At 68.2% G+C, this 111,953-nt stretch carries 110 protein-coding genes, 1 tRNA gene and 1 pseudogene (1 of these 112 running past the window's edge); 56 read left to right on the forward strand and 56 right to left on the reverse strand.

Annotated elements, in window-relative coordinates; all coding sequences use genetic code 11:
• From DT074_RS05095 to thiD, 5 genes and pseudogenes are all read left to right on the forward strand, one after another.
• Positions 1 to 409 (forward strand): annotated as a pseudogene (locus tag DT074_RS05095) (tRNA lysidine(34) synthetase TilS); the annotation flags it as partial.
• A gap of 196 nt (positions 410 to 605) precedes the next feature.
• The gene (gene ftsH, locus DT074_RS05100; protein WP_119418742.1) at positions 606 to 2,537 is read left to right on the forward strand and encodes an ATP-dependent zinc metalloprotease FtsH; all 1,932 of its coding nucleotides are present in this window, start codon (positions 606 to 608) and stop codon (positions 2,535 to 2,537) included.
• A gap of 28 nt (positions 2,538 to 2,565) precedes the next feature.
• A complete protein-coding gene (folP, locus tag DT074_RS05105; protein ID WP_119418743.1) occupies positions 2,566 to 3,393 on the forward strand; it encodes a dihydropteroate synthase in 828 nt (275 codons plus the stop codon).
• 78 nt (positions 3,394 to 3,471) lie between these two features.
• The gene (gene glmM / locus DT074_RS05110) at positions 3,472 to 4,827 is read left to right on the forward strand and encodes a phosphoglucosamine mutase (RefSeq protein ID WP_119418744.1); all 1,356 of its coding nucleotides are present in this window, start codon (positions 3,472 to 3,474) and stop codon (positions 4,825 to 4,827) included.
• A gap of 19 nt (positions 4,828 to 4,846) precedes the next feature.
• Positions 4,847 to 5,644 (forward strand): bifunctional hydroxymethylpyrimidine kinase/phosphomethylpyrimidine kinase, encoded by a 798-nt coding sequence (thiD, locus tag DT074_RS05115; RefSeq protein ID WP_119418745.1) that lies wholly within the window; start codon positions 4,847 to 4,849, stop codon positions 5,642 to 5,644.
• On the opposite strand, the gene DT074_RS05120 is transcribed toward thiD, so the two are convergent.
• Positions 5,623 to 6,168 carry a PadR family transcriptional regulator gene (locus tag DT074_RS05120; protein ID WP_119418746.1) on the reverse strand — a complete coding sequence of 182 codons (546 nt, stop codon included), beginning with the start codon at positions 6,166 to 6,168 and terminating at the stop codon, positions 5,623 to 5,625. The two genes, thiD and DT074_RS05120, sit on opposite strands and share 22 nt — an antisense overlap.
• A gap of 146 nt (positions 6,169 to 6,314) precedes the next feature.
• Here DT074_RS05120 and DT074_RS05125 point away from each other — a divergent pair, with 146 nt between their 5' ends.
• Positions 6,315 to 7,505, forward strand: a complete 1,191-nt coding sequence (locus tag DT074_RS05125; RefSeq protein WP_119418747.1) for an ABC transporter substrate-binding protein — start codon at positions 6,315 to 6,317, stop codon at positions 7,503 to 7,505.
• A 4-nt stretch (positions 7,506 to 7,509) separates the two neighbouring features.
• Here DT074_RS05125 and DT074_RS05130 read toward each other — a convergent pair whose 3' ends face one another.
• Positions 7,510 to 8,820 (reverse strand): glycoside hydrolase family 5 protein, encoded by a 1,311-nt coding sequence (locus DT074_RS05130; RefSeq protein ID WP_119418748.1) that lies wholly within the window; start codon positions 8,818 to 8,820, stop codon positions 7,510 to 7,512.
• Positions 8,821 to 8,878: 58 nt separating this feature from the next.
• Between DT074_RS05130 and DT074_RS05135 the strand changes: the two genes are divergently transcribed.
• Entirely contained in the window at positions 8,879 to 10,000 is a 1,122-nt protein-coding gene (locus DT074_RS05135; RefSeq protein ID WP_119418749.1) for a 5-methyltetrahydropteroyltriglutamate--homocysteine S-methyltransferase, read from the forward strand.
• A 122-nt stretch (positions 10,001 to 10,122) separates the two neighbouring features.
• Here DT074_RS05135 and DT074_RS05140 read toward each other — a convergent pair whose 3' ends face one another.
• Positions 10,123 to 13,617, reverse strand: coding sequence for an indolepyruvate ferredoxin oxidoreductase family protein (locus tag DT074_RS05140; RefSeq protein WP_119418750.1), 3,495 nt, complete (start codon positions 13,615 to 13,617; stop codon positions 10,123 to 10,125).
• Positions 13,618 to 13,881: 264 nt separating this feature from the next.
• Here DT074_RS05140 and DT074_RS05145 point away from each other — a divergent pair, with 264 nt between their 5' ends.
• The 4 genes from DT074_RS05145 (at position 13,882) to DT074_RS05160 (ending at position 17,287) form a co-directional block, all read left to right on the forward strand.
• The gene (locus DT074_RS05145; RefSeq protein ID WP_119418751.1) at positions 13,882 to 15,612 is read left to right on the forward strand and encodes an N-acyl-D-amino-acid deacylase family protein; all 1,731 of its coding nucleotides are present in this window, start codon (positions 13,882 to 13,884) and stop codon (positions 15,610 to 15,612) included.
• Between the two features lie 16 nt (positions 15,613 to 15,628).
• Positions 15,629 to 16,243: a TetR-type transcription factor C-terminal domain-containing protein gene (locus DT074_RS05150; RefSeq protein WP_119418752.1), complete on the forward strand. Its 615-nt coding sequence runs from the start codon at positions 15,629 to 15,631 to the stop codon at positions 16,241 to 16,243.
• Between the two features lie 182 nt (positions 16,244 to 16,425).
• Positions 16,426 to 16,812, forward strand: a complete 387-nt coding sequence (locus DT074_RS05155) for a RidA family protein (RefSeq protein WP_119418753.1) — start codon at positions 16,426 to 16,428, stop codon at positions 16,810 to 16,812.
• Positions 16,813 to 16,858: 46 nt separating this feature from the next.
• A complete protein-coding gene (locus DT074_RS05160) occupies positions 16,859 to 17,287 on the forward strand; it encodes a VOC family protein (RefSeq protein WP_119418754.1) in 429 nt (142 codons plus the stop codon).
• A 3-nt stretch (positions 17,288 to 17,290) separates the two neighbouring features.
• On the opposite strand, the gene paaK is transcribed toward DT074_RS05160, so the two are convergent.
• From paaK to DT074_RS05220, 12 genes are all read right to left on the reverse strand, one after another.
• A complete protein-coding gene (paaK, locus tag DT074_RS05165; RefSeq protein WP_119418755.1) occupies positions 17,291 to 18,601 on the reverse strand; it encodes a phenylacetate--CoA ligase PaaK in 1,311 nt (436 codons plus the stop codon).
• 60 nt (positions 18,602 to 18,661) lie between these two features.
• Positions 18,662 to 19,732, reverse strand: coding sequence for a 1,2-phenylacetyl-CoA epoxidase subunit PaaE (gene paaE, locus DT074_RS05170; RefSeq protein ID WP_119418756.1), 1,071 nt, complete (start codon positions 19,730 to 19,732; stop codon positions 18,662 to 18,664).
• Positions 19,733 to 19,904: 172 nt separating this feature from the next.
• Positions 19,905 to 20,402, reverse strand: coding sequence for a 1,2-phenylacetyl-CoA epoxidase subunit PaaD (gene paaD, locus DT074_RS05175; RefSeq protein WP_119418757.1), 498 nt, complete (start codon positions 20,400 to 20,402; stop codon positions 19,905 to 19,907).
• A complete protein-coding gene (paaC, locus tag DT074_RS05180; RefSeq protein WP_119418758.1) occupies positions 20,396 to 21,148 on the reverse strand; it encodes a 1,2-phenylacetyl-CoA epoxidase subunit PaaC in 753 nt (250 codons plus the stop codon). Before paaC ends, paaD begins: the two co-directional genes overlap by 7 nt.
• The gene (gene paaB / locus DT074_RS05185; RefSeq protein ID WP_119418759.1) at positions 21,145 to 21,432 is read right to left on the reverse strand and encodes a 1,2-phenylacetyl-CoA epoxidase subunit PaaB; all 288 of its coding nucleotides are present in this window, start codon (positions 21,430 to 21,432) and stop codon (positions 21,145 to 21,147) included. The genes paaC and paaB overlap by 4 nt, the downstream gene beginning before the upstream one ends.
• A gap of 6 nt (positions 21,433 to 21,438) precedes the next feature.
• The gene (gene paaA / locus DT074_RS05190) at positions 21,439 to 22,440 is read right to left on the reverse strand and encodes a 1,2-phenylacetyl-CoA epoxidase subunit PaaA (protein WP_119418760.1); all 1,002 of its coding nucleotides are present in this window, start codon (positions 22,438 to 22,440) and stop codon (positions 21,439 to 21,441) included.
• A 69-nt stretch (positions 22,441 to 22,509) separates the two neighbouring features.
• Entirely contained in the window at positions 22,510 to 22,899 is a 390-nt protein-coding gene (locus DT074_RS05195; RefSeq protein WP_119418761.1) for a type II toxin-antitoxin system death-on-curing family toxin, read from the reverse strand.
• Positions 22,900 to 22,902: 3 nt separating this feature from the next.
• Positions 22,903 to 23,127: an AbrB/MazE/SpoVT family DNA-binding domain-containing protein gene (locus DT074_RS05200; protein WP_119418762.1), complete on the reverse strand. Its 225-nt coding sequence runs from the start codon at positions 23,125 to 23,127 to the stop codon at positions 22,903 to 22,905.
• A 66-nt stretch (positions 23,128 to 23,193) separates the two neighbouring features.
• Positions 23,194 to 24,108, reverse strand: a complete 915-nt coding sequence (locus tag DT074_RS05205; protein WP_119418763.1) for a PaaX family transcriptional regulator — start codon at positions 24,106 to 24,108, stop codon at positions 23,194 to 23,196.
• Positions 24,105 to 25,256 (reverse strand): acyl-CoA dehydrogenase family protein, encoded by a 1,152-nt coding sequence (locus DT074_RS05210; protein WP_119418764.1) that lies wholly within the window; start codon positions 25,254 to 25,256, stop codon positions 24,105 to 24,107. Before DT074_RS05210 ends, DT074_RS05205 begins: the two co-directional genes overlap by 4 nt.
• Positions 25,257 to 26,099, reverse strand: a complete 843-nt coding sequence (locus DT074_RS05215; RefSeq protein WP_119418765.1) for a phytanoyl-CoA dioxygenase family protein — start codon at positions 26,097 to 26,099, stop codon at positions 25,257 to 25,259.
• A gap of 79 nt (positions 26,100 to 26,178) precedes the next feature.
• Positions 26,179 to 26,949, reverse strand: a complete 771-nt coding sequence (locus tag DT074_RS05220; protein ID WP_119418766.1) for an SDR family oxidoreductase — start codon at positions 26,947 to 26,949, stop codon at positions 26,179 to 26,181.
• A gap of 112 nt (positions 26,950 to 27,061) precedes the next feature.
• Here DT074_RS05220 and dctP point away from each other — a divergent pair, with 112 nt between their 5' ends.
• The 5 genes from dctP to DT074_RS05245 all read left to right on the forward strand — a co-directional run bounded on the left by dctP (position 27,062) and on the right by DT074_RS05245 (position 32,959).
• Positions 27,062 to 28,045 carry a TRAP transporter substrate-binding protein DctP gene (gene dctP / locus DT074_RS05225; protein ID WP_162914640.1) on the forward strand — a complete coding sequence of 328 codons (984 nt, stop codon included), beginning with the start codon at positions 27,062 to 27,064 and terminating at the stop codon, positions 28,043 to 28,045.
• An 18-nt stretch (positions 28,046 to 28,063) separates the two neighbouring features.
• Positions 28,064 to 28,603, forward strand: coding sequence for a TRAP transporter small permease (locus DT074_RS05230; protein ID WP_119418768.1), 540 nt, complete (start codon positions 28,064 to 28,066; stop codon positions 28,601 to 28,603).
• Positions 28,600 to 29,901, forward strand: coding sequence for a TRAP transporter large permease (locus DT074_RS05235; protein ID WP_119418769.1), 1,302 nt, complete (start codon positions 28,600 to 28,602; stop codon positions 29,899 to 29,901). The genes DT074_RS05230 and DT074_RS05235 overlap by 4 nt, the downstream gene beginning before the upstream one ends.
• Positions 29,898 to 31,463 (forward strand): acyl-CoA carboxylase subunit beta, encoded by a 1,566-nt coding sequence (locus tag DT074_RS05240; protein WP_119418770.1) that lies wholly within the window; start codon positions 29,898 to 29,900, stop codon positions 31,461 to 31,463. Before DT074_RS05235 ends, DT074_RS05240 begins: the two co-directional genes overlap by 4 nt.
• A gap of 155 nt (positions 31,464 to 31,618) precedes the next feature.
• Entirely contained in the window at positions 31,619 to 32,959 is a 1,341-nt protein-coding gene (locus DT074_RS05245) for an amidohydrolase family protein (protein ID WP_119418771.1), read from the forward strand.
• Here DT074_RS05245 and DT074_RS05250 read toward each other — a convergent pair.
• The 3 genes from DT074_RS05250 to DT074_RS05260 form a co-directional block, all read right to left on the reverse strand.
• On the reverse strand, positions 32,949 to 34,256 hold the full coding sequence (locus DT074_RS05250) for a TRAP transporter large permease (protein WP_119418772.1): 1,308 nt from the start codon (positions 34,254 to 34,256) through the stop codon (positions 32,949 to 32,951). The genes DT074_RS05245 and DT074_RS05250 overlap by 11 nt on opposite strands.
• A complete protein-coding gene (locus DT074_RS05255; protein WP_119418773.1) occupies positions 34,256 to 34,813 on the reverse strand; it encodes a TRAP transporter small permease in 558 nt (185 codons plus the stop codon). The genes DT074_RS05250 and DT074_RS05255 overlap by 1 nt, the downstream gene beginning before the upstream one ends.
• Positions 34,814 to 34,882: 69 nt before the next feature.
• Positions 34,883 to 35,887, reverse strand: coding sequence for a TRAP transporter substrate-binding protein (locus DT074_RS05260; protein WP_368744433.1), 1,005 nt, complete (start codon positions 35,885 to 35,887; stop codon positions 34,883 to 34,885).
• Positions 35,888 to 36,150: 263 nt separating this feature from the next.
• Here DT074_RS05260 and DT074_RS05265 point away from each other — a divergent pair, with 263 nt between their 5' ends.
• On the forward strand, positions 36,151 to 38,127 hold the full coding sequence (locus tag DT074_RS05265; protein WP_162914641.1) for an NAD-dependent epimerase/dehydratase family protein: 1,977 nt from the start codon (positions 36,151 to 36,153) through the stop codon (positions 38,125 to 38,127).
• A 6-nt stretch (positions 38,128 to 38,133) separates the two neighbouring features.
• On the opposite strand, the gene fumC is transcribed toward DT074_RS05265, so the two are convergent.
• Positions 38,134 to 39,534, reverse strand: a complete 1,401-nt coding sequence (fumC, locus tag DT074_RS05270) for a class II fumarate hydratase (protein WP_119418775.1) — start codon at positions 39,532 to 39,534, stop codon at positions 38,134 to 38,136.
• Positions 39,535 to 39,585: 51 nt separating this feature from the next.
• Here fumC and DT074_RS05275 point away from each other — a divergent pair, with 51 nt between their 5' ends.
• On the forward strand, positions 39,586 to 40,368 hold the full coding sequence (locus DT074_RS05275) for a ZIP family metal transporter (protein WP_119418776.1): 783 nt from the start codon (positions 39,586 to 39,588) through the stop codon (positions 40,366 to 40,368).
• On the opposite strand, the gene DT074_RS05280 is transcribed toward DT074_RS05275, so the two are convergent.
• The gene (locus tag DT074_RS05280) at positions 40,274 to 40,978 is read right to left on the reverse strand and encodes a 2-hydroxychromene-2-carboxylate isomerase (RefSeq protein WP_119418777.1); all 705 of its coding nucleotides are present in this window, start codon (positions 40,976 to 40,978) and stop codon (positions 40,274 to 40,276) included. The genes DT074_RS05275 and DT074_RS05280 overlap by 95 nt on opposite strands.
• 69 nt (positions 40,979 to 41,047) lie before the next feature.
• On the opposite strand from DT074_RS05280, the gene tpiA reads away from it, so the two are divergent.
• The 7 genes from tpiA to eno all read left to right on the forward strand — a co-directional run bounded on the left by tpiA (position 41,048) and on the right by eno (position 47,631).
• A complete protein-coding gene (gene tpiA / locus DT074_RS05285; protein WP_119418778.1) occupies positions 41,048 to 41,800 on the forward strand; it encodes a triose-phosphate isomerase in 753 nt (250 codons plus the stop codon).
• Positions 41,801 to 41,831: 31 nt separating this feature from the next.
• Positions 41,832 to 42,566 (forward strand): spermidine synthase, encoded by a 735-nt coding sequence (locus DT074_RS05290; RefSeq protein WP_119418865.1) that lies wholly within the window; start codon positions 41,832 to 41,834, stop codon positions 42,564 to 42,566.
• A complete protein-coding gene (locus DT074_RS05295; RefSeq protein WP_119418779.1) occupies positions 42,563 to 43,252 on the forward strand; it encodes a methyltransferase domain-containing protein in 690 nt (229 codons plus the stop codon). The genes DT074_RS05290 and DT074_RS05295 overlap by 4 nt, the downstream gene beginning before the upstream one ends.
• 125 nt (positions 43,253 to 43,377) lie before the next feature.
• Positions 43,378 to 43,692 carry a preprotein translocase subunit SecG gene (gene secG / locus DT074_RS05300; RefSeq protein WP_119418780.1) on the forward strand — a complete coding sequence of 105 codons (315 nt, stop codon included), beginning with the start codon at positions 43,378 to 43,380 and terminating at the stop codon, positions 43,690 to 43,692.
• A gap of 95 nt (positions 43,693 to 43,787) precedes the next feature.
• A complete protein-coding gene (pyrG, locus tag DT074_RS05305) occupies positions 43,788 to 45,422 on the forward strand; it encodes a CTP synthase (protein ID WP_119418781.1) in 1,635 nt (544 codons plus the stop codon).
• A gap of 1 nt (position 45,423) precedes the next feature.
• Positions 45,424 to 46,263: a 3-deoxy-8-phosphooctulonate synthase gene (gene kdsA / locus DT074_RS05310; RefSeq protein WP_119418782.1), complete on the forward strand. Its 840-nt coding sequence runs from the start codon at positions 45,424 to 45,426 to the stop codon at positions 46,261 to 46,263.
• Between the two features lie 90 nt (positions 46,264 to 46,353).
• Positions 46,354 to 47,631 carry a phosphopyruvate hydratase gene (gene eno, locus DT074_RS05315; RefSeq protein WP_119418783.1) on the forward strand — a complete coding sequence of 426 codons (1,278 nt, stop codon included), beginning with the start codon at positions 46,354 to 46,356 and terminating at the stop codon, positions 47,629 to 47,631.
• 1 nt (position 47,632) lies between these two features.
• Here the strand turns inward: eno and DT074_RS05320 are convergent, their stop codons facing one another.
• The 5 genes from DT074_RS05320 to DT074_RS05340 form a co-directional block, all read right to left on the reverse strand.
• Positions 47,633 to 47,917 carry a hypothetical protein gene (locus DT074_RS05320; protein WP_119418784.1) on the reverse strand — a complete coding sequence of 95 codons (285 nt, stop codon included), beginning with the start codon at positions 47,915 to 47,917 and terminating at the stop codon, positions 47,633 to 47,635.
• A gap of 101 nt (positions 47,918 to 48,018) precedes the next feature.
• Positions 48,019 to 48,741: a TIGR02466 family protein gene (locus DT074_RS05325; protein WP_162914642.1), complete on the reverse strand. Its 723-nt coding sequence runs from the start codon at positions 48,739 to 48,741 to the stop codon at positions 48,019 to 48,021.
• A 14-nt stretch (positions 48,742 to 48,755) separates the two neighbouring features.
• Positions 48,756 to 49,061 carry a hypothetical protein gene (locus DT074_RS05330; RefSeq protein WP_119418786.1) on the reverse strand — a complete coding sequence of 102 codons (306 nt, stop codon included), beginning with the start codon at positions 49,059 to 49,061 and terminating at the stop codon, positions 48,756 to 48,758.
• Between the two features lie 119 nt (positions 49,062 to 49,180).
• Positions 49,181 to 52,321: an efflux RND transporter permease subunit gene (locus DT074_RS05335; protein ID WP_119418787.1), complete on the reverse strand. Its 3,141-nt coding sequence runs from the start codon at positions 52,319 to 52,321 to the stop codon at positions 49,181 to 49,183.
• Positions 52,321 to 53,316: an efflux RND transporter periplasmic adaptor subunit gene (locus tag DT074_RS05340; RefSeq protein ID WP_162914643.1), complete on the reverse strand. Its 996-nt coding sequence runs from the start codon at positions 53,314 to 53,316 to the stop codon at positions 52,321 to 52,323. Before DT074_RS05340 ends, DT074_RS05335 begins: the two co-directional genes overlap by 1 nt.
• Before the next feature lie 251 nt (positions 53,317 to 53,567).
• On the opposite strand from DT074_RS05340, the gene DT074_RS05345 reads away from it, so the two are divergent.
• Positions 53,568 to 54,206 carry a TetR/AcrR family transcriptional regulator gene (locus tag DT074_RS05345; protein ID WP_119418789.1) on the forward strand — a complete coding sequence of 213 codons (639 nt, stop codon included), beginning with the start codon at positions 53,568 to 53,570 and terminating at the stop codon, positions 54,204 to 54,206.
• A 4-nt stretch (positions 54,207 to 54,210) separates the two neighbouring features.
• Here DT074_RS05345 and DT074_RS05350 read toward each other — a convergent pair whose 3' ends face one another.
• The 10 genes from DT074_RS05350 to DT074_RS05395 all read right to left on the reverse strand — a co-directional run bounded on the left by DT074_RS05350 (position 54,211) and on the right by DT074_RS05395 (position 65,448).
• The gene (locus DT074_RS05350; protein ID WP_119418790.1) at positions 54,211 to 54,423 is read right to left on the reverse strand and encodes a hypothetical protein; all 213 of its coding nucleotides are present in this window, start codon (positions 54,421 to 54,423) and stop codon (positions 54,211 to 54,213) included.
• Positions 54,420 to 55,640, reverse strand: coding sequence for an MFS transporter (locus DT074_RS05355; RefSeq protein ID WP_119418791.1), 1,221 nt, complete (start codon positions 55,638 to 55,640; stop codon positions 54,420 to 54,422). The genes DT074_RS05350 and DT074_RS05355 overlap by 4 nt, the downstream gene beginning before the upstream one ends.
• 2 nt (positions 55,641 to 55,642) lie before the next feature.
• Positions 55,643 to 56,392, reverse strand: a complete 750-nt coding sequence (locus DT074_RS05360) for a class II aldolase/adducin family protein (RefSeq protein WP_438503665.1) — start codon at positions 56,390 to 56,392, stop codon at positions 55,643 to 55,645.
• Positions 56,393 to 56,490: 98 nt separating this feature from the next.
• The gene (locus DT074_RS05365; protein WP_119418793.1) at positions 56,491 to 57,537 is read right to left on the reverse strand and encodes a FemAB family XrtA/PEP-CTERM system-associated protein; all 1,047 of its coding nucleotides are present in this window, start codon (positions 57,535 to 57,537) and stop codon (positions 56,491 to 56,493) included.
• Positions 57,534 to 58,433, reverse strand: coding sequence for an XrtA system polysaccharide deacetylase (locus tag DT074_RS05370; RefSeq protein WP_368744437.1), 900 nt, complete (start codon positions 58,431 to 58,433; stop codon positions 57,534 to 57,536). The genes DT074_RS05365 and DT074_RS05370 overlap by 4 nt, the downstream gene beginning before the upstream one ends.
• On the reverse strand, positions 58,423 to 60,549 hold the full coding sequence (locus DT074_RS05375; RefSeq protein ID WP_119418794.1) for an XrtA/PEP-CTERM system-associated ATPase: 2,127 nt from the start codon (positions 60,547 to 60,549) through the stop codon (positions 58,423 to 58,425). Before DT074_RS05375 ends, DT074_RS05370 begins: the two co-directional genes overlap by 11 nt.
• A 2-nt stretch (positions 60,550 to 60,551) precedes the next feature.
• Positions 60,552 to 62,018: a TIGR03016 family PEP-CTERM system-associated outer membrane protein gene (locus DT074_RS05380; RefSeq protein ID WP_368744459.1), complete on the reverse strand. Its 1,467-nt coding sequence runs from the start codon at positions 62,016 to 62,018 to the stop codon at positions 60,552 to 60,554.
• 114 nt (positions 62,019 to 62,132) lie between these two features.
• A complete protein-coding gene (locus tag DT074_RS05385; RefSeq protein ID WP_119418796.1) occupies positions 62,133 to 63,101 on the reverse strand; it encodes an XrtA-associated tyrosine autokinase in 969 nt (322 codons plus the stop codon).
• A 4-nt stretch (positions 63,102 to 63,105) separates the two neighbouring features.
• On the reverse strand, positions 63,106 to 64,737 hold the full coding sequence (locus DT074_RS05390) for an XrtA system polysaccharide chain length determinant (RefSeq protein WP_119418797.1): 1,632 nt from the start codon (positions 64,735 to 64,737) through the stop codon (positions 63,106 to 63,108).
• 117 nt (positions 64,738 to 64,854) lie between these two features.
• Entirely contained in the window at positions 64,855 to 65,448 is a 594-nt protein-coding gene (locus tag DT074_RS05395) for an XrtA/PEP-CTERM system exopolysaccharide export protein (protein WP_119418867.1), read from the reverse strand.
• Positions 65,449 to 65,736: 288 nt separating this feature from the next.
• On the opposite strand from DT074_RS05395, the gene DT074_RS05400 reads away from it, so the two are divergent.
• On the forward strand, positions 65,737 to 66,933 hold the full coding sequence (locus DT074_RS05400) for a glycosyltransferase family 4 protein (protein ID WP_119418798.1): 1,197 nt from the start codon (positions 65,737 to 65,739) through the stop codon (positions 66,931 to 66,933).
• Complete coding sequence (locus DT074_RS05405) at positions 66,933 to 68,171, forward strand: glycosyltransferase (protein WP_119418799.1); 1,239 nt, start codon at positions 66,933 to 66,935, stop codon at positions 68,169 to 68,171. Before DT074_RS05400 ends, DT074_RS05405 begins: the two co-directional genes overlap by 1 nt.
• On the opposite strand, the gene DT074_RS05410 is transcribed toward DT074_RS05405, so the two are convergent.
• Together DT074_RS05410 and rpsU are read right to left on the reverse strand one after the other, a co-directional pair.
• Positions 68,165 to 68,977 (reverse strand): metallophosphoesterase, encoded by an 813-nt coding sequence (locus DT074_RS05410; protein WP_119418800.1) that lies wholly within the window; start codon positions 68,975 to 68,977, stop codon positions 68,165 to 68,167. The two genes, DT074_RS05405 and DT074_RS05410, sit on opposite strands and share 7 nt — an antisense overlap.
• Positions 68,978 to 69,152: 175 nt before the next feature.
• Positions 69,153 to 69,359 (reverse strand): 30S ribosomal protein S21, encoded by a 207-nt coding sequence (rpsU, locus tag DT074_RS05415; protein WP_119418801.1) that lies wholly within the window; start codon positions 69,357 to 69,359, stop codon positions 69,153 to 69,155.
• Between the two features lie 221 nt (positions 69,360 to 69,580).
• Here rpsU and DT074_RS05420 point away from each other — a divergent pair.
• The 3 genes from DT074_RS05420 to DT074_RS05430 all read left to right on the forward strand — a co-directional run bounded on the left by DT074_RS05420 (position 69,581) and on the right by DT074_RS05430 (position 71,453).
• A tRNA-Gly gene (locus tag DT074_RS05420) sits at positions 69,581 to 69,655 on the forward strand.
• A gap of 117 nt (positions 69,656 to 69,772) precedes the next feature.
• Positions 69,773 to 70,642, forward strand: coding sequence for an MBL fold metallo-hydrolase (locus DT074_RS05425; RefSeq protein WP_368744439.1), 870 nt, complete (start codon positions 69,773 to 69,775; stop codon positions 70,640 to 70,642).
• 94 nt (positions 70,643 to 70,736) lie between these two features.
• Positions 70,737 to 71,453 carry a response regulator gene (locus DT074_RS05430; protein WP_162914644.1) on the forward strand — a complete coding sequence of 239 codons (717 nt, stop codon included), beginning with the start codon at positions 70,737 to 70,739 and terminating at the stop codon, positions 71,451 to 71,453.
• Positions 71,454 to 71,497: 44 nt separating this feature from the next.
• Here DT074_RS05430 and DT074_RS05435 read toward each other — a convergent pair whose 3' ends face one another.
• The 3 genes from DT074_RS05435 to DT074_RS05445 form a co-directional block, all read right to left on the reverse strand.
• Positions 71,498 to 71,923, reverse strand: coding sequence for a hypothetical protein (locus DT074_RS05435; protein ID WP_162914645.1), 426 nt, complete (start codon positions 71,921 to 71,923; stop codon positions 71,498 to 71,500).
• Positions 71,924 to 72,315: 392 nt separating this feature from the next.
• A complete protein-coding gene (locus DT074_RS05440) occupies positions 72,316 to 72,615 on the reverse strand; it encodes a hypothetical protein (protein WP_119418805.1) in 300 nt (99 codons plus the stop codon).
• Positions 72,616 to 72,742: 127 nt separating this feature from the next.
• A complete protein-coding gene (locus tag DT074_RS05445) occupies positions 72,743 to 73,582 on the reverse strand; it encodes an alpha/beta hydrolase (RefSeq protein ID WP_119418806.1) in 840 nt (279 codons plus the stop codon).
• A gap of 159 nt (positions 73,583 to 73,741) precedes the next feature.
• On the opposite strand from DT074_RS05445, the gene DT074_RS05450 reads away from it, so the two are divergent.
• From DT074_RS05450 to DT074_RS28420, 8 genes are all read left to right on the forward strand, one after another.
• Positions 73,742 to 74,131 carry a hypothetical protein gene (locus DT074_RS05450; protein ID WP_162914646.1) on the forward strand — a complete coding sequence of 130 codons (390 nt, stop codon included), beginning with the start codon at positions 73,742 to 73,744 and terminating at the stop codon, positions 74,129 to 74,131.
• 166 nt (positions 74,132 to 74,297) lie between these two features.
• Entirely contained in the window at positions 74,298 to 75,368 is a 1,071-nt protein-coding gene (locus DT074_RS05455) for an ABC transporter ATP-binding protein (protein WP_119418808.1), read from the forward strand.
• 40 nt (positions 75,369 to 75,408) lie between these two features.
• Positions 75,409 to 76,698, forward strand: coding sequence for an ABC transporter substrate-binding protein (locus DT074_RS05460; RefSeq protein WP_119418809.1), 1,290 nt, complete (start codon positions 75,409 to 75,411; stop codon positions 76,696 to 76,698).
• On the forward strand, positions 76,698 to 77,633 hold the full coding sequence (locus tag DT074_RS05465) for an ABC transporter permease (RefSeq protein WP_119418810.1): 936 nt from the start codon (positions 76,698 to 76,700) through the stop codon (positions 77,631 to 77,633). Before DT074_RS05460 ends, DT074_RS05465 begins: the two co-directional genes overlap by 1 nt.
• 1 nt (position 77,634) lies before the next feature.
• Positions 77,635 to 78,477, forward strand: coding sequence for an ABC transporter permease (locus tag DT074_RS05470; protein WP_119418811.1), 843 nt, complete (start codon positions 77,635 to 77,637; stop codon positions 78,475 to 78,477).
• Complete coding sequence (locus tag DT074_RS05475) at positions 78,474 to 79,322, forward strand: GNAT family N-acetyltransferase (protein WP_119418812.1); 849 nt, start codon at positions 78,474 to 78,476, stop codon at positions 79,320 to 79,322. Before DT074_RS05470 ends, DT074_RS05475 begins: the two co-directional genes overlap by 4 nt.
• Positions 79,323 to 79,369: 47 nt before the next feature.
• Positions 79,370 to 80,824 carry a thioredoxin family protein gene (locus tag DT074_RS05480; protein WP_119418868.1) on the forward strand — a complete coding sequence of 485 codons (1,455 nt, stop codon included), beginning with the start codon at positions 79,370 to 79,372 and terminating at the stop codon, positions 80,822 to 80,824.
• Positions 80,825 to 80,837: 13 nt separating this feature from the next.
• Positions 80,838 to 81,347: a UGSC family (seleno)protein gene (locus DT074_RS28420; protein ID WP_368744441.1), complete on the forward strand. Its 510-nt coding sequence runs from the start codon at positions 80,838 to 80,840 to the stop codon at positions 81,345 to 81,347.
• A gap of 39 nt (positions 81,348 to 81,386) precedes the next feature.
• On the opposite strand, the gene DT074_RS05495 is transcribed toward DT074_RS28420, so the two are convergent.
• Entirely contained in the window at positions 81,387 to 81,863 is a 477-nt protein-coding gene (locus DT074_RS05495) for a Dps family protein (RefSeq protein WP_119418815.1), read from the reverse strand.
• Between the two features lie 487 nt (positions 81,864 to 82,350).
• Between DT074_RS05495 and DT074_RS05500 the strand changes: the two genes are divergently transcribed.
• From DT074_RS05500 to DT074_RS05515, 4 genes are read left to right on the forward strand one after another with little or no spacing between them, the layout of a single operon-like run.
• On the forward strand, positions 82,351 to 83,565 hold the full coding sequence (locus DT074_RS05500) for a glycosyltransferase family protein (RefSeq protein WP_119418816.1): 1,215 nt from the start codon (positions 82,351 to 82,353) through the stop codon (positions 83,563 to 83,565).
• Positions 83,566 to 83,621: 56 nt separating this feature from the next.
• Positions 83,622 to 84,866 (forward strand): glycosyltransferase, encoded by a 1,245-nt coding sequence (locus DT074_RS05505; protein ID WP_119418817.1) that lies wholly within the window; start codon positions 83,622 to 83,624, stop codon positions 84,864 to 84,866.
• On the forward strand, positions 84,857 to 85,978 hold the full coding sequence (locus DT074_RS05510) for a glycosyltransferase family 4 protein (protein ID WP_119418818.1): 1,122 nt from the start codon (positions 84,857 to 84,859) through the stop codon (positions 85,976 to 85,978). The genes DT074_RS05505 and DT074_RS05510 overlap by 10 nt, the downstream gene beginning before the upstream one ends.
• A complete protein-coding gene (locus tag DT074_RS05515; RefSeq protein WP_119418819.1) occupies positions 85,975 to 86,571 on the forward strand; it encodes a histidine phosphatase family protein in 597 nt (198 codons plus the stop codon). The genes DT074_RS05510 and DT074_RS05515 overlap by 4 nt, the downstream gene beginning before the upstream one ends.
• Here the strand turns inward: DT074_RS05515 and DT074_RS05520 are convergent.
• Positions 86,531 to 87,472, reverse strand: coding sequence for a DMT family transporter (locus DT074_RS05520; RefSeq protein WP_119418820.1), 942 nt, complete (start codon positions 87,470 to 87,472; stop codon positions 86,531 to 86,533). The genes DT074_RS05515 and DT074_RS05520 overlap by 41 nt on opposite strands.
• A gap of 106 nt (positions 87,473 to 87,578) precedes the next feature.
• Here DT074_RS05520 and DT074_RS05525 point away from each other — a divergent pair, with 106 nt between their 5' ends.
• The 6 genes from DT074_RS05525 to DT074_RS05550 all read left to right on the forward strand — a co-directional run bounded on the left by DT074_RS05525 (position 87,579) and on the right by DT074_RS05550 (position 94,154).
• Positions 87,579 to 88,733, forward strand: coding sequence for a glycosyltransferase family protein (locus DT074_RS05525; protein WP_119418821.1), 1,155 nt, complete (start codon positions 87,579 to 87,581; stop codon positions 88,731 to 88,733).
• Between the two features lie 5 nt (positions 88,734 to 88,738).
• Positions 88,739 to 89,485, forward strand: a complete 747-nt coding sequence (locus DT074_RS05530; protein ID WP_119418822.1) for a polysaccharide deacetylase family protein — start codon at positions 88,739 to 88,741, stop codon at positions 89,483 to 89,485.
• Positions 89,486 to 89,548: 63 nt separating this feature from the next.
• The gene (locus DT074_RS05535; protein ID WP_119418823.1) at positions 89,549 to 90,040 is read left to right on the forward strand and encodes a hypothetical protein; all 492 of its coding nucleotides are present in this window, start codon (positions 89,549 to 89,551) and stop codon (positions 90,038 to 90,040) included.
• Positions 90,041 to 90,051: 11 nt separating this feature from the next.
• On the forward strand, positions 90,052 to 91,941 hold the full coding sequence (locus tag DT074_RS05540) for an ABC transporter ATP-binding protein (protein WP_119418824.1): 1,890 nt from the start codon (positions 90,052 to 90,054) through the stop codon (positions 91,939 to 91,941).
• A gap of 12 nt (positions 91,942 to 91,953) precedes the next feature.
• Positions 91,954 to 92,979, forward strand: coding sequence for an ABC transporter permease (locus tag DT074_RS05545; RefSeq protein ID WP_119418825.1), 1,026 nt, complete (start codon positions 91,954 to 91,956; stop codon positions 92,977 to 92,979).
• Positions 92,976 to 94,154, forward strand: a complete 1,179-nt coding sequence (locus DT074_RS05550; RefSeq protein WP_119418826.1) for an ABC transporter permease — start codon at positions 92,976 to 92,978, stop codon at positions 94,152 to 94,154. Before DT074_RS05545 ends, DT074_RS05550 begins: the two co-directional genes overlap by 4 nt.
• A 3-nt stretch (positions 94,155 to 94,157) precedes the next feature.
• Here the strand turns inward: DT074_RS05550 and DT074_RS05555 are convergent, their stop codons facing one another.
• The 10 genes from DT074_RS05555 to DT074_RS05600 form a co-directional block, all read right to left on the reverse strand.
• Positions 94,158 to 94,547: a FixH family protein gene (locus DT074_RS05555; RefSeq protein WP_162914648.1), complete on the reverse strand. Its 390-nt coding sequence runs from the start codon at positions 94,545 to 94,547 to the stop codon at positions 94,158 to 94,160.
• A gap of 4 nt (positions 94,548 to 94,551) precedes the next feature.
• Positions 94,552 to 95,271 carry an ABC transporter ATP-binding protein gene (locus DT074_RS05560; protein ID WP_119418828.1) on the reverse strand — a complete coding sequence of 240 codons (720 nt, stop codon included), beginning with the start codon at positions 95,269 to 95,271 and terminating at the stop codon, positions 94,552 to 94,554.
• The gene (locus tag DT074_RS05565; RefSeq protein WP_119418869.1) at positions 95,264 to 95,962 is read right to left on the reverse strand and encodes an ABC transporter ATP-binding protein; all 699 of its coding nucleotides are present in this window, start codon (positions 95,960 to 95,962) and stop codon (positions 95,264 to 95,266) included. The genes DT074_RS05560 and DT074_RS05565 overlap by 8 nt, the downstream gene beginning before the upstream one ends.
• Positions 95,962 to 96,852 carry a branched-chain amino acid ABC transporter permease gene (locus tag DT074_RS05570; RefSeq protein ID WP_162914649.1) on the reverse strand — a complete coding sequence of 297 codons (891 nt, stop codon included), beginning with the start codon at positions 96,850 to 96,852 and terminating at the stop codon, positions 95,962 to 95,964. Before DT074_RS05570 ends, DT074_RS05565 begins: the two co-directional genes overlap by 1 nt.
• 2 nt (positions 96,853 to 96,854) lie before the next feature.
• Positions 96,855 to 97,739, reverse strand: a complete 885-nt coding sequence (locus DT074_RS05575) for a branched-chain amino acid ABC transporter permease (protein ID WP_119418830.1) — start codon at positions 97,737 to 97,739, stop codon at positions 96,855 to 96,857.
• A 5-nt stretch (positions 97,740 to 97,744) separates the two neighbouring features.
• Positions 97,745 to 98,461, reverse strand: a complete 717-nt coding sequence (locus DT074_RS05580) for an ABC transporter ATP-binding protein (RefSeq protein WP_119418831.1) — start codon at positions 98,459 to 98,461, stop codon at positions 97,745 to 97,747.
• A gap of 10 nt (positions 98,462 to 98,471) precedes the next feature.
• On the reverse strand, positions 98,472 to 99,215 hold the full coding sequence (locus tag DT074_RS05585) for an ABC transporter ATP-binding protein (protein WP_368744443.1): 744 nt from the start codon (positions 99,213 to 99,215) through the stop codon (positions 98,472 to 98,474).
• A gap of 2 nt (positions 99,216 to 99,217) precedes the next feature.
• Complete coding sequence (locus DT074_RS05590) at positions 99,218 to 100,111, reverse strand: branched-chain amino acid ABC transporter permease (RefSeq protein ID WP_119418832.1); 894 nt, start codon at positions 100,109 to 100,111, stop codon at positions 99,218 to 99,220.
• 11 nt (positions 100,112 to 100,122) lie between these two features.
• A complete protein-coding gene (locus tag DT074_RS05595; RefSeq protein WP_119418833.1) occupies positions 100,123 to 101,001 on the reverse strand; it encodes a branched-chain amino acid ABC transporter permease in 879 nt (292 codons plus the stop codon).
• 222 nt (positions 101,002 to 101,223) lie between these two features.
• Positions 101,224 to 102,417, reverse strand: a complete 1,194-nt coding sequence (locus DT074_RS05600; RefSeq protein ID WP_119418834.1) for an ABC transporter substrate-binding protein — start codon at positions 102,415 to 102,417, stop codon at positions 101,224 to 101,226.
• Between the two features lie 170 nt (positions 102,418 to 102,587).
• Between DT074_RS05600 and DT074_RS05605 the strand changes: the two genes are divergently transcribed.
• Positions 102,588 to 103,088: a PAS domain-containing protein gene (locus tag DT074_RS05605; protein ID WP_119418835.1), complete on the forward strand. Its 501-nt coding sequence runs from the start codon at positions 102,588 to 102,590 to the stop codon at positions 103,086 to 103,088.
• Positions 103,089 to 103,130: 42 nt separating this feature from the next.
• Here the strand turns inward: DT074_RS05605 and wrbA are convergent, their stop codons facing one another.
• Together wrbA and DT074_RS05615 are read right to left on the reverse strand one after the other, a co-directional pair.
• Positions 103,131 to 103,730: an NAD(P)H:quinone oxidoreductase gene (gene wrbA, locus DT074_RS05610; protein WP_119418836.1), complete on the reverse strand. Its 600-nt coding sequence runs from the start codon at positions 103,728 to 103,730 to the stop codon at positions 103,131 to 103,133.
• A 25-nt stretch (positions 103,731 to 103,755) separates the two neighbouring features.
• The gene (locus DT074_RS05615) at positions 103,756 to 104,463 is read right to left on the reverse strand and encodes a pirin family protein (protein WP_119418837.1); all 708 of its coding nucleotides are present in this window, start codon (positions 104,461 to 104,463) and stop codon (positions 103,756 to 103,758) included.
• A 105-nt stretch (positions 104,464 to 104,568) separates the two neighbouring features.
• Between DT074_RS05615 and DT074_RS05620 the strand changes: the two genes are divergently transcribed.
• Positions 104,569 to 105,489 carry a LysR family transcriptional regulator gene (locus DT074_RS05620; RefSeq protein ID WP_119418838.1) on the forward strand — a complete coding sequence of 307 codons (921 nt, stop codon included), beginning with the start codon at positions 104,569 to 104,571 and terminating at the stop codon, positions 105,487 to 105,489.
• A gap of 4 nt (positions 105,490 to 105,493) precedes the next feature.
• Here the strand turns inward: DT074_RS05620 and DT074_RS05625 are convergent, their stop codons facing one another.
• Complete coding sequence (locus tag DT074_RS05625; protein WP_119418839.1) at positions 105,494 to 106,669, reverse strand: adenylate/guanylate cyclase domain-containing protein; 1,176 nt, start codon at positions 106,667 to 106,669, stop codon at positions 105,494 to 105,496.
• A 50-nt stretch (positions 106,670 to 106,719) separates the two neighbouring features.
• Here DT074_RS05625 and DT074_RS05630 point away from each other — a divergent pair, with 50 nt between their 5' ends.
• The 3 genes from DT074_RS05630 to DT074_RS05640 are packed head-to-tail and all read left to right on the forward strand — an operon-like array spanning position 106,720 to position 110,528.
• Positions 106,720 to 108,237: an adenylate/guanylate cyclase domain-containing protein gene (locus DT074_RS05630; RefSeq protein ID WP_162914650.1), complete on the forward strand. Its 1,518-nt coding sequence runs from the start codon at positions 106,720 to 106,722 to the stop codon at positions 108,235 to 108,237.
• A gap of 55 nt (positions 108,238 to 108,292) precedes the next feature.
• Entirely contained in the window at positions 108,293 to 108,883 is a 591-nt protein-coding gene (locus DT074_RS05635) for an HPF/RaiA family ribosome-associated protein (protein ID WP_162914651.1), read from the forward strand.
• Between the two features lie 7 nt (positions 108,884 to 108,890).
• Positions 108,891 to 110,528, forward strand: coding sequence for a S10 family peptidase (locus DT074_RS05640; RefSeq protein WP_162914652.1), 1,638 nt, complete (start codon positions 108,891 to 108,893; stop codon positions 110,526 to 110,528).
• A 9-nt stretch (positions 110,529 to 110,537) separates the two neighbouring features.
• On the opposite strand, the gene DT074_RS05645 is transcribed toward DT074_RS05640, so the two are convergent.
• Positions 110,538 to 111,116: a hypothetical protein gene (locus DT074_RS05645; RefSeq protein ID WP_119418843.1), complete on the reverse strand. Its 579-nt coding sequence runs from the start codon at positions 111,114 to 111,116 to the stop codon at positions 110,538 to 110,540.
• 63 nt (positions 111,117 to 111,179) lie between these two features.
• Between DT074_RS05645 and DT074_RS05650 the strand changes: the two genes are divergently transcribed.
• Complete coding sequence (locus DT074_RS05650) at positions 111,180 to 111,809, forward strand: glutathione S-transferase family protein (protein WP_119418844.1); 630 nt, start codon at positions 111,180 to 111,182, stop codon at positions 111,807 to 111,809.
• A gap of 26 nt (positions 111,810 to 111,835) precedes the next feature.
• Positions 111,836 to 111,953, forward strand: partial view of a carboxymuconolactone decarboxylase family protein gene (locus DT074_RS05655; protein ID WP_119418845.1) — the beginning only. The gene runs 434 nt beyond the window's last position; only the first 118 of its 552 coding nucleotides appear in the window; its start codon is at positions 111,836 to 111,838; the stop codon falls past the right edge of the window.

Below are 111,953 nucleotides of genomic sequence, written 5' to 3' on the forward strand. Positions count from 1 at the left end.
CGCCCGCACGGCGGTGCGGGCGCTCTTGCCGGCGCTCGCCGCCGCCGGCCTGCCGCCGGTGCGCATCGCGGCCACCGCCGCGCGCATGCGCCGCGCCCGTCAGGCGCTGGAACAGGCGACCGAGGACCTGCTGGCCTCGGCTTTCAGCTTCGGCGCAGCCGGCGATTGCCGGGTCGACCGGGCGCGGCTCGCTGCCGCGCCGGTGGAGATCGCGCTCCGGGCGCTGGACCGGGCCTTGCGCCGGATCGGTGGGCGCGACCTGCCGCCAAGGCTCGAGCGGCTGGAGCGCGCGCTGGCCAAGGTCCTGACGCCGGGTTTCCGTCCGGCGACCTATTCCGGGTGTCGATTCCTGGAACAGCGGGGCGTCATTCGCATCGAGCGGGAACATCGCCCGCCGCGACGTGGATAGATTGCGTCGCCTTGACGCGGCCGCTTCGCCATCCCACGTTAGAAACCATCAAAATCGATCGTCCATCGTGACTTGGATGCCCGCCGCTGGCGGAAAATTAACGTCACCGTGATGCGATCTGGCTGTCGGCGGCGGTGGTGTCGCGCTACACTGCGCGACCGGTGCCCGTCGCGCCCGGTGGAGGTTGCCAAAGTCCGTGAACCCGCTCGGCCGTAATCTCGCGCTCTGGGTCATCATCGCGCTGATCCTCGTCGCGCTGTTCAATCTGTTCCAGAGCCCCTCGGTCAGGAACCAGGCGTCCAACATCGCCTATTCCGACTTCGTCAACGACGCCAATAACGGCCAGGTCGCCAACGTCACGATCCAGGGCAACGTCATCGAAGGCAATATGCGCGACGGTCGCAACTTCACGACCTACGCGCCGAACGATCCGAACCTGGTCCAGCGCCTCACCGAAAAGGGCGTGCGCGTCAACGCCAAGCCGCCGGAAGAGGGCAATCCGCTCTTCTCGGTGCTGATCTCCTGGTTCCCGATGCTGCTCTTGATCGGCGTCTGGATCTTCTTCATGCGCCAGATGCAGGCCGGCGGCGGCAAGGCCATGGGCTTCGGCAAGTCCAAGGCCCGTCTGCTGACCGAGCGCCAGGGCCGCGTCACCTTCGAGGACGTTGCCGGCATCGAGGAGGCGAAGGAGGAGCTCAAGGAGATCGTCGAGTTCCTGAAGGACCCGCAGAAATTCCAGCGCCTGGGCGGCAAGATCCCCAAGGGCTGTCTCCTGGTCGGCCCGCCCGGCACCGGCAAGACCTTGCTCGCCCGTGCCATCGCCGGCGAGGCGAACGTGCCGTTCTTCACCATCTCCGGTTCCGACTTCGTCGAGATGTTCGTCGGCGTCGGCGCCAGCCGCGTGCGCGACATGTTCGAGCAGGGCAAGAAGCACGCGCCCTGCATCATCTTCATCGACGAGATCGACGCGGTCGGCCGCCATCGCGGCGCCGGCCTCGGCGGCGGCAATGACGAGCGCGAGCAGACCCTGAACCAGCTGCTGGTCGAGATGGACGGCTTCGAGGCGAACGAGGGCGTGATCCTGATCGCAGCCACCAACCGCCCCGACGTGCTCGACCCGGCGCTGCTGCGCCCCGGCCGCTTCGACCGCCAGGTGGTGGTGCCGAATCCGGACATCGCCGGCCGCGAGCAGATCCTGAAAGTGCATATGCGCAAGGTGCCGCTCGGGCCCGATGTCGACGCGCGCACCATCGCCCGCGGCACGCCCGGCTTCTCCGGCGCCGATCTCGCCAATCTGGTGAACGAGGCGGCGCTGCTTGCCGCGCGCAAGAACAAGCGCGCCGTCACCATGCTGGAATTCGAGAACGCCAAGGACAAGGTGATGATGGGCGCCGAGCGGCGCTCCATGGTCATGTCCGACGAGGAGAAGCTGGCCACCGCCTATCACGAATCCGGCCATGCCATCGTCAATCTCGAGCTGCCGGCCTGCGACCCGCTGCACAAGGTGACGATCATCCCGCGCGGCCGCGCGCTCGGCGTGACCTGGAGCCTGCCGGAGCGCGACCGGCTGAACTACACCATGGCCTGGATGAAGGCGCGCATCGCGCAGGCCTTCGGCGGTCGCGTGGCCGAGCAGCTGATCTACGGCGAGACGCATCTCAACAGCGGCGCCTCGAGCGACCTCAAGGCGGCGACCAACCTGGCCCGCAGCATGGTCACCGAGTTCGGCATGTCCGACAAGCTCGGGCCGTTGCGCTACAACGACAACGAGGAAGAGGTCTTCCTCGGCCACTCGGTGACCCAGCGCAAGAACGTTTCCGACGCCACGGCGCAGATCATCGACGAGGAAGTGCGCCGCATCGTCGAGGAGGGTGAGGCGACCGCCCGCAAGATCCTCTCCGCCCGCATCGACGCGCTGCACGCGCTCGCCAAGGCGCTGATGGAATACGAGACCTTGTCGGGCGACGAGGCGCAGGCGGTGATCCGCGGCGAGCCGATCGCGCGGCCGACGCACGACGCGTCGCCGCCGGAATCCGGCGGCCGCTCCGCCGTCCCTCCGACGCGCATCCGGCCGCAGCGCGGCGGCGGCGCGCCGGGGCTGGAGCCGGAGCCGCAGCCCGGCACCTGATCCGCGCGCTGTCGCCGGCGCGCGCTCCATGACGCACTTGACCTTCGCAGGCGTGGCCCTCGACCGGCCGCGCCTGCTCGGCATCGTCAACGTGACCCCTGACAGCTTTTCCGATGGCGGCCGCTTCTTCGACGCCGGGGCCGCCATTGCCCACGGCGCGGGTCTGGTCGAAGACGGCGCCGACCTGCTGGATATCGGCGGCGAGAGCACGCGGCCGGGTTCGCAGGGCACACCGGCGGCGGAGCAGCTTGCCCGCGTGCTGCCGGTGATCGAAGGCCTGAAACCGCTCGGCCGGCCGCTCTCCATCGATACGCGGGACGCCACCGTGATGCGCGAGGCGGTCGCCGCCGGCGCCGCCATCGTCAACGACGTCACCGGCCTGACGCACGATCCCGCCGCGCTCGCCGCCGTCGCGGCGACCAAGGCGTCGGTGATCCTGTGCCACAGCCGGGGCGAGCCCGCGACCATGCAGCAGCACCCGCGCTACGGCGACGTGGTGGCGGAGGTGCGCGACGCGCTTGCCGCCCTCGTCGCCCGGGCCGAGGCGGCGGGCATCGCCCGCACGCGCCTCGCCGTCGATCCCGGGATCGGCTTCGGCAAGACGCCGGCGCACAACCTCGCCCTGCTGCGCCGTCTGGATGCGCTGGCGGCGCTCGGCCTGCCGGTGCTGATCGGGGCCTCGCGCAAGGGCTTCATCGGCCGCCTGACCGGGGTCGAGGCGGCAGACCGGCGGGTCGCCGGCTCGGTCGCAGCGGCGCTCTGGGCGGCGGAGCAGGGAGCAAGGCTGCTGCGCGTGCATGACGTCGCCGAGACGCGCCAGGCGCTGGCGATCTGGGCGGCCATCGAGAAGGCCTGACGGCGTCACATTAACCGGCTATTTTCCATGTCGGCGCAAGGTCGGGGCAAGCAAGACGAAGACGATGGAAGAGGTTCCATGACCCGCACCCTGTTCGGCACCGACGGCATCCGCGGTACCGCGAATACCGAGCCGATGACGCCGGAAACGGCGCTCAAGGTCGGCATGGCGGCCGGTTCGCAATTCACCCGCGGCAAGCACCGCCACCGGGTGGTGATCGGCAAGGACACGCGGCTCTCGGGCTACATGATCGAGCCGGCGCTGACCGCGGGCTTCGTCTCCGTCGGCATGGACGTGATCCTGCTCGGGCCCTTGCCGACGCCGGCCGTCGCCTCGCTGACGCGCTCGCTGCGCGCCGATCTCGGCGTGATGATCTCGGCCTCGCACAACCTCTATGCCGATAACGGGATCAAGCTGTTCGGGCCGGACGGCTTCAAGCTGTCCGACCAGGCGGAGATCGAGATCGAGGCGCGCATCCGCGGCGACAAGCCGGTCGACCGTGCACCTTCCGACCAGCTCGGCCGCGTGCAGCGTCTCGACGACGCGCAGGGCCGCTATATCGAATACGCCAAGAACACTTTCCCCAAGGGCCGCCGGCTCGACCGGCTCAAGATCGTGCTCGATTGCGCCAACGGCGCTGCCTACAAGGTCGCGCCGACCGTGCTGTGGGAACTCGAGGCCGAGGTCATCAAGCTCGGCGTCGCGCCGGACGGCTTCAACATCAACAAGGAATGCGGCTCGACCTCCAGCGAGGCGATGCGCGCGGCGGTCATCTCGCACGGCGCCGATCTCGGCATCGCGCTGGACGGCGACGCCGATCGCCTTGTGCTCGCCGACGAGAAGGGCCAGCTGGTCGACGGCGACCAGCTGCTCGCGCTGATCGCCGAGCGCTGGCACCAGAACGGCCGCCTCACCGGCGGCGGCATCACCGGCACGGTGATGTCCAATCTGGGCCTCGAGCGGTACCTGGCCTCGCTCGGCATCCGGCTCGACCGCACCGCGGTCGGCGATCGCTATGTCATCGAGCACATGCGCAAGGCCGGCCAGAATGTCGGCGGCGAGCAATCCGGCCACATCATCCTGAGCGACTTCGCCACCACCGGCGACGGCCTGCTCGCCGCCTTGCAGACCTTGGCGGTGATCGTCGAGGACGGCCGCCCAGTCAGCGAGGTGACGCGCCGCTTTCAGCCGATGCCGCAGATCCTGAAGAACGTACGCCAGCCCAAGCAGGCGCTGGAGGATACGGCAGTGAAGCGCCTGATCGAGGAGGTGCGCGGCCGGCTCGGCGATCGCGGCCGCATCCTGATCCGCCCCTCCGGCACCGAGCCGGTGATCCGCGTCATGGCCGAGGGCGAGGACACCCAGCTGGTCAAGCAGGTGGTGGACGAGCTCTGCGACGTGATCGGCAAGGCCACGATCGTCAAGGCGGCATGAAACGCCCAGGGCAGCGAGGGTGAAGGGGCGCGTCCTCATCATCGCCGGCTCCGATTCCGGCGGCGGCGCCGGCATCCAGGCCGATATCAAGGCGGTCACCGCGCTGAACGGCTTCGCCATGACGGCGATCGCCGCGCTCACCGCGCAGAACACCGAAGGCGTGTTCGGCATCCATGCCGTGCCGGTCGACTTCGTGCGCCTGCAGATGCGGCTCTGCCTCACGGATCTCGGCGCCGATTGCCTGAAGACCGGCATGCTGGCGACGGCCGCGATGATCGAGGGCGTGGTGGCGGAGATCGAGGCCAATGCGGCAGCCGTGCCGCTTGTGGTCGATCCGGTGATGGTGGCCAAGGGCGGCGACCGCCTGCTCGCCGAGGACGCGACCACCGCGCTGATCGAGCGCCTGCTGCCGCGTGCCACGTTGATCACGCCGAACCTGCCGGAGGCCGAGGTGCTGAGCGGGCTGCGCATCGCCGGGCTCGACGACATGGCGCTGGTCGGCCGCCGCCTGCTCGACAAGGGCGTCCAGGCGGTGCTGATGAAGGGCGGTCACCTGCCGGGGCCGCAGGCGACCGACGTGCTCGTCACGCCGCAGGGCATCGAACGATACGAAAGCCCGCGTATCGCCACGCGTCACACCCACGGCACCGGCTGCACGCTGGCCTCCGCCATCGCCACCGGCATCGCGCAAGGGCTGCCGCTCGCCGATGCCGTGCGCCGCGCCCGCGACTATGTGCTGGAAGCGATCCGCACCGCGCCGGGCTACGGCAAAGGCCACGGCCCGCTCAATCACGCTCACACCGTACGGTCGAGCTGATCCAGCATTCCGAGCGCCTCCTCGCACCAGGCGATCAGGCCGCGTTCCATCATCATCCCGAACTTCAGGCCCATCAGGCGGCCGGTTTCGCGCGTCGTGGTCTCCTTGCCGGCGTAGCGCCGGCCGAAGATGCGCTCGTACAAGTCGAGCCGCGCGCGATGGTGGTCCAGCCGCATCAGGATCTCCTGCCTGAGCGCATCCTTGTCGACGCTGTCGAGGGCATAGAGCTTGAGCAGCATGTCGTCGCGCGCGCTCGGTCGCTCTGTCGGGATGGTCGACCATTGCCGCAACCGGTCGCGCCCGGCGGGCGTCAGCGTATAGACCAGCTTGTTCGGCTTGCCGTTCTGCACGACCTCGCGGGCGTCGACCGCGCCCTCGGTCTTCAGCCGCTGCAGCTCGCGGTAGATCTGCTGGTGCCCGGTGCGCCAGAAGAAGCCGACCGTGCTGTCGAACGCCTTGGTCAGCTCGTAGCCGGTCATCGGCTGCTCGGTCAGGCAGACCAGTATCGCTTCCGCCAGCGCCATCGCCTTCCTACCCCCGCTCCCGGCGGCACTGTAGCGACTCTCGGCATCCTATGCCCGTCGTTGCATATGCACATTTGTGCATATAGGCTGCGCGCAGCCACCTGCCCCGGCGACTGCTCGCCGGGGCAGCAACAAGGGAGGAGCGCATGAAGCGCCTTGCTCTGATCGCCATGCTCGCGGCCCTGGCCGCAGGCCCGGCCGCGGCCGAAACCCCGGGTGTGACCAAGACCGAGATCCGCCTCGGCCAGACCATGCCCTATAGCGGCAACGCCTCGGCCTATGGCGTGGTCGGCAAGGCGACCGCCGCCTATTTCGAGAAGATCAATCGCGAGCAGGGCGGCATCAGCGGCCGCAAGATCGTCTTCATCAGCCTGGACGACGGCTACTCGCCGCCGAAGACGGTGGAGCAGACCCGCCGCCTGGTCGAGCAGGACGAGGTGCTGGCGATCCTCGGCACGCTCGGCACGCCAACCAACACGGCGATCCACCGCTATCTCAACGCCAAGAAGGTGCCGCAGCTTCTGATCACCACCGGCGCCCATAAATGGGCCGATCCCAAGGGCTATCCCTGGACCATGCCGGGCATGGTGTCGTACCAGACCGAGGGCACGATCTACGGCCGCTACCTGCGCGCGACGCGGCCCGATGCCAAGATCGCGCTGCTGTCGCAGAACGACGATTTCGGCCGCGACTATATCCACGGCTTCAAGCAGGGGCTGGGCGAGGCCGCGCAGAAGATGATCGTGGCGGAGACGACCTACGAGGTCAGCGATCCGAAGATCGATTCGCAGATCATCGCCCTCAAGGCCTCCGGCGCCGACGCCTTCTTCTCGGTCACGCTCGGCAAGTTCTCCTCGCAGGCGATCCGCAAGGCGGCCGAGATCGGCTGGAAACCACAGCCCTTTATCGTCCCGACCTCCTCGGTCGGCATCAAGACCATCCTGGAGCCGGCCGGGATCGAGAACGCGGCGGGCCTGATCTCGGCCAGCACGGTGAAGACGGTGTCCGACCCGCAATGGGCGGGCGATGCCGGGATGCGCGAGTACCTGGCCTTCCTCAAGGCCTATATGCCCGATCTGGACCCGAACGATTCCGGCGGCGTCACCGGCTATCACGCGGGCATGATCATGGCGCAGATCCTCAAGCAATGCGGCGAGGATCTCAGCCGCGCGAATGTGATGCGCCAGGCCGCCTCGCTGCACATGCAGCTGCCGATGCTGCTACCCGGCATCGAGATCAAGACCGGGCCGGACGACTACCTGCCACTGCAGCAGCTCCGCATGCAGCGCTTCGACGGCAAGACCTGGCAGCTCTTCGGCGAACCGATCGACGAATAGCCGCTCAGGGCGCGAGCGGCGCGAGCCGGTAGAGGCGCACGCCGAAGGGCGCGAACGTGTCGCGCCAGATTCCGGCCGATCCGTCGGGTCCGAGCGGATCGTCATGCAGGCGCGACAGCACGAATCGACGGCCCGGAAAGAAGAAACTCGCCTCCAGCGACACGTTGTCGATGTTGACCGCGATCAGCAGCAGGTCGCCATTCGGCATGACCTTGAGCAAGCTGCGGATCGGCGTTGCGCTGACAGCCGCCCCTGCGAGGTAGACTCGGTACGGAATGTCGGCCGTAGGTCCGAGCAGCGCCGGCGCCAGGGCGGCGATCTCCCGGTTCAGCACCCGGATCGATTGCCACAGCGCCCGGCTCGCCGCCGCCTCCGCCGCGCTGGCGGCGATCGGCGGATAGGGGCCATAGGGCAATGCGGCGCCCGCCGCCTCGCTTGTGTCCGGCGCCACGCCGATCACCCGGCCGTTGCGGGTGACCGGGCTGTCAAAGGCGAACCAGATCACCCCGGTCGCACCGTGCACGATCGCGGCATAGAGCATGCCGCGCGCCTGTGCCGCCGATGGCAGGAACCAGCGGTTCACCGGACTGGCGAAGGCCTGCGCGTAGTACCAGATGGGCTTGGCCGCGCGCGTCTCTTCCAGCGCCAGGGCGAAGGTCTCCGGCAACCCGCGTTCGCCGGCGAGGCTCGTCACCGGCGGCCGCATGAAGGGATATTTCCAGTGCGCATGCAGGTCGCTCGCCCGGCTCCACAGGCGCCAGAGCTCGGTGCGCGGCGGGGTGATGCTCGGGCTGTTGACGGTCATGACCAGGCGCTGCGGGTCGATCTCCTGGATCGCCGCCTTGGAAGCGAGAAAGCGCTTCAGCCGCTCGCCCGCGCTCTCGTCCGGCACGGCCACCGAAGGCTCGTGATCGACCTCGAAGGCGAGGATGGTGCTGTCGCCCTTGAACCGCGCGGCGTGGTCCGCCGTCGCTTCCGGCAGGGTCAGCTTCAGGCCCAGCTCGCGGGCGCGCCGCACCGCCATGTCGCGGTCGAGCAGCTGGAACGGCACCACGGTGTTGAAACCGGCACCTTGGAACAGCGCCAGGTCGTGATCGGCGCCGTGGAAGCGGCCCTGCAGCGCATGCGCGATGCCGATCACGAACAGCGAGCGCGCCGGGTCGAAGCCCGTGCGGATGCCGCCCGCCGCGTCGATATGCGGCACCCCGGCGCGGTACATAGTCTGTGGCGCCGCCGGCAGCGGCCGGAACGCCTCTTGCGCCGCCGCGGGCAGGGCGGCAAGGCAGAGCAGGGCGGCCAGCACGGCGCGCGTCATTGATCTCGCTTCGCGGCCGAGAGTAACGTCTGTCCAAGAGTCATGGGGAGGACCAGCGATGTCCGCACGCACCAAGCCGCCATTCCGCGCCGACCATGTCGGCAGTCTGCTCCGCCCCAAGCGGCTCGTCGAGGCGCGCGCCCGGCGCGAGAAGGGGGAGATCACCGCGGAAGCCCTTACCAAGGTCGAGGACGAATGCATCCTCGAGATCATCCGCCGCCAGGAGGATGTCGGCCTGAAGGGCATCACCGACGGCGAGTTCCGCCGCCGCTACTGGCATATCGATTTCCTGGCATCGTTCACCGGCGTCTCGGTGGTGGAGGCCTCGATCAACGCCAAGTTCCACACCAAGGAAGGCGATCTCGAATGGCGCCCGCCGGCGCTCCGGGTCGCCGGCCGGCTGTCGCGTCCGCGCTCGATCATGGCCTCGGCCTTCGACTACGTGAAAAAGAACGCGAAACAGACGGCCAAGCTCACCATCCCCTCGCCCAGCACCATGCATTTCCGCGGCGGTCGCAAGGCGATCGACGACAAGGCCTATCCGGAAATGCAGTTGTTCTACGACGAGCTCGGCCGCGTCTATGCGGAGGAGGTGGCGGAGATCGGCAAGCTCGGCTGCACCTATCTGCAGGTCGACGAGGTCAACCTCGCCTATCTCTGCGATCCCAACCTGCAGGAACAGGTGCGCGGCATCGGCGAGGACCCGAAGCAGCTGCCCCGCACCTATGCCAGGCTGATCAACGCCTCGGTCGCCACGCGCGCCAAGGACATGACCATCTGCATGCATCTCTGCCGCGGCAACTTCCAGTCCGGCTGGGTCGCCGAGGGCGGCTACGACCCGGTGGCCGAGATCTTGTTCAACGAGATCGATGTCGACGGCTATTTCCTGGAATACGACACCGAGCGCGCCGGCACCTTCGCGCCGCTCCGCTTCGTGCCCAAGGGCAAGACGGTCGTGCTCGGCCTCGTCACCTCGAAATCCGGCGAGCTCGAAACCGCGGATTCTTTGAAGCGCCGCATCGACGAGGCGGCGAAGTTCTGCCCGCTCGACCAGCTCGCTTTGTCGCCGCAATGCGGCTTTTCCTCCACCCTCGAAGGCAACAAGCTGACCGAAGACGACCAGTGGAAGAAGCTCGCCCTCTGCGTCAAGGTCGCGACGGAGGTTTGGGGCGGGGTCTGAGAATTTCCCCTCTCCCGCACCGCGGGAGAGGGGTCAGGGGTGAGGAAAAATTCGGAAGCGCCGCGCCCTGACTCGCTCGCCCTCACCCAATCCTCTCCCTCAATGAGGGAGAGGGCCAAGCGCTACTCCGCCGCCAGGGCCGGCGCGGGCGGGCTGCGGAAGGCGGCGAGCAGGCGGACCTGCTTTTCCTTCGCCTTGGCCACGCTGCGCTCCTTCACATGGCCGAAGCCGCGGATCTCCTCGGGCGTCGAAGCGAGCTCGACGGCGAGGGCGTGGTTGCCGCGGTCGAGCTTCGCGGCCAGCTCGCGCACCAGCGCCTCGTAGTCCTCAATCAGGCGGCGCTCCATCTTCCGCTCGGCGGTGTAGCCGAAGATGTCTGCCCAAGTGCCGCGCAGGCGGCGCAGGCCGGCGAGCAGCTTGAACGCCTTGAACACCCAGGGGCCGTATTCGCCCTTCTGCAGCTCGCCGGTCGCGGGATCGCGGCGGGCCAGCAACGGCGGCGCCAGATGGAATTTCAGCTTGAACTCGCCGTCGAACTGGGCGCGCAGCTTCTTCTCGAACTCCCCGTCGGTATAGAGCCGCGCCACCTCGTACTCGTCCTTGTAGGCCATCAGCTTGAAGGCGCCCTGCGCCACCGCCTCGGCGAAGCCGGCAAGCCCCTTGGCCTGCTTCTCCTCGGCGGCGCCTGCGAGGGCGACGAGATCGCTGTAGCGTCGGGCATAGGCGGCATCCTGATATTCGGTCAGGAAGCGCACCCGCCGCGCGACGATCTCGGCCAAGGTCTCGTCCGCCGACTCCGGCGCGGGCGGCAACGAGGGTGCGGCAGCGGCTTCCACCGCCTTCGGGTCGACGGCCGCGGCGCGGCCCCAGGCGAAGGCCTGGCGGTTCATCTCCACCGCCGCGCCGTTCAGCTCGATCGCCTTGTCGATCGCCGCGAGCGAGACGGGGAGCAACCCGCGCTGCGCCGCATAGCCCAGCATGAACATGTTGCTGGCGATCGCATCGCCCATCAGCGCGGTGGCGAGCCGCGTCGCCTCGACGAACTCGGTCAGATTGTGGCCGGCGGCCTGCTTCACCTGCTCGGCGATCTCGCGCTCGTGGAAGTCGATGCCGGTATCGAGCGTGAAGCCGGCGGTCGGCGCCATCGCCGCGTTGACCAGCGCATGGGTCCGGCCGCGGCCGATCCGCGTCATCGCCTCCATGCCGGCCGAGACCACCATGTCGCAGCCGAGCAGCAGATCCGCCTTGGCGGTGGCGACGCGCACCGCGTGGATCTCGTCCGGCTGCGCCGCGACGCGCACATGCGTGACCACGGCGCCGTTCTTCTGCGCCAGGCCGATCTGGTCCAGCACCGACACGCCCTTGCCCTCCAAATGGGCCGCCATGCCGAGCAGCGCGCCGATGGTGACCACGCCGGTGCCGCCGATACCGGTGACCAGGATGTCGTACGGCTCCGTCACCGCCGCCACTTCCGGCGCCGGCAGCCTGGCAATCATGGCTTCGAGTGGGCTCTCCTGTTTCGCCACCCGGGCGCGGCGGATCGAACCGCCATGCACGGTGACGAAGCTCGGGCAGAAGCCGTTGATGCAGGAAAAGTCCTTGTTGCACGAGGACTGGTTGATCTTGCGTTTGCGCCCGAACGGCGTCTCCAGCGGCTCGACCGAAATGCAGTTCGACTTGACCGAGCAATCGCCGCAGCCCTCGCAGACCGCGTCGTTGATGAAGGCGCGCTTCGGCGGATCGGGGAACTTGCCGGTCTTGCGCCGGCGCCGCTTCTCGGCGGCGCAGGTCTGGTCGTACAGCAGCACCGTGGTGCCCTGGATCTCGCGCAGCTCCTTCTGGATCGTGTCGAGCCGGTCGCGGTGATGCACCGTCACGCCCGGCGCCCATTGATAGCCGGCGGGATACTTGTCTGGCTCGTCGGTGACGACGACGATCTTCTTCACCCCCTCGCCATAGACCTGCTGGGTGATCTGCGCCGGGGTCAGCGACATCGGCTGGCCGCCGGTCATGGCAACGGCGTCGTTGAAGAGGATCTTGTAGGTGATGTTGGCGCCGGCCTGCACCGCCGCGCGTACCGCCAGCGCGCCCGAATGCAGATAGGTGCCGTCGCCGAGATTGGCGAAGACGTGCTTGTCCTCGGTGAACGGCGCCTGGCCGAGCCAGGCGACACCTTCGCCGCCCATCTGGCTGTAGGTCGAGGTATTGCGGTTCATCCAGACCGACATGAAATGGCAGCCGATGCCGGCGAGCGCGCGGCTGCCTTCCGGCACCCGGGTCGAGGTGTTGTGCGGGCAGCCGGAACAAAAGAACGGCGTGCGCACTGTCTTCGGCTGATAGGCCGCGAGATCGGCCTCCTTCTCGGCGATCACCGCGAGGCGTTCGCGCACATGCGCGTGGCGGGCGAGGTCGGGCAGCCGGGCTACCAGCGCCTTCGCCACCATCGCGGCGGACAGCTCGCCGGTGGCGGGCAGCAGCATCCGGCCCGTCTCGTCCTGCTTGCCGGCGATGCGCGGGCGCTGGTCGGCGGGCAGGTCGTAGAGCACGCCTTTCAGCTGCTCCTCGATCACGCCGCGCTTCTCCTCGACCACCAGCAGTTCCTGCTTGCCGCGGGCGAAGTCGCGGATGCCCTCGGGTTCCAGCGGCCAGACCATGCCGACCTTGTAGATCGCAAGGCCCACTTCAGCGGCGATTGCCTCGTCGATGCCGAGATCGTCCAGCGCCTGCCGCGTGTCGAGATAGGACTTGCCGGCGGTGACGATGCCGAGCCGCGCGTCCCTGGCGCCGAACACCTGGCGGTCGATCCGGTTGGCGCGCCAGAACGCGCCGACGGCCGGCATGCGGTAATTGTGGTGCAGCGCCTCCTGCTCCAGGAAGGTATGCGGCCAGCGGATGTGCAAGCCCCCCGGCGGCATGGCGAAATCCGCCGGCGTCACGATCTCCAGCGCGTTCGGGTCGGAGTTGACCGAGGCCGATGAATCCGCCGTCTCGGTCAGGCATTTGAAGCCGACCCAGGTGCCGGCGAAGCGCCCCAGCGCGAAGGCATAGAGCCCGTATTCCAGATACTCGCGCACATTGGCCGGATAGAGATAGGGCAGCGCCAGCGCGGCGTAGTTGATGTCCGACTGGCAGGCGACCGTGGAGGACGACGCATTGTGGTCGTCGCCGGTCAGGCAGATCACGCCGCCATGGCGCGAGGTGCCGGCCAGGTTGCCGTGGCGGATCGCGTCCATGGCGCGGTCGAGGCCCGGCGCCTTGCCGTACCACAGCGCGAACACGCCGTCGTATTTGGCCGATTGCGGATAGAGCGCGGTCTGCTGGCTGCCCCAGCAGGCGGTGGCGGCGGCTTCCTCGTTCAGCCCCGCCTCGAAATGGATATGGCCGTTCTTCAGGAACTTCTTGGCCCGCCACAAAGCCTGGTCGTAGCCGGCGAGCGGCGAGCCGCGATAGCCGGAGACATAGCCCGCGGTGTTGAGGCCCGCCTTCAGGTCGCGCTGGCGCTGCATCAAGGGCAGGCGCACCAGCGCCTGCATGCCGGTCAGGAACACGCGCCCCTGCTCCAGCGCGTATTTGTCGTCCAAGGTGACGTCGGCCTTGAGTTTCGGGCTCAGCGCCATGGCATCCTCCCGCGGAAGCCCATCGCATGGCCTTCCGCCCGACCTTTCGTGGCCAGGAGGCAGTTAAGTCAGCCTCCCTGACCTTCTCACGAAATAATAGTGCGGCCGCCCGCTTCACATGTTGCGAAGTGGTGGCCGCGGCAGCAACGCCGTTACTCCGACGCCCGCCGTCTTGGAAACATAGCGTCCCGACGGGCGAATTCCGACCTTGACGGCGGCAAGCGGTTTATTGAACACTTGTTCAAATTAAGGAGAGGGAACGCCATGCCTCGCTTCGACCGGGTCATTCGGAACGGCATGATCGTCGACGGCACGCGGGCGCCGCGCTATCGCGGCGATATCGGCATCCGGAACGGCGTGATCGCCGAGATCGGCCGCATAGACCCCAAGGACGCGGCCGAGGTGATCGATGCCGAGGGCCTGATCGTCGCGCCCGGCTTCGTCGACCTGCACACCCATTACGACGCCCAGGTGTTCTGGGACCCCTACTGCATCATCTCCAGCTGGCACGGCATCACCTCGGTGGTGATCGGCAATTGCGGCTTCGGCTTCGCGCCGGTGGCGCCAGACATGCGCGAGCGGGCCATGCTGACCATGACGCGGGTCGAGGCGATCCCGATGGCCTCGATGCAGGCCGGCATGCCGTGGGACTGGGTGACCTTCCCGGAATTCCTCGACAGCGTCGACCGCACGCCGAAGGCGATCAACATCCTGCCCTATGTGCCGATCGGGCCGCTCCTGATCTGGGTGATGGGCTTCGAGCGCGCCAAGGCCGGCGCGCGCCCGACCGAGGCGGAGCATGCCGAGATCGTGCGTCTGCTCAACGAGGCGATGGATGCCGGCGGCTGCGGCTGGTCGGCCCAGCGCATGCAGCCGACCGGCCCCGCCTCGGTGCAGCGCGATTTCGACGGCACCCCGATGGTGACCGACGTGATGCACGACGACACCTGCCGCGAGCTGGCGAAGGTGCTGCGCCGGCGCAACGAAGGCTTCATGCAGATGCTCTTGATCTCCGGCGACAACGCCAAGGATCAGGCCTTCTACGAGGAGATGGCCGAGCTCTCCGGCCGGCCGATGATCATGAACGTGGTGCAGGCCTTCGATCACCGGCCCGAGATCCACCGCCGCGTGCTGGCCTGGCTGAAAAGCTGCCGCGAGCGCGGCATCCGCGTGGTGGGGCAGGGGCTGACCACCGATGCCGGCTTCACCTTCACCTTCGAGAACTGGAACCTGTTCGATGATGCTGAGGCCTGGTGCGAGGCGACCACCGGCACGTTGGAAGAGCGCAAGGCCAAGCTCGCCGATCCGGCGCGCCGACAGAAGCTGAAGGACCGCATGCCGATGACGGCGACCGGCCCGCTGCCGCAGATCGTCATCACCGGGCCGAAGCTCGAGAAGAACAAGGTCTGGCTCGACCACACCTTGGAGCTCGCGGGCAAGAAGATGGGCAAGCACCCGGTCGACGTCATGCTCGACATGGCGGTGGAGGAGAACCTGGAGACCGAGTTCTTTGCAGCACCCCCGAACGGCAGTATCGAGTACCTGAAGGAGATCGTCGACGATCCCTATATCCTGTTCGGCGTCTCCGATGGCGGCGCGCATACCAAGTTCCTCACCGCCGGCCGCTATCCGACCGAGACGATCTGCAAGGTGGTGCGCCAGCACGGCATGATCTCGCTGGAGGAGGCGCATTGGCGCCTCGCCGCGCTGCCGGCCCAGGTCGCCGGCTTCACCGGCCGCGGCCAGCTGGTCAAGGGCGCGCCGGCCGATATCGTCGTCTACGACTACGACAACCTGAAAGTGCTGCCGGACGAGATCGTGCACGACCTGCCGGGCGGCGAATGGCGCCGGGTGCAGCGCGCCAGCGGCTATCGCTACGTGCTGGTCAACGGCAAGGTGACGATCCGGGACGACCGGCCGACCGACACGTATTCCGGCGAGCTGCTGCGCCACGGTCTCGGCCGCAGCAACGCGCAGGCCCTGGCGGCGGAATAGGAGCGGCGGAACAGGGATGGGCCGTCCGCGCCGCGCCGCCAACGACGAAGACGCGGTTTCGGCGGAGGCGGCGCTGCTCGACGCGGCGCTCGGCTGCTTCGTCGCCCAGGGCTATCACGGCACGACCATGCGCGACATCGCGGCGCGCGCCCGCCTCGCCGTCTCGGCGAGCTACTACTACTTCCCCGCCAAGCTCGACCTGCTGCGCCGCCTGATGGTGCGGGTGACCGAGGATCTGGAAGCGGCGCTCAGCGCGGCGGAGCGCGAAGCGGGGGACATGCCGGCGGTCCGGCTTGCCGCCGTGGTGCGGGCCCATGTCCTGTTCCACACCCACCGCCGCGCCGAGAGCTTCATCGGCAACAGCGAGCTGCGTTCGCTCCCGCCCGCCGACCGCGCCGAGATCGTTGCGATGCGCGACCGCATCGGCGCCCATTTCAAGCGCGCGCTGGAAGCGGGCATCCGCGCGCGCGTTTTCGCGATCCCCGATCCACAGGCCGCGGTGCTCGCCATCGTCACCATGTGCACCGCGGTGGCGACCTGGTACCGCGAAGACGGCCCGGCGACGCCGGAGCAGATCGCCGACCGCTACGCCCTGCTCGCGCGCCGCATGGTCGGCGCCGCGGAGAGATAGAGACGCCACCATTCATTTTTCGTCATGCCCGTGCTTGACACGGGCATCCACGACATGCCGCGTGTCGGTGGACGGCCGTGGGTGGCCGGCCAGTCCTCCTGCCTGAAGCTGGGCCCGGCCACGACGTTTCGCTGAACGGGCCAAAGCTCTACGCTACCCACACCGACCAAGGGGAGGAGCGCATGCCCAAGCGCCAGAGCATCGAGATCTCGAGTTTCAGCCACGCCAACCCGATCCCGGGGGCGAGCAAGATCGGCGGCCTGCTGATGTCCAGCATCATCAACGGCGCCAATCCCGGCACCAAGGACCTGCCGGACGACCTGGCCAAGCAGATCGCCAACATCTTCACCCATATCCGCAACTGCGTGACCGCGGCGGGGGGCACGCCGGACCACATCATCAAGGTGAACTTCTGGCTCAAGGACCCGGCCGGCCAGCGCGTCGCGCTGAACGAGGAATGGGTCAAGATGTTCCCGGAGAAGGATTCGCGCCCGGCCCGCCACACCGCCCAGCTTCCCGCCGACAGCCGCGCGCTGGTCACCTGCGATTTCACCGCGGTGATCGGGTAGGGGAACCGGGGCAACGCGGCGGCCGTTCGACGATCGAGGTGTTCCCATGGACCAGCGCATCAGCCTGATCACCCTCGGCGTCCGCGATCTGAACCGCGCCCGGGCCTTCTACGAGAGGCTCGGCTGGAAGCGCGCCTTCTTCGGTGCCGAGGGGGTCGCCTTCTTCCAGACCGGCGGCATGGCGCTCGCCCTCTATCCGCGCCGCGACCTGGCCAAGGATGCCGGGGTGGAGGAGGCGAACCTCGGCGAGAGGGCCGCCGTGACGCTCGCGCTCAATATGCGGAGCAAGGAAGAGGTCGATGCCTCGATGGCCGAGGCGGAGGCCGCCGGCGCCCGCATCACCATGCCGGCGCGCGAGGCTTTCTGGGGCGGCTATATCGGCCACTTCGCCGATCCGGAGGGCTTTCTGTGGGAAATCGCCTGGAACCCTGCTTTCCGCCTGACGGAAGACGGCAGCGTCGTTCTGCCGGACTGAGGGTCAGCCCTGCGGCCGCTTGTCGATCACCCGCCGGGCCTTGCCCTGCGACCGCTCCACCTCGCCGGGCAGCGTCACCTCCACCCGGGCGCTGATGCCGATCCGGCTTTTCACGTGGTGGCCGAGCTCGGCCGCCGCCGCCGCGCGCGCCTCGGCACCGGTGCGATCTTCCCGCGCCTCCACCCGGACCAGCATCTCGTCCATGCGATCGGTGCGGCTGAGCTCGATCTGGAAATGGGCGCTCAGGCCCTCGCATTGCAGGATCAGCTCCTCGACCTGGGTCGGGAACACGTTGACGCCGCGCACGATCATCATGTCGTCGCTGCGCCCGGTCACCTTCTGCATCCGCCGCATGCTGCGCGCGGTGCCGGGCAGCAGCCGCGTCAGGTCCCGGGTGCGATAGCGGATCACCGGCATTGCCTCCTTGGTCAGCGAGGTGAAGACCAGCTCGCCCTGCTCGCCATCGGGGAGCACCGCGCCGGTCACCGGGTCGATCACCTCCGGATAGAAATGGTCCTCCCAGATGTGCAGGCCGTCCTTGGTCTCGACGCATTCCTGCGCCACGCCGGGCCCCATCACCTCGGAGAGGCCGTAGATGTCGACCGCGTGCATGTCGAACTGGCTCTCGATCTCGCGCCGCATGCTCTCGGTCCAGGGCTCGGCGCCGAAGATGCCGACCTTGAGCGAGGAGCCGCGCGGGTCCAGCCCAGCGCGGCGGAACTCGTCCAGGATGGCCAACATGTAGCTCGGCGTCACCATGATGATGTCGGGCTCGAAATCGGTGATCAGCTGCACCTGCCGCTCGGTCATGCCGCCGGAGACCGGGATCACCGTGCAGCCGAGCCGCTCGGCGCCGTAATGCGCGCCGAGCCCGCCGGTGAACAGGCCATAGCCATAGGCGACATGCACGCGGTGGCCAGGCCTTCCGCCGGCGGCGCGGATCGAGCGCGCGACGACCTCGGCCCAGGTCTCGATATCGCGGCTCGTGTAGCCGACCACGGTCGGCTTGCCGGTGGTGCCGGAGGAGGCATGGACGCGGGCGATCCGCTCGCGCGGCACCGCGAACATGCCGTAGGGATAGTTGGCGCGCAGGTCGGCCTTGGTGGTGAACGGGAAGTGGCGGAGATCGGCCAAGCTCTTCAGGTCGCGTGGCTTGACCCCGGCCGCGTCGAAAGCGCGGCGGTAATGCCCGACGTTGTCGTAGGCCTGCGCCAGCGACCAGCGCAGCCGTTCGAGCTGCAGCCCCGCGATCTCGTCGCGCGAGGCGATCTCGATCGGATCCAGCGACGCGCGCACCGGCGCCAGGTCGAACATGCAGCGGCCTCCCCTGTGCTCTTCTCGCCTCCCCGACCGCGCGGCGGGGAGGGCTAAGCCTTAGACATCATAATCCAGCACGACCCGTTCGCTCACCGGGTGCGACTGGCAGGTCAGGACATAGCCGCCCGCGACCTCCTTCGGCGTCAGCGCGTAGTTGAGGCGCATATCCACCTTGCCCTCCACCAGCTTGGCGCGGCAGGTCGAGCACATGCCGCCCTTGCAGGAGAACGGCAGGTTCAGGCCCTGCTCGTTGCCGGCATCGACGATGGCGGCGCCGTCGAACGGCATGGCGAAGCGGCGCGTCAGGCCGTCGAGCCGGACGGTGATTTCCGCCTCGCCCTCGCGCTTCGGTCCGGCCGCGGCGGTGGCGGCCCGCGCGGCGGTGCCGTCGACATGGAAGCGCTCGCTGTGGATGCGCTCCGCCGGCACGCCGAGCGCGACGAGGGTCGCCTGCGCCGCGTCGATCATGCCGGCCGGGCCGCAGAGATAGGCCGTGTCGACCTCCTCGGGCCGGAACAGGGCGCCGGCCATCGCCTGCAGCTTCGCCGCGTCGATATGGCCCTGCAGGATCTCGGCATCCTGAGCCTCGCGCGACAGCACATGGTGCAGCGCGAGCCGCGTCATGTAGCGGTTCTTCAGGTCCTCCAGCGCCTCGCGGAACAGGATCGTGTCGACCGAGCGGTTGCCGTAGATCAGCACCACGCGGCTCTTCGGCTCGCGCGCTAGCACGGTCTTGACGATGCCGAGGATCGGCGTGATGCCGCTACCCGCGGCGATGGCGAGATGCAGCCGCGCCTGGTCCGGCACGAGCTCGGCATGGAAAGAGCCGGCCGGCGGCATGACGGCGAGCTTGTCACCGACCTTCAGCGCTTCGTTGGCGAAGGCGGAGAAGCGGCCCTCCGCAATCCGGCGGATGGCGATGCGGAGCTCCCTCTCGTCCTCGCCGGCGCAGATCGAATAGGTGCGCCGCACCGCTTCGCCGCCGATCTTCGCCTCGACCACGAGATGCTGGCCCTGAGCGTAACGATAGGAATCGGCCAGCTGTGCCGGTACGGCGAAGCGCAGCGACACCGCATCGGCGGTCTCGCGCACCAGTTCGGCGATCTCGAGGTCGTGGAAGCGGCTCATGCGCAAAGCCCTCCCTCGCGACGCGCAGCGGCGTGGGGGAGGGTGGGGTGGGGGTTTTTGTGTTTTGCCCATCCGCGTCGCGGCGGAAATGAAAAAAAGAAAACCCCCACCCAACCCTCCCCCGGCCTTCGCCGAGGGAGGGCTTCAGGGCATTGAAGCGGAAGGAGAACGGTCAGATGCATTTGAACTGGTCGAAGGTTTCGAGGCAGGCGTCGCAGCGCCAGATCGCCTTGCAGGCGGTGGAGCCGAACCGGCTCAGCATGCTGGTGCGCGCGGAGCCGCAGCGCGGGCAATTGGCGTGGTCGTCGCCGAGCAGGGCGCGCTTGCCGGCGGCCGGCGGCGGCGCGATGCCGATGGCGAGGAGCTTGGCCCGCGCCGCCTCGGTCAGCCAGTCGGTGGTCCAGGCTGGCGCGACGACGGTCCTGATCCGCACCTCGCGGAAGCCGGCCTCGCTCAGCGCGCGGTCGATGTCGAGGGCAATGGCGTGCATGGCCGGGCAGCCGGAATAGGTCGGCGTGATGGCAACCTCGACCCGCCCGTTCTCGGCCTGGATCTCGCGCACCACGCCCATCTCCAGCACGTTCAGCACCGGGATTTCCGGGTCGACGACGCGTTCCAGCGCGCGGCGGGCGCGCGCCTCGTCGAGCCGCGTGAGGGTCGCCGCTACCACGCCGCCCCCGGATAGGCGCGGGGCAGGAATTGCAGCTCGGTGAGGATGTAGCCGAGATGCTCGCTGTGCTCGCCCTGCTTGCCGCCCTTCTGCATCCAGCCGTCCGGCGGCCGGGCCAGGGTCGCCTCGCTCAGCACGGCGCCGACGCGCTTGTCCCAGGCCGGTTTCAGGCTCGCCGGGTCGGGGCCGATGCCGGCCTCAACCATCGCCCTGTCCACCGCATCGGCGGTGAACATCTCGCCGGTCCACATCCACAGCCCGTCGAGCGCGCGCTGCGTCCGGTCGCGGCTCTCCGCTGTGCCGTCGCCGAGGCGGATCGCCCAGCCGCTCGAATGCCGGACGTGATAGGCGCATTCCTTCGCCGCCTTGGCGGCGATGCCGGCGAGCCGCGCATCGGCCGAACGCGCGAGCGCGCCGTAGAGCTCCAGCAGATAGGCATCGACGAGCAGGTTGCGCGCGATGGTCTCGGCGAAGTCGCCGTTCGGCTGCTCGACGATCAGGAGGTTGCGGAAGGCCGGCCCGTCGCGGTGGAAGGCGAGCGCGTCCTCGTCGCGCCCCCGGCCTTCGACCTCGCCGGCCAAGGTCAGCAGCAGCCGCGCTTGGCCGATCTGGTCGAGCGCGATGTTGGACACCGCCATGTCCTCTTCCAGTACCGGCGCGTGGCCGCACCAGCGGGCATTCTGTTGGCCCAGGATCAGCGCCGTATCGGCGAGCCTGAGCACGTAGTCGAGGAGCGGGCCGCTCACAGGTTCTTCACCTCGTCCGGCACGGCATAGGCGGTCGGATGGCGATAGACCTTGTCCTCGGCCGGTTCGAACAACGCCGCCTTGTCGGCCGGATCGGAGACGGTGATGGCGCCGGACGGCACCACCCAGAGGCTCACGCCCTCCATCCGCCGCGTGTAGAGGTCGCGCGCATTGTCCAGCGCCATGGCGGCGTCGGCGGCGTGCACCGAGCCGACATGGATATGCGACAGCCCGTTGCGCTTGCGGATGAACACTTCGAACAGCGGCCAGTCTTCCAGGCTCATGGCGGGCTACTCCGCGGCTTCGGCGAGGGCCGCGCGCTTCTTGGCGGCATGCGCGGCGGCGGCCTCGCGCACCCAGGCGCCGTCGTCATGCGCCTTGCGGCGCGCGGCCATGCGCTGGACGTTGCAAGGCCCGTTGCCGCGGATCACCTGCTCGAACTCGGACCAGTCGATGGCCCCGAACTCGTAGTGCCCGGTCGCCTTGTTCCACTTGAGGTCGGGGTCCGGCACCTTGAGGCCGAGATAGTCGGCCTGCGGCACCGTCACGTCGACGAACTTCTGACGCAGCTCGTCGTTGGAGACCCGCTTGATGCCCCAGCGGGTCGACTGCGCCGAATGCGGCGAGTTGGCGTCGTTCGGGCCGAACATCATCAGCGACGGCCACCACCAGCGGTCCAGCGCCGCCTGCGCCATCGCCTTCTGCTCGGCCGTGCCGCGCGACAAGGCCAGCATCAGCTCGAAGCCCTGGCGTTGGTGGAAGCTCTCCTCGCGGCAGATCCGCACCATCGCGCGCGCATAGGGTCCGTATGAGCAGCGGCAGAGCGGGATCTGGTTCATGATCGCCGCCCCGTCGACCAGCCAGCCGATGGCGCCCACATCGGCCCAGGTCGGCGTCGGGTAGTTGAAGATCGAGGAGTATTTGGCCCGGCCGGTGAGCAGCTGGTCGTTCATCTCGGCGCGGCTGGTGCCGAGCGTCTCGGCGGCGCTGTAGAGGTAGAGCGCGTGCCCCGCCTCGTCCTGCACCTTGGAGAGCAGGACGGCTTTCCGCCTGAGGCTCGGCGCACGGGTGATCCAGTTCCCCTCAGGCAGCATGCCGACATATTCGGAATGGGCGTGCTGGGAGATCTGCCTGACCAAGGTCTTGCGATAGCCCTCCGGCATCCAGTCGCGCGGCTCGATCTTGTCGTCGGCATCGATGCGGGCCTGGAAGCGCAGCTCCTCCGGCCGGGCGCCATCGGCAACCGGAACCGCGCGGTCGCCCGCTGGGATGTCGAGCCCCTGCGTGTACATGCTGCCTCCCTGAAGGTCAGCGGCAATATGTCACGGAATAAATTATAAATCAATAAAATGCGTGATGTATTACGCTTGCCGAGCAGAGTGGGCGCGGAGCCAGGCGACGAGGTCAGCCTCCGAAAGGCTCCCGTCCGCCAGCGCGAGGTAGGTCAGCACGCAGGCCTCGTCGTCGGCCATGAGGGTCATGCCGTTCAGCTCGAGGAACAGTTCGGTCGCGATCAGCCCGGTCCGCTTGTTGCCGTCGACGAAGCGGTGATTGCGAACGATCCCGAAGCCGTAAGCCGCGGCCAGGGTTACGACATCCGGATCGCCATAGGCAGCAATGTTGCGCGGCCGGGCGAGGGCGGATTCAAGCAGGCCACGGTCCCGGATGCCCTCGCCGCCGCCATGTTCCGCCAGCTGCTCGGCATGGGCGGCAATGATGACGGCCTCCTCCAGCCACTCGAACTCGGCCAAGGCTCATTTCGCCAGCGCGCGCAGCGCCGTCCGCCGCCGCTTCATGATGCGCTGGGCAGCCTCCATCTGCCGGGCGAAGGCCTCGTTGTAGGGCGTGATGGCATAGCCGTTGGGCGTCTCGGTCAGGAACAGAACGTCGCCCTTCGCCACCTTCATTTGGTGCAGCACTTCCTTCGGCAGGACGACTCCGACGGAATTGCCGATCGTGGTGAGCTTCAGCGTGAACATGGGTCAGGCTCATTATTACGTCTGTTAGAACATAAGTTGCCGTGGCCACCTCGGCGAGGAGTTTCCTCACGTGGCCGGAAACCGGCCGGCCAGGGGGTCGGCGATCGCCCGCAAGAGCCCCGCGCGGCCCTCGAAGAGTGCTTCGATCGCCCTCTCCGCCGGCTGCGCTACCCGGCGGTAGATGGCGGCGGCGAGGGTGTGGGCGGCGGTGCCGGGCCAGGCTTCGGGCAGGAATTCGGGCGGCAGCAGCGGGTCGCGCAGCACCGCCTTGCGGAACTCATGGACGAGCAGGAGGCGGAGCGCGAGGGCGGGCTCGGGCGCGAGCGCGTCGCCGGCCGAGAGGCGCTCGCCCACCGCGGCGAATGCCGCGGTGAAGCCGCGGTAGCGCCGGCCAAGGTCGTCGAGCGGCCAAGCATCGGCGGCGAGGCGGCGGAGCAGGGCGTCGTTCGACACCGCGCGGCCGGTGGTGACAAGCGCCCGGTCGGCGAAGCCGCTGGCCGTCAGCGCGTGACGCATCGCCTCCATGTCAGGCGCGGGATGGAACAGCGCGCCAGCGCCGAGGCTGCCGAAGCCGATCCAATGCAGCTCGCGGCGGATCGCCTCGCGCGCGGCGCCGGCATCCGGCGCCAACACCAGGGTCAGCTCGCCGCTCCAAGGCTTCGGCGGGCCGTGGTAGATGCGCCGCGTCGCGTCGGCGAAGCGCTCAGCGCCGGTGGGCGTGAGGCGGTAGAAGCTGCGCCGGCCGATCCGCGTGCCTTCCAGCCAGCCGTCCTGCATCAGCCGCGACACGGCGGTGCGCACCAGGGTCTCGGAGATGCCGAACGGCTCGACGACGCGGATCAGGCTGGCGAGCGCCAGCTCGCCGCCGCGCGGCACCACGGAGTCGCCATAGACGGTGACGATGAATGACCCGGCGCGGAGCGGACGGCTCTCGGCGAAGCGGCGGACCAGCTGGTCGACAAGCTTCGCCGCCTCGGTCAAAGTCCGAGCTGCCGGGCGGCCAGGTCCTTCATGATTTCCTCGGCGCCGCCGCCGATCTGGTTGACCTTCACCTCGCGGTAGATGCGCTCCACCTTCTGGCCGCGGATGAAGCCGGCGCCGCCGAAGACCTGCACTGCCTCGCTGGCGCAGAACGCCATGGTCTGGGTCGCCTGGTTCTTCAGCATGCAGAGATCGGCCACCGGCCGCTCGCCGCGATCGACCCGCCAGGCGCAGTGCTCGAGATAGGCTTGGCTCGCGTTCACGCGCATGGCCATGTCGACCAGCTTGTGGCGGATCACCTGGTGGTCGGCGAGGCGCTGGCCGAAGGTCTGCCGTTCCTTCGCATAGGCCGAGGCCTCCTCGAAGCAGACCCGGGCGAAGCCGGTGGCGCCCGCCGCCATGCCGAGCCGCTCGTCGTTGAAGTTCATCATGATGGCCTTGAAGCCTTCGTTCTCGGCCCCGATCAGGTTCTCGGCCGGCACCTCGACATCCTCGAAATAGAGCGCCGCGGTGTCGGAGGCCCACCAGCCCATCTTGTCGAGCTTCGTCCGCGTGAAGCCCTTCCTGTCGCGCTCGATCAGCAGGAAGGAGATGCCGTCGCGGCCCGGCCCGCCGGTACGAACGGCGACGGTGTAGTAGTCGGCCCGCATGCCGGAGGTGATGAACATCTTGGAGCCGTTGACGACATAGCGGTCGCCCTTGCGCACGGCGCGGGTGCGGATCGCGGCGACGTCGGAGCCGCCCGAGGGCTCGGTGATGGCGAGCGCCGAGATCTTCTCGCCGGCCAGGATCTCCGGCAGCACGCGTGCCTTCATCTCCTTCGAGCCGAGGGCGCGGATCGGCGGCGCGCCGATCGTGTGGCTCATCAGGCTGGCGGAAAGGCCGCCGGAGCCGGCGCGGCACAGCTCCTGGCTCATCACGATGCGGTAGAAGCGGTCGGCCTGGGGCACGCCGCCGTACTCCTCGGGGTAGCCGAGGCCGAGCAGGCCGGCGGCGGCGGCCTTCTTGTAGAGCGCGCGCGGAAACTCGCCCGCCTCGTCCCAGGCGTTGACGTGTGGCTCGATCTCTTTGACGACGAACTTGCGGACGCTGTCGCGGAAGGCTTCGTGGTCAGCGGTGTAGTAAGGCGACTGCGTGTTTGACCGCATTCACGACGCCTTCTTCAGCCGCGTCACGTCGGGAACGAAGGGCCGGCTGGCGAAATGCTCCTGGTCGCTGCCATCGGCGAAGCGGAGGCCCGCCTGCTTGATCGCCGCGTCGGGCACGATGTCGAGCGGTACGAAGTAGCGATCGTCCTCGCGCTTATAGGCGTCGTTCCACACGGCATTGTAGCAGATGAGCAAGGTCCAGCGCCGGTTGGCCGAGCGGTTCTGGTCGGAGCGGTGCAGCGTGTTGCAGTGGAAGAAGAGAGCGTCGCCCGGCTCCAGCTCGGCATAGACGATCTCGTGCCGCTCCAGGATGTGCTTCATGTGCTCGGGGTCGGCCTCGTTCTGGCCGGCGGTCAGCGGCACATGGTCCAGGCGGCCGAGCTTGTGCGAGCCCTTGACCAGTTGCAGACAGCCATTCTCGCGCGTCGTTTTGTCGAGCGCGATCATGCAGCTGAACATCGCCGGGGCGAGGCAGCCGTTGTAGTACCAGTAGCCGTAGTCCTGGTGCCATTCCCAGGCGCCGCCGGTAAAGGGCTCCTTGGCGGTCAGCTTGGACTGGTAGTGGTAGACCTCGGCGCCGATGATCGCTTCGGCGGTATGCGCCATCTTCTCGGCCCGCGCCGCCATGCCGTAGACGCTGTCGCCGGCGCGGTTCCAGAGCGCGATCCGCGTGTTGCCGCCCTCGCCGTCCAGGCGGTCGATCAGGTGGTCCTTGATCTCCGGGTCCTGCTCCATGGCGCGGCGGAGCAGCTCGGTCTCCTCCGCATCGAACATGCCGCGCACGATAACGAGGCCATCCCGCTCATAGGCGGCGAGATCGGCCGGCGAAAGACGGCTGGTCATTTCCTGGTTCCTCCCGACAAGGCTGGCCAAGAATACCGCGCCTGGGGCCGGAAGCGAGTGCCATCAGATAGGCTGGGCGTCAGAACGAGGCGGTGATGCCGCCATCCACCACCAGGCTCTGGGCGGTGATGAAGGAGGCGGCGTCGGAGGCGAGGAAGACGGCGGCGCCGGCGATCTCGGCCGGCTCGCCCCAGCGCTTCAACATGGTGCGGCCGGCCATGCGGGCGCCCTCGGCCGGATCCATGGCGCGGGTGGAATTGGAATCGGTCTTGAACGGGCCGGGGGCGATGGCGTTGACCGTGATGCCGTGCGGGCCCAGCTCGGCGGCGAAGGCGCGCATTGCGCCGGTCAGGCCGGCCTTGGCGGCGGGATAGGCGGCGTCGCCGCCGCGGGCGATGAACGGCCCGGCGATCGAGGTCACGAAGACGATGCGGCCGCGCGCCTGCAGAATCATCTTCCGCGCAGCGGCACGCGCCAGCAGGAACGGGCCGACCAGGTCGGTCTCGACCAGGCCACGGACTTCCGCCGCCGACAGGTCCATCATCCCCTTGCGGTTGCGCTGGCCGACATTGGCGATCAGCACGTCGAGGCGGCCATGACGCCGGGCGACCGCGTCGACCGCGGCATCGATGCCGGCCGCGTCCGAGGCGTCGAAAACCGCGATCTCTGCCTGGCCGCCCGCCCCGCGGATCGCCGCTGCCGCGGCTTCCAGGGTGGCGGCGGTGCGGCCGTTCAGGATGACGCGGGCGCCGGCCGCCGCCAGCGCCTTGGCCATCTCGAAGCCGAGGCCCCGGCCGCCGCCGGTCACCAGCGCGACCCGTCCGGTCAGGTCGAAGGGATGCGGTGTCATGGCCCCAACCTTAGCAACCGGTGCGCGCCATGCCAGCCGGTCGCGCTTTGCCTTGACGCTGGCGAGCCGAGGCCCGAAGAATGCGCCGCCATTCCTTGGGAGGAATCAGATCATGCGCTTCGCGCTTCTCGGCGCCGCGCTCGCGACCCTGTTCGCGGGCGCCGCCGCCGCACAGACCGTCACCATGCGGATCAGCCACCAGGTGCCGACCGCGCACCACCTGCACAAGATGCTGGAGGCCTTCAAGGCGGATGCGGAGGCCCGCACCAAGGGCGAGGTGCAGGTTCAGATCTTCCCCGCTGAGCAGCTGCACAAGGCGGCAGAGAACCACGCGGCGGTGGCGCGCGGCTCGATCGAGTCGGCGCTGGTCGTCAACATGCAATGGGGCAACACGCTGCCGGCGATGAACGTCGTGGTGATCCCCTACTTCTTCCCCGATCTCGAGCGCATCAAGCGGTTCCCGGGCTCCGAGGCAGCGAAGTACCTGGAGAAGAAGATCGAGGAGAAGGGCGTGAAGAACCTCGCCTGGTTCTACATCACGCGCCAGGCGATCTATACCTCCGGCAAGAAGCCGATCGCGAGCCTGGACGATTTCAAGGGCATCAAGATCCGCGGCTTCAACAAGCTGGCCGATACCGCGCTGACCAGCGTCGGCGCCGCCACCTCGGCGATGCCGGGGCCTGAGGTCTACAACGCGCTGAAGACCGGCGTGCTGGATGCCGGCCTGACCGATGTCTCGGCCGCCTATAGCCGCCGTTACTACGAGGTGCAGAAATACGGCACGGTGACGCCGTCGCTCACCGTCTACTTCCACATGTTCGTCAACCCGGCCTGGTGGAACAAGCTTTCGCCGGCGCATCGGACGGCGCTGGAGGCGGCCGCAAAGAAGGCGGAGGCCGATGCCATCGCGATCACCGAGAAGACGGCCGAGGAAGCGGTGAAGCAGCTGCGCGAGAAGGGGATGGAGCTGATCGTGCATACGCCGGCCCAGGCGGAAGTATGGAAGAAGGCGATGCAGCCGCCGGTGATCGAGGCCTTCATCCAGAGCACCGGTGATGAAGGCAAGAAGCTGATCGAGCTGATGAACAAGCTCTGATCGGGACGCGAAGGCGACATGCTGGCAAAGCTCGCTCGGGGCGCCGACCGCGTGGTCGGCGCGCTGAGCGGCCTCGCCGTGGGGCTGGCCGCTCTGGCGACGCTCGGCTGCCTGGCATTGGTCTGCTACGCGGTGGTGCTGCGATATTTCTTTGGACTGCCGCTCTCCTGGACCGACGAGGCCGGCGGATTTCTGGTCGTGCTCCTGGTGATGCTCGCGGTGGCCGAGGCGCAGCGCCGGGGCGAGCATATCGGTGTCGATCTCCTGCTCGAGCGCGCGCGCGGCCGCTCGCGGCGGGCGCTGCAGGCCTTCGGCGCGGCTTGCGTCGCCGCGGCGGCGGCCGTGCTGCTCTGGCAGGGCTGGGAAACGGTGGCGTTCAGCCGGATGATCGGCGCGCGGCCGCTCGTCATTGCGGAGATTCCGCTCTGGACAATCGAGGTGTTCCTGCCGATCGGCGCCGGCTTGCTTCTGCTGGTCAGCCTGGCGCAGCTGCTCGGGCTTGCCGCGGGCACCTTCGTCGATCCTGAATCGCCGGAAGCACCCAAGGCGACCGAGTGATCTTTCTTCTCGTTCTCGCCGGCCTGATCCTGCTGCTCTACACCGGCATGCCGATGTTCGCCGGCATGCTGCTGTTCTCGGTGGCCGGCCTGCTGATCGTCGAGGGCAACATCGCCTCGCTCGGCGAGGTGGTGTTCGGCAATATCAATTCGCCGCTGCTCGTCGCCATTCCGCTGTTCATGCTGATGGCGCATTTCATGGTGCGCGGCAGGGTGGTGGACGATCTCTACGCCACCGCGCACACCCTGGTGCGGCACCTGCCGGGCGGGCTCGGCGTCGCCACGGTGTTCGCCTGCGCGATCTTCGCGGCGATCTCCGGCTCCTCGGTCGCGACCGCGCTGACTATCGGCGCCGTCGCCATCCCGCAGATGCTGAAATACGGCTACAGCCCGCGCGGCGCCTATGGCGTGGTGGCGGGCGGCGGTACGCTCGGCATCCTGATCCCGCCCTCGGCGCCGATGATCCTGTACGGCTTCGTGGCGGACACCTCGATCGGCGCGCTGTTCCTCGCGGGCGTGCTGCCGGGCCTCCTCGTCTCCAGCATCTTCGCTGCCTACTGCATGCTGACCGAGGGCTGGCGCGAGCGGCATGCCGATCCGCCGCGCCCGCGCCTGCCGGCGCCGACCCTGGCCGAGGCGGCTATCGCGATCCGCCGGTCGTTCTGGGCGCTCACCCTGCCGCCCTTCGTGCTCGGCGGCATCTATTTCGGCGTGTTCACGCCGACCGAAGCGGCCGGGACCGGCGCGCTCTGGGCGCTGGTCATCGCCGCCCTCGTCTATCGCCAGATGGGTTGGCGCGACCTCTGGTCGGGCGGCGTGGAGGCGGCGCGCACCTCGGGCGTGCTGTTCATGATCATCGTCGGCGCCGCCCTGTTCGGCTACATGCTGACCAAGCTCAACATCCCGCGGCAGGCCGTCGACCTCGCGCTGCACTACCAGGTGTCGCAGGTGCAGTTCCTGATCGCGATGATGGTGCTGATCTTCATTCTCGGTCTGATCCTGGAATCGATCTCCATCATCCTGATCACCACGCCGGTGGTGCTGCCGGTGCTGGACGCGCTCGGCATCGACAAGATCTGGTACGGCGTGCTGCTCACCATCAATCTCGAGCTGGCGCTGATCTCGCCGCCGGTCGGCATGAACCTGATCGTCATCAAGTCGATCACCAAGGCGCCGCTCAGCGAGATCGACAAGGCGGCCGTGCCCTACATCCTGATGCTGATCCTGGCGCTCGCGCTTATCATCGCCTTCCCGGGCATCGCCACCTGGCTTCCTTCCACCACGCAGTTCGGACAATGAGCGATTCGAAATCCAACGATTTAAAGGCCAAGGCGGCCGAGTTTCGCACCCGCGCCGAGGTGATCCGCAAGGAGATGGGCGGCAATGCGCGCCAGGCCCGCATCCATGCCAAGGGCCGGCTGACCATCCGCGAGCGGATCGACCGCCTGCTCGATCCGGGCTCGTTCTCCGAGATCGGCACCTTCGCCCATTCCGAATGGCCCGGTGCCGGCCCGTCCACGCCGGGCGACGGCAAGATCGGCGGCATCGGCCGCATCGGTGGCCGTCCCGTCGCGGTCTGCGGCGACGACGTGACGGTGCTGCACGGGTCGAGCTCCGTCATCGGCTCCAAGCGCATGGGCCGCATCTACGAGCAGGCGCTGCGCGACGGCACGCCCTATATCTATTTCGGCGAGACCGGCGGCGCGCGTCTGCCCGACACATTGGGCTCGACCGGCTTCGTCAAGGTGTCGCCGGATCTGCATCTGGGGGCCCGTGCCCGCGCCATCCCGGTCGTCACCGTGATCGCCGGCGAGAGCTTCGGGGGCTCCTCCTTCAAATCGGCCTTCTCCGATCTGGTGGTGCAGGTGCGCGGCACCACGCTGGCGGTGACCAGCCCGCGGGTGATCGAGATCGCGACCTCTGAGAAGGTCGGCTTCGAGGAGCTCGGCGGGGTCGACGTGCACGACCGCATCACCGGCCAGCTCGACCGCATCGCCGAGAACGAGGACGAGGCGATCGGACTGGTGAAGGAGTTCCTGACCTACCTGCCGCAGAATGCCGGCGAGGAGCCGGCGCGCATGGCCTGGGACGGCAGCCTGGCGCGCGACGAGCATCTCTACGACCTGGTGCCGCTGGCGCGCAGCCGCGCCTATGACGTGCGCCGCGTGATCCGCCGCCTGACGGATGATGGGAAGCAATTCGAGCTGAAGCCGAATTTCGGCCGCGGGCTGGTCACCGCGCTCGGCCGCGTCGCCGGGCGCAGCGTCGGCTTCGTCGCCTCGCAGCCGATGCATGGCGCCGGCGCGCTGACGCCGCAGGCCTGCGACAAGGCGACCTCGTTCCTCTGCCTGTGCGACGCCTTCAACATCCCGCTGATCTTCCTGCAGGACGTGCCGGGCTTCATGGTCGGCAAGCAAGTGGAACACGAGCGCATCCTGTCGCGCGCCATCATGTTCTTCGAAGCGCTGGCCCTATGCCGCGTGCCGCGCCTCACGGTGGTGATGCGCAAGGCCTTCGGCCTCGCCTATTTCTCGCTCTCGGGCAACGCCACCGGGGCCGCGCTGATCGCCGCCTGGCCGAATGCCGAGATCGGCTTCATGGACCCGGCGGTCGGCGTCAACGTGGTGCATGCCGAGCGGCTGAAGCAGGCCGCCGACCCAGAGGCCGAGCGGGCGCGGCTGATCGAGGAATGGTCGCACGATACCGGCCCGGAAGGCGCCGCAGGCAGCATGGATGTCGACGAGATCATCGATCCGGCCGACACCCGCGCCTGGCTGCGCACCCATGTCGACCGGCTCCGCATCGAGCCGGGCACGCGCGAGCACCCAAAGCCGCTCGCCTATTGGCCGACCTGCTACTGACGCCTACTGATCGTCGTGCCCGGGCTTGTCCCGGGCATCCATGGCTCTCCGCCGCGCTGCCCTGACGCGTGGATGGCCGGGACAAGCCCGGCCATGACGAAGTGCGGCGTGGCAGCGATACTGGACGGTGTGACGATGCTGGCGCGGAGAATATCATGCCGGAGCCCACAGCCTGCGATCTGCTGATTTCCGATGCCGTCGTCATTCCCGGCGACGGCCCGGCGCTGGGCGGCGTATCGGTCGCTGTGCGGGGCGATCGCATCCACGCGATCGGGGCGGCGGCGGATTTCGCACCTGCGCACCGCATCGATGCCAGGGGCGGCATCTTGCTGCCGGGCCTGGTCAACACCCACAGCCACACGCCGCTGATGGTGGTGCGCGGGATGGTGGAGGATCTCGGCTTCGCCCCGGCATATACCAAGGGGATTCCCCAGGGCCATTGGCTGTCGGCGGAGGAGGCCTATCACCTGGCGCGGCTCGGTGCCTATGAGCTGCTGCGGGCTGGCTCCACCACGGCGGTCGACTTCTATCTGCATCCTGAAGCGCTGGCGCGCGCCGCCGCCGAGGTGGGCCTGCGCGCCTTCATCGGCGGGCGCATCGCCGATGTGGACACGGCGGAGCTGGCCGAGGGCCGCGTCCGGCACGATCCGGCGCTGGGCGAGGCGCTGCTCGCGGAGAGCCTCGACCTGTTCGCCCGTTGGGACGGTGCGGAGCGGGGCCGCATCCGCTGCATCCTGGCGCCGCATGCGCCGGATACCTGCTCGCGGGCACTGCTGAAGGCAGTGGGCGAGGAGGCGCGCCGCCGCGATCTCGGCCTGCACACCCATCTCGCGCAGTCGAAGGGCGAGGTCGAAGCGGTGCGGGCGCGCGAGGGGATGGCGCCGCATGAATTGCTGGACGAGCTCGGCCTGCTGAACGACCGGCTGCTGGCCGCGCATTGCATCTGGCTGGAGCCCGGCGAGATCGCGCGCGTCGGCGCGGCGGGCATGAATGTCGCCCATGCGCCGATCGGCAACGCCGCGCATGGCGGCATCGCGCCGATCATGGCGCTGCGCGATGCCGGAGCGAACATCACGCTCTGCACCGACACCAAATCGGCCGACATGTTCGAGAGCATGCGGCTCGCCATCGGCGTCGCGCGGGTCAAGGGCGCCGGTTATGCGATCAAGACGGCGGAGGTGCTCGGTTGGGCGACGGCGAACGGCGCCCGCGCGCTCGGCCTGGAAGGCGATATCGGAATCATCCGGCCGGGCGCCAAGGCGGATCTGGTTCTGCTCGATGCCGAGGCGCCGAACCTCCGGCCCGTCGTCGACGGCACCGGCATCGTGGTGCATTCCGGCAGCGGCGCCAATGTGCGGACCGTGGTGATCGACGGCCGCGTCATGCTGGAGGACGGCCGGCCGACCCTGTTCGACGGCGCCGAAGTGGTGCGCGAGGCGCAGAAGGTGGCGGACGGCTTGTGGCGGCGCGCCGGCCGCGCGCCGGTTACAGGTTGACCATCTGCCGAGGCAGGAACATCACGATCTCGGGCCATACCGTGATCAGCACGATGCCGAGGATCATCAGCGCGAAGAACGGCATCGACGCCTTGGTCACCGTCCAGATATCGCGCCCGGTCAGGTTCTGCAGCACGAACAGGTTGAAGCCGACCGGCGGGGTGATCTGCGCCATCTCCACCACCAGCACGACATAGACGCCGAACCAGAGCGGGTCGATATGTTCGGCCTGGATCATCGGCAGCACGACCGGCGCGGTCAGCACGATCATCGACACGCCGTCGAGGAAGCAGCCGAGGATGATGTAGAGGATGGTGAGGAAGACGATCAGGCCGTAGGCGTCGAGGCCGAGCCGGTCCACCCAGGCCGCCATGATGGTCGGCAGACCGGTGAAGCCCATCGCCATGGTGACGAAGGCGGCGCCGGCCAGGATCAGGCCGATCATGCAGCTGGTGCGCACGGCGCCGAGCAGGCTCTCCTTGAAGGTCAGCCAGTTGAGGGTGCGGGTCGCGGCGGCCAGCGCCAGCGCGCCGAGCACGCCCATCACCGCCGCCTCGGTCGGCGTCGCCACGCCGCCATAGATCGAGCCCAGCACGGCGACGATCAGCAGCACCACGGGGATCAGCCGGCGCGACGACCAGAGCTTCTCTGCGAAGCTCATGCGGATATCGCTCGCCGGGATCTTGCCTGGATTGAGCACCGACCAGCCGGCGGTATAGGCCATGAACAGGCCGATCAGCATCAGGCCGGGGATGAATCCGGCGATGAACAGCCGTCCGATCGAGACCTGCGCCGTGATGCCGTAGACGATCATCATGATCGAAGGCGGGATCAACAGGCCGAGCGTGCCCGAGCCCGCCAAGGTGCCGATCGACATGCCCTCGTGATAACCGCGCTTCTTCAGCTCCGGCATGCTCATGCGGCCGATGGTGGCGCAGGTGACGGAGGACGAGCCCGACACCGCCGCCATCACGCCACAGCCCAGGATGTTGACGTGCAGCAGGCGGCCGGGCAGCCAGCCGAGCCAGGGCGCCAGGCCCCTGAACATGTCCTCCGACAGGCGGGTGCGGAACAGGATCTCGCCCATCCAAATGAACAGCGGCAGCGCGGTCAGCGCCCAGTTCCAGGACGAATCCCACACCGTGGTGGCGAGCAGCGAGCCCGCCGGCGCCGGGGTGAAGAAGAACAGCGCGACGAAGCCGACCGCAAGAAGCGCCACGCCGATCCAGACGCCGCTCGCCAGGAGTGCGAACAGGACGCCGAGGAAGGTGGCGGCAAGGACGGCTTCGCTGCCCATCAGGCCCTCTTGCCCGCGGCCGCCATCTCGATGGCGCCGGCTTCAAGCTCCTCGCCGATCGCCTGCGCCTCGGCATCGAGGAATTGCGGCTGCTTGCCGGCCAGCACCTGCACCAGCTCGTCGAGGAAGCCGATGGAAAGCATGGTCACGCCAAGCGACATGCCGATCTGCGGCAGCCAGAACGGCACCGCCATCAGGCCGGGGCTGACATCGCCGAAGCTGTAGGATTCGAACGTCATCTCCCAAGCGTTCCAGGCGAAGAACGCGAATCCGGCGGCGCCCAGCGCGCAGCACCAGATCTCGACCCAGCGCTTGGCCCCGAGACCCAGCCGGCTGATCAGCAGGTTCACCCGGATATGCGATCCGGTATTGAAGGCGTAGGCGTGGCCGAGGAACAGCGACGCCGCCATGCAGAAGCCGGAGATCTCAGTCGCGTCGAAGGTGAAGTTGAGGATGCGGCCCAGGATCTGCGCGACGATGGTGACGCCGATCATGGCCAGGAAGAAGGCGGCGAGCCCGCCGCTCAGCCGGTACATCAGGTCGAGGGCACGACGCATGCAGGCTCTTTCAGGCGGCTGCGCCCGAGCCGCCGCACGGGGCGACGGCCCGGGCCACGGTATACGCGATCAGTTCGTCTTGGCCGAAGCCGACTGGTAGAGGTTGAGCACCGCGATCGCGTCGGCGCTGGCGGTCGCCTTCCATTCCTGAGCCATCTGCTCGCCAACCTTCTTCATCGCCGTCACCACGCTGGCGGGGCCTTCGGTCACCGTCATGCCGTTCTTCTTCAGGATGGCGGCCTTCTCCGCATGCGCGCCCTTGCTCAGCTCCCAGGAGCGCTTGGTATAGGCTTCGGACGCCGTCATCACCGCCTTCTGCAGGTCGGGCGACAGGCGCGAGAAGGCGCGGCCGTTGAAGATCAGCGCGTTCTTCGAGAGGATCGCGCCGACATTGGTGAAGTACTTGGTGTTGTCCCAGGCCTGGATGTCGGTGCCGGTCTGGGCCGAGGTGAACAGCGCCTCGATCAGCCCGGTGGAGAAGGCCTGCGGGATCTCGGCGAAGGGCAGGATGGTGGCCTGGAAGCCGAGCAGCGAAGCCATGCGCTGAGTCGAGGTCGAATAGATGCGGATCTTTTTGCCCTTGAAATCCTCCACCGTGTTCACGGGCGTCTTGGTGTAGAAGCCCTGGCTCGGCCACACCTGATAGCCGGCGATCTTCATCCCGGCCTTCTCGAAAATGTTGCTGAAATAGGGATGCTGATACTCCATCAGCTTCCAGGCCTCGTCGTAGGTCGAGGCGAGGAAGGGCACGCCGTCGAGAACGTACATCGGATCCTCGTTGCCGTAGACGCCGAGGCGGATCTCGCCGCCCTGGATCTGGCCGCGCTGCACCGCCGCCTTGATGCTGTCGAGCTTGATCAGCGAGTCGTTGGTGTGCAGCGTGATCTTCAGCTTGCCGCCGGTCGATTTCTCCACATCGCCGGCCCACTTGCGCAGGTTCTGCGTCATGAAGTTGTTCTCAGGGTAGCCTGAGGCCATGATCCACTGGGTCTGGGCGGCGGCGCTGCCGGCGATCGCCAGCGCGGCGGCGCCGATCAGGCCGGCCATGCCGGCGCGACGGAAGCTGAAGGTCATGCGAAGTCTCCTCATGGTTCGGGCAGGCTCGGGCGAGAGGCGCGGATCGGCTGCTCGCATGTCCCTGGCGGCAGCAACATCCGTGCCACGCCTTCACATTGTCGACCGTGCCTCCCTTGCGGCGGTCGGACGCCGGCATCATGCCCGATCGAGGCCCGCTTGCCCAATAATTGATCAGGCGGGCGCGGATTTCAGGTGCCTGATGGCCGAAGATGCCAGGGCATGTCGCTTGCACGCCGATGGTCGGCGAGTGGAGCAACGGTATGACCGATAGCGGTTTTCCTGTCATCGACCTCAGCCCTTGGTACACCGGCGCGGACAAGGGCGGTGTCGCCGAGGCCATACGCGTTGTCTGCGAGAGCATCGGCTTCTTCGCCATCCGCGGACATGGCGTGCCCGACATGGCGGTTGCGGCGATGCGGGCGGCGGCGCGCGGCTTCTTCGCGCTGCCGGCAACCGAGAAGCTGCGCGTCGCGCGGCCGCGGCCGGAGCAGAACCGTGCCTGGCACGCAGAGGGCACCGAAACCCTGTCGCGGCTCGCCGGCAACGAGAGCCCGCCGGACTACAAGGAAGTGTTCGCCATCGGGCCGCCCGACGTGCCGGCCGATCCCTATTTCCACGCAGCGCCGGGCGCCTATCCGAACTACGCGCCGAACCTGTGGCCCGATCAGCCGGAAGGCTTTGAGGCCGCGTGGCGCGCCTATTGGCGCGCGATGGAGGATCTGCAGGAGACGCTCTGCCGCATTTTCGCGACGGCGCTCGACCTGCCGGAGCACCACTTCCTGGGTTTCGTCGACAAGCACTGCAGCATGCTGCGCGCGCTCTACTATCCGCCGCAGGCCATATCACCATTGCCGGGCCAGCTCCGCGCCGGCGCGCATACGGATCTCGGCATGCTGACCATCCTGAAGAACGAGGCGGCGTCCGGCGGGCTCGAAGTGCGCGACCTGGCGGGGCGCTGGCATGCCGCGCCGGTGGTGGAGGACGGCTTCATCGTGAATATCGGCGATCTGCTGATGCGCTGGACCAACGACCGTTTCGTCTCGACCCTGCACCGCGTCGCCAACCCACCGGCCGGCGCGGCGGCGGGCGACCGGCGACCGGCTCTCCATTGCCTATTTCGTCGCGCCGAATTACGACGCGCTGATCGAATGCGTGCCGACCTGCGCCGGGCCGGACCGGCCGGCGAAATACCCGCCGGTCACGGTCGCCGGCTATCGCAACGCACGCTTCGCTCGCACCGCCGCGCCAAGCCCGGCCGCGGCATGAGCGGCGCCGTCCTCGTCACCGGCGCCGGCGGTCTGGTCGGCGCCGCGGTGGTGGAGGCCCTGGTGCGCCAGGGCCGCACGGCCGTCGCGCTCGACCGCGCTGCACCGCCATCCGAGGTGACCGCGGATTGGTCCGCGGGCCCGGGACGCGCGGTTTTCGTCGTGCAGGATGCGCGCGAATCGGAAGGCGTCGCTGCGACGATCAAGGCGCACGGCGTGCGGCGGGTGATCCATGGCGCCACCGTCACCGCCGGCGCCGATCGCGACGCATCCGACCCCGAAGGCATCGTCAGCGTCAACGTGCTGGGCACCATCGCCGTGCTGCGCGCGGCGCGCGCGGCTGGGGTCGAGCGCACCCTGGTGTTGAGCTCGAACGCGGTCTACGGGCCGAATGCGCTGGTGGGTGATGTGCTCGACGAGGCGGCGACACAGCCCGATCCGCGCACCATGTACGCGATCACCAAGCTCGCCGCCGAACGGACTGCGCAGCGCCTCGCCGAGCTCTGGTCGCTCGAGGTCCGGATCGCCCGCCTGACGTCGATCTACGGCCGCTACGAGCGCGATACCGGCCTGCGCGACACCTTGAGCCCGCTCCACCAGGCGACCATGGCGGCCCGGGCCGGCGAGGCGGTCGTGCTGCCCGGCCCCGGCCGGCGCGACTGGATGTATTCGCGCGATGCCGGTGCCGGCATCGCCGCGCTGCTCGACGCGCCGGCTTTGCCGGAGTCGGTCTACCACGTCAGCACCGGCGTGACTTTCACGGTTGCCGATTGGTGCGCGCTGCTGCAGAGCCGCTTTCCGCGCTTCGCCTGGCGCCTCGCTGGTGCGGGCGAGGCGGCGACCATCGACTATTTCGGCTTCGGCGAGCGGACGCCGCTCGCCGTTACGCGGTTCACGCGCGACACGAAGTTCCGTCCCGCTTTCGATGCCGGGCAGGCGCTGGCCGACTGGATCGAGTGGCTCGATCGATAGGGATATCTATCCTGGCCTGGTCATCGCCTCCGGGCGGACGGCGCGGTCGAAGGCTTCGGCATCGAGGAATCCGAGGGCCAGCGCCGCCTGTTTCAGGGTGGTGCCCTCGCGATGCGCCTTCTGCGCGATCTTCGCCGCCTTCTCGTAGCCGATCACCGGGTTGAGCGCGGTCACCAGCATCAGCGAGTTGTCGAGATGCTCGGCGATGCGCGCCCGGTTCGGCTCGATGCCGGCGATGCAATTGTCGGTCAGGCTCAGGCAGGCATCGGCGAGCAGGCGGATCGATTGCAGCAGGTTGTGCGCGATCACCGGCTTGAACACGTTGAGCTGCAGTTGCCCGCTGGCGCCGCCGACCGTGATCGCCACGTGATTGCCGATCACCTGCGCCGCCACCATGGTCATCGCCTCGGCCTGGGTCGGGTTCACCTTGCCCGGCATGATCGAGCTGCCGGGCTCGTTCTCCGGCAGGATCAGCTCGCCGAGGCCGGAGCGCGGGCCGGAGCCGAGCAGGCGCAAATCGTTGGCGATCTTCATCAGGCTCGCCGCCAGCACGTTCAGCGCGCCGGAAGCCTCCACCATCGCGTCGTGCGCGGCCAGCGCCTCGAACTTGTTCGGCGCCGAGCGGAACGGCTTGCTCGTGATCGCCGCGAGATGGCGCGCGAAGGCTTCCGCGAAGCCCACTTTCGCATTAAGCCCGGTGCCGACCGCGGTGCCGCCCTGGGCGACATCGAAAAGCCTGGGCAGCACCGCCTCGACGCGGGCAATGCCATAGAGCACCTGCTGCGCCCAGCCGGAGAATTCCTGGCCCAGGGTCAGCGGCGTCGCATCCTGCAGATGCGTGCGGCCGAGCTTGACGATCTCGGCGAAGGCCTTGGCCTTCGTGTCGAGCGCCGCGTAAAGGTGGCGCAGCGCCGGCAGCAGCGCGCCGTCGATTTCGGTCACCGCGGCGATGTGCATCGCGGTCGGGAAGCTGTCATTCGACGACTGGCCCATATTGACGTGGTCATTCGGGTGCACCGGCGACTTGCCGCCGAGCGCGGCGCCCAGCCGCTCGTTGGCGCGGTTGGCGATCACCTCGTTGGCGTTCATGTTGGTCTGGGTGCCGGAGCCGGTCTGCCAGACCACGAGGGGAAAATGCTGCGTCAGGGTGCCGTCGATCACCTCGTCCGCCGCGGCGACGATCGCCTGACCGAGTTTCTGATCGAGCGCGCCGAGCTCCATATTGGCCAGCGCCGCCGCCTTCTTCTGCGTGCCGAGCGCACGGATCAAGGGCTCCGGCATGCGCTCGGTGCCGATGCGGAAGTTGCGCCGCGACCGTTCGGTCTGCGCGCCCCAATAGCGGTCGGCCGGCACTTCGATGGGGCCGAAGGAATCGGTCTCGGTGCGGGTGGGCGTGGTGTCTGGCATCCTGGAATTCCTTTCGCTCAACCGACCCTGCAGACGATATAGAGCGGGGCGATGGAATTCGAACTCTCCACCTTCGGCACCGGCCTGCTGGCCAGCGTGATCGCCGGCTTCGGCGCCACCGCGGCGGGCGCGCTGCCGGTCTTCCTGCTCAACGGGATGCAGGAGCGGCTGAACAACCTGCTGCTCAGCTTCGCCGCCGGCATCATGCTGGCGGCGACCGTGTTCTCGCTGCTGCTGCCGGGTATCGAGGCGGCACGCGAGACGCTGGCCGATACGCGCTTCGCCGTGCTCGGCGTCGTCGCCGCCCTGTTCGCCGGCGGCCTGACCATGACCCTGGTGCATCGCAGCCTGCCGCACGAGCATTTCGAGAAGGGCCTGGAAGGCGTCGATCCGGGGCGGCTCTCCCGCATCTGGCTGTTCGTGGTCGCCATCGCCATCCATAATTTTCCCGAAGGTCTCGCCGTCGGCGTCGGCGCCTCCGGCGGCGATGCCAGGGACGCGCTGGCGGTGACGCTCGGCATCGGCATCCAGAACCTGCCGGAAGGGCTCTCGGTCGCGGTGGCGCTGCTCGGCCTCGGCTATACGCGGCTATTCGCCTTCCTGGTCGCCGCCGGCACCGGCCTGCTCGAAGTGCTCGGCGGCGGCTTCGGCGCAGCGGCCATCGCCATTGGCGCCGGCCTCCTGCCCTGGGCGCTCGGCTTCGCCGGCGGCGCCATGCTGTTCGTGGTCTCGGACGAGATCATCCCGGAGACGCATCGCCCCGGCCTCGCCGGCGGCGCGACGGCTGCGCTGTTCGTCGGTTTCGCCCTGATGATGGTCTTGGATCTCTCTTAGCGCCGCGCCCAGGCGATCGCCTGTTCCAGGCGATCGCCTGTTCCAGGCGGTCATTGCCCCAGAACAGCTCGTCGCCCACCAGGAAGCTCGGCGTGCCGAACACGCCGCGCGCCTCGGCTTCGGCCACGGCCGCCTTGAGCGCCTGCTTGACTGGCTCCGTCGCGGCCTCGGCAATCAGCGCCTCGGCCGGCAGGCCGCGGGCGCGGAGCAGATCGGCCACGATTTCGGGCGCACCGATATCGCGGTCCGCGGCAAAGTTCGCCTCGAACACGGCGCGGGCGAAAACGGCGACCCAGCCCTCGCGGGCGCCGATCAGCGCGACCCGCGTCGCCAGCAGGCTGCCGCGCGGATAGGTCGAGGGCCAGGTGAGCGGCAGGCCTTCGTCGGCGCAGAGCCGCTCGACATCCCGCCGGCGATAGCGGGCCTGGGCCGGGGCGGCGTTCTGGAACGGCGAGGCCTGGCCCGGCCGCTTGGCCAGCAGCGGGCCGATCAGGAACGGGCGCCAGCGCACCGCGATGCCGTCCGGCGCCGCCAGCCGCTCGATCCGGGCCGCGCTGATCCGGGCATAGGGGCTGGCGAAGTCGAACCAGAATTCGATCGTACGGCCCACCCGCTACTCCCATTCCGGCGCGACGGGGCTAAGATCGCCGCCCGCCCCGCCACAAGAGGTTAACACGCGATGACGACGAGGCGCCCCCTGATCGCCGGCAACTGGAAGATGAACGGCCTGCAGGAAAGCGGTGCCGTCGAGCTGGCGCTGCTGCAGCAGCGGGTGACCGCCACCCGCCCGGCCGCCGAGGTGGTGATCTGCCCGCCGGCCACCCTGGCCGCCAATTTCGCCGTCCAGGTCCGCGGCAGCGGCATCGGCATCGGCGGCCAGGATTGCCACGTCAAGGCCTCGGGCGCCCATACCGGGGACATCTCGGCCGAGATGCTGGCCGATGCCGGGGCGAGCCATGTCATCGTCGGCCATTCCGAGCGCCGGGCGGATCATGGCGAGACCGACGGCCTCGTGCGGACCAAGGCGGAAGCGGCGCACCGCGCCGGCCTCACCGCCATCATCTGCGTCGGCGAGACTCTGGAGCAGCGCGATGCCGGCCGGACGATCGAGATTGTGTCCGGCCAGGTCGCAGGCTCGGTGCCCGAGGCGGCGACGCCGGCCAATACGGTGATCGCCTACGAGCCGGTCTGGGCGATCGGCACCGGCCGCACCCCGACCGAGGACGACATTGCCGCGGTGCATGCCGCCATCCGCCGGCGGCTGGCCGACTGGCTCAGCCAGGGCGCGGATTTCCGCATCCTCTATGGCGGCTCGGTAAAACCCTCCAACGCCAAGGAAATCCTGGCTCTCAAGGATGTTGACGGGGCGCTGGTCGGCGGCGCCAGCCTGAAGGCTGCGGATTTCTGGCCGATCGTCGAGGCGGCAGGATGAAGTGGTTCGGGTCGCGACCGGCGTGCCGCCGATGAGCCGGTTTTTCGAGGAGCTCGACTATCGTCCGACGCCGATCGGCGCGATCAGTCTGCGCCGCCGCCGCGAGCTACGGCTGGATGTCGACGTCTACGAGATCAAGCTCGGCGACGAGTTCCTGATGTCGAGCCTGTTCACGGCATCCGAGGTCGCTCTCGCCCGGCTTGGCCTGGCGGCGCTGGCCGGCGACGCGCTGGAGGTGGCGGTCGGCGGGCTCGGCCTCGGCTACACGGCGCAGGCTGTGTTGCAGCACCGGTCGGTGCGGTCGCTGGTGGTGGTCGAGCTGCTGGAAGCGGTGATCGACTGGCATGCGACCGGTCTGGCCCCGCTCGGGCCGCAGCTGACGGCCGATCCGCGCTGCCGCTTCGTTCGCGGCGATTTCTTCGCGCTCGCCGCGTCCGACCAGGGCCTCGATCCCGACAGCCCCGGACGGCTTTTTGATGCCATCCTGGTGGATATCGATCACTCACCGGCCGCGCTGCTCGACGGCCGCAGCACGGATTTCTACCTTCCCCCAGGCCTCCGCCGCGTGGCGGCGCATCTTCGCCCCGGCGGCATGTTCGCCTTGTGGTCGGACGATCTGCCGGATCCGGCCTTCGTCGAGCGCTTGGCCGGTGTTTTCGCCGAGGCGCGGGTGGAGCCGGTTACCTTTCACAATCCGCTGCGGAATTGCTCCTACACCCAGTCGGTCTATCTCGGCCGCAAGGCCGCATCGCCAGCCGCGGGATGACGACCGCCGAAGGCGGGGCCAGGACTGCCGGCTGGCGCGCCGCCGGCATCTGCCCGGTCTGCCGGCAAGGCGATCCGCGGCCGCTCATCCGCGCCGATGGGTTCGACTACTGGCGCTGCGAGGCATGCGAGGCGAGCTTCCTCGATCCCGGCCAGAGGCCGTCATGGCGTGACGCCAGCGCCTACTACCTTCGTCACGAGAATGACGCGGATGACCCACGCTACCGCCGGTTCCTCGCCCGGCTGGCCGAACCGCTGCTCGCGCGGCTGGCGCCGCGGAGCCGCGGCCTCGACTACGGCTGCGGTCCGGGTCCGGCGCTGGCCGCGATGCTGCGCGAGGCCAAGCACTCGATAACCGTTTACGACCCACTTTTCCGCCCCGATCCCGCCGCGCTCGAGCAAGCCTACGACTTCATCACCTGCACCGAGGTGATCGAGCACTTCCACCATCCGGCGGAGGAATTCGAGCGCCTGGACGGGTTGCTGCGGCCCGGTGGCTGGCTCGGCCTGACCACCTGCTTCCAGACCGAGGATGCCCGGTTTGCCGGCTGGCACTATCGCCGGGATCCGACCCATGTCGTCTTCTATCGCGAGGCGACGCTGCGCCATGTCGCGGCCGCCCGCGGCTGGTCCTGCGAAATCCCGGCCAAGGATATCGCGCTGATGCGCAAGGCGGACTCGAAATGAAATTGTATACTACACAATATTCCATGTCAGCAGGCAGCGGCCTAGGGACTCATGGCGGCATGGCTTGGAGGGTGGCGGGGGGCGGACCTTTGGTGTAGAAGCCCGCCTTTCCCCAAGGGCCCGCCATGCTCAACGTCATCCTCGTTCTCCACAGCCTGATCGCCGTTGCGCTGATCGGCGTCGTCTTGCTGCAGAAATCGGAGGGCGGGGCGCTCGGCATCGGCGGGGGCGGCGGCGGCTTCATGTCGATCCGCGGCACCGCCAACCTGTTGACCCGCACCACGGCGGGCCTCGCGGCCGCCTTCTTCGCCACCTCGATCACGCTGGCGATCTATGCCGGCACCCACCGGGCGCCGAGCTCGATCGTCGACCGGCCGGCGCCGGCGACCGAGAGCCAACCGGCTGCCCCGGCACAGCCGACGGTCCCGCGTTCGCAATAGGGTCGTCAGCGCCGCACTACCTGCCCGCCAGAACATGGCTGCCGCGACACGCGGCGGCTTCTGTTCGGGTTCCGAATCGGATAGGCTGAAAGCCCATGACGCGGTTCATCTTCATAACCGGCGGCGTGGTTTCCTCACTCGGCAAGGGTCTGGCGGCGGCGGCGCTCGGCGCATTGTTGCAGGCGCGCGGCTACAAGGTGCGCCTGCGCAAGCTCGACCCCTATATCAATGTCGATCCGGGGACCATGTCGCCGTACCAGCACGGCGAGGTCTACGTCACCGATGACGGGGCGGAGACCGACCTGGATCTCGGCCATTACGAGCGCTTCACCGGCGTGCCGAGCCGCAAGAGCGACAACATCACCACGGGCCGCATCTACCAGAACGTGATCGCGCGCGAGCGGCGCGGCGACTATCTCGGCGCCACCGTGCAGGTGATCCCGCACATCACCGACGCGATCAAGGAATTCTGCGTCTCCGAGACCGAAGGGCACGATTTCGTGCTGATCGAGGTGGGCGGCACGGTCGGCGATATCGAGAGCCTGCCGTTCCTCGAGGCGATCCGGCAATTGGGGCTGGAGCTCGGCCGCGAGCGCGCGCTCTATGTGCACGTCACCCTGATGCCCTATATCGCCGCGGCCGGCGAGCTCAAGACCAAGCCGACGCAGCACTCGGTCAAGGAGCTGCAATCGCTCGGCATCCAGCCCGACGTGATCCTCTGTCGCAGCGACCGCCCGATCCCCGACGGCGACCGCAAGAAGATCTCGCTGTTCTGCAACGTGCCGATCGCCTCGGTGGTGCCGGCGCTCGACGTGCGCTCGATCTACGAAGCGCCGCTCAGTTATCACGAGGCCGGGCTCGACGAGCAGATCCTGAAGACCTTCGGCATCCAGGACGCGCCGCTGCGCGCTCTCGACCGCTGGACCGACGTGGTGCGCCGAGTGCTGGCGCCGGAAGGCGAGGTCAAGATCGCCGTGGTCGGCAAGTACACCGGCCTGAAGGACGCCTACAAGTCGCTGGCCGAGGCGCTCGCCCATGGCGGCATCGCCAACAACGTGAAGGTCGATCTCGAATGGGTCGAATCCGAGATCTTCGAGCATGACCAGGACCTGGTCAGCGCACATCTCGAAGGCGTGCACGGCATCCTGGTGCCGGGCGGCTTCGGCGAGCGCGGCTCCGAGGGCAAGATCCGCGCCGTCACCTTCGCGCGCGAGCGCCGCGTGCCCTATTTCGGCATCTGCTTCGGCATGCAGATGGCGGTAATCGAGGCGGCCCGCAGCCTGGTCGGCATCAAGAACGCATCCTCGACCGAGTTCGGCCCGACGCCGGAGCCGGTGGTCGGCCTGATGACGGAATGGATGCAGGGCAACGACATCGCGCGGCGCAAGGCGAACGGCGATCTCGGCGGCACCATGCGTCTCGGTGCCTACCCGGCCAAGCTGCAGGAGGGCAGCCTCGTCGCCGAAATCTATGGCGCGACCCGGATCGAGGAGCGCCACCGCCATCGCTACGAGGTCAACACCGCCTACCGGCCGGAGCTGGAGAAGGCCGGCATGCGGTTTTGCGGCATGTCGCCCGACGACATGCTGCCGGAGATCATCGAGATCCCGGCGCATCCCTGGTTCGTCGGCGTGCAGTTCCATCCGGAGCTGAAGTCGAAGCCGTTCGAACCGCATCCGCTCTTCGCCTCCTTCATCAAGGCGGCGGTCGATCAGTCGCGGCTGGTGTGACATGACAGCGAGCGCCAAGCCGCGCCATGTGAAGGCCGGCAATGTCACCTTCGGCAACGACCTGCCCTTCGTGCTGATCGCCGGCCCCTGCGCGCTGGAGAGCCGCGACCACGCCTTCGACATGGCCGGCAAGCTGCAGGCGCTGACCGCGAAGCTCGGCCTGCCCTTCGTCTACAAGACCTCGTTCGACAAGGCGAACCGCACCTCGATCAAGTCGAACCGCGGCATCGGCCTGGATGCGGCGCTGCCGATCTTCGCGGATCTGCGGAAACAGCTCGGCGTGCCGGTGCTGACCGACATCCACGCGCCGGAGCAATGCGCGGCCGTGGCCGTGGCGGTCGACATCCTGCAGATCCCCGCCTTCCTCAGCCGGCAGACCGACCTGCTGGTCGCGGCGGCGGAGACCGGCAAGCCGGTCAACGTGAAGAAGGGCCAGTTCCTGGCGCCGTGGGATGCGAAGAACATCGTCGAGAAGTTCGATTCCTGCGGCAATCCGAACCTGCTGCTCTGCGAGCGCGGCGTCTCCTTCGGCTACAACACGCTGGTCTCCGACATGCGCGCGCTGCCGATCATGGCGCAGACCGGCTGCCCGGTCGTGTTCGACGCGACGCATTCGGTGCAGCAGCCGGGCGGGCAGGGCGCGACCTCGGGCGGCCAGCGCGAGTTCGTGCCGGTGCTGGCGCGCGCGGCCGTCGCCGTCGGCTGCGCCGCCGTCTTCATGGAGACGCATGAGGACCCCGACAGCGCCCCCTCCGACGGCCCCAACATGGTCCCGTTCAAGGACATGCCGGCACTGCTCGAGCGGCTGGTGGCGCTGGACCGGCTGACCAAGGCGAGCTGATCCAGGCCTTGCCACCTGTTGACGGCGGGGCTATCCCTTCGCCGCCCCGCATTCCGGCTTTCCGCCGTTCCGACAAGGAGTTGCCCGCCCATGAGCGCGATCGTCGACATCAAGGCCCGCGAGATTCTGGACAGCCGCGGCAACCCGACCGTCGAGGTCGACGTGATCCTGGAGAGTGGGGCGGTGGGCCGCGCCGCGGTACCGTCGGGCGCCTCGACCGGCGCGCATGAGGCGGTGGAGAAGCGCGACGGCGACAAGGGCCGCTACCTCGGCAAGGGCGTGCGCGCGGCGGTCGATGCGGTGAACGGCGAGATCTTCGATGCGATGTCGGGCCGCGAGGCGGGCGAGCAGCTGGCGCTCGACCGCGTGCTGATCGATCTCGACGGCACCCCGAACAAGGCACGGCTCGGCGCCAACGCCATTCTCGGCGTCTCGCTCGCCATCGCCAAGGCGCAGGCGGTCGAGCTCGACCAGCCGCTCTGGCGCTATGTCGGCGGGGCCAATGCCCACGTCCTGCCGGTGCCGATGATGAACATCGTCAATGGCGGCGCGCATGCCGACAACCCGATCGACGTGCAGGAATTCATGATCATGCCGGTTTCCGCGCCGACGCTCGCCGACGCGGTGCGCATGGGCTCGGAAGTGTTCCACACCCTGAAGAAGCGGCTTTCCGATGCGGGCCACGGCACCAATGTCGGCGACGAGGGCGGCTTCGCGCCGAACCTTAAATCGACCACCGAGGCGCTCGACTTCGTGATGAAGGCGATCGAAGCGGCGGGTTACAAGCCGGGCAGCGACATCGCGCTGGCGCTGGATACGGCTTCGACCGAGTTCTATCGCGACGGCAAGTATCATTTCGAAGGCGAGGGCGTGGTGCGCGACGCCGCCGCGATGGTGAAGTTCTATCAGGACCTGACCTCGAAATACCCGATCCTCTCCATCGAGGACGGCATGGCCGAGGACGACTGGGCCGGCTGGAAGGCGCTGACCGATGCGATCGGCGGCAAGGTCCAGCTGGTCGGCGACGATCTTTTCGTCACCAACCCGAAGCGCCTCGCCGAAGGCATCAAGCAGGGTGTCGGCAATGCCATCCTGGTCAAGGTGAACCAGATCGGCACCTTGTCGGAGACCTTGGAGGCGGTGGAGCTCGCCCACCGCAACGCCTATCGCGCCGTGATGTCGCATCGCTCCGGCGAGACCGAGGACGCGACCATCGCCGATCTCGCGGTGGCGACCAATTGCGGGATGATCAAGACCGGTTCGCTCGCGCGCTCCGACCGCACGGCGAAATACAACCAGCTGATCCGCATCGAAGAGGCGCTCGGGCCGATGGCCCGCTATGGCGGCCGCGGCGCGCTGGCGCGCTGACTCAGCGGCTGACCGACTCGGCCGTCCCGGAAATATCGACGCCGTAGACGCAGGCGAGTTCGGCGACGCTGCATTCCTCGACCGGCTGCTGATGCGCCAGCAGGCCCGGCGCCTCGCGCGCCGGGGCAGGCGTGACGATGCCGACCGCGACGCCGCCCAGCGTCGCGAGCCCCATGGCGGCCGAAAACAGCAATCCGGCGAGGCCGAACTGGCTGCGCTCCATCGCCTCCTCCAGGTGGAGGGGGACGAGTTGCCGCGACGGGTTATGCCATTCGAGCTGCATCATGCCCCATGGCGTAGAGCCACCACGGTTGGCAAAGCGTTAACTGCGCCCTGCGGTTGCCGCATGGCTGCTCCGCCGGGCCATGCGGGGCCACGGAGCCGCCGTCAGATCGCGGCGAAATCCGCCCGCGGTCCCGGCCAGGCGAGGCCGCTTTCGGCCTCCGCATCGTTCAGGGCGAAATTCACCGCGACCGAGATGCGCGTCGCGTCGCCGCGATAGGGGTTGACCGCGTGGCGCAGGTAGGACGGGAAGATCAGGAACGCGCCCGCAGTCGGCGCGATCTTCACCGACGCGCCGCCCGCCTCGCCATCCGGCGTCGCGGCGGCGACGAAGGGGTTGTACATCGCCGGCGCGGCGCCGCGCGGATCGTAGAACTCGATCTCGCCCCCGGAATCGGGCCCGGCCGGGCCGCCATCGTCGACGTAGTAGACCGCCGACCAGAAATTGCCGGGATGGATATGGGGGTGGTTGAAATGCCCCCGGCGGATCACATTGGCCCAGGCGAACACGCGCCAGTTCGGCGCATAGTTCATGCCTGGGCGGATGCGCGTCATGCTGCGCACGGCGCTGAGCAATGTGGCCAAGAGATGCTCGCCGGCCGGGCCGGACCAGCGCGGGAAATCGATATCCGATTGCCAGCCGCCGGCGATCGACACGCGGCGGCCCGGCGTTGTGCGCTCATGTTCCAGGATGGCGCGGCTGAGCTCGCCGTTCACCTTGGCGGCATTGTCGATCCGTCCCTGCGCCAGCGGCGTCGCGAACAGTCCATGCACGTCGAGCCGCCGCCCTGCCTGCGGCGCGGCGGCGGAAGGAATGACGGCCTGCATGCGGATCCCCACCGTCAGCCCGACGGCGTCTCGCGTTGGCTGGTGAGCAATCCGCTGCCGGCCGGCGCGGGGTGTGCCGGCGGCGGCGAGAGATATGTCGGCTCGCAGAACGTGCCGTCCGGCTCGCAATAGTTCGGCTCGTACTGCACGGCAGGGGCCTTGGGATGCACGGTGGAGCCCGGGCCGGAGGTCGTCGTGCCGAGCACCGCAACAGCAGCCGCGACGGCGACCAGCCCGGCAACCGCGAGCGCCGCCAGGGTCGGCCGGGCACGGCCGACGGCGGAAGCCGCATAATCGGGGATGTCGGAACTCGGCTTCATGGCCCGCACTCCTTACCGAAACTCGGCCGCGCGCGAACCTGCGCGCACACGAACTCTGTACGAGAGAACGTGCCCGTGCGTGACGCTCATCCGTTCACGCCCGGTCACGTCCCGTTTACTCATTCCGCTGGCACCAGGCCCGGCGCGAACGGCGCCGCTTCCGAGGTGTCGGCGATCGCCGCCGGGCGCTGCACGCGGAACCACGCCGCATAGAGCGCCGGCAGGAACAGCAAAGTCAGCAGGGTCGCGACGGCAAGTCCGCCCATGATCGCGACCGCCATCGGCCCCCAGAACACATCGCGCGACAGCGGCACCATGGCGAGGATCGCCGCTGCGGCGGTCAGCGCGATCGGCCGCGCGCGGCGCACCGTCGCACCGATCACCGCGTCCCACGCGCTTTCGCCCGACCTGATGTCGGTGTCGATCTGGTCCACCAGGATGACGGAGTTGCGCATGATCATGCCGGCCAGTGCGATGATGCCGAGCATGGCGACGAACCCGATCGGCTGCTGGAACAGAAGTAGCGCCGCCGAGACTCCGATCAAGCCGAGTGGCGCCGATAGCAGCACCATGAACAGCCGCTGGAAGCTCTGCAGCTGCACCATCAGGAAGAACAGCATGAGCAGCAGCATCACAGGCATCATCGCGTTGATCGATGCCTGGCTCTTGCGGCTCTCCTCCGACGATCCGCCGATATCGATCCGATAGCCGTCCGGCAGCGTGGCACGGAGCGAGGCGAGATCCTTGTCGATCGCGGCGCTGACCGTCGGCGCCTGCACGCCGTCGCGGATGTCGGCGCGCACGCTCATCATCGTCTCGCGGCCGCGCCGCCACAGGATCGGCTCCTCCAGCTCGTAGCGGATGCGCGCGATCTGATCGAGCGGCACGTTGGCCCCGTTGCCAGTGCGGATGTTGATCGAGGCGAGATCGCCGAGCTTGAGCCGCTCCTGCGGCACCGCGCGCGCCACCACGTCGATCAGCTCGGTGCCCTCGCGGTACTGCGTCACGGTGACGCCGGTCAGGATGGTGTTGAGCGTGGTGGCGAGGTCCTGCGGGTTGACGCCGAGCGCGCGCGCCTTGGCGTGGTCGATGTCGAGCGACACCGCCTTGGCAAGCTCGTTCCATTCCAGGTTCACGTTGCGCGTATCGGGATTGGCGCGCATCACGCCGCGCACCTCCTCCGCGATGCGGCGGATCTCCTGCGGCTCCTTGCCGACGACGCGAAACTGCACCGGATAGCCGACCGGCGGGCCGTTCTCGAGCCGGGTCACGCGGCCGCGTAGCTCGACGAAATCGTTCTCGAACAGATGGCGGAGCCGCGCCAGCACGCCCTCGCGCTCGTCCAGCCCCTTGGTCTTGACCACGACTTGCGCAAAGTGCGGCATCGGGTTGTCGGGGTTCATCGGCAGGTAGAAGCGCGGCGAGTTGCCGCCGACATAGGTGGCGAACTGCTCGACGCCGGGATCGTCGGCGAGCAACTTGTCGAGCCGCTGCGCCGCCGCGAGCGTCGCCTGGATCGAGGAGCCTTCGGCGAGACGCATGTCGACCATAAGCTCAGGGCGCGAAGAGCTCGGGAAGAACTGGTTCGGGATGAAGCGGAAGCCGACGATCGAGGCGGCGAAGGCGAGCACGGTCGCCGCGATCACCGTCTTGCGCCAGGTCACGCACCAGGTGACGACGCTGCGGATCACCTGGTAGATGCGCCCGTCATGCACGCCATGGCCGGCATGAGCGCCGCGCCCGCCATGCGCGTCCTGCCGGGCCTGCCGCTTCTTGGCGAAATCCGGCAGCAGCTGATAGCCGAGATAGGGCGTGAACACGACCGCCACGATCCACGACACGATCAGCGAGATCGCGACGACCCAGAAGATGGCGTTGGTGTATTCGCCGGCCGCCGACTTGGCGAAGCCGACCGGCACGAAGCCGACCGCGGTAACCAAGGTGCCGGTCAGCATCGGGAAGGCGGTCGAGGTATAGGCGAAGCTCGCCGCCTTGATGCGGTCGAGGCCCTCCTCGAGCTTCACCACCATCATCTCCACTGCGATGATCGCATCGTCGACCAGCAGGCCCAGCGCGATGATCAGCGCGCCGAGCGAGATGCGGTGCAGGTTGATGCCCGCCATGTCCATGACCATGAAGGTGATGGCAAGCACCAGCGGCACCGACAACGCGACGACGATGCCGGTGCGGAACCCCAGGGACAGGAAGCTGACCAGCAGCACGATGCCGAGCGCTTCCGCCAGCGCCTTGGCGAAGGTGGAGATCGACTGCTCCACCACCTTCGGCTGGTCGGCCACCTTCTCGACCTCGATGCCGACGGGGAGCGCCGCCTTGATCTTGTCCATTTCGGCCGCCAGCGCGGCGCCGAGCTCGAGGTTGTTGCCGTCGGCGCGCATCGACACGGCGAGCCCCAGCACCGGCTTGCCGTTGTGGCGCATCAGGAAGCTCGGCGGGTCCTCGTAGCCGCGCTTGATCTCGGCCACGTCGCCGAGCGCGATGGTCTTGCCGTCGATGGCGATCGGCAGCGCCGCAATCATGGCGACGCGGGAGACGTCGCCCTCGATGCGGAGCGGGATGCGCGCCGTCGGCGTCTCCACCAGGCCGGCCGAGACCATGGCGTTCTGGCGCTGCAGGACGTCAAACACCTGCTGCGCGGTCAGGCCCATGGCGGCGAGCTTCTTGTGGCTGAACTCGACCCAGACCTTCTCCTTCTGGGCGCCGATCAGGTCGACCTTGCCGACATGCTTCACCGAGAGCAGGCGCTGGCGCACGTCCTCGACGATCTGCTTCAGCTCCGCCGGGCTGAACCCGTCGCCGTGGAACGCGTAGATGGTGCCGTAGACGTCGCCGAACTCGTCGTTGAAGAACGGCCCGATCACGCCTTGCGGCAAGGTGCCGCGGATGTCGCCGATCTTCTTCCGCACCTGGTACCAGGAATCCGGCACCGACTTCGGCGGCGTCGTGTCCTGCAGCACGATCTTCACGACCGACTCGCCGGGCCGCGAATAGGACTGGACGTAGTCGTAATAGGGGACTTCCTGCAGCTTCTTCTCGATCTTGTCGGTGACCTGCAGTTCGACCTCGCGTGCGGTCGCGCCCGGCCATTGCGTCGAGATCACCATCACCTTGATGGTGAACGGCGGATCCTCGGCCCGACCGAGCTTGAGATACGACCAGGTGCCGGCGGCGCCGAGCAGCAGCATGAAGAACAGGACCAAGGTCCTGTGCTCCAGCGCCCAGCGCGAGAGGTTGAAGTGCATCACGACCGCGGCGCCCCGAGCAGGCGCACGCGCTGCGCGGCGTCGAGCTTGTGCACGCCCGCGGTGACCACGAGGTCGCCTTCCTCGATGCCGCTCGCCACCAGGACGGCGTCGGCGAGATAGGCCGCGACCTGCACCGGCTTGAGGCTGAGCTTGCCGCTCGCCGGGTCGACGACCCACAGCGCCGGTTCGCTGCCCTGCTGGTAGAGCGCGGTGAGCGGCAGCGCCGCCACCGGCACGTCGCTCTTCGGCGCGAAGTTCAAGGTCGCCGTCATGCCGAGCCGCACGTCATCGCCGGCGCCGTGGATGGTGAAGCGCGCGGCATAGGTGCGGACGGCCGGATCCGCGAAGGGCGACAGCTCCCGCAGGCTGGCGCGGTAGCGCCGGTCGGGCAGGGCCCAGATCGCGACCTCGCCGCCGCCGGCGGCGCGGATCTCCTCGACCCGCTGCTCGGGCACCTGCACCGCCACTTCCTTCTCGCCGAGCCGGGCGACTTTCACAACCGGCTGGCCGGCCGCGACGGTCTGACCCGGCTCCGCCGCGACGGCGGTGACCACGCCCTCGACATCGGCGCGCAGCACGGCGTAGTCGACCTGGTTGCCCGCGAGCTTCACCTGGTTGCGCAGCTGGTCCAGGCGGGCCGCGGCGGTGTCGGCCGCCATGCGCCGCTGGTCATAGGTCGCGGCATTGAAGGCGGGGCTGCCCTTGATGCCCTCGTAGCGGGCGAGATCGGCGCGGGCCTTCACCAGATCCGCCTCGGCAGCCTCGATCTGCGACTGGACCGCGCGCAGCTGCAGGCGATAATCCTCGGGATCCAGCTGGGCGATGACCGTCCCCGGCTTGACGCGGCTGCCCACATCGACCGGGCGGGCCACGATCTTGCCGGCGACGCGGAAACCAAGGGAGGCCTCCAGCCGTGGCGCCACCGTGCCCGCCAGAACGATGGCCTGTCCGGCCGGCTCGAAGCGCACGCGCTCGGCCCGGACCGGACGCACCGGTTCCTCGGACTTGGAAGCCGCCGACTCGTTGCAGCCGGACAGCGAAAGGGCGAGCGCGCTGGCCATTATGACGGACGAGAATATATCAACTGATCGGAAGCGCAAGAAGAACCGCGTAGCCATGGCTGCCTGCCCTTTCGAACCGCGGAGTGACGGCCTTCATAACGGCCGCTTGAGGTGTAATGTAGATTACATTACATGAGCAGGCAAGAGGGAAGTCAATTGGGGAGGTCAGGAGAAGCGTTGGAATGACCCATGCGATCGAAAATGCCGCCGCCCGCAGCACAAGGCGCGATATCCGCCGCCAGGCCATGATGGAGGCCGCGGCCGAGCTGTTCCTGGACAAGGGCTATGCCGCCACCAGCCTGGCCGATGTGGTGCGCCGCTCGGGCGGGTCGCTGCAGACGCTGTACGAGCTGTTCGGCAGCAAGGACGGCCTGTTCAAGGCGCTGATCGAGAGCCGCTGCGCCCAGGTCACCGACGTGTTCGACGAGGAGGGCATTGCCGACCGTCTGCCGGAACAGGCACTGATGGAGTTCGGCCGCCGGCTGTTCGAGCTGGTGATGAGCCCGGAGGGCTTGGCCGCGATGCGCCTGATCGTCGCCGAAGGCGGCCAGGCGCCGGAGATCGCCGAAACCTTCTTCGCCAACGGCCCGGACATGGGCAAGGCCAAGGTCGGCCGCTATCTGGCGCACCAGGTCGCCCGCGGGCGGCTTGCCATCGACGACATCGAGACCGCCGCCATCCAGTTCTGCGACATGGTGAAGAGCCACTACTGCATGAAGGCGCTGTGCGGCATACCGATCGCGCTTTCGCCGGAGCAGGCCGAAGCGCATGTGCGCGGGGTGGTGGCGATGTTCCTGCGTGCCTATGCGGCGCGGAAATAGCGGCTCAAAGGCAGAGAAAGCCCTGCAGCGCGATCTGGCTGAACGGCTCGATCACCCGGGTCACCAGGAAGTCGGCGATCGGCGCCACCGCGTCGCCGGCTGCGAACACGGCGACGGCAAGCCCGATCGCGCCGCCGGCCAGCCATAGCGGCCAGCGCCGCCCGGAGGAGGGCTCCCGGGCGGGCTTTCGTGCCGTCTGCTCCAGCCAAATGCTCATGCCACCGCCGCACGCTCCTGGGCCGTCCGCGCCTCACGCCGGATCGTCCGGTCGTCGATCGGCGCATTCAAGGCCGCGGCGAGCAGTCCGAGCCCGATACATGCCCACCAGACCAGGTCGTAGGATCCGGTGGCGTCGAACACGGCCCCGCCGAGCCACACGCCTAAGATAGCGCCGACCTGGTGCCCGAGAAAGGCGATCCCGGACAAGGTGCCGAGATGGGTCAGGCCGAAAATCCGGCTGACCAGGGATGTGGTGAGCGGCACCGTCGACAGCCAGAGCAACCCGAAGGCCAGGGCGAAGATCACCGCCGAGGCGAAGGTCACGGGGGTGAACAGGAACCACAGCACCACCACGGCGCGCAGCCCGTAGAGCCCGGCCAGCAGGTGCTTCTGCCGGAACCGGTCGCCCAGCCGGCCGGCGATCAGGCAGCCCGCCACGTTGGCGAGCCCGATCAGGGCGAGCGGCCAGGCCTGAAGGTGCGGCGGGATGCCCTGGTCGGCGAGATAGGGCGTCAGGTGGATGCCGACGAAGGTGACGTGGAAGCCGCAGACGAAATAGCCGGCGGTCAGCAACAGGAATCCGGAATGGCCGGCCGCCTCGCGCAGCGCACTGCCGAGCGATTGCTGGTGGCCGCCGGCATCCGACGCGCGGGCCGGCAGCGCCTGGGCCAGAGCCACGCTGGTTGCCACCATGGCGCCGATCGCGGCGAGCGCCACCGGCCAGCCATAGGCCTGGATGAAGCCCTGGCCGAGCGGCACCATGATGAACTGGCCGAGCGAGGTGAAGGCGGTGCCGATGCCCATCACGAAGGAGCGCTGCTCGGCCGCCACCATCCGCGCCACCGCCGGCAGCACCACCGAGAAGCCGAGGCCGGCCAGCCCCATGCCGACCATGAAGCCGGTGCCCCAGGTGAAGGCGACCTGCGACGTGCTGGCGGCCGAAAGCCAGATGCCGCCGGCATAGACGAGGCCGGCGACGGTCAGGGTACGGCGCGGGCCGAAGCGGTCGGCAAGCCCGCCGACCACCGGTTGGGCCAGGCCCCAGACGATGTTCTGGATGCCGATGACGAGCGCGAAGAATTCCCGGCTCCAGCCGAGATCCAAGGTCATCGGCCGGATGAACACGCCGTAGCTCGACCGCGTGCCGAGCGCGAGCAGCAGGATCATGCTGCCCGCCAGCAGGACGAGCCAGACGCGTAGCGGCAATGCGCGCATGCTCAGTGGCGGTAGCTCGGATCGATGCGGTCGAGCTTGCGCACCAGGGCGGCGAATTCGAGATCGCCGACGCCGTTCTGCGATTCCTTGGCCGAGAAGGCATCGATGCCCTGGCCCGACTTGCGGGCGATGTCGTCGGGTATCACGCGGAGCGTGCCCGCCGCAGCGGCATCGAGCTGCACCTGGCAGGCGCGTTCGAGCCGGTAGAGGCGAAGGAAAGCTTCCGGCACCGATCGACCGGTGACCAGCAGGCCGTGATTCCACAGGATCATCGCCTTGTTGTCGCCGAGATGGGCGAGCAGACGCTCACGCTCGTCGAGCTCGAGGCTCGGCCCTTCGTAATCGTGCGTCGCCAGCCGCTCGAAGAAGCCGGTCGAGCCCATCGAGACCGGCTTCAGGCCTTCCTCGGTCGCCGCGATCGCCATGCCGGCACGGGTATGGGTGTGCATCACCACCTTGTGCTCGGCCGAGTTCGCCATGTGGATCGCCGAGTGGATGACGAAGCCCGCGTAGTTGACCGGATAGTTGCTGTCGTCCACCACATTGCCGTCGAGATCGATCTTGACCAGGTTCGATGCCGTGACCTCGTCGTAGTTGAGGCCGTAAGGGTTGATCAGGAAATGCGGCTCCGGCCCCGGCACGCGGGCCGTCAGGTGGCCATAGATCAGCTCGGTCCAGCCGAAATGATCGACCAGGCGATAGGCGGCGGCGAGCTGCACGCGCAGCATTCGCTCGGCCTGATCGGGTGCCATCTTGTAGGGATCGATCCCGGTAACGGATGCCTGCTGTTGCACGGCCATTTCCTCCCTATCGGGTTGCCTCGACTATACACCAGACCGGCGAGAAAGCCTCAGCCGAGCCCGCGGGTCACGAACGGGCCGAGGAAGTTGGCGAGGGGCAGCGGCAACTTCTTCCAGAGAGCGATGAACAGCTGGTATTTCGGGTTCAGCGGGTTGTTCTCCGGCACCTTGTCCAGGCCCTGCAGGCGATATTCGTATTGCAGGAAGGTAGGCTCGAAGCCCCAGTTCTTCTTGTAGGCGAAGGCGCCGGTGCCGGCCTTGCTGCGGCCGAAATCGAACAGCGTGGCGCCGCGCTCCGCGGCCGCCTTGTTCATCACCTCGTAGTACATCAGGTCGTAGGCGCCGTTGCCCCGCGCCGCCGGTGTGCCGCCGCCATAATAGGGCAGCACCTGCTGGCGGAAGTGGAAGTTCATCACCGAAGTGACGGCGCTGCCCGCCTCGTCTTCGACGGTGACGATCTCGCAATCGTTGCTGAAGACGCGCTTCAGGTTGGCGAAGTAACGCTTGGGGAAGACCGGGGTGCCGAGATTGCGCACGCTTTCGGCATAGACTGCGAAGCAGCGGTCGACCGTCGCGTCGACGGCGATCTTGAGCTTGCCCTGGTCGAGCGCCTTGCGCACCACCGCGCGTTGCTTGCGCGGGATCGCCAGCAGGTTCTTCTGCCGATCCGCCGTGATGGGTCGGCGAAACACCGCATAGAGATCGGTCTTGGCCGGCCAATCCGCATGTCGGCGGACGGCGCTGCGATATTCGAGATACTGCGCCCCCGTCCGTTCGAGCAGGGCGAGCGCTTCACGGTCGAGCGCGGCGCGCGCTTCCTCGTCGGCCGCGATCGGCCCGCCCTCGACGCAGAACGCGGTCGAGATCAGGCCGTTGCCGAACAGCATCGTCTTCTGGTGCACCAGCGGCAGCACGCCGACCACGGCGCCGCCTCGCTCGGCGATCAGGTAGTGTGTCGCATGGCCGAAGCTGTTCGCCACCACCTCGCGCCAGCCGAAACGGTGGAAGAACGTCGCATCGGGCGCGGCTTCGACAAAGCCGTCCCAGCGCGCCGCATCGGCCTCCGACGCGGCGCGTATGGTCGTCGCGGAACTCACGCGAGATCGGCGGCGAAGGCCTGGTCCATCCGGCCCCAGCGGAAGTCGCGCAGCAGGCGGGCGAGCTTGCCCTCCATGCGCTCCAGATTGGTGTAGTGGCGCAGCCGCGATTTGAGGCCGGCCTGATGCTGCACTGGCTGGCCGGGGTCGATCTCCCAGGGATGGAAGTAGAACATGCAGGGCTTGCCGTCGCGGGCATTGACACGGCGCATGTGGAAAGTCGACCAGGCGTAAGGCAGCAGGCGGAACCAGCCGCCGCCGCCGCACGGCACCTTGCGCCCGAACAGCACATTGGTGGTCACCGGCAGCTCGACGATGCGCCCGGCGCCTTCCTCCGGCTTGAAGGCGAAGCGCGGCGCCTCCGGCATGCCGTAGATGTCGTGCCGGATCGGATAGACCGAGGAGCTGTAGGTGTAGCCGGCCTCCGCCAGCACCTCGAAGGCCCAGAGGTTCCGGCTGCCGATGGAGAAGCTGGCGGCGCGGTAGCCGTTGACGCGCGTGCCGCCGGCATCCTCCAGCAGCTTCTTGGCGCGGCTCACATCCTCGCGGAACAACGCGGGCGACTGGCCGTCGGCGCGGAAATGCGCCATGCCGTGGCTGGCGAGCTCGTGGCCCTCCGCGACGATGCGGCGGATCAGCTGCGGATAGCGCTCGGCGACCCAGCCGAGCGTGAAGAAAGTAGCCTTGACGCCCGCCTCGTCGAACAACCCCAGTATGCGGTCGACATTGCGCTCGACGCGGCTTTCCAGGCGGTCCCAGGCGGCGCGGTCGATATGATCGAAGAAGGCCTGGACCTGGAAATAATCCTCGACGTCGACCGTCATCGCGTTGACCAGCCCCGTGGCGGGCTCGCCCTGCGCCGGCACCGTCGTGCGTTCCAACGTATCAGCTTGCATCGCGAACCTCCCGCACGCGGCCGCGTTCGAGCAGGCCGGCGGCAAGCCCGATGGCCCGCCGCAGCATGGCCTGATGCGTCGACAGGGCGCCTTCGATCGCATCGAGCCGCGGTCCGATATCCTGCAGCGCGCCGTTGCGCGGCAGGCTCCGCAAAGCCGCATCGATATTCTCAAGGCGGCTTGTCAGCTCGGTGACGGTGCCGGTCAGCGCCGCGGCGGCCGATTGCGTCGCCTCGATGCCGTCGATGCGCTGGCGGATGGTGTCGAGACCTTCGGCCGGTGCCGGCGCCGGCTTGCGCTCGAGCTTGCGCAGCCGCGCCTCCAGGGCGGCGAGCGCGTCGCCATCCGCGTCGCCGCGCTTGCGCTGTTCCAGCGTCCTGACGCGGTCGGCAAGCTCTTTCAGCTCGGCCGCCGCCGCCGCGCCGCCGGGAACGCTCTTGGCGTTGTCGCCGAGCTTGGCAATCTGCTTCTCGATTCCGTCGCAGCGCTTGACGAGCGCGGCGCGTTCGCGCTCCTGCGCCGCCTCGATCCGGTCGAGCCGCTCGGCCAGCGATGCCGGAACCGCGCCCAGACGGGCCTCGAGCTCTTCGATCTGCGCCGGCGCGATGCCGCGGGGCGTATCCCGGAAAGCGGCCTCGACGGCGGCCAGCCGCTCGGCCATCTCCGGTGCAATTCCGGATGCCGGCCCGGCGCTCTCGACGGCGCGCAGGCGCCCGGCGAGATCCTCGGCCGCCGCGCTCTCGACCTTCGCTTCCAGCGCGCCTAGTCGCAGCGCCAGATCGTCAGGAACGGCAGGCGCCGCCTTCGCCTCTTCGACGGCCTTCAGCCGGGCGGCGATGCCTTCGCTCGCCACGCCGTCGACCTTGGCCTCGACGGCGGCGAGGCGCTGTACCAGCTCGGTCGGCAGGGCGGGCTTGGCCGCCGCTTCCTCCACCGCGTGAAGGCGGCCCGCGAAATTCTCGGCGATCAGCCCGTCAAGCCTGGCCTCGGTCTCCGTCAGGCGGCGGGCGAGTTCCGGATCGGTCGCGGGCGCCGCCGGGCGGGACGCGGCTTCCTCGATGCTGGCCACCCGCCGCACCAGGTCCTCGAAGGCGCGGTCGGCCATGGCGCGCAGCCGGACATATTCCTCGATCAGGTCGAGCCGGCGGCGCAGATCGTCCACCGCGCGCGGGTCGCCGGCCGGCGCCGGGCGCTGCTCGATCATCTCCATGCGCTGGCGCAGCTCGTTCAGGGCGGCACTGTCCGGCACGATGGTGATGCGGTCGCGCGGCAGGCCGACCAGGTCCTTGCCGCGGATGTCGGGATTCTCTTCGCGCGTCAGGTCCTGTGCGACGCGCTCGACATCGGATGCGTCGAAATGGTGCTTCTCCTCCAGGAAGCCGTAGAGGAACAGCCGGTTGCACAAGTTGTTGATGCGCCGCGGCACGCCCTCGGTGTAGCGGTGGATGGCGTCGAACACCTCCGGCGCCAGGGTCGGGTCGTCCTTCCAGCCCGCAGTGTGCAGGCGGTGCTCGACATAGGACTGCGTCTCCGGCACGTCGAGCGGGCCGAGATGGTAGTTGGCGATGATGCGCTGGCGCAGCTGCTCGAGCTCGGGTGAATTCAGCACGGCGCGGAATTGCGGCTGGCCCAGGATGAAGCTCTGCAGCGGCGCGCGCTCGCCGACCTGGAAGTTCGACAGCATCCGCAGCTCTTCCAGCGCCGACGCCGTCAGGTTCTGCGCCTCGTCGATCATCAGCAGGCAGCGCTTGCCCGAGCGGTGACTGTGGGTCAGGAACGCCTCGAACTGGCGCAGCATGTCGGCCTTGCTGGTCAGGTCGGCCTTGACCCCGAAGGCGGTGACCACCGAGCGCAGCAGGTCGTCGGCATCGAGCTGGGTGGTCACGACCTTGGCGGCGATATACTTGCGGCTGTCCAGCGTGGCCAGAAGATGCGCGACCAGCGTCGTCTTGCCGGCGCCGATATCGCCGGTGATGACGATGAAACCTTCGCCCTGGTTCAGCCCGTAGGTGAGATGGGCGAGCGCCTGGTTGTGCACCGAGCTCGGGAAGAAGAACCGGTGGTCCGGCGTGAGCTGGAACGGCTCGGCCACCAGATTGTAGAACGGGGCGTACATGGTCAGAACGTCTTGCGCAGCGTCGCGACGATCGCGTTCTCCGTAAAGTCGCCGGTGCTGCCCGCGCCGCCCGTGCCGCCGGATTCGTTGCGCTTCAGGAAGCTGTAGCTCAAAGAGCCCGTCAGCGTGTCGCTGAACAGATAGTTGAGGCCGATTGTGGCGCGGTAGCTCTGATCGGAGCTGCCGTCGCCGCCGCTGCCATAGCTTTCGGAATAGCTGAGCGTCAGGAAGGACGACAACAGCGGCGACAGCTGATGCCCGAAGGTGAAGAACACCGAATCTTCCTTGCGCAGTCCCGGGCCGGTGACCGTGCCGGGATTGTCGTCGGTGATCGTGTCCTGCTCGATATGCGCGTACGAGAGGTTGATGCTGTCGCGCGTCCAGGTGGTGCCGATATTCGCCAGGAACCGCCTGGTCAGCGTGAGGTTGTCGGTCGTCGGCAACCCGCCGATGCCGCGGCCGGTAAAGGACTGGCCGGTCAGCCGGTCGACGAAGCGGCCGCGCGGATCGATCTGCGTCTCGCCGAGCGCGTTGAGGTACTGGTCGATGGCCAGGCCGACGCTCTCGGAATAGGACGCCGTGAAGGTGGTGCGGGCGGTGATGTCCCAGCGGGCGTCGCCGCTGAACGAAACGTCCTGATAGCGCCAGCCGGCCTGGAAGCGCAGCCGCGTCCGGTCGCTCGGCGTCCAGACGAAGCCGCCGAGCGCGTAGGGACCGCTGACGTCGCGCGTCAGGCCCGCATCGTCGATATCGTCGATGCCGACGGTGCCGAGCAGGCCGAAATCCGAATTGATGTTGTATTGCGAGGTCGCGTCGGCGTTCAGCGCGGTGAGCGTGCCGCGGTCGCGCTTGCTCTCCGTGGCCGAGCCGCTGAGCCGCCACAGGAAGCGGGTGAAGTCGCTGCCGCTGGAGAGCAGGGCCGATGCGCTGTGGCTCTCGGTGTCGGTGGCACGGCCCGCCGTTCCGGTTCCGCCGCCGCCGGTCGAGCTGCTGGGAGTCGAGGTGAACGACTGGCTGCGAGTGAGGCGCAGCTCCGATTCGGCAAAACCGGCATAGCGGTGCCGCCAATAGGGGCTGATCGAATAGACGTAAATGTCTTGCTGGTTCGACCCGGTATTGCGATCGGTCGCCGAAACCTGCCCGCCCTCGTCGATCGAGGTGCGCGCGATCGACCCGCTCGCATCGAGGAAGATCGAATCCTTGATGATCTCGATGTTGCCGATGGCCGCCGCCTGCTGCGACAGGTCATCCAGCTCGGTATGGTCGAGATGGAGCTCTTTCGTCAGGGAGTAGTTGAGGTTGATGCGGGCGCGCCGGCCGGTTCCGGACAGGACGACGCCGCCGGTCAGCCGCGTGATCAGGTCGGATTCCTTCGCCGAGCCCGAGCTGCTGTTGACGTTGTCGGTGAAGGTCTCCTGGACCTCGACGAACGGATCGATCTGCCACTCGCCGGCCCGCGCGGTCGGCATCAGCACGAGGCAACTCCCGAACAGACAAAACAAGCCCGCACCGGCACCGGTGCAGGCTCTCCTCCGTCTGTCCCCGACAGCTCCCCCGAGCTCCACGCAGGTTCGCTCCGCTTTCTAGTTTCTCCGTTGCGCGTAGGCACCGTAGCCGTAGCTGCCGTACCCGCCGAACTGCTCCGAGCTCGAGGCTGAACTCGCCTTGTTGAGCATCAGACTTATGTTCGGGCAGCGGGTCAACTGGCGCAACGACGCTTCGATCGCGCTTTGGCTGGTCTTCTCGGCCTCGACGACGAGCAGGATCTGCCCGACATGCAGCGCCATCACCGAAGGCTCGCTGGTGGCGAGCACCGGCGGCGTGTCGATCACGATCACGCGGTCTGTATAGCGCTTGGCGAGGTCGGTCATCAATGAGCCCATGCGGTGGCTGGCAAGCAGTTCGGTCGCGCGCGGCGTCGGCGTGCCGGCCGGCAGCAAGGTGAGATTCGGCACGTTCTCGCAGCGCATGAGCACATCCGAGAGATCGAGCTGCGAGTCGCCCAGAAGGTCGGTCAGGCCGAGCTTCGCCTCGACGCCGAGCCGGGGCAGGATCGAGGGGTTCATCACGTCGCCGTCGACCAGCAGGACGTTGAGGTCCGACTCGGAGGCGATGCTCATGGCGAGGTTGATGGCGGTGAAGGTCTTGCCTTCGCCGGGCAGCGAGCTCGTCACCATGATCACGTGCGCGTCCTCGGTCCGCCCCTCCTCGGAGAAGGCCTTCAGCAGCAGCGGCCGCTTCAGGATGCGGTATTCCTCGGAGATCAGCGTCTTGTCGCCACGCGGCGACACCATGCCGGCGAGGATCAGGCGGTTGATGTCGATCGAGGCCTGCTGGCTCTCCTTGCGGCGCAGCGGCGTCGCCTGCGGCGGTGCGGCAACCGGTTCGGCGGCGCGCGCCGGCGCGGCCGGCGCCGGCTGGATCGGTGCGCCCTGGCTCTGGCCGGGGGCGGCCGGACTGGAAACGCCCTGCGCGGGCGCGCCCTGGCTGCCGAGCGCCTTCAGCTTCTCGGCCGCGCGTTGCATCAGATTGAGGGGCGCGTCGTCGGCCATGGCGTCACAAAAATCCAAGCATGCTGGGGCTGAGGGGGAATTTCGGCGTCGCCACCATCACGCCGCCATAGATGACGACCAGCGCGCCGGTCACCGCCGCGAAGCCCACGATCGCCATCGCCTTTTGCCGCCGCTCCACGCTGGTGGTCAGCCGCGAAACCGCGCCGAGCACCGGATAGGCGAAGGTGCGCCGGACCTTGGCGATGGTCGCCATCGAGTCATCGAGCAGGGTCAGCAGCACGGCGAGTGCGGCACCGGCAGCAAGGCCTGCCACCAGGATCATGCTGGCATAGAGAAGCCGCGGCGGACCGGAAGGCTTGCTCGGCTGGGTCGGCGGCTCGACGATGCGGAACGACAGCGAGGTGTCGCGCCGGTCGTCCTTGGCCTGTGCCAGCCGCGCCGATTCGCGGCGTGCCAGCAGCTCGTCGTACTGCTTCTTGATCACGCCGTAGTCGCGGTTGAGGTTGGCCTGCCGCGCCTCGAGCGCCGCCGCCTGCGAGGTATCGGCGACGCGCTGCTTGTAGAGCGCTTCCGCCTCGCTCAACCGCCGCTGCGCCAGCTCCAGATTGGCCTCGGCATCGCCCTGGCGGATGCGCAGCTGCTCGTAAACCGGATTGGACACCGTGCTGCGTGCCCGGGTCGAGCCGGGTGAGCCGGCGGGACGGTTGCGTCCCTCCTCCTCGGCGCGCTTGCGCGCCGCGTCGAGATCGGCCTGGACGCTGGCGATCTGCCGGCGCGTCTGCGCCACGTCGGGATGCTTGTCGGTGAAGCGCAGCGTCAAGCTGTCGAGAGAGGTCTGCAGCTCCTTCAGGCGCGACGACAGCGTCTCCTCCTCGGACGAAAGCTGCCGGCCGCGGTCGATCATCACCACCGGCGCGCTTTCCACCGCAAGGGTCGGCGAGGTCTCGCGAAGCTGACGCTGGATCGCCTCCAGGCGGATCTGCGCCTCGCCGAGCTCGCGCCGCGCCGCCTGCACCTGCACCTCGGCGCTGCCGAGCGCCTGATAGGCGGTGCCCTCCTGCGGCAGCTTGCCGATATTCTCCTGCTTGAACTCCGACAGGCGCCGCTCGGCCTCCTGCAGCTGCCGTTCGTAATCGGCGATCTGCCGGTTCAGGAAGGCCTGCGCCTGCTCCATCTCGCGCCGGCTGTCGCCGACATTGGACTCGACGAAGATGGTCAGCAGCGACTGGACGACGCGCAGCGCTTCGGCGGCGTCGCTGCTGCTGTAGTTGATCGCGAACAGGTTGCGCGCGCCGCGGTCGCCCAGGATCTCGATCCGGCTGCTCAGGCTCTCGACCAGCGCATCGTGCTCCTGCTGGTTGCGCGCCTTCAGGTCCAGATCCGCCATGCGGATCACCCGCTCGACATTTGGCCGGGTCAGCAGGGTACGCTGCATCACCTGGACCTGCTGCGCCAGGTTCGGCTCGACGGTCAGGCCCTTGAGCAGCGGCGCCAGCAGTGAATCGGTGTCCACATAGACGCGCGTACTGGCCGAGTAATTGTTCGGCAGCACCGCCACCACCGCCCAGCCGACCAGGCAGATCAGCCAGGCAAGCGCCAGCGCGATCCAGCGCCGCTTCCACGCGCCCCGCGCATAGGCCAGCAGTTCCGGCAGCAGCTCGGCGATACTATTCATCCCGGCGGCGCTCCGAGGTGGCGATCGGGCCAGCTCCGGCCCGAGATTGGCCGGAGACTAGAGACGGAAACCAGAACAAACACTTAATGCGTTCGCCTGGCGGGGATTCCTGTCGGGTCAGAACCAGGATTGCGGGATGATCAGGATGTCGCCGGGCAGCACCGGGGCATTGGCCTGCACCTTGCCGTCCTTCAACAGATCGTCGAGGGCGACCTGGTAGTAGGTGTCCTGCCCGCCTTCCTTGCGGACCAGGACGGCCCGGTTGCCGGCGGCGAACGGCGTCAGCCCGCCCACCTGGATCATGACGTCCAGCACCGACATGTTCTCGCGATAGGGAATGGCCTGGGGCGCCGCCGCCTCGCCGACCACCCGCACCTGCTGGCTGAACGGCCCGACGAAGCCGTTGACGATCACTGTGACCACCGGCTCCTGCACATATTGCTTGAGCTGGTTCTCCAGGTCGCGGCCGAGCTCGGAGGGGCGCTTGCCAGCGGCCTGCACGTCCTCGATCAGCGGCGTCGAGATCTTGCCGTCCGGGCGCACCGGCACGCTGGCCGACAGCTCCGGGTTGCGCCAGACGAAGATATTGAGCGAATCGCCCGGTCCGATCAGATAGTCCGGCGTCGGGATCTGCTTCGCGGCAGTGATCGGCGAGGTGGCGATGTCCGGATAGCTTGAGCATGCGGGCAACCCGATCACGAGCCCAATCATCATGCCCGCGATCGAGAGACATTGCAGTGACGGCAGTCGCACGTTGGAAACCCCCTCTGGGCCGGCCGTTACCGCGCTCGGCGAGGACCGCGTCCCCCGGTTCGGACCGGAAAGCGTTCACGCGGCGCGGCGCAACAAGTATCGCCGGAGCTACTAGCACAATGGAATCCGGCTGTCATTCGCCCTTCGTCTTGCACCAATAAACCCTTCCGAAACGTGACCGAAAATATTCCTTGTGCGTTTCGCCCGTCTGGTCATACGGACAGGGCCTCCGCCGAACGGGACCTTATGCGCATCCTCTATCACCACCGCACTCGCTCGCGCGACGGACAGGCCGTCCATATCGAGGAGCTGCTGGCGGCGCTGCGCGCGCTCGGGCACGAGATCCGCGTCGTGGCGCCGCCGGCGACCGAGGGGGCGGATTTCGGCGCCGATGCCGGCCTGGTCGCCAGCCTGAAGCGCTGGCTGCCGCGGCAGATCTACGAACTCCTTGAATTCGCTTACAATTTCATCGACTACCGGCGCCTCAAATCGGCGGCCGAAGGGTTCCGGCCGGACATCATCTACGAGCGCTACAACCTCTACACCCTGGCCGGCGTGTGGCTGGCGCGGCGCCGGCGCCTGCCGCTTCTGCTGGAGGTGAACGCGCCGCTCGTGCACGAGCGCGCGGCCTTCGGCGGGCTCGGCCTGCCGGCCCTGGCGCGCTGGACCGAGCGCAAGGCCTGGGCCTCGGCCGATACTGTGCTCCCGGTGACACAGGTGCTGGCAGAAATGGTGCGGGCCGAGGCAGGTGCCTCGATTCCGGTCGTGGTGATCCCCAACGGGGTCGATCCCGCCGCCTTCGCCCGCCCGGTCGACGGCGCCGCGGCCAAGGCGCGGCTCGGCCTTTCCGGCCGCATCGTGCTCGGCTTCACCGGCTTCGTCCGCGACTGGCACCGGGTCGACCGCGTGCTGGAGGTGATGGCGAGCCCCGAATGTCCCGGCAACGTGCATTTCCTGCTGGTCGGGGATGGCACCGTGCGCGCCGCGCTGGAAGAGCAGGCGCGCCGTCTCGGCCTCGCCGACCGGGTCAGCTTCCCGGGCGTGGTGCCGCGCAGCGAGATCCCGGACTATGTCGCCGCCTTCGACATCGCCCTGCAGCCGCATGTCGTGGCCTATGCCTCGCCGCTCAAGCTGTTCGAGTATCTGGCGCTGGGCCGTGCGGTGATCGCGCCCGACACGCCCAATATCCGCGAGGTGCTGGATGACGGCGAGAACGGCCTGCTATTCGATCCGGCGAGCGACCAGAGTTTCCGCGATGGCCTGCTGCGCCTGATCCGCGACGAAGCCCTGCGCGACCGCCTGGGCCGGGCGGCGCATGCCACCATCGAACGACGGGGCCTCACCTGGCACCACAATGCGGAACGGGTGACCCGGCTGGCGGAGCAGCTGCTGGCCCGGCGTGCCGGCGCGGCGATCGGCAGTCAGGTCGGAGCGCGGCCCTGATGCTGCATTCTCCGCGGTCCGAGGGACGGCCGCTCCGGCTGCTCACCTTTTCCACGCTGTTCCCGCATGCCGGCGATCCGACGCATGGGGTCTTCGTGGAGAACCGTCTGCGCCACCTGCTGGCGAGCGGCCAGGCCACGGCGCGGGTGGTCGCGCCGGTACCCTGGGTGCCGCCCATGATGCCACCCTGGGTGCCGCTGCCTCCGGAATACACCAAGGCGCGCCTGGCGCCGGCGGCGGAGCGGCGCCACGGCATCGAGGTCGTGCATCCGCGCTATCTGGTGGTGCCGAAGCTCGGCATGCGCCTGACGCCGCACACGCTGTACCGCGCGGCGCACCGCACCGTGCGGCGGCTGATGGCCGGCGGCTGGGAATTCGACCTGATCGACGCGCATTACTTCTACCCCGACGGCGTCGCCGCGGCCTGGCTCGCCGACGAACTCGGCAAACCGCTCACCATCACTGCGCGCGGCACCGACATCAACCTGATCCCGGCCTATCCGGGCCCGCGCCGCTTGATCGTCGAGGCGGCGGCGCGCGCCGACGGCATCATCACCGTCTGCCGCGCGCTGAAGGACCGGCTGGTCGAGCTCGGCGCCGCGCCGGACAAGATCCGCGTGCTCCGAAACGGCGTCGACCTCGCCATGTTCCGGCCGGCGGACCGCGCGGCGGCGCGTGCCGCGCTCGGCCTCCGGCGCACCGCGCTGGTCTCGGTCGGCCACCTGATCGAGCGCAAGGGGCATGACCTCGTCATCGCGGCGCTGCCGGAGTTGCCCGACACCGACCTGCTGATCGCCGGCGACGGGCCGGAGGAGCGGTCCCTGCGCGCCCAGGCCGAGCGCCTGCAGGTCGCGGACCGCGTGCGCTTCCTCGGCCGCCTCGCCCACCGGCAATTGCGCGAAGTCTACGAGGCGGCGGATCTTCTGGTGCTGGCGTCAAGCCGCGAAGGCTGGGCCAACGTGCTGCTGGAGGCCATGGCCTGCGGCACGCCGGTTCTGGCCTCCAACGTCTGGGGCACGCCGGAAGTGATCGAGGCGCCGGAGGCGGGCGAGCTGATGGACGAGCGATCGGCTGCGGGCGTCGCGCGCGGCGTGCGCCGCCTGCTGGCGCGTTTGCCGGACCGGCGGGCGACGCGCGCCTATGCCGAGCAGTTCAGCTGGGACGACACCACGCAGGGCCAGCTCGACCTGTTCCGATCGATCCTCGCCCGCCAACCGCAGGTGCAGAAAGCTCAATAGGCGGGCGCGCCGAAGGCGTGCACCAGGCGTGCGCGCCCGTCCAGGAACTCGGCCGCGGTCAGGATGCCGGTGGCGAAGCAGCCGCCGTCGAGCCCGACCCGGGTCGGCCGCGGCGGCGCGGCGCGCCACAGCGCATCGCCGCATCGGATCGCCGGGTCCTCGATGGTATGGCCATGCACCACCAGAACCTGTTCCGGCATCGTCTCGCGATGGCTAAGGAAGCGGTCGCGGATCCACAGCAGGGTGTCGGGATCCTGCTGGTCCAGTGCCAGCGCCGGATCGATCCCCGCATGCACGAAGAACAGATCGCCCAGCCGGTGCATGCGCGGCAGGCCGCGCAGGAAGGTCAGCCGGTCCGGCCCCAGTGCGCTGATCAATTGGGTCGGCAGATCGCTGTCGCGCGCAGCGCGGCGCGGCAGGCCCAGGCTGTCCATGGTGGCCGCGCCGCCATTCGAGACCCAGACCGCGACCGACTCGCCGAGCCGGCCCGGCGGCTCGATGCAATCGAGCAGCAGCGCCTCGTGATTGCCGAGCAGGCAGACCGTCTCCACCTCGCGCAGCGAAAGCGGCCGGCGCACCAGATCGAGCACCGCCAGGCTGTCGTTGCCGCGGTCGACATAGTCGCCGAGCCAGAGGCAGGTGCCGCGGCCATGTGCGGCCAAGTCGCGCTCCACCGCGCGCAGCAGCATCTCCGCCTGGTCCACCATGCCGTGTACATCGCCGATGGCGACCACCAGCTCGCCTTCCGGCATGGCGATGCCGGGCAGCTCGATCCAGGGCGAGTGGCGGATTTCGATGGTGGTCATGGCGCAGCGTTAACCATAGAGCGTGCGCCGGCAAGGAACAGCCGCCGCGGCGGGTGCCGGGCGGCTCGGGTCGGGGCTCGGTGACGCTGGTCACATGGCCGCAGGCCGGAAACGGGGGCCGGGCCGATCTGCTATCCGGTGCGCGCCGAAGCCCGGCGCGCCACCGGGCGGTTGCTCAGATCAGGCCTTCGCGCTGGGCGCGCTTGCGGGCCAGCTTGCGGGCGCGACGGATTGCCTCCGCCCTCTCGCGGGCGCGGCGCTCGGACGGCTTCTCATAGGCGTTGCGAAGCTTCATCTCGCGGAAGATGCCTTCGCGCTGCATCTTCTTCTTCAGGGCGCGCAGCGCCTGATCGACATTGTTGTCGCGAACGAGAACTTGCACCGTGGCTCCTTGTGCTTCGGTGTCCGGGGACGGGTCCGCCTATAGGGGCTTGGCGCGGGGCAATAGCACGCGGAACCGGCATTGTGAAGCCCGGCCGGCGGAAATCCACCATTGGTCACCGTGCCCTGGCGGGGGATCGGGGCGCGAAGGGCGGCGTGCCGGGCTCAGGATTGCGCTTGCAAGGCAAGACGCCCTGCGTATTATCCCCGGCTCTTCGGAGCGCGGGCGTAGCTCAGGGGTAGAGCACAACCTTGCCAAGGTTGGGGTCGAGGGTTCGAATCCCTTCGCCCGCTCCAGATTTCTCCATTAGTAGAATAGTTTACAAGGACCGCTGCGGCGGCCTCCGCAGCCGTGCGGCGGCGATAGAGCTGTGGCGGCATCCGCGAAGCTACCTGCGGGAGGAAGCGATGGGCATGTTCACGATCGGGAACCTGACCGCGACGCGGATCGAGGAATCCTACGAGCCGAACTTCGATGCGGCGCGGTTCTTCCCCGATTGGCGGCCCGAAGTGGTGCACGAGCATCGCGATTGGATGGTCAGCGACCACTACGACCCCGCCACCGGCATGCTGAAGCTCAGCGTGCACAGCTGGCTGCTCAAGATCGGCGCCAAGAACATTCTGATCGATACCTGCGTCGGCAACGACAAGCCGCGCGCGCACCGGCCCATGTGGCACCTGATGCGGACGCCCTATCTGGAGCGCCTCGCCGCCGCCGGGGTCAGGCCGGAGCAGATCGACCTGGTGATGTGCACCCATCTGCATGTCGATCACATCGGCTGGAACACGCGGCTGGAGAACGGCAAGTGGGTGCCAACCTTCCCGAACGCGAAATACGTGTTCAGCCGGGAGGATTACGAGCATTACCTGGCGCTCGACCGCGACCCGCGGACCGGGCCGGTCAATGGCGGCTCGTTCCGCGACAGCGTGCTGCCGGTGGTGGAGGCGGGCCTGGCGCAGATGGTGACCGGCGCCGGCGCGCTCGACGAATACCTCTCCTACGATCCGGCGCCCGGCCATACGCCCGGCACGATCGCGATCAACCTCGCCGCCAAGGGCGCCCGCGCCACTTTCTGCGGCGACATCCTGCATCACGGCGTGCAGGTCTATCACCCGGAATGGAACAGCTTCGCCTGCGCCGACGCCGCCAATGCACGCATCAGCCGCCGGCGGATTCTGGAGCAATGCGCGGGTTCCGGCGCGCTGCTGCTGCCGGCGCATTTCGGCGCGCCGTTCGTCTGCCACATCGACGCCAAGGGCGATCGGTTCGCGCCGCGCTTCTGAGCGACAATCCCTGGTCGCTGTGCGGGGCCGGGCACCGGCCGCTATACTTGCGCCAAGCAGGCACAGCCGGGTCGGACCGACCGGAGGCGGATCGTTGGAGCAACCCGTTGCCCTGGTGGTCGAAGACGAGCCGCTGATCGGCATGGACATCGCCCTGACGATCGAGGATGCCGGCTGGCGCGTGCTCGGGCCGGCGCCGTCGGTCGCCGCGGCGCTGGCGTTGCTCGCGCGGGAAAAGCCGGATATCGCCTTCGTCGACGTGCATCTCAACCGCGAGACCTCAGGCCCGGTGGTGATCCGGCTCGGCGAGCTCGGCACGCCGGTCGTGCTGACCACCGCCTATCCGAACCCCACCGTCATGGGGCCGGAATTCGAAGGCCTGCCGCTTCTGGTCAAGCCGTTCGACCATGCGGCGCTGCGTTCGATCGTGGATCGCCGGCGCGGCGTCTCCTATCAGATCGATGCCGAGCGCCGCATCGTGTTCCTCTATGGCCGCGGCGCGCTCCGGGTCGACGAGATCCTGGAGATGCAGCGCCGGCTGAGCGCCGACCCGGAATTCGATCCGGCCTTCCGGTTGCTGGCCGATTACCGCGCCGCCACTTCGATCCAGATCCAGAGGCATCGGATCGCCGAGGTCGCGGCGAACGCGCCCTTCTCACCGGGCGCGCGGCGCGCCTTCGTGGTCAGCGGCCTGCGCAACTACGACGTCGTGCGCCAGTTCCAGTCGCTCAACGACGCCGACGGGGCGCATGGCCAGGTCGGAGTCTTCTACGACTTCGACAGCGCCAACCGCTGGCTGGAAGAGGCATAGCCCCGCCGAAGGCCGGCGCGCAGGGGCAGGGAGGGGCGGGCTGCCTAACTCCGCTCCGCCTCGGTCAGCCAGCGGATCGCATCCGGCAGGTTGTCGAACAAGGCGTAGGAAAAGCCCGAGCCCGCCGCCTCGCTGAGCGCGGCGAACATCCGCGAGATGCCGTAATTGACGGCGGAGTTGACGACGAAGGCGCGCCGGGCGCTCGGCTGCATCGGCGTGTTGCTGGCGATCTTCTTCAGGTCGTCCGTGCTCAGGCCGTTGAAGTCGGCGCGCAGGCCGTCATACAGCACGGTGAAGCTCGGATCGAAGGTCGGATCCTGACGCGACAGCGCCTGGATGCCGCGGATATCGTTCAGGCCGATGGCGCCCGCATAGGTGACCACCACCATCCGGCGGTCGAGGTCGATGCGATAGGACACGACCTTGTCGTGTTCCTGCACCAGCCAACCTGCACCAACTGCCTGGGGCATCACTCACCCGCTCCTGCCGGCTCACTCTGACGCGTAAAACGCCAGACACAAGGGGGCGTCACGGCAAACTTGAGAATTGTATAATTTGCAATTATACTAACGGCAGCTTGGGCAACCGGGCCTCGCTCTTTTATACCGTGAAACCCCGTCCCCATCCGCCGGCCGTGCGGCGGCGCGCGGACAATGCCGCGCCCGGGGATCATTAGGAACGCGGAATCTCAGACAAATCAGTGGCTTGGAACTGCTTGCCGTTCCCCGGCGCAGGTTCCCATAGGACGCCATAGGCAATCATTGGACATCATAGGCCGCCATTAGCGCCTATAGGACGCCACAGGCTCCCATAGGCAATCATAGGCAGCCATAGGCCCTCTGGATGCGCCACCGGACCGTGGCTAGCTCATCTCTTCCGGCACGAACAGGCAGATCGCCGCGCCGCCCCGCATGCAGAGCCAGATGTCGTGGTCGTGCTGGTGGTAGTAGAAGCCGCGCATGCCGTCGTGGAACAGCTGTTGGGTAGGCGATATCAGGTAGCCGTTCTCGACCCGCTGCACTTCGCCGGGGAAGGCGCGGCGACAATCCTCCGGCCCGCAGCACCAGCGCCACAAATGGTCGCGCTCGATCCATTCGGCATCGCCATGGCCGCGGGCGCCCGGCGGCGAGATTGCGACGAAAGCGGCAACCGCTGCCGCCACGGCAGGCCAGGGCAATCGAGGTCGGCGACGCGGAACGGGCACGGCGTTTCCCCGACAGGACGGCCGGAGCATGGCACGAAGCGCCGCCCGGACGCGACGGTTGCGCCGTGCCGGGCGACGGGCGGGTCTATTGGCCGTCGATGAAGCGGTCGAGGTCGCTCAGGACCGGCGGGTCGTCGCGCGCGAGCGGCGACAGCGCCAGCACGATGCCGATATGGCCGGTTTCGGGATAGAGCTTCGCCTCGGCCTTGACGCCCAGCGCCTGCAGCCGCTCGGCCAGTCGAAGGCTGTGGCGGGCATAGACGGTGTCGTCCTCCGCCCCGTGCAGCAGCAGCATCGGCGGCGTCGCCGCGTCGACAAGGCGGATCGGCTGGGTCGCCGCCAGATCCTCGGCATGGCCGAACACGCGCCGCGTCGTCGCGCTGTCGAGCGGCAGGAAGTCGTAGGGGCCGGCGAGGCCGATCGCGCCGGCGACGACGCTGCGGTCCAGGCCATGCGCGGCGAGATAGCGCGGATCGGCCGCCACCATGGCGATGTTGTAGGCGCCGGCGGAATGACCCATCAGGTAGAGCCGCGCCGGATCGCCGCCATGCGCCGTGACATGGCGATGCGTCCAGGCCACCGCCGCGGCGACGTCTTCGACGAAACCCGGGAAGCGACCGTCCGGGTCGAGGCGGTAATCCGGCAGCACGGCGACATAGCCGCGCGCCGCCAGCGCCTGGCCGACGAAGCGGTACTGGGCGCGCTCGCCCGAGCTCCAGGAGCCGCCATAGACGAACAGCACCACCGGGCGCGGACCGGTGGCCGCTTCGGGCCGGTAGATGTCGAGCCGCCGGCGCGGGCCTTCGCCATAGGCGATGCCGATCTGGCGCTGATAGCCATCGCGCGGGACCAGAAGATCGAGTGCGGCGATCGGCGCGCAGGCAGCGACAAGGCCAGTGAGCAGAAGAGCGAACAGGTGACGCATGCAACCGGAAGGCAGATCTCGCGTTATGGCTGTTACGGTCGGGGCCGGGTTTCGGATGTGAAGTTGTTAACGAAAGCCTGCCACCCTGGCCTCCGACCGGCTTGGTGCCGCTCCCATATGTTCGTCGAGGCGTACCTGATGAGGTTCGCGATGCGGCGCTTGCACAGACCCGTAGCCTTCGGTCCCGTCCTGGCTTTGTTGCTGTCGCTGCCGGCCATCGCCGAGGCGGCCGATCCCGCCGTCCCCACGACCACCGGCCCGGCCGCCCTGCGCGCACCGGATGCCGGCACGTCATGCGGGCCGCTGGTCAACGATCCGGGCACCTTCTGTCTCGATATGGGGCGCCAGTTCGGGCGGCCCGCCGCCGGCGGCGCGGATATCCGCTTCCCGAATTATCAGGAAGTGGCCGACCAGATTGCCCGCTCGCCGGATCCGGCCAAGCGCGCCAAGGCGACGCAGTATCTGAATCAGGCGCGGGAAGCCTGGACCGCCGGTTTCCACGAGACGGCGCTCGACCTGCTGCGCACCGCCCAGGTCGCCTTGTACTAGCCCGATCTGCTAGCCTCTGCCGCCCAACATCTGCTGCTTGGGCGGGCAGAAGGCAAATTTTTGGGCGATCCGATCGCGCTTTGCTGACGCTACAGTTTGACGTCTGCCTACGGATGCATCGGCATCGGCCTTGCATTGTCTTTGCCCCGGAGCAATCGGGGTGGCGATGGCGGCAGGATCGGACGTCGAACTGGTATCCGTCAGCAAGCGGTACGGCGACACGCTGGCGGTCGATCGCGTCGATCTCAGGATTCCGGCCGGCACCTATTGCTGCCTGCTCGGGCCCTCGGGCTGCGGCAAGACGACGACCCTGCGGATGGTCGCCGGCCACGAGGAGGTGACCGAGGGCGACATCCTGCTCGGGGCCGACAACATTACCGATCTTGCGCCGGCCAAGCGCGGCACGGCGATGATGTTCCAGAGCTATGCGCTGTTTCCGCATCTCGACTGCACCGACAACGTCGCCTTCTCGCTCAAGATGAAGGGCGTGCCGAAGGCCGAGCGGCGCGCCCGCGCGCAGGAGCTGCTGCGCCGCGTCCACATGGAACAGTTTGCGGGCCGCCTGCCGGCGCAGCTCTCGGGCGGCCAGCAGCAGCGCGTGGCGCTGGCCCGCGCCCTGATCACCGATCCCCGAGTGCTGCTGCTCGACGAGCCGCTCTCGGCGCTCGACCCGTTCCTGCGCGTGAAGATGCGTGAGGAGCTGAAGAGCCTGCAGAGCCGGCTCGGCATCAGCTTCGTCCATGTGACGCACAGCCAGGAGGAGGCCATGGCGCTGGCCGACCTCGTTGTGCTGATGAATGCCGGCCGGATCGAGCAGGCGGCGCCGCCGCGGGACGTGTTCAATCGCCCGGCCACTGCCTTCGTCGCGCGCTTCATCGGCGGCCATAACGTGATGGCGGCGAAGGTCAATGGCGGCAGCGGCGTGGTGCTCGCCAACGGCGTCGCCGTGCCGCTCGCCGCGGCGCCGGGACTGCCCTCCGGCTCGCCGATCCATGTGGCGGTGCGGGCCGATCGCATGCGGATCGGCGCCGCTGCCGGCAACGGCACTGTGCTGCACGGCACGGCGCGCGCGGTCGAGTATTTCGGGCCCACCGTGCAACTCGGCGTCGATGTCGCGGGGCTCGAGCCGCTTTCGGTCAGCGTCACTGAGCAGAGCTTCTTCGCGGCGCCGGTCGAGCCCGGCGATCCGGTCGCGGTCACGTGGTCGCCCGAGGACGTGCACGTCATCGAGCGCTGAGTTTCATCCCGAACAGCCAAGAGCCAGAGGAGGCAGGAACATGAGCAAGATCACCGATAGACGGTTCAACCGGCGCAAGTTGCTGAAGGGTGCCGCGGCTGTGGCCGGCGCCGCGGCCGGCAGCGGCGCGCTGACCGGTTTCCCGACCATCTGGGCGCAGAACATCAAGAACGTGACCTTGCGCCAGTTCGGCACCGGCGTGTCCAACATCAACGAGATCGCGGAGCAGTGCAAAAAGGATCTCGGCATCACTCTGCAGATGACCGCGCTCGATTCCGACGCCGTCGTGCAGCGCGCCGTCACCCAGCCGAAATCCTACGACATCGCCGATATCGAATACTGGATGGTCAAGAAGGTCTTCCCGGCCGGCATCATGCAGCCGATGAACGTGAAGAAGATCAAGTACTTCGACAAGATCGTGCCGATCTTCACTTCCGGCAAGCTGAAGCCGGATTCGGTCGTCGCCCAGGGCACCGCCCCCAACACGGTCAGCTTCGTCGAGGGCAAGGACTCGGTGAAGTTCGCCAAGGGGCAGACCGAGTGGTTCACCATGATCCCGACCATCTACAACGCCGACACGCTCGGCATCCGCCCGGACCTGGTCGGCCGCCCGATCACCAACTGGAAGGACATCCTGGATCCGAAGTTCAAGGGCCGCACCGCGATCCTGAACATCCCCTCCATCGGGATCATGGACGCCGCGATGATCTGCGAGAGCGCCGGCATCGTGAAGTACGGCGACAAGGGCAACATGACCAAGGCCGAGATCGACAAGACCATCGGCTTCCTGATCGACACCAAGAAGGCGGGCCAGTTCCGCGCCTTCTGGAAGACCTTCGACGAGAGCGTCAACCTGATGGCCTCGGGCGAGGTGATCATCCAGTCGATGTGGTCGCCGGCGATCACCGCGGTGCGATCCAAGGGCATCCCCTGCGTCTACCAGCCGCTGAAGGAAGGCTATCGCGCCTGGGGCGGCGGGCTCGGCCTCGCCAAGCATCTTTCCGGCCTCGAGCTCGACGCAGCGTACGAGTACATCAACTGGTATCTCTCCGGCTGGGTCGGCGCCTTCCTCAACCGCCAGGGCTATTACTCGGCCGTGCTCGATACCGCCAAGGCGCATATGAGTGCCGACGAGTGGGCCTACTGGATGGAAGGCAAGCCGGCGAAGACGGAGATCAAGAACCCGCAGGGCAAGGTGATGGAGAAGCCGGGCGCGGTGCGCGACGGCGGCTCATTCTACGACCGTATGGGTGCGGTCGCCTGCTGGAACGCTGTCATGGACGAGGACCGCTACATGGTCCAGAAATGGAACCAGTTCATCGCCGCGTGATGGCTCGAAGCGTCCCAACCGACGCCGTTGCGATACCCCTCTCCTCTGCCGCGCAGGGGAGGGGGGCGTCGAGTGCGGCGAAGCCACGCCGCTCGTCATCTGCGCCCTATCTGCAGGTGGCGCCGCTGGTCGTGGTGTTCCTGCTGTTCCTGGTCTTCCCGATCCTGATCATCGTCATGGTCAGCTTCTGGGACTACGATACCGCGCGCCTCATTCCCGCATTCGTCCTGACCAATTATGACGAGCTTCTGTTCAGTCCGGTCACCTGGGGGACCTATCTCCAGACCGTGACCTTCGCCGCCATCACCTGGGCGGTGACCTTGGTGGTCGGCTTTCCGGTCGCCTATTTCCTGGCCTTCCATGTCCGCTCGGCGACCTGGCAGACGGCGCTGTTCCTGGTCTGCACGGTGCCGTTCTGGACCTCGAACATCATCCGCATGATCTCTTGGATCCCGACGCTCGGGCTGAACGGTCTCATCAACAAAGGCCTGATCGGTATCGGCGCGATCGAGAAGCCGCTCGAGTTCCTGCTGTTCTCCGACTTCTCCGTCGTGCTCGCCTATGTGCACCTCTACACCCTGTTCATGATCGTGCCGATCTTCAACTCGATGATGCGGATCGACCGGTCGCTGATCGAGGCGGCGCGGGACAACGGCGCCAATGGCTGGCAGATCCTGGGAAACGTCATCGTGCCGCTCTGCAAGCCCGGCATCGCCATCGGCTCCATCTTCGTCGTCACCATCGTGATGGGCGATTTCGTCACCGTGCGGCTGATGAGCGGCGGGCAGTCGGCCTCGGTCGGGCTGATGATGCTGAACGCCACCTCGCTGCTGCAGTATCCGGCAGCGGCTGCCAATGCGGTGGTGCTGCTGCTGCTCGTGCTGCTGACCGTTGCCGTGATGATGCGGCTGGTCGATGTCAGGAAGGAGCTCTGAGATGCGCGCGCGGCGGCGCAATGCCGGGTTCTGGCCGCTCGCGGCGTTCTTCGCTCTGTTCGTGCTGTTTCTCTACGGCCCGCTCACCAGCATCATCGTGCTGTCGTTCCAGGGGCCGAATGGCGGCCTGACCTTCCCGATGAACGGCGCCTCGCTTACCTGGTTCGCCAACCTGTTCGAGAAGCAGATGGTCGGCGACTTCGCCGGTTCGTTCCAGCGCTCCATCCTGCTCGGCCTCGTGGTCATGGTGATCACGGTGGTGGTCGCCTTCCTCGCCGGCCTCGCCTTCCGCCGCCGCTTCCTCGGCTCCGGCCTCGTCTTCTATCTCGCAGTGGCGAGCCTGATCGTGCCCTCGATCCTGATCAGCCTCGGCATCGGATTGCTGTTCCGCCTGTTGGACCTGGAGGCGGCCTGGTGGAGCTCGGCGCTCGGCGCGCATCTCTCCTGGACGCTGCCCTTCGGCCTGCTGATCATGTTCGCGGTGTTCAACCGCTTCAGCCCGGCCTACGAGGAAGCCGCGCGGGACCTCGGCGCCAGCGCCTGGCAGACGGTGATGCATGTGGTGGTGCCGATCATCCTGCCCAGCCTGATCGGCGTCGGCCTGTTCGGCTTCACCCTGTCCTATGACGAGTTCGCCCGCTCGCTCTACACTGCCGGCACCTTCAACACCCTGCCGCTCGAGATCTACGGCATGACCACCAACGTGACGACGCCGGTGCTCTACGCGCTCGGCACGGTGACGACGGCGGTGTCCTTCGCGGTGATCGGCCTCGCGCTGCTCGCCTATACGATGGTGGAGCGCCGGCGCCGCCGGCTCGGCTCCGATGCCGGCCGCGGCGTATGAGCTACAAGACCCGCGTGATGAGCGCCGCCGAGCTCGACCTCGCGGTCGAGTGGGCGGCAAGCGAAGGGTGGAATCCCGGCCTCAACGACGCGCTCGCCTTCCGTGTCGCCGATCCGGCCGGCTTCCTCGTCGGCCTCAAGGACGGCGTGCCCGTCGCCTCGATCTCGGTGGTGCGCTACGGCGCCGATTTCGGCTTTCTCGGCTTCTACATCGCGACGCTGGAGGCGCGCGGGCAGGGGCTCGGCTACCGGCTCTGGCAGGCCGGCATGGCGCATCTCGCCGGCCGCAATGTCGGCCTCGACGGCGTTCCGGCGCAGCAGGCGAACTACCGCAAGTCCGGCTTCACCCTCGCCTGGCGAAACGTCCGGTTCGGCGGCGTGCCGCAGCCGGGCAAGTCGGCCGCGCCGGGCGTCACGCTGGTCGACGCGCGCACGCTTCCGTTCACGGCACTCGCGCAATACGACCGCCGATTCTTCCCGGCGCCGCGCGACGCCTTCCTTGCCGCCTGGATCGGCACCCAGGGGCATCATGGACTGGCAGCGCTTCGCAATGGTGACGTTGTCGGCCTCGGCATCGTTCGTCCGTGCCGCGAGGGTCACAAGATTGGCCCGCTCTATGCGGAAAGCCGGGACGTCGCGGGAGCTTTGTTCCAGGGCCTCTGCGCCGCAAGGTCCGCGGACGGCCCCGTTTTTCTCGACGTGCCGGAGCCGAACGCGGCCGCCGTGGCGCTGGCGGAAGGCGCCGGCCTCAAGCCCGCCTTCGAGACGGCGCGGATGTATACCGGCCCCGCGCCGGCGATCGACCGCACCGGCCTCTACGGCGTCACCACCTTCGAACTGGGCTGATCGCTGTCCATCGCCTAAGCTTCGCCGAAGTGGATCGGGAGGAAAAGATGTCCGCGACCGCCGGCATCCGCGAAGGCTATGTCGTCGTCGCCAAGCGCGACTGTCCGACCTGCGTGCTGGTCGAGCCGGTGCTGGCCGAGCTTGCCCGGTCGACGCAGCCCTTGACGGTTTTCAGCCAGGACGATCCGACCTTTCCCGCCACCGTGCCCGGTGTGCGCGACGACCGCGCGCTCGAAGCTTCGTTCCGCTTGCGGATCGAGACGGTGCCGACCCTGATCAAGCTGGAAGGCGGGCGCGAAGTCGGCCGCCTGGTCGGCTGGCAGCGCGACGAATGGCGAGCGCTGACCGGCCTGAATTCGCTCGGCGAAGGCCTGCCGGATTGGCGGCCTGGCTGCGGCTCCAAGTCGGTCGAGCCGGGTGTGATCGACGAATTGGAGGTCAAGTACGGAGAGGTGAAGTTCGCCGCGCGCCGCGTCGACATCGACGAGCATGAGGACGAAGCGGAGGCGATGCATGCCCGCGGCTGGTCCGACGGCCTGCCGCTCGTCCCGCCGACGCCGGTCCGCGTGCACCGCATGCTGAAGGGCACGAAGCGCGATCCGGCCGAGGTGATCGGCAACGTGCCGCCGGATCTTGCGCCCGTGACGGTGGAGAAGATCGCCGTCAACGCGGTCATGGCGGGCTGCAAGCCGGAATACCTGCCCGTGGTCATCGCCGCGGTCGAAGCGGCGCTGATGGAGCCTTTCGCCATGCATGGCGTGCTGGCGACGACGATGTTCTGCGGCCCGATCGTGATCGTGAACGGGCCGAAGGCGCGCGCCATCGGCATGAACGCCCGCGGCAATGCGCTTGGCCAGGGCAACCGCGCCAATGCCACGATCGGCCGCGCGCTGCAGCTCGTCATCCGCAATGTCGGCGGCGGCCGGCCGCAGGAGGTCGACCGCTCGGCGCTCGGCCATCCCGGCAAATACACCTTCTGCTTCGCCGAGGACGAGGAGGGGAGCTGCTGGGAGCCGCTCTCGGTCGAGCGCGGCTTCGCACCCGGCGCGTCGACGGTGACGCTGTTCGCCGGCGACGGCGTGCACGGCGTCGTGGACCAGCAATCGCGCACGCCGGAATCGCTCGCCCGCAGCTTTGCGCTGACCTTGCGCAGCGTGAACCATTGGAAGCTCGCGCAGTCCGGCGATGCCATCCTCGTCGTCTCGCCGGAGCATGAGCGCACCTTCCGCGAAGCGGGCTGGAACAAGGCCCGGCTGCGGCAGGAACTGGACCGGCTCTTGATGCTGCCGGCCGAGGAAATGGTGCGCGGCGCCGGCGGCATCGCCGAAGGCATTCCGGCGACAGCGCTTGCCGACAAGAAGCGCATCCCGAAATTCCGCCAGGGCGGGCTGCTGATCGTGCGGGCCGGCGGCTCGGCCGGCATGTTCTCTGCCGTCATCGCCGGCTGGGGCGCGTCGGGCGCCATGGGCAGCTCGCCGGTGACGCGGGAAATTACCGAATGAGGAGGTGAAGCGAATGGAGCTGTTGGATCCGACATCCGAACGGTCGCCGCTGAAGCGGCCGCGGCGGGCACCGCCGGGGAGTCTCGACGGGCTGACCGTCGGTCTGCTCGACATCTCGAAGGCGCGCGGCGACATCTTCCTCGACCGCGTCGAGGCGCTGCTTTCGGCGCGCGGCGTCGCCGTGAAGCGCTACAAGAAGCCGACCTTCACGCGGCCGGCGCCGAACGATCTCGGCCAGAAGATCGCCAGCGAGGTCGACGTCGTCATCGAAGGCCTCGCCGATTGAGGCTCATGCACGTCGTGCAGTCTGCATGACATCCTTGCCCTGGATGAGCGGGGCATTCCCGGCGGCTTCGTGGCTTCCACCGAGTTCGTCGAAGCGGCGGCGGCACAGGCACAGTCGCTGGGCTTCGAGCCGGCCGTGGTCTTCGTGCCGCATCCGATCCAGGACCGCACCGACGACGAGATGCGCGCCCTTGCCGATCGGGCGTTTGAAAAGCTGTTGAAGCTGGTGACGGCGTGAGTTCCCGAGGGCGCGCCGGCGGCGCGCCCTCGTTTTCTTTCAGCTCACCATCGCGCGCAGCATCCACGCGGTCTTCTCGTGCACCTGCAGGCGCTGGGTGATCAGGTCGGCGGTCGGCTGGTCGTTCGCTTCCTCGGCAAGGGGGAATACCTTGCGGGCGGTGCGGGCAACCGCTTCCTGGTCCTTGGCCAGGATGCGGATCATCTCCTCCGCGTCCGGCACGCTGCTGGCTTCCTTCACGGTCGACAGCTTGGCATAGGCCGAGTAGCTGCCGGGCGCCGGAAAGCCGAGGGCGCGAATACGCTCGGCGACGAGATCCACCGCCAGCGCGAGCTCGTTGTACTGCGTCTCGAACATGAGATGCAGGGTGTTGAACATCGGTCCCGTGACATTCCAGTGGAAGTTGTGCGTCTTCAGATACAGCGTGTAGGTGTCGGCGAGCAGATGCGACAGGCCGTCGGCAATCTTCTTCCGGTCCTTCTCCGAGATGCCGATATCGATGCTGGGCGCTTTCATGGATCAATCCCCTTCTTGAGCTTGGGCGTCGGAAAATCTCGCCGATGCCGCATGATGGGCGCGGCGATGTGACAGGATCAAGATCGAACGCGCCTTGGCTCGCCATCAGCAGTGAGGGCCAGGCGGCAACAGACTCAGGCTGGAATCCGACCGGAGCGCGCGTCGATGCCTTGGCCGTCGGGGTGATAGGCGTGTATAATTGCGCGGTTGGCCGCGGCGGCTTTCCCAGCTGGCCGGTATCGCCACGACAATTAGACAAGATCGCCACTGCTACCGCAATTGGTTGATTGTCGGTGACGATGAGGCCTTCTGTTGCAAGTCAAGCGGGTTGCGAATGTGGTGTCACTTGTCGCGAATATTTTTTGTTGGCGTGACATTTGCTTAACCAGGGCACCAATATCGTCTTCTGATCAGGGCAATGCTTTGCCGATGCGATTTGGGCGTGTCATAGTGACCGCCAATCAAGGGGGTCGAAGGGGGCGGACGCATGCTCCGTAAGGGCGCCGGCGGGCGCGTGCTGATCTACAGCCATGACAGTTTCGGCCTCGGCCATCTCCGCCGCTGCCGGGCCATCGCGCACGCGCTGGTCGAGCGCGAGAAGAACCTTTCGGTCCTCATCCTGTCGGGCTCGCCGATCATCTCCAGTTTCGATTTCCGCGCCCGGGTGGATTTCGTCCGCGTGCCGGGCGTGATCAAGCTCCGGAACGGCGAGTACACCTCGCTCAACCTGCACATGGATATCGAGGAGACGCTGGCGCTGCGCTCCTCGATCATCGAGCACACCGCCTCGATCTTCAACCCGGACCTCTTCATCGTCGACAAGGAGCCGCTCGGCTTGCGCGGCGAGGTCGAAGGCGCCCTCAAGGTGCTGAAGGATCGCGGTACGCGCCTGGTGCTCGGCCTGCGCGACGTGCTGGACGAACCGACCCAGCTGATCACCGAATGGCGTCGCAAGAAGGTGGCGCCGGCCCTGCGCCAGCTCTACGACGAAATCTGGGTCTACGGCCTGCCGCAGGTGCACGATCCGCTGGCCGGGTTGGAGCTGTCCCAGGCGATCCGCCGCAAGGCCGTCTATACCGGCTATCTCCGGCGCACGGCGCCGCCATCGCCGGCCTCGCAGCTGCTGCCGGAGATGGTGAAGCGGCCCTATATCCTGGTGACGACCGGCGGCGGCGGCGATGGCGAGGGGCTGGTCGACTGGATATTGCGCGCCTATGAGAGCAAGGCCTTCATACCCTATCCGGCCCTGGTCGTGCTCGGCCCCTTCATGCAGCCGGAGCGGCGCGAGGAGTTCCTGGCCAGGGTCGAGAAGCTGCGCCGGGTCGAGGCGATCACCTTCGACGCGCATATCGAGACCTTGGAGCAGAACGCCGTCGGCGTGGTTGCCATGGGCGGCTACAACACCTTCTGCGAGGTGCTCTCGCTCGACAAGCGGGCGCTGATCGTACCGCGCACCCGGCCGCGCATGGAACAGTGGATCCGCGCCGATCGGGCGCAGGAGCTCGGCCTCGTCCGCATGCTGGAAGACGACGGCACCTACGATCCGGAAACCATGGCCGAGGCGCTGCGCGAACTGCCCAAGCAGCGGCTGCCGTCGGAAGTCGTGATCCCCGGCTTGCTCGAGGGCCTCGACAACGTGCACCGGCTCGCCGCGCCCTGGCTCCGCCGCGACGAGGACGACGCGCGGGCCGCGCGCGCCTGACCGGGTTCCACCTGACTATATTTCCACCGCCTCGCGAACCGCGCTAAAGGACGGGAATGTCCCGCCCCCTGGCCTTCGTCCTCAAGGGCTATCCGCGCCTGTCGGAGACCTTCATCGCGCAGGAGATCGCCGCGCTGGAAGCGCGCGGGCTCGACATCGTGATCATCTCGCTGCGCCATCCGACCGACCGGCACCGCCATCCCGTGCACGACGAGATCAAGGCCCAGGTGGTCTACTTGCCCGAATACCTCTACCAGGAGCCGCTGCGGGTGCTGCGTGCCTGGCGGAAGGTCAGGCGCTGGCCGAGCTATGCCGCGGTCCGCCGCCTCTGGCTGCGCGATCTTCGGCGCGACCGCACGACCAATCGCGGCCGCCGCTTCGGCCAGGCGCTGGTGCTGGCGGCGGAGCTCGAAGGGCGCATCCGTGGCCTGCACGCACATTTCATCCACACGCCGGGCTCGGTCGCGCGCTACGCCGCGCAGCTGATGGGGCTCGACTTCTCGATCTCGGCGCATGCCAAGGACATCTACACCATCCCCGATTGGGAGAAGGCGGAGAAGCTCGCCGATGCGCGCTTCGCCGTCACCTGCACCAGCGTCGGTGCGGCGCATCTGGCCGGTCTCGCGCCCGCGGGTCGCGTCTCGCTCTGCTATCACGGCCTCGATCTCACGCGTTTCCCGCCGCCGCCGGCGCGATCGGTGCGCGACGGCCGCGACCCGGCCGATCCGGTGCGCATCGTCTCGGTCGGCCGCGCCGTCGCGAAGAAGGGCTATGACGATCTGCTGGACGCACTGGCGCGGCTGCCGCGCGAGCTGAACTGGCGCTTTATCCATGTCGGCGGCGGCGTGCTGTCGAAGCAGCTGAAGAGCCGCGCGGCCGAACTCGGCCTCGCCGGCCGTATCGAATGGCGCGGCGCCCAGCCGCAATCCGGGGTCATCGCGGCGCTGCGCGAGGGTGATCTGTTCGTCCTGGCCGCCAAGGTCGCCGCCGATGGCGACCGCGATGGCCTGCCCAACGTGCTGATGGAGGCGGCGAGCCAGCGCCTTTGCTCGCTTTCCACCAATACGGGCGCGATCGGCGAACTGATCCGCGATGGCGAGACCGGCATGCTGGTCCCGCCCGGCGATCCGGCCCGGCTGGCGCAGGCCGTGGCGCTGCTTGCGGCGGACCCGGGCTTGCGCGACCGTCTCGGCCGCGCCGCCGAAGCACGATTGAAAGCCGAATTCGGCATGGCTGCGGGCATCGATCATCTGTCTGCGTTGTTCGGCCTGGAAGCCGGCGAGCGGCGCGCATGCGCGTGAGCTTCTACGCGCCGTTGAAGCCGCCGGACCACGCGGTGCCCTCGGGCGACCGCCGCGTCGCGCGGCTGCTGATGGCGGCGCTCGAACGGGCCGGACATCAGGTCCAGCTCGCCAGCCGCTTTCGCAGCGTCGATCTGGCCGGCGATCCGGCGGCGCAGGCGCGCATCGCCTTGGAAGCGGGGGCCGAAGCGGCGCGCGTCGTCGCTGTGCTGGGGCCGGCCCCGCCGGATCTCTGGTTCACCTATCACTGCTACTACAAGGCGCCGGATTTGATCGGGCCGGCCGTCGCCGATGCGCTGCGCATCCCTTACGTGATCCACGAGCCGTCCTACGCGTCCAAGCGCGCCGGCGGCCCGTGGGACAGGTTTCACGGCGCCAATTGCGCCGCCATTGCGCGGGCCGACCTGCTGCTCTGCCCGACCCGCCTCGACCTGGCATCGGTGACGCGGATCGCGGCGCCGCAGCGTGCGCACTACCTGGCGCCGTATCTCGATACCGGGCCTTTTGCCGGGATCGATCGGGAGCTGGCACGACGGGAAGCCGCGAGCGCGCTTGGCCTGTCACCGGCAGTGCCCTGGCTGCTTGCCGTCGGCATGATGCGCAGCCGCGACAAGCTCGAATCCTATCGCCGCCTCGGCGCCGCCTTGCCGCGGCTGACGGATCGCCCCTGGCGCCTGATCGTCGTCGGCGATGGCGAAGCACGGAACGAAGTCGAGCAGGCACTGGCGCCGATCGCCGACCGGGTTGTCTATGCCGGGGCGGTGCCGCTCGAACGGCTGACGGTCCTCTACACGGCGTCGGACCTGCTGGTCTGGCCGGCCGCGGGCGAGGCCTATGGGATGGCCTTTCTCGAAGCCGCCGCGGCGGGCCTGCCCGCAATCGCAGGGAATGTCCGCGGCGTGCCGGAGGTGGTGATCCACGAACACACCGGCCTGCTGGTGCCGGAGGGCGATGCAACGGCCTTCGCCGCGGCGGTGCGCAGACTGCTGGACGATCCGGGGTGTCGGTCGTCGCTGGCGCGCGGCGCGCGGGATTTTGCCGTGGGCGAGCGCGGGCTCGATGCCGCCGCCGCGCGGATCGATGCCCTGCTGCGCGGGCTCGTGCCGCGATGACCGAAATCGCCTTCCTGCGCCACGGGCCGACCGCCTGGAGCGTAATCGGGCGCCTGCAGGGCCGCGCCGACCTGCCGCTGTCCCCGGAGGGCCGCGCCGGCCTTGCGGGCAGGCGTCCGCCGCCGCCTTTCGACGCCTGCCGTTGCCTGACCAGCCCGCTCCGGCGGGCGCGCGAGACGGCGGCGCTGATCGGCCGCGCCGACGCCGCGGTGGAGCCGGCGGTGATCGAGATGGATTGGGGCGCCTATGAAGGGCGCACGGTGGCAGAACTGCGCGCCGATCCGGCGCTCGGCTTCGCGGCCAACGAGGCGCGCGGTCTGGACCTCGCCCCGCCGGGGGGCGAGAGCCCGCGCATGGTGCAGGCACGCCTGCTCCGCTGGCTCGCAAGCCTTGCCGACGAGCGCCATCTGGTGATCAGCCATAAGGGCGTGATCCGCGCCCTGGCCGCGATGGCGACCGATTGGCCGATGCAGGGCAAGCCGCCGGTGCGGTTCGACTGGCGCTGCCTGCAGGTTTTCGCCTGGGAAGGCGGGCGCCTTCGCCTCTCCCGCGTCAACCTGCCGCTGGTCGACGCGGCTTCCAGCCATGCTTGAGCAGCGCCAGCGGGCGGCCGTCGATCGCGGCGAGGCCCAGGCCGATCATTGCCATCCCGACGAGGTGCCGCGCCGCGATCGCCTCGCCCAGGATGCCGATGCCGAGCAGCAGCGCGGTCACCGGGATCAGGAAGGTGACCAGCAGCAGGTTGGTCGCGCCGGCTGCCGCCAGGAGGCGGAAATAGATCACATAGGCCGCCGCCGTGGAGACCAGGGCCAGCGCCGTCAGCGCGAGACAGGTGCGGAGCGAGGGGATTTGCAATTGCAATGGCGTCTCGGCGATCGCCACCACGGGCAGCAGAAGCAGGGCGGAGCAGGCGAGCTGGCCGGTCGCCGTCACCAGGGGCGGCGTGCCGGCGAAGCGGCGGCCGAACAGACCGGCGCAGGCATAGGAGAGCGCCGCGGCCAGCACGGCCCCCTGCGCCAGCACATCGTCGCCCAGGCCGGCCACGGCATCCGGCCCGATCATGGCGACCACGCCGAGGAAGCCCGCGGCAATGCCCGCGGCCTTGCCCGGCGTAAGCCGCTCGTCGCGGGTCAGGAAATGGGCCAGCACCACCGTGAACAGCGGCGTGGTGCCGTTCAGGATCGCGGCGAGGCCGCTGGCGATATGGGTCTGGCCCCAGAAGATCAGGCTCATCGGCAGCGCGTTGTTCAACAGGCCCATGATGGCGAGATCACGCCAGCCGCGCAGGCCGTGCGGCAGCGCGAGCCGCAGAAGGCATATCACCGGCATCAGCGCCGCGGCGGCCAGCCCCACCCGCAAGAACGCGACCGTGAGTGGCGGCAGCTCGGCCAGCGCCACCTTGCTGAAGAAGAACGAGCCGCCCCACAGGACGGAAAGCAGGAGCAGCAGGCTCCAGTCGCCGGCATTCATTGCGGCACGCGGGGCAGGGGGCACGGGTCACCTTCACTGATCTGGATCGCCAGCCTCGGGCGCGAGAGACCACCGGTCTTCCCGCTTCTTGCCGTGTCATTCCCCCGCCGCACCGTATGATCGCGGCGTCATGACGAAACGTGTCCTGTTCTACGTCCAGCACCTGCTCGGCATCGGCCATCTGAAGCGGGCGGCGACCTTGGCGCGCGGACTTGCCGCCGACGGGCTGGATGTGACCCTGGTCTCCGGCGGATTCCCGGTGCCCGAGCTCGATACCGGCGGCGCCCGCTTCGTGCAGCTGCCGCCGGTCCGCGCCACCGATCTCTATTTCAAGGTGCTGGTCGACGAGGCCGGCACCGTCATCGACGATGCCTGGCGGGAGCGGCGGCGCGAGGCGCTGCTCGCTCTATGGCGCGACGTCCGGCCGCACCTCCTGATGCTCGAGCTCTACCCGTTCGGCCGCCGCCAGATGCGATTCGAGCTGGTGCCCCTGCTCGATGCGGCGATCGCGGCGGCCGAGCGGCCGGTCGTCGTCTCCTCGGTCCGCGACATTCTGGTCGCCGCACCGAAGCCCGAGCGCAATGTCGAGATGGTGGAGCAGGTCGAGCGCTATTTCGACCATGTGCTGGTGCATGGCGATCCCGGCCTGATCCCGTTCGAACGCACGTTCCCGCTGGCGACCCGCATCGCCGACCGCCTGCATCCGACCGGCTATGTCGTGGACCGGTCCCGGTCCCACGATCCGGCTGGTCCCGGTGCCGGCGAGGTGATCGTCTCGGCCGGCGGCGGCGCCGTGGGCGAGCACCTGCTGGAAACGGCGATCCAGGCGCGACCGCATTCCGCGGCGCGTGACCTGCCGTGGCGTGTGCTGGTCGGCGTGAACCTGCCGGATGAAACCCTCCAGCGCCTCGCCGCGCTCGGCGGCGCGGGGGTCAAGGTCGAGCGGGCGCGCGGCGATTTCGCGGCATTGCTCGCCCGCTGCCGGCTCTCGATCAGCCAGGGCGGCTACAACACGGTGATGGAGATCATGAGTGCCGGCTGCCGCGCCGTCGTGGTGCCCTATGCCGGCGGGCTCGAAACCGAGCAGACCCTCCGGGCGGAGCTGCTTGCGGCGCGCGGCGCCTTCGCGGTGCTGCCGGAGGGCGAGCTCGCGCCGGAGACGCTGGCGACGAAAATCGATGCGGCGTTGGCCATGCCGCCGCCGGCCGAGGCGCAGGTCGACATGAACGGCCTCGCCGCGAGCCGGCGCCTTGTCGCCGGCTGGGTCGCCGAGGTCGGCTGGTGAACGGGATGCTGCGCGCCGAGCTCGACCGCTGGGCCGCTGCGGAGCGGACCGCGACCTTCTGGTGGCGCGACGACGATGCGGTGACGGCGGGGCCGGCGCTGGATCGGCTGTTCGCCGCCGCGGGCGCGGTCCCGCTCGCGCTCGCCGTGGTGCCGATGCAGGCCGAAGCGGCGTTGGCTGCGGCGCTTGCCGCGACGGGCACGCAGGTGGCCGTTCTGCAGCATGGCCATAGGCATACCAATCACGCGGCGCCCGGGACGAAGAAGGCCGAATTCACCGACGAACGCGATCTCGATGCCATGACGGCGGAAGTGCAGGTCGGACGAGGCCGCCTGTTCGAGGTGTTCGGTGCCCGCTCCATCCCGATCTTCGTGCCGCCGTGGAATCGTTGCCCGGCCGCCCTGACCGCCCGGCTGGCCGATATCGGTCACCGCGTTCTCTCCGCCTATGGGCCGCGGCCGGCTCGCCATGCCGCTCCCGGGCTGCTGCAGGTCAACACGCACGCCGATCCGATCGATTGGCGCGGCACTCGCCGCTTTCTCGGCCTAGGCCGTCTGGCCGAGGCGCTTGCCGGCCATCTTGCGGCGCGTCGGCAGGGGACGGCCGACGCGGTCGAGCCGACCGGCCTGCTCACGCATCACCTCGTTCACGAACCGGAAGATATGGCAGCGATCGGCGGGTTGGTGGCCGAGATTGCAGCGCATGCGGCGGCGCGCTGGCTCGCTGCCGTCGACCTCCTGGAGGCTGCGTGATCGCCGTCACGCCCGCACCTGCGCCGGTAGACGCCGCGTGCGCGACACGGTAGCGATGCAGTAATGACGGCGACCTATCGTTATCCCGGCCAGGCACTGCTCGGCGACTATGCGCGCGCCGCCTTCGGGCTCGCGATCACGGTCGCCCCGCTCTTGTTCATGGATGTGGCCTCTGTCATGGTGTGGGTGTTTGGGGGGCTTTCGCTACTGTTTCTGACCTTTGCCGGACGGACCGCGTTGCGCCACAGCACGACGATCGAGCTGGACGCCGGAGGTGTGGCAGCGCGGGGGCCGCTCGGTGCAAGCTTGCGGTGGGACGAGGTCGACCGGGTGAAGCTTCGTTATTTCTCCACCCGCAAGGATCGCGAAAAGGGCTGGATGCAGCTCGCCATCCACGGCCGCAGCCGGACCATCCGCATCGATTCGACCCTGGACGGGTTTCGCGAGGTGGTGGAAGCGAGTGCCCGCAGCACACGCGAGCGCGGCCTTGCCTTCGACCCGCCGACCTTGGCCAATTTCAAGGCACTCGGCGTTCTCGCCGCCGATACCCTCTGAGACCGTCGGCAATGGGCAACGTCCTCCAGATCAACGACCTGAAGGTCGAATTCCATGTGAACGAGGGCGTCATCCGCGCGGTCGACGGTGTGTCATTCCGGGTGCCGGAACGGCGCACCGTGGCGGTGGTCGGCGAGAGCGGTTCCGGCAAGTCGGTGGTGAGCCAGGCGATCATGGGCATCCTGCCCAAGGCCGGCCGGATCACCGCCGGCAGCATCAATTTCTACGACCCGGCGAAGGGCGGTGCCGCAACCGACATCGCCAGTCTGCCGCAGGACGGCCCGGAAATGCGGGCCATCCGCGGCGGCCGCATCTCCATCATCTTCCAGGAGCCGATGACCTCGCTGTCGCCGCTGCACACGGTGGGCGACCAGGTGTCGGAAGCGCTCAAGCTGCACCGGCGCACTTCGACCAAGGAAGCGCTGAGCCTGACCGAGGAGATGCTGCGCCTGGTCGGCTTCCCCAATCCGAACCGGGCGCTCAGGACCTATCCCTTCGAGCTGTCGGGAGGGCTCCGCCAGCGCGCCATGATCGCCATGGCGCTGGTCTGCCGGCCGGCGCTGCTGATCGCCGACGAGCCGACCACCGCGCTCGACGTCACCATCCAGGCGCAGATCCTGAAGCTGATCCGCGACCTTCAGGACGAGTTCGGCATGGCGGTGCTGATCATCACCCACGATCTCGGCGTGGTCGCCAATGTCGCCGACGAGGTCGTGGTGATGTATCACGGCCGGGTGATGGAGAGCGGCACGCTGGACGACATCTTCCGCCGGGCCGAGCATCCCTATCTCAAGGCGCTGCTGCGCGCCGTGCCGCGCTTCGACATGCAGCCGGGCGAGCGGCTGGTGCCGATCCGCGAGATCGAATCCGAGATGGGCCACCTGATGCAGCGGAAGGAGCCCTGGCCGGAAGGCGCCGACGCGGCGCCGCTGCTCGACGTCAAGGGGCTGAGCAAGCGCTTCTCGATCCGCCGCGCTGGCATGTTCGGCGGCAAGACGGGGGCGGAGAACGTCGCGGTCGACGATGTCAGCTTCTTCATCCATCGCGGCGAATGCCTTGGCCTGGTCGGCGAATCCGGCTGCGGCAAGACCACGACCTCGAAGATGGTGATGCGGGCGATGCGGCCCGACACGGGCCAGATCACCTTCAACGATCGCGGGCAGATGCGCGACGTGCTGGCGCTGAACGAGCAGGAGCTGTTCGATTACCGCCGCAAGGTGCAGTTCATCTTCCAGGACCCGTATTCCTCGCTCAACCCGCGCATGACGGTGTTCGACATCCTGTCGGAACCTTTGATCATTCATAAGCTTGGCGATGCCGAGGAGCGGTTCGAGCGCGTCAAGGAACTGATGCAGCTGGTCGGCCTCGACGTGCGCTTTCTCCGCCGCTATCCGCACAGCTTCTCGGGCGGCCAGCGCCAGCGCATCGGCATCGCCCGGGCGCTGGCGTTGCAGCCGGAGCTGCTGATCTGCGACGAGCCGGTCTCGGCGCTCGACGTCTCGATCCAGGCCCAGGTGCTGAACCTGCTGAAGGACCTGAAGGCCGAGCTCGGCTTGACCTATCTCTTCATCAGCCACAACCTCGCGGTGGTCGACTACATCGCCGACCGCATTGCGGTGATGTGCGCTGGCCGGCTGGTCGAGATGGCGCCGCGCGAGGCGCTGTTCAGCAATCCGACGCATCCCTACACCAAGGCGCTGCTGTCCGCGGTGCCGCATCCGGATCCCGACAGCAAGCTCGATCTCGGCGCGTTGATGGAGGGCCGGGCCTCGGACCCGCGCGCCTGGCCGATGCCGTTCACCATCAACGGCTCGACCCGTCCGGCGCTGGTCGATCTCGGCGGCGGTCATTTCGTGCGTGCCGATCCCGACGGCATGCATGCCGTCGGCCGGGCGGCCTGAGGCCGGCGGCGCATGTTCACCTTCCTGATGCATCGCGTGCTGGTGATGGTTCCGACGCTGCTTGTCATCAGCGTCATCACCTTCCTGATCATCCGCCTGCCGCCCGGCGACTATCTCTCCAACCAGATCGAGGAGCTGAAGAGCCAGGGCGAGCAGGCGGCGGTGGAGAAGGCCGAGTTCCTGCGCAAGCAATACGCCCTCGACGAGCCGATCCTGACGCAATACGGCATCTGGATGGGCTTCCTGCCGCATCAGGGCCGCTATAGCGGCATCCTGCAGGGCGATTTCGGTTGGTCCTTCGAGTTCAACCGCCCGGTCAACGAGGTGGTGGGCGACCGGCTGATGCTGACTGTCGTCCTCAACTTCGCCGCCATCCTGTTCACCTATCTGGTTGCTTTCCCGATCGGCGTCTACTCGGCGACGCGGCAATACTCGATCGGCGATTACGGCTTCACCTTCCTTGGCTATCTCGGCCTCGCGACGCCGAACTTCCTGCTCGCGCTGGTCATGCTGTTCTTCTTCAATCTCTGGTTCGGGCTCTCGATCGGCGGATTGATGGACCCGACCTATGAAGGCCAGCCCTGGTCCTGGGGCAAGTCGATGTCGGTGCTGTCTCACATGATCATCCCGACCATCATCATCGGCACCTCCGGCACCGCGGCGATGATCCGGCGGCTGCGCGCGAACCTGCTGGACGAGCTGCAGAAGCAGTATGTGGTGACCGGCCGGGCCAAGGGCCTGCCGCCGACGCGGCTGCTGATCAAGTATCCGATCCGGATGGCGCTGAATCCGTTCGTCGCCGATATCGGCAACCTGCTCCCCAGCATCGTCTCGGGCTCCGCCATCGTCTCGGTCGTGCTGTCGCTGCCGACGGTCGGGCCACTTCTGCTGCAATCGCTGCAGAGCCTGGATCAGTATCTCGCCGGCTCGATCCTGTTCTTCCTGTCGATCCTGACCGTGATCGGCATGTTCATCTCCGACCTGCTGCTGGCCGCGCTCGACCCGCGCATCCGTCTCGCCGGCGGAGCGACACGATGACGACGCGCGACATCGATCCCCAATCCGACCCTCTGCCCCATTGGGTCAGCCGCGAGCCGTTCGATCCCAATTCGGTCGAGGCGATGTCGCCGGAGCAGGAGCGGTTCTACCGCGCCTCGCAATGGCAGCTGATGTGGTGGAAGTTCCGTCGTCACAAGATCGCGGTCGTTTCGGCCGTGGTGCTGGCGGTGTTCTACTTCTCCATCCTGATCAGCGAGATGATCGCGCCGTACAACCAGACCACCCGCGACGCCAAGCACATCTTCGCGCCGCCGCAGGGCATCCATCTGTTCCACGAGGGCAGTTTCGTCGGGCCCTTCGTCTACGGCCTCGACTACAAGCTCGACATGGAAACGCTGCAGCGCATCTACACGCCGAACCCGGCGAAGGTGCAGCCGCTGCGCTTCTTCTGCTTCGGCGACGAGTACTATTTCTGGGGCCTAATCCCGGGCAGCTTCCATCTCGCCTGCCCGGCCAATGGCGGCACCCTGTTCCTGTTCGGCACTGACCGGCTCGGCCGCGACATCTTCTCGCGCATCGTCTACGGCACGCGCATCTCGCTCACCGTCGGCCTGGTCGGCATCGTGATCTCCTTCGTGCTCGGCATCGTGCTGGGCGGCATCTCGGGCTATTACGGCGGCTGGGTCGATAACGTGATCCAGCGCGCCATCGAGATGATCAAGTCGTTCCCGGAGCTGCCGCTCTGGATGGCATTGTCGGCCGCGCTGCCGGTGACCTGGAGCCCGATCGTGATCTATTTCGGCATCACGATCATCCTGGGCCTGCTCGACTGGCCGGGCCTTGCGCGCGCCGTGCGCTCCAAGCTGCTGGCGCTGCGCGAAGAGGATTTCTGCACGGCGGCGCAGCTGATGGGGGCAAAGCCGGCGCGCGTCATCGGCCGGCATCTGCTGCCGAGCTTCATGAGCCACCTGATCGCGTCCGCCTCGCTCTCCATCCCGGCGATGATCCTGGGCGAGACGGCGCTGTCGTTCCTGGGGCTCGGCCTGCGCCCGCCAATCACCAGCTGGGGCGTTCTGCTCAACGAGGCGCAGAACATCAACGTGGTGGCGCTGTATCCCTGGCTGATGCTGCCCTGCGTGCCGGTGCTGCTGGTGGTGCTCGCCTTCAACTTCCTCGGCGACGGCCTGCGCGACGCGGCGGATCCCTACCGATAGGCGCTACCGTTTCGGCTGCACCAGGGTAGGGCCGAATTCCAGCACGCGGACGACGAGGTCGCGGAACGGCTTGTTGACGCCGATCTTCAGCGCCCATTCGCCCTGCATCTCGAGGTGCAGGCGGAAGCCATAGACCCCGGGCTCGCCGCGGATCGGCGCGGCGCTGACCGGGCGCACGTTGTGCGCCATCGGCATCGAGGGCATGTCGGCCGATACCATCACCTCGGCGCCGGCGACCGCGGCCTTGCTCTGCAGGTTGGTGAGCCGCACCAGGCAGTCGTAGACCAGCTTGTCCCGCGTCGGCAGGCAGGTGACTTCCGCCTCGGCCCGGTCGGCGGCGTGGGTAGTGCCGGAAATCAAAGCCGCAAGCAGCGCGGGCAACATCCATCGCATCGCATCACTCCCCAGCATGGAGATCGCCGAAATAGGCGTCCTGCACCATCGGGTCCCGCATCAGCTCCGCTGCCGGGCCCTGGGCCTGGAACAGGCCGTTCCGCATCAGGTAAGCATAGCCCGAGACCGCCAGCGCGCGCCGCACATTCTGCTCGACCAGCAGCACCGCGACGCCGCGAGCCGGCAAAGCGGCGACGAGGCGGAACACGTCCGCCGTCGCCTTCGGGGACAGCCCGAGCGAAGGCTCGTCCAGCAATATCAGCTTCGGCGCCGCCATCAGCCCGCGCGCCAGCGCCAGCATCTGCGCCTGGCCGCCGCTCAGCATCCCGGCCGGCTCGTCGAGCCGCGACCGCAGCATCGGGAAGGCATCCAGTGTCGCGTCCAGCCGGTCGGCGGCGCGGGCGAGAGAGCCGGCATTGTGGGCGCCGAGCAGCAAGTTCTCACGCAGGCTGAGATCGCCGAACAGCATCCGGCCCTCCGGTACATGCGCGATCCCGCGCGCGGTGATGGCATGGGGCGGCAGCATTTCGATCGCCTCGCCGTCGAAGCGGATGCTGCCGGCGACCGGGCGGACCTGGCCCGAGATGGCGCCGAGCAGCGAGCTCTTGCCCGCGCCGTTCGGCCCTAGCACGCAGACGATCCTCGCCGACGGAACGCCGAGCGTGACGCCGCGCACCGCCGGCAGGGCGTCGTAGCGGACGCCGAGTTCGGTGCAGTCAAGCATCGGCACCCTCCGTGCCGAAATAGGCCTCCACCACCTCCGGCCGGCGCAGCACCTCGCTGGGCGCGCCCTCGGCGATGCGCCGGCCAAAATCCAGCACCACGACGCACGGGCAGAGCGCCGCGATCAGATCCATCTTGTGCTCGATCAGAATGCCGGTACGCCCCGGCAGCACTTCCCGGCTGAGCAGGTCGGCCATCGCCGAGGTCTCGGACGGGGTAAGTCCGCCGGCCGGCTCGTCGAGCAGCAGCAGGCGCGGGTCGCGCGCGACGGCGCGGGCGAGGTCAAGTCGGCGCAGCTCGCCGATCGTCAGCTCGTCGCCGAGCCGGCCTCGCTGTGCGCTCAGGCCGAAGCGGTCGAGCAGGGCCTCGGCCTCCCCCGCCGACAGCCGGCTGTCGCCCCGGATATTGTCCAGCACCGTAAGGCGACTGAAGACCCGCGGGTGCTGCAGGGTGCGGCCGACGCCGAGGCGCGCGATGCGATGCGGCGGCCAGCCGGTCACCTCGGTCGCGCCGATCCGCACCTCGCCCGCATCGGGCGCCGTGAAGCCGGAGACGACGTTGAGCAAGGTCGTCTTGCCCGACCCGTTCGGTCCGATCAGGCCGAGCAGGCTGCCGGCCGGGACGGCGAGGTCGATGCCGGTCAGGGCCTCGATGCCGCCGAACCGCTTGGCGATGCCGGCCAGCGTCAGCATCAGCGCCGCCCGATCCGGGCGAGCCGGTGCAGCAGCCGCTCGTCGAGCAGACCGCGCGGCCGCCAGATCAGGAGAACCGCGACCAGCCCGCCGAACACGATCATGCGGTACCCGGCAAACATCTGCGTGGATTCCAGCAGCCCGATATCCAGCCCGACGCCCAGCAACGGCCCCAGCGCCGTGCCGAGCCCGCCGATCAGGCCATAGGCCAGGCTGTGCACCCCGAGCATGACGTCGAACAGCCGGGGCTCGATATAGGTGCTGGCATGGGCGTAGAGCCCGCCGCCGAGCCCGGCGAGGGCGCCGGCCGCCGCGGCCATCGCGAGCTTGGTGCGGAACACGTCGATGCCGCTCAGCGCGGCGAGCAACTCGTCCTCGCCCACCATGCGCAGCCGGCGGCCGAAGCGGCTGCGCTCGAGCACGGCCAGGAGAGCGAGGGTTGCTGCCAGCAGGGCGGCGACGAGGAGCAGGAATTCGGCCGGCTCGATGCCGCGCTCGAAGATATAGCGGATACCGCGGAACCCTTCCGCTCCGTTCGGGCCGACCAGCTCGCCGTCGCGCTCGACCTGGAACTGCGTCAGCTCCAGCACGATCCGCATCATCTCCGCGAAGGCGAGGCTCGCCATGGCGAAATAGAGCCCGCGCAGCCGGAAGGTCGGCAGCGCCAGGGCGAGCTGCCCGATTGCCGCCGCTATGGCGCCGATCGCCAGCGCGAGACCGAGCGGCAGGTCGAGCACGGCGGTGCCGATCCCGGCGGCATAGGCGCCGATGCCGAAAAAGGCCTGCTGGCCGAACGAGATCTCGCCGACCAGCAGCAGCAGGTAGGCCGAGAGCGCGACGAAGGCGATCATGCCGATATTGGTCAGCACGCCGACGAGATGCGGTTCCATGCTCAGATCCTTCGCTCGGCGGACGGCACGCCGGCGCCGATACCGGCCCGCAGCACGAGGCAGAGGAAGAGCAGCGCATAGACCAGAAGGTCGCGCAGCTGCGGGCCGAAAAACCATTGCCCATGCGCCTCGACCACGCCGAGCAGCAATCCGCCGATGACCGCGCCGGGGATGCTGCCGAGGCCGCCCAGCATCATCGCCACCAGGCCCTTGAACGTCGCCCACATGCCGAACATCGGCGTGATCTGCTGGTCGGCCGCGATCACCAGCATGCCGGCGAGCCCGCCCAGCGCCGAGGCGCCGAGAAAGGCGATCAGGCCGATGCGATCGACATCGATGCCGAGATGGCGCGCCGTGGCGCGGTCGCGCGCCGTGGCCCGCAGCGCGAGGCCGAAGCGGGACCGGTGCACCAGCAGCCAAAGCGCCAGCATTGCCGCAATGGCCGCACCGAGCGTCAGCAGGCGGTCGGCGCGGATCAGGATGCCGGCGATCTCAAACGGCGGCCGCGCTATCAAGGCAGGGAACGGATAGCTGTGCCGCGGCAGAAGGAGCGTGGCCAATTCCTCGAGCTGCATCCAGATGGCGAAGCTCGCCACCATCGAGGCGGTCGCGGCCTGGCCCCGCATCGGCGCAAAGCAGAGCCGCTCGACATAGAAGCCTGCCGCCACCGCGCCGAGAACGGTGACCAGGGCCACCACAGCTGCGCCCATCCCAAACTGGAGGTGCACGAGGGTGCCCAGATAGGCGCCGATCATGATCGATGGGCCGTAAGAGAGATTGAGCCGCCGCATCACGCCGAAGATGAGCGTGAAGCCGAGCGCCAGCATCGCATAGGCGCTGCCAGTCATCAGCCCGTCGACCGTGTTCTGCGCCAGGTCGTGGGCCATGGTCGTCAATCCGCGCGGCGCGATCCGAGATAGGCGCGCTGGATGACCTCGGCCTCTTCCACCTCGCCGGGCGTGCCGCTGAAGCTGACCCGGCCCTGTTCCATCAGATAGAAGTGGTGCGCCACCTTGAGCGCCATATGGGCGTTCTGCTCGACCAGGAAGATGGTGGTGCCATCGCGGTTCAGCTCGGTGACGATGCGGAAGATCTCCTCCACCACCAGCGGCGCGAGACCGAGCGAGGGCTCGTCCATCAGCAGGAGACGCGGCCGCGACATCAGCGCCCGGGCGACCGACAGCATCTGCTGCTCGCCGCCCGAAAGCGTGCCGGCGAGCTGTCCCTCGCGCTCCTTCAGCCGCGGGAAGCGTTGGAACATGCGCTCCATATCGGCGGCGATGCCGGCGCGGTCGCGGCGCAGATAGGCGCCGGCCGTCAGGTTCTCCCGCACCGACATCTGCGGAAAGACCAGCCGGTTCTCCGGCACCAGCGCGACGCCCGCCTGCACCACCTGGTCCGGCGCCCGGCCGGTGATCTCCCGGTCCTTCAGCGCGATGCGCCCGCGCCGGGGCTTCAGGATGCCGGCGATCGAGTACATCAAGGTGGTCTTGCCGGCGCCGTTAGGGCCGAGCAGACAGGTGATGCGGCCCTCGGCAACGCTGAGCGTCACGCCTTTCAGCGCTTCGATCTTGCCATAGGCGGTGACGACATCGCGCACGTCCAGCATCGGATCGCCCTCACGCCGTGCCGAGATAGGCCTGGCGCACGGCCGGATCGGCCTGTACCTCGGCGGCGGTGCCTTCGGCAATCTTGCGGCCGAAATTCAGCACGCAGACGCGGTCCGACACCGCCATCACCAGCTCCATGTGGTGTTCGATCAGCACGATGGTATAGCCCTGACGCTTCAGCTCGCGGATCCGCTCGTCGAGCGCGGCGATCTCCTCCGCATTCATGCCGGCGGCCGGTTCGTCGAGCAGCAGCAGCGAAGGCCGCGTCGCCAGCGCGCGGGCGAGCTCGAGACGGCGCTGCTCGCCGAAGGCGAGATTGGCGGCAAGCTCGTCCTTGCGATGCGCGAGGCCGGCGAAGTCGAGCAGCCGCCCGGTCTCCTCGCGTGCCTGCTTCGAGCCGCCGAGCCAGCGCGCGAGATAGCCTCTCTCCTTGCGATGCGCCGGCGCGTTCTGCGCCACCCACAGGTTCTGCCAGACGGTCAGGCCGCCGAACAGGCGGATGTTCTGGAAGGTGCGGGCGATGCCTTCCGAGAGCCGGCGATGCGTCGGCAGGTCGGTGATGTCGCGGCCGTCGAGCGTGATCCGGCCCGCGGTGACCGGATAAAGGCCGCAGATCAGGTTGACGGTCGTGCTCTTGCCGGATCCGTTCGGGCCGATCAGCCCCAGGATCTCGCCCTTGGCGACCGTCAGTGCCAGATCGTCGACAGCGCGGATGCCGCCGAAATGCTTGGCGATGCCGTCGAGCGCCAGCACGTTCAGGCCCGGCCGACCAGGCGGCGCAGCATGGCGAGTGACCGCGGATCGAGCAGGCCGTGCGGCCTGAGATTCATCGCCAGCACGATCAGCGCGCCGAACAGCAGGTTGCGCCAGTCGCCCATGAAGCGCAGCCCCTCGATCAGCACGCCCTGGATGAACACCACGGCGATCACCGTGCCGAAGACCGAGGAGAGGCCCCCCAGGATCGGATAGGCGATGGCGAAGGTCGCCAGCACGACGCCGAAATTGGCGTGCTCGATATGGGTCGTGTAGTGCGCGTAGATGCCGCCGGACAGGCCGGCGATGAAGCCGCCGGCGGCCATGGCCGAGACCTTCACGGCGGTGAGGTTGATGCCGACGCTCTGCGCCGCCAGCTCGTCCTCGCCCACCGCGCGCAGCACGGCGCCGGTGCGGCTGCGGTCCATCCACCAGAGTGCCGCCATCACCATGGCGACGATGGCCCAGATCAGCAGCATGACCTCGAAGGTGGTCCAGCCGTTCTCCGGGAAGTAACGGATCTGCCGGAACCCTTCGCCGCCGAGCGGACCGACTCTCACCTCGCCCTTGGCGATCTGGTAGTCGAAGTTGAAGAAGAAGAGACGCACCGCCTCGCCGAAAGCCAGGGTCGCGATCACCAGCATCAGCCCGCGCACGCGAAGCGCCGGGAAGCCGACCGCGCAGGCGATCGTCGCGGCCGCGATGCCCGCGATCAGCAGCGCCGGAAAGAGATGCATGCCGGCCAGCACGGTCAGCATGGCCGCGACATAGGCGCCGACGGCGGCGAAGCCAGCCTGCGCCAGGCTCACCTGCCCGGTCAGCAGGACCATATAGGCGGACAGGCCGAGCAGGGTGTGGACGCCGATGATCTGGGCCAGGCCGTAGTAGAAATCCATTGCCCTCGGCCTCAGTCGCGTGCGCCGGCGATGCGGAACAATCCGCCCGGCCGGAACACCAGGAAGGCGAACAGCAGCAGCATGACGTACATGTCGCGCTCGGTCACGCCGCGCCACATCTGGAACACGTTCTCGAAGGCGCCGACCAAGAGGCCGGCGACGATGGCGCCGGGGATGCTGCCGAGACCGCCGATCACGGTGACGATCAGGCCCTTCACGGTCAGCGGCAGGGAGAGCAGCGGCGACAGCACGCCGACCGAGGCGCCGATCATCGCGCCGGCGATGCCGCCCAGCGTGCCGGTCATCACGAAGGTGATGGCGTTCACCTGCGTCAGGCGGATGCCGCAGAGCTGCGCCGCCACCGGCTGTTGCGCCACGGCGCGCGTCGCGATGCCGAGCCGCGTCCGGTAGAGCAGGTAGAGCAGCACCGCCATGGCGACCAGGCAGACCAGGAAGACCAGCAGGAGGTCGACCCGCAGGATCAGCTGCCCGAGCTCGATCGGATAGCCGTCATAGATCGCCGGGTAGGAAAGCGGCATGCCGGCAGTCAGATGTACGATGATCTCGTCGACCAGCAGCAGCATGCCGACGGTGGACATCAAGGTGGCGAGCGGCGAGGCGATCGGGATGAAGCGGAAGCAGAGAAGGTAGATCGCATAGCCGATCAGGCCGGCCAGCGCCGCCGAGGTGGCGAAGACGACGATCGGCGGCGCCGTCTTCCACAGCAGGAATACGAGCAGGCCGGAATAGGCCCCGGCGATCGAGGCGGCGGCGAACGACATGTTGATCTTGTGCATGACGCCGAAGATCAGCGTGAAGCCGATGCCGATCACGGCATAAGTGGTCCCGAACAGCACTCCGTCGACGATCGACTGGGCGAGGTCGATCATGCGGCGATATCGAAGACGGAGATGCCGTCACCGTTCTCCCTCTCCCTCATCTCGTTGAGGGAGCGGGTCGGGGTGAGGGTGCGCGGGCAAAAGACGCCCCCGCCGAAGATGAACTGACCGCTTTGCAACTTTGCCCCCAAACGCATCCTCCCCACCTCACCCAACCCTCTCCCCCCACCAAGGTGGGCGGAGAGGGCTATTGGCGCATGTGGGCAGGCCGGTTCAATTCATCGGGTTGTGCAGCACCGCCCACTTGGCGTCCTTGGCGTAGACGAACAGGAACGGCTTCTCGGCCTCGCGGTCGGGCGTCCGCTTCACGGTGCCGATCAGGCCCTTGGTGGTCTGCAGCTTGGCCAGGCCCTGGCGCACCTTGTCGCGGTCGGCCGCCACCGTGTCGGGCTTGCCCATCACCTTCATGCTCTCGAACACGTCCTTCAGGATGAACATGTTCTCGTAGGCGGCGCCGGAATGCAGGTCGAGGCTGCCGTTGAACTTGGCCACGATCGAGGCGGCCGTCTCGGCCTCCGGCGTCACCGGCGCGAAGCTGGTCGGGATGACGATCCCCTCGGCTTCCTTGGCGCAGCCCTGCAGGGTCTCGAGGCTGGACGAGCTGGTGAGGCCGATCAGCAGCTTCGGCTTCACCCCCTGGCGGCGCATTTCCTTCAGCACGCCGCAGGTCGTGAAGGGATGCGCGGAGATGGCGACGATGTCCGCCCCGGCCGCCTTGATCTCGCGTACCTGGGTGGAGAAGTTGGTGTCGGCGAGCAGCCATTTCGACTCGCCCTTCACCTGCAGGCCACCGGCGCCGGCCTTCTCCTTCATCACCGAATACCAGGTGGCGCGGCTATGGGCGAAATCTTCCTCGACGCCGCCATAGATGGTCTTCAGCTCCGGCCTCGTCGTCTTCAGCCAGGCGAACAGCTTGTCGTACATCGCCGCTTCGGAGGGCACGTTGCGGAACGCCCATTCCGAGATCTTGGCGAGCCCGCCCTTGACCGCGACATCGGTGAAGATCGGGAATTGCAGCCCGGTATCGCCGGCATCGCCCGCCTTCTTCTGCAGGACGCCGAACAGCGGCTCGGCGACGTTGGAGCAGGTCGGGCCGACGGCGACCAGCGCCTCGGTCGAGGCGATGCGGCGCACCACCGAGATGCCTTCCTCGGCGTTGCAGCGGTCGTCCAGGAACTCGACCTCCACCTTGCCCTTGGCGCCATCGCCGAGCTTGATGCCACCCGCCTTGTTGATCTCGTCGGCGGCCGCCTTCATCGCCGCCTCGCTGTTGATGCCGAACGAGCGCACGACGCCGGACTTGGCGCCGAAGCCGTAGATCTTGACCACCCGCTCCTGCGCTTCCGCTGCCGCGGAGCCGAATGCCACGAGCGCGGTCGCGGCCAGCAGCAATGCCGTCGATTTCATCGGTCAGCCTCCCCATTGGGGCCGTTCGGCCCATGGCGCCGCGCAAAGAGAAGGGGATGACAGCGAAAAGCCATTGGCAGCGCCGTGGCGCGAGGCTCCCGCGGCCACTCCCCTTGGCTCGTCGGGCGTTGGTTTGGATTAAGGATTGAGCGCGCTAGGATGTCAACCAAGTGGGATTCGCCATCGGAACCGCCATGCTTGGTGTCGTGGGGCCGCCCGACCAGATCTGGATGGACCTGCAGTCGGAGCGGCTGCGAGAGCTCGGAGACTATTGGCTGGCCCGTCGCGGCCGGCGGCGGATGCCGTCCCGGGCCGACATCGATCCCGTCGACATCAAGCGGATCCTGCCCCTGCTCTTCCTGGCCGACGTGCTGCCGGGCCCCCCGCTGGACTTCCGCTACCGGCTGGTCGGCACGATGGTGACCGAGGTTCTCGGCGTGAACGCCACCGGGCGGACGCCGGAGGACGTGTTCGGCGAGGAGGGCATCGGCGTGCGCGAGGTCTATGAGAGCGTGGTCAGGACCGGCCTCGCCTATGTCAACCGGCGCCGGCTCGACTGGTATCACCGCGACTATGCGGCGTACGAGCTGGTGGTGCTGCCGCTCGGCCCGCCCGGCGGACCGGTCACCATGCTGCTCGGCGCGATGGATTTCGATGTGACGCTGAGTTGAGGGTGCGAAGGCGCCGCTCGGCCGCCTTCGCACCCACGGCAATCAGCCCTTCAGCTTGGCCGCGATCTTGGCGACATGGGCGCCCTGGAAGCGCGCCATGGAAAGTTCCTTTGCGCTGGGCTGGCGTTCGCCCTTGGCCCCGGCGATCGTGCCGGCACCCCAGGGGCTGCCGCCCTTCAGTTCGGAAATGTCGGCGAGTTCCGGGCAGGCATAGGGCAGGCCGACGATCACCATGCCGTGATGCACCAGCGTGTTGTAGAGCGACATCAGGGTGGACTCGTTGCCGCCGCCGGTGCCGGTGGAGACGAAGCCCGAGCCGACCTTGCCGACCAGTCCGCCCTTCACCCACAGGCCGCCGGTCTGGTCGAAGAAATTGCGCAGCTGCGCGGGCATGTTGCCGAACCGGGTCGGCGTGCCCACGATCACCGCATCGTAATCGCCGAGCTCGCCAGGCGCGGCGATCGGCGCGGCCTGATCGACTTTCGCGCCGGCCTTCTTCGCGGTCTCCGGATCCATCAGCTCGGGCACCCGCTTCAGCGTCACGTCGACGCCGGGCACCGACCGGGCGCCTTCGACAACGGCGTTCGCCATCGTCTCGATATGGCCGTACATCGAGTAGTAGAGCACCAATACCTTGGTCATGGTCCGTCTCCCGGGTTTGAGGTTCTCAACGCAAATCGAACAACAGGATCTCGGCGTTCTCGCCCGCCGCGGTGCCGATCACGGTGATCTCGGGCTCCTCCGCCATGGCGACCGCGTCGCCCTGGATCAGCGGGTTGCCGTTGACGCTGACCTGGCCGCGGGCCACCTGGATCCACTGCTTGCGGCCCGTTGCCGGCTTCAGCGTGACCGCCTCGCCCTTGGCCAGCAGCGCGCTATAGAGTTCCGCGTCCTGGTGGATGGTGACCGAGCCGTCGCGGCCGTCGCGCGAGGCGACCAGGCGCAGCTTGCCCTGCCGCTCGGCAGCCGGAAACGCTGTCTGCTCGTAGCCCGGCTCCAGGCCGCCCTTCTCGGGCAGCAGCCAGATCTGCAGCAGATGCACCGGATCGGTCCGGCTCGCATTGAACTCGGAATGGCGCACGCCGGTGCCCGCCGTCATGCGCTGCACCTCACCCGGCCGGATCACCGCGCTGTTGCCCATGCTGTCCTTGTGCTCCAGCGCGCCGTCCAGGATGTAGGTCACGATCTCCATGTCGCGGTGCGGATGGGTCGGGAAGCCTCCGCCCGGCGCCACCCGGTCCTCGTTGATGACGCGGAGGTCGCTGAACCCCATGAAGCGCGGGTCGTGATACTCGGCGAAGGAAAAGCTGTGGCGGGCCGACAGCCAGCCATGCTCGGCCCGGCCGCGGTCCTCGCTTTTGCGGATGTACATCATCGGGATGCTCCGTCGCGAACTCGCCCTGAAGAAAGCGCGCAGCATGGCTGTAGACAATATCGCCATAGTTTGACTAACTGTTGCAGAAATTGAGACAGTGGGCCTATGGACCGCATCGACGCCCTCCGCGCTTTCGCCGAAGTCGGGTCGGTGGGCAGCTTCTCGGCCGCCGCCCGCCGGCTCGGTCTCTCCAAGGCCCTGGTGAGCCGTCAGGTTGCCCAGCTGGAAGAGGAACTCGGCGTCAGGCTGCTGTCACGCACGACCCGCCGCGTGGCGTTCACCGGCCCCGGCGCCGCCTTCCATGCCCGCGCCCGCGCCCTGGTCGATGCCTATGAGGAGGCGGCGGCGGAAGCGCGGGCGCAGCAGCTCGAGCCGCGCGGTCCGATCAAGGTGTCGCTGCCGCTCGCCTTCGGCCTGCGCCACCTGGCCGGCGCCATCCTCGACTTCGTCGCGCGCCATCCGAGTGTCGAGATGCTGGTCGAGCTGAATGACCGCTTCGTCGACCTGGTGGAGGAGGGGTTCGATCTCGGCATCCGAGTCGGCCACCTCGCCGATTCGAGCCTGATCGCCCGCCGCCTCGGCGAGGTTCGGCGCATTGTCTGCGCCGCGCCTGCCTACGTCATCGCCGCGGGCCGCCCGGAGAAGCCCGAGGAGCTCGCCGACCATCGCTGTCTGCATTACGGGCCGATCGGCAGCGTGCAGCGCTGGCGCTTCCGGCGCGGTGGCGCCGAGATTCAAGTGGCGATCCGACCGGCCTTCCGGGCCAACAACAGCGATCTTCTGGTGCGGGCGGCATGTGAGGGACTCGGCGTCGTGCAGATGCCGACCTTCATCGTCGGCCCCCAGGTTTCCGACGGCAGTCTGGTGCCCCTGCTCGAGGCATTCGAGGAGCCGCCGCTGCCGGTCCATCTCCTGCTGCCGCCCGGCCGGGTCAACGCGGCGGCCCGCGCGCTTGCCGATGTGGTCGCCGATGCCTGCCTGCGCGATCTGCGCGGGAGCGAGCCGGCCCGACGCCAACAGGCGTGAGACTTCAGGCAGGCGATTCCAGGCCGAACACCTCCTGCGCCTCCCGCACGCCGCGCAGCTGGTGATGGCCGAGGCTTGCGAGGCCCTCGCCGGTCGCCGCCGCGAAGGCGGCCGAGGTCACGAGCCGATGGTCGAGGCCGGCACCGAGCCGCTCCAGCCGATTGGCGTGGTTGACGGCCGCGCCGATCACCGTGAAGTCGAGCCGGTCCGGTGCGCCGATATTGCCATAGGCGACTTCGCCGAGATGCAAAGCAATGGCGAAACGCATCACCGGTGCACCAGCCACTTCGCGCTCGCGATTGCGGCGGTCGATCGCGGCGATGGCGGCCTGCGCTGCCCGAAGGGCGGCGGCGGCCCGTTCGCGCGTGGTCGCCGCCTCGGCCGGGAAGATGGCGAGCAGACCATCCCCGATGAACTTGAGCACTTCGCCGCCCTCGCCGGTCACCGCCCCCGTCAGGATCTCGAACCAGTCGTTGAGCAACGCCAGCACATCGTCGCGCGGCAATGCCTCCGAAAGCTCCGTGAACCCGCGCAGGTCGGCGTAGAGGATTACCGCTTCGATATCTTCGACCGCGCCGCGCACGATAGCGCCGGAAAGCACGCGCCCGCCGGTGCGCCGGCCGACATAGGTGTCGAGCAGGGTCCTGGCCGTGCTTCGGGCCGATTGCAGCTCGACGATGACCGCCAGCACTTCAGCGATCTCCGTTAGCCCGGCGATGTCGCCATCGCCGAAGCCCCCGGCCCGGTCGGACAGGAAGGTGATCACGCTGTTGGTGCCGTCGGACTGGCGCATCGGCAGAGCGAGATAGTCTGTGCCGCCTGCGGCGCTGAAGTCGTGCAGCACCGCGAAGTCCATCGGACAGGCGGGATCTTCCAAGCGGCGGCGGAGCTGCTGGCCGGTGACTTGCGCATGGCGCGGCGGGCTGAGGCGGAATTCGTCGCTTTGCGATGCCGCCAGGCTGGCGATCAGCCGCTCCGCGCCGGGCGCGTCGCGGCGCCAGACATAGGCGGTGCCCTTGATCAGCGGGTGCAGGGTATCGACGCCGCAGAACGCCCGCGCGATGGGAAAGCCGGCGGCCAGGATGCGCTCGCACATCTGGGCGCCGAACTCGCGCGTGCGCGGAATGAGCCGCCCCTCGTGCAGCATCCAGCGAATGACCGACTGCGCATCTCCTGCCATCGGACAATCATAGCGGGTATCGCGGCGCCGCAATGCTATGTTCGCCGGCCATGAACGAATCGCGGATCCTGTGTGCCGACATGCCGGCCGAGCGGCGCGCCATCGAGCGGCGCTATTATGCCGCCATGGCCATGCCGTTCCTGATCGACGTGGTCATCAGCGCGATCTTCTCCGGCATCCTCGGCCTGCCCGAGCTGTTCCTGCGCAACCTGCTGACCAGCGGGCTCGTGCTCGGCCTTGGCGTGCATGTCGGGGCGCGGCTGCTCTACCGCCCGGTGCATCGCTTTCTGCTCGGCGGGGAGGACTTTGCCGGCATCGAGCGGCGGCTGACTCAGCTGCCGCTCAGATCCGCCACGCTGGTCATGTGGTGTTATCTCCCGATGCTGGGGTTTCGCCTGTTCGCTCCGTTGGTACTGGGCGCGGCGACGATGGGCGTGCCGCTGCCGACCTGGACCGACAGCCTCGTCACCCTGGTCGTGCAGCTGCTGTTCGGCTTCGTGTTCACCTACTTCCTGATCAGCGGCTATCTCGAACGGCTCTGCCATTTCCTGTTCGAGGCGCATGGCGTCAATCTCAGCCTGTTCTTCGGCCGCTTCTCCTTCAAGGTGGCGATCGCGCTGATCTTCGTCTCGCTCGCGCCGCTGGCGCTGATCGCCGGCGAGATCGTCAGCTATGACGGCGAGCGGCTGATGCGCGAGGTGGCGATCGACCTGATCGGGGCCACATTTGCGCTGGGCGTCACGCTGTTCTGGGTCTCGCGCGCGCTGACGCGACCGCTCTCTCGGCTCGAGACCGGCATCGGCGCCGTTGCCGACGGCGATCTCTCGATCCGCCTGCCGGTCACGTCGAACGAGGAGATCGGCAAGGTCACTTCGCATTTCAACCGCATGGTCGAAGGTCTGCGCGATCGCCGCCGCATCCGCGAGACCTTCGGCAAGTATGTCAGCGAGACGGTCGCCGCCGCGCTGCTGCAGGAGGCGGGCGACGGCCGTCTCAAGGGCGAGATGCGGACCTCGACCCTGATGTTCACCGACATCGAGGGCTTCACCGCGCTTTCCGAGCGGCTGCAGCCCGACACGCTGATCGCGGTGCTGAACGAATATCTCGAAGTGGTGCTGGAGCCGATCCAGCGCCATGGCGGCGTGGTCAACAGCTTCAGCGGCGACGGCCTGTTCGCCAGCTTCAACCTGCCGCTCGCCAACGAGCGTCATGCGGAATGCGCCATCGCGGCCGCGCTGGCAATCCAGCAGGCCCTGGCGCCGCGGGTCTTCACCGGCGGCGTCCGGCTGAAGACGCGGATCGGCATCAACACCGGCATGGTGGTCGGTGGCACGATCGGCGCCGGCGAACGGCTCGGCTATACGCTGCTCGGCGATGCGGTGAATATGGCAGCCCGGCTGCAGGAGCTGAACAAGGCGCATGGCACGCGCATCCTGGTCAGCGAGGCGACGCGCTGCCTCGCCGCCGACGGCTTCCGCTTCCGGCGCATCGGCGAGGTGCCGATCCGCGGCCGCAGCGAAACCCTGGAGTTGCACACTCTGGAGGAAACCGTCGGAACCACGGCGTGATCCGCCGCGTTGGCATCTCGGGGGGGATCGCCCCGATATGCAAAGGATTCCTCAGGTGCAGTCGCCACTCGAACTCAGCTTCAACAACATGGACGCGTCCGACGCCGCCAAGGCGATGGTGGAGGCGCGCGCCGCGCGCCTGGACGAGCGCTTCGACGGCATCACCAGCTGCCATGTCTGGATCGATGCCGAGCAGCGGAGCGCCACCGGCGGCACGGCGCGCAACGTCACCTACGACGTTCGGATCGAGCTCCGCGTGCCGGGCACCGAACTCGCGGTGAACTCCAAGCCCGGCGATGTCCGCGCCCATACCGACCTGCGGATCGCGATTCGCGATTCCTTCGACGCCTTGGAACGTCAGCTCGCCGGCTATGCCGAGAAGCTCAGGCGCGAGGTCAAGGCCCATGATGCGCCGCTGCAGGGGAAGGTGCTGCGCCTGTTCGCGGCCCAGGGCTATGGCTTCGTTGCGACCACCGATGGCCGCGAAGTGTATTTTCATCGCAACTCTGTGACCGAGGACGGCTTCGGCTCGCTTGACGTGGGCACCCCGGTGCAGCTGACTGTCATCGATGGTGAAAGTCCCGATGGCCCGCAGGCCACGACGGTGCGGCCGATCCGTCCGCGGCAGCTGGAACGACAGCCCTAGCGTGGGCGTGGCTGCGTACACGAAGAAGGGCGGGTTGCGATTCGGTGCCGCGCTGTGGCTCGCGCTGACGTTAGCCGGCCAGCCGGCTCTCGCGCAGGCGCCACTCGCACCGCCCGCGCCGATCGAGAAGCCGGGCCCCATCCCGGCGGTGCAGCGCGAGGCCGTCACCAGCCGCCACACCCTGACGATCGGCGACAAGAGCCTCGATTACACTGCCGAGATCGGCACCGTGATCGTGACGGCCAACGATGGCGAGCGCCAGGGCGAGATGTTTTACACCGCCTATCGCTTGGCCGAGGCCGAGCCGCGCGACCGGCCGATCGCCTTCGTGGTCAATGGCGGGCCGGGCGCCGCTTCGGCCTATCTGCATCTCGGCGCGCTCGGGCCGAAGATCGTCCGTTTCAACGACGACGGCTCGATTCCGCCGCCGCCGGCGCGCCTCGTCGCCAATGCGGAGACTTGGCTGCCCTTCGCCGATCTCGTCTTCATCGATCCGATCGGCACCGGCTTCAGCCGCTCGCTCAAGCCGGCGGAGAAGGAGAAGCCGCAGGCCGCATCCGAAGAGGATCCGCGTGACGACAGCTTCTGGGGCGTGGAAGCCGACAAGCGGGCGCTGACCGAGTTCATCCGCCTCTACCTCACGCGCACGCATCGCTGGCTTTCGCCGGTCTTCCTGGTGGGGGAGAGCTATGGCGGCTTCCGCGTCGCGGTGCTGGTCGAGTCGCTGCCGGAGGATATCGGGGTGGCGCCGGCGGGGGCCGTGCTGGTGTCGCCCGTACTGGAATTCAGCCTTCTCTACGGCGATGCGTACAGGCCGATGCATTGGGTGACGCTTCTGCCGAGCTATGCCGCGACCGCCGCGGCGCATGGCCGTCAGAAGGCGGGTGGCGAGGCCGCGGCCGGGGCAGAGGATGTCGAGGCCTTCGCGGTCGGCTCTTATCTCGGCCTGCTGGTCGGCCCGAAGCCGGCGCCGGGCGCCGAGGAGAGCGCGCAGCGCCGCGCCACCTGGGCGCGGCTCGCCGAGCTCACCGGCATTGACGAGGAGACGCTACGCCGGCACCGCGGCCGCCTGTCGCGCGGCCTGTTCGCCAAGGCTCTGTTGCGCGACCAGGGGCGTGTGCTCAGCGCCTATGACGGCACCGTAACGGCGCCGGATCCCGCGCCCGGCCGGGCCGAGGCCTGGGGTCCCGATCCGTTGCTGGCGGCGCTCACCGCCCCGCTCACTTCGGCTTTCAACGCCTATGTGCGCGACGAGCTCAACTTCAAGACCGAGCTGCGCTACCACCTGCTCAACCGCGACGTCTCGCGGCGCTGGGCCTGGCGCGGCGGCAACCGCAGCCAAGGCTATATCGGCGCCGCCGACGACCTGAAGACGGCGATGTCGGTCAATCCCGACCTGCGCCTGCTGATCGTGCATGGCCGCTACGACCTGGTGACGCCCTATTTCGCTTCGACCTATGTGATCGACCGCATGGATCTCGGCCCCGCGCTTGCCGATCAGCTGACGCTTCAGGTCTACGATGGCGGGCACATGTTCTACACCCATGCGAAAAGCCGAAAGCTCTTCCGCGACCACGCGGAAAAGCTGTTCGCGGATGCGCTGGCGGTGCGCGTCCGGCCGCCGGTGCCCGCGCCGGCGAAATAGCGCGGACCGCTACCGCGCCTCTGTCCAGCTCTCGGAGAAGGCAAGGGCCGAGGTGCTGAACGGCCGCCCCTCGCGCTCGCGCGGCCAGGATCGTCCAGCCGCCGCCACGCCATTGAGCGTGAGGCGCGTGGACGCCGCGGGGATCAGCACCGTGCAGACGCCGTAGGGGCGGTTCGGCAGCTGGTTCGGCAGGATGTGCAGCAGCAGCGGATCGCCGATATCGTGCCAGGTCAGCGCGACTTCCTCGCCCCGCGCCACCAGGCTCTCGGTCCAGAAATAACGCGGGTCGCCGGATTTCGAGAACGTGGCCTCGGTCACCGGAATGCCGGTGTCCTTCAGCTCGGCGTTCAGCATGCCCTGCACGGTCTGCTGCAGCCAGCGCGCCATGGCGATGTTGTCGGACCAGATACGCCAGCGGTTCTGGGTCAGCTCGCTCTTGAGGTAGAGCACATGGCCCGGGCCGCCGGGCGAGAACAGGATGCGCCAGAAGCTCGCCTCCGTGCTGTTCGGATCGCCGTCCTTCGCGGAGAGCCGGATGAACGGGTTCTCGCCGGTGACGATGACGCGGTTCGGGTCGGACGTTGACATAGCGTGCTTGCTCCTTCTGGTCGGCATGCGACTATGGCGCCTTCCCGATCCGGAGGCGCCGCGGTGCTCAAGCTCTTCTACACGCCAAATACCTGCGCGCTGGCATCGCACATTATACTGGAGGATGTCGGTGCCGCGTATGAAACAGTGCGCATCGATTTCCGCCGCGAGGAGCAGCGCAAGCCGGAATACCTCGCGGTCAATCCCAAGGGGCGCGTGCCGGCGCTGGTCACCGAGCGTGGCGTGCTGACCGAGACGCCCGCCATCCTGGTCTTCCTCGCCCAGCTTTTCCCGGCCGCGCGCCTGGCGCCGATCGACGATCCCTTCGCCTTCGCCGAGATGCAATCGTTCAACAGCTATCTCTGCTCGACCGTGCACGTTGCGCATGCGCATCGCATGCGCGGCTATCGCTGGGCCGATGATCCGGCCGCGCTTCAGGCGATGCAGCGCAAAGTGCCGCAATCGGTCGGCGACGCCTTCGCGCTGATCGAGCAGGGCATTCTGCGCGGCCCCTGGGTGATGGGCGAGGCCTACACGATCTGCGATCCCTATCTCTTCACGCTCGCGCAATGGCTGGAGGCCGACGGCGTCGATCTCGCGCGCCTGCCGCGGGTATTGGCGCATCGCGAACGCATGGCGGCGCGCGATGCCGTGAAGCGCGCCGTGGCCATGGAGCTCGATCCGAAGACGTAACAACGAAACTCGAGGAGGAATGCCCGATGTCCCGCTTGCCCCCGATTCCGGATGAGAAGCTCAACGACTCCCAGCGCAAGGTGGTCGATGCCATCAAATCGGGCCCGCGCGGGCGGGTCGGCGGGCCGTTCCCGGCATTGCTGC

The organism is Desertibaculum subflavum (genome assembly GCA_003576705.1).
GTDB classification, from domain to species: Bacteria; Pseudomonadota; Alphaproteobacteria; order Ferrovibrionales; family Ferrovibrionaceae; genus Desertibaculum; species Desertibaculum subflavum.

Coding starts and splice junctions, on each gene's coding strand:
- DT074_RS05355 (WP_119418791.1), bottom strand. CDS start 55,640: ATGCGCGCATTGCCGCTACGCGTCTGGCTCGTCCTGCTGGCGGGCAGC.
- DT074_RS05630 (WP_162914650.1), top strand. CDS start 106,720: ATGAACGAATCGCGGATCCTGTGTGCCGACATGCCGGCCGAGCGGCGC.
- DT074_RS05375 (WP_119418794.1), bottom strand. CDS start 60,549: ATGTACGCCCCGTTCTACAATCTGGTGGCCGAGCCGTTCCAGCTCACG.
- DT074_RS05570 (WP_162914649.1), bottom strand. CDS start 96,852: ATGGAACCGCATCTCGTCGGCGTGCTGACCAATATCGGCATGATCGCC.
- DT074_RS05160 (WP_119418754.1), top strand. CDS start 16,859: ATGGACCAGCGCATCAGCCTGATCACCCTCGGCGTCCGCGATCTGAAC.
- DT074_RS05385 (WP_119418796.1), bottom strand. CDS start 63,101: ATGGCCGACGACGCGCCCCTCAATCTGATGCAACGCGCGGCCGAGAAG.
- DT074_RS05615 (WP_119418837.1), bottom strand. CDS start 104,463: ATGATGTACATCCGCAAAAGCGAGGACCGCGGCCGGGCCGAGCATGGC.
- DT074_RS05550 (WP_119418826.1), top strand. CDS start 92,976: ATGACGACGCGCGACATCGATCCCCAATCCGACCCTCTGCCCCATTGG.
- DT074_RS05590 (WP_119418832.1), bottom strand. CDS start 100,111: ATGGATTTCTACTACGGCCTGGCCCAGATCATCGGCGTCCACACCCTG.
- paaB (WP_119418759.1), bottom strand. CDS start 21,432: ATGAGCCTGGAAGACTGGCCGCTGTTCGAAGTGTTCATCCGCAAGCGC.
- DT074_RS05245 (WP_119418771.1), top strand. CDS start 31,619: ATGCCGGAGCCCACAGCCTGCGATCTGCTGATTTCCGATGCCGTCGTC.
- DT074_RS05400 (WP_119418798.1), top strand. CDS start 65,737: ATGCGCATCCTCTATCACCACCGCACTCGCTCGCGCGACGGACAGGCC.
- DT074_RS05370 (WP_368744437.1), bottom strand. CDS start 58,433: ATGCAAGCTGATACGTTGGAACGCACGACGGTGCCGGCGCAGGGCGAG.
- DT074_RS05200 (WP_119418762.1), bottom strand. CDS start 23,127: ATGTTCACGCTGAAGCTCACCACGATCGGCAATTCCGTCGGAGTCGTC.
- DT074_RS05580 (WP_119418831.1), bottom strand. CDS start 98,461: ATGCTGGACGTGCGCGATGTCGTCACCGCCTATGGCAAGATCGAAGCG.
- wrbA (WP_119418836.1), bottom strand. CDS start 103,730: ATGACCAAGGTATTGGTGCTCTACTACTCGATGTACGGCCATATCGAG.
- DT074_RS05425 (WP_368744439.1), top strand. CDS start 69,773: ATGTTCACGATCGGGAACCTGACCGCGACGCGGATCGAGGAATCCTAC.
- DT074_RS05290 (WP_119418865.1), top strand. CDS start 41,832: ATGAGCCGGTTTTTCGAGGAGCTCGACTATCGTCCGACGCCGATCGGC.
- DT074_RS05445 (WP_119418806.1), bottom strand. CDS start 73,582: ATGCGTCACCTGTTCGCTCTTCTGCTCACTGGCCTTGTCGCTGCCTGC.
- DT074_RS05265 (WP_162914641.1), top strand. CDS start 36,151: ATGACCGATAGCGGTTTTCCTGTCATCGACCTCAGCCCTTGGTACACC.
- DT074_RS05515 (WP_119418819.1), top strand. CDS start 85,975: ATGACCGAAATCGCCTTCCTGCGCCACGGGCCGACCGCCTGGAGCGTA.
- DT074_RS05220 (WP_119418766.1), bottom strand. CDS start 26,949: ATGACACCGCATCCCTTCGACCTGACCGGACGGGTCGCGCTGGTGACC.
- secG (WP_119418780.1), top strand. CDS start 43,378: ATGCTCAACGTCATCCTCGTTCTCCACAGCCTGATCGCCGTTGCGCTG.
- DT074_RS05600 (WP_119418834.1), bottom strand. CDS start 102,417: ATGAAATCGACGGCATTGCTGCTGGCCGCGACCGCGCTCGTGGCATTC.
- paaE (WP_119418756.1), bottom strand. CDS start 19,732: ATGAGCCGCTTCCACGACCTCGAGATCGCCGAACTGGTGCGCGAGACC.
- DT074_RS05345 (WP_119418789.1), top strand. CDS start 53,568: ATGACCCATGCGATCGAAAATGCCGCCGCCCGCAGCACAAGGCGCGAT.
- tpiA (WP_119418778.1), top strand. CDS start 41,048: ATGACGACGAGGCGCCCCCTGATCGCCGGCAACTGGAAGATGAACGGC.
- DT074_RS05620 (WP_119418838.1), top strand. CDS start 104,569: ATGGACCGCATCGACGCCCTCCGCGCTTTCGCCGAAGTCGGGTCGGTG.
- DT074_RS05390 (WP_119418797.1), bottom strand. CDS start 64,737: ATGAATAGTATCGCCGAGCTGCTGCCGGAACTGCTGGCCTATGCGCGG.
- DT074_RS05120 (WP_119418746.1), bottom strand. CDS start 6,168: ATGGCGCTGGCGGAAGCGATACTGGTCTGCCTGACCGAGCAGCCGATG.
- DT074_RS05130 (WP_119418748.1), bottom strand. CDS start 8,820: ATGACGCGCGCCGTGCTGGCCGCCCTGCTCTGCCTTGCCGCCCTGCCC.
- DT074_RS05645 (WP_119418843.1), bottom strand. CDS start 111,116: ATGTCAACGTCCGACCCGAACCGCGTCATCGTCACCGGCGAGAACCCG.
- DT074_RS05560 (WP_119418828.1), bottom strand. CDS start 95,271: ATGCTTGACTGCACCGAACTCGGCGTCCGCTACGACGCCCTGCCGGCG.
- DT074_RS05260 (WP_368744433.1), bottom strand. CDS start 35,887: ATGACCTTCAGCTTCCGTCGCGCCGGCATGGCCGGCCTGATCGGCGCC.
- DT074_RS05335 (WP_119418787.1), bottom strand. CDS start 52,321: ATGCACTTCAACCTCTCGCGCTGGGCGCTGGAGCACAGGACCTTGGTC.
- paaA (WP_119418760.1), bottom strand. CDS start 22,440: ATGTACACGCAGGGGCTCGACATCCCAGCGGGCGACCGCGCGGTTCCG.
- DT074_RS05495 (WP_119418815.1), bottom strand. CDS start 81,863: ATGAAAGCGCCCAGCATCGATATCGGCATCTCGGAGAAGGACCGGAAG.
- DT074_RS05295 (WP_119418779.1), top strand. CDS start 42,563: ATGACGACCGCCGAAGGCGGGGCCAGGACTGCCGGCTGGCGCGCCGCC.
- DT074_RS05135 (WP_119418749.1), top strand. CDS start 8,879: ATGTCCGCACGCACCAAGCCGCCATTCCGCGCCGACCATGTCGGCAGT.
- DT074_RS05230 (WP_119418768.1), top strand. CDS start 28,064: ATGCTGGCAAAGCTCGCTCGGGGCGCCGACCGCGTGGTCGGCGCGCTG.
- DT074_RS05250 (WP_119418772.1), bottom strand. CDS start 34,256: ATGGGCAGCGAAGCCGTCCTTGCCGCCACCTTCCTCGGCGTCCTGTTC.
- glmM (WP_119418744.1), top strand. CDS start 3,472: ATGACCCGCACCCTGTTCGGCACCGACGGCATCCGCGGTACCGCGAAT.
- DT074_RS05475 (WP_119418812.1), top strand. CDS start 78,474: ATGAGCTACAAGACCCGCGTGATGAGCGCCGCCGAGCTCGACCTCGCG.
- DT074_RS05275 (WP_119418776.1), top strand. CDS start 39,586: ATGGAATTCGAACTCTCCACCTTCGGCACCGGCCTGCTGGCCAGCGTG.
- DT074_RS05360 (WP_438503665.1), bottom strand. CDS start 56,392: ATGGCACCCGATCAGGCCGAGCGAATGCTGCGCGTGCAGCTCGCCGCC.
- DT074_RS05525 (WP_119418821.1), top strand. CDS start 87,579: ATGACGAAACGTGTCCTGTTCTACGTCCAGCACCTGCTCGGCATCGGC.
- DT074_RS05405 (WP_119418799.1), top strand. CDS start 66,933: ATGCTGCATTCTCCGCGGTCCGAGGGACGGCCGCTCCGGCTGCTCACC.
- DT074_RS05455 (WP_119418808.1), top strand. CDS start 74,298: ATGGCGGCAGGATCGGACGTCGAACTGGTATCCGTCAGCAAGCGGTAC.
- DT074_RS05545 (WP_119418825.1), top strand. CDS start 91,954: ATGTTCACCTTCCTGATGCATCGCGTGCTGGTGATGGTTCCGACGCTG.
- DT074_RS05460 (WP_119418809.1), top strand. CDS start 75,409: ATGAGCAAGATCACCGATAGACGGTTCAACCGGCGCAAGTTGCTGAAG.
- DT074_RS05215 (WP_119418765.1), bottom strand. CDS start 26,099: ATGACCAGCCGTCTTTCGCCGGCCGATCTCGCCGCCTATGAGCGGGAT.
- fumC (WP_119418775.1), bottom strand. CDS start 39,534: ATGCCAGACACCACGCCCACCCGCACCGAGACCGATTCCTTCGGCCCC.
- folP (WP_119418743.1), top strand. CDS start 2,566: ATGACGCACTTGACCTTCGCAGGCGTGGCCCTCGACCGGCCGCGCCTG.
- DT074_RS05575 (WP_119418830.1), bottom strand. CDS start 97,739: ATGGCCCACGACCTGGCGCAGAACACGGTCGACGGGCTGATGACTGGC.
- DT074_RS05480 (WP_119418868.1), top strand. CDS start 79,370: ATGTCCGCGACCGCCGGCATCCGCGAAGGCTATGTCGTCGTCGCCAAG.
- DT074_RS05565 (WP_119418869.1), bottom strand. CDS start 95,962: ATGCTGACGCTGGCCGGCATCGCCAAGCGGTTCGGCGGCATCGAGGCC.
- DT074_RS05395 (WP_119418867.1), bottom strand. CDS start 65,448: ATGATTGGGCTCGTGATCGGGTTGCCCGCATGCTCAAGCTATCCGGAC.
- DT074_RS05555 (WP_162914648.1), bottom strand. CDS start 94,547: ATGCGATGGATGTTGCCCGCGCTGCTTGCGGCTTTGATTTCCGGCACT.
- DT074_RS05320 (WP_119418784.1), bottom strand. CDS start 47,917: ATGATGCAGCTCGAATGGCATAACCCGTCGCGGCAACTCGTCCCCCTC.
- DT074_RS05500 (WP_119418816.1), top strand. CDS start 82,351: ATGCTCCGTAAGGGCGCCGGCGGGCGCGTGCTGATCTACAGCCATGAC.
- DT074_RS05380 (WP_368744459.1), bottom strand. CDS start 62,018: ATGCCGACCGCGCGGGCCGGCGAGTGGCAGATCGATCCGTTCGTCGAG.
- DT074_RS05330 (WP_119418786.1), bottom strand. CDS start 49,061: ATGAAGCCGAGTTCCGACATCCCCGATTATGCGGCTTCCGCCGTCGGC.
- dctP (WP_162914640.1), top strand. CDS start 27,062: ATGCGCTTCGCGCTTCTCGGCGCCGCGCTCGCGACCCTGTTCGCGGGC.
- eno (WP_119418783.1), top strand. CDS start 46,354: ATGAGCGCGATCGTCGACATCAAGGCCCGCGAGATTCTGGACAGCCGC.
- DT074_RS05465 (WP_119418810.1), top strand. CDS start 76,698: ATGGCTCGAAGCGTCCCAACCGACGCCGTTGCGATACCCCTCTCCTCT.
- paaK (WP_119418755.1), bottom strand. CDS start 18,601: ATGTTCGACCTGGCGCCGGTGCGCGCGTCGCTGGATCCGATCGAGATC.
- pyrG (WP_119418781.1), top strand. CDS start 43,788: ATGACGCGGTTCATCTTCATAACCGGCGGCGTGGTTTCCTCACTCGGC.
- DT074_RS05530 (WP_119418822.1), top strand. CDS start 88,739: ATGCTGCGCGCCGAGCTCGACCGCTGGGCCGCTGCGGAGCGGACCGCG.
- DT074_RS05140 (WP_119418750.1), bottom strand. CDS start 13,617: ATGGCGCTGAGCCCGAAACTCAAGGCCGACGTCACCTTGGACGACAAA.
- DT074_RS05470 (WP_119418811.1), top strand. CDS start 77,635: ATGCGCGCGCGGCGGCGCAATGCCGGGTTCTGGCCGCTCGCGGCGTTC.
- DT074_RS05625 (WP_119418839.1), bottom strand. CDS start 106,669: ATGGCAGGAGATGCGCAGTCGGTCATTCGCTGGATGCTGCACGAGGGG.
- DT074_RS05150 (WP_119418752.1), top strand. CDS start 15,629: ATGGGCCGTCCGCGCCGCGCCGCCAACGACGAAGACGCGGTTTCGGCG.
- DT074_RS05510 (WP_119418818.1), top strand. CDS start 84,857: ATGCGCGTGAGCTTCTACGCGCCGTTGAAGCCGCCGGACCACGCGGTG.
- DT074_RS05125 (WP_119418747.1), top strand. CDS start 6,315: ATGAAGCGCCTTGCTCTGATCGCCATGCTCGCGGCCCTGGCCGCAGGC.
- DT074_RS05210 (WP_119418764.1), bottom strand. CDS start 25,256: ATGCGGTCAAACACGCAGTCGCCTTACTACACCGCTGACCACGAAGCC.
- DT074_RS05325 (WP_162914642.1), bottom strand. CDS start 48,741: ATGCAGGCCGTCATTCCTTCCGCCGCCGCGCCGCAGGCAGGGCGGCGG.
- DT074_RS05255 (WP_119418773.1), bottom strand. CDS start 34,813: ATGCGTCGTGCCCTCGACCTGATGTACCGGCTGAGCGGCGGGCTCGCC.
- kdsA (WP_119418782.1), top strand. CDS start 45,424: ATGACAGCGAGCGCCAAGCCGCGCCATGTGAAGGCCGGCAATGTCACC.
- DT074_RS05505 (WP_119418817.1), top strand. CDS start 83,622: ATGTCCCGCCCCCTGGCCTTCGTCCTCAAGGGCTATCCGCGCCTGTCG.
- DT074_RS05535 (WP_119418823.1), top strand. CDS start 89,549: ATGACGGCGACCTATCGTTATCCCGGCCAGGCACTGCTCGGCGACTAT.
- DT074_RS05350 (WP_119418790.1), bottom strand. CDS start 54,423: ATGAGCATTTGGCTGGAGCAGACGGCACGAAAGCCCGCCCGGGAGCCC.
- DT074_RS05595 (WP_119418833.1), bottom strand. CDS start 101,001: ATGATCGACCTCGCCCAGTCGATCGTCGACGGAGTGCTGTTCGGGACC.
- DT074_RS05435 (WP_162914645.1), bottom strand. CDS start 71,923: ATGCCCCAGGCAGTTGGTGCAGGTTGGCTGGTGCAGGAACACGACAAG.
- DT074_RS05240 (WP_119418770.1), top strand. CDS start 29,898: ATGAGCGATTCGAAATCCAACGATTTAAAGGCCAAGGCGGCCGAGTTT.
- DT074_RS05410 (WP_119418800.1), bottom strand. CDS start 68,977: ATGACCACCATCGAAATCCGCCACTCGCCCTGGATCGAGCTGCCCGGC.
- DT074_RS05540 (WP_119418824.1), top strand. CDS start 90,052: ATGGGCAACGTCCTCCAGATCAACGACCTGAAGGTCGAATTCCATGTG.
- DT074_RS05155 (WP_119418753.1), top strand. CDS start 16,426: ATGCCCAAGCGCCAGAGCATCGAGATCTCGAGTTTCAGCCACGCCAAC.
- DT074_RS05145 (WP_119418751.1), top strand. CDS start 13,882: ATGCCTCGCTTCGACCGGGTCATTCGGAACGGCATGATCGTCGACGGC.